The following is a 112,311-nucleotide window of genomic DNA, read 5'->3' as shown; positions in this document are numbered from 1 at the left end:
CATTGTGCAGGTACTGGCTGGCGATGTGGCCTTCGAAGACGTTCTTGAAGTACGTCGGCAACCCGTAGTGGATATAGAAGAAGTGCGCCATATCGGTGACGTTGTCGATGATCTCGCGGCAGTTGGAGCCCTCGATGAGCATCGTGTTCCAGCGCCACTCGGTCCACTGGTCGTCGGCGGCCTCGGGGATCTCGGGGATGCGGACCTCGGGTTGCGGCGGATTGCCCTCGGCGTCGTGCCAGACGAACAGCAGGCCGCCGCGCACGTCGGTCTCCCAGGCGCGGGTGCGGGCCAGTCGCGGTGTGCGCTTGGCGTAGGGCACCAGCTTGCACTTGCCGTCCCCGCCCCAGCGCCAGTCGTGGAACGGGCACGCCACGGTGTCGCCCTTGATGGTGCCCTGGGCGAGGTTGCCGCCCATATGTCGGCAGTAGCCGTCCAGCACCTTCAGGTTGCCTTCGGAGTCGGCGAACACCACCAGCATGGTGCCGAAAATCTCGACGCCGTGTGGCTCGCCGTCCAGGAAATCCTTCACTGGTCCTAGGCAGTGCCATCCGCGTGCGTAGCGGTCGGGCAGGTCGCCGGTGTCGATTTCACGAATGCCGGCAGTCTCGGTAGTCACGGTGGGCCTCCCGTATCTGGTCTCTCTAACTAGAACACGTTACAGTTTTGTGCCGCCTTCGCGCAACGTAACCACTGCTACCTGCAAGGACCACGCTGTATATGTAGACGATGCCGGTTTATTCGTTCGAAGGCCGTATACCCAGAATCGATCCGGAGGCATTCGTGGCTCCCACCGCGACCCTGATCGGTGATGTCACGGTCGAAGCGGGCGCCTCGGTCTGGTTCAACACGGTGTTGCGCGGGGACTTCGCGCCGATCGTCATCCGCGCCGGTGCCAATGTGCAGGACGGATCGGTGCTGCACGCACCGCCGGGGATTCCGGTCGACGTGGGGCCGGGAGCCACCATCGGGCACGCCTGTGTGGTGCACGGCGCCCATATCGGTGCCGATGCCGTGATCGCGAACCACGCCACGGTGCTTGACGGGGTGATCATCGGCGCCCGCAGTCTGGTGGCCGCGCATGCGCTGGTGGTTCCGGGCACCAAGATCCCCGATGAAGTGGTGGTGGCCGGGGCGCCGGCGAAGATCCGCGGCCCGGTCGCGGGGACCGGCGCCGAGCAGTGGGTGAAGACCAGTTCCGAGATCTACCGCGAGCTGGCCCGGCGCTACCGCGCCGGGCTCAAGGAGCTGTGAGCGCTACTGCTCGTTGTCGGCGAGGCCGACCCGCAGCGCGATCTGCTGCATCTTGCCGACGTTGGTGACGAACGGATCGGTGGTGACGTCCCCGTCGGCGCTCTGGAACTCGAGTCGGACGAGGGCGGGACCCGCAGTGAACAGCAACAGCGTGACAGCCTTGTCCTCATCCGGGCGGGTGCCCCGGATCACGACGCCGCCCTGGCCGACCCCCATCGGCTGCGGATCGCCGGACACCTTCCTGGTGTTGACCGCCTGCTGCAGCGCGGCCGCGGCGGCTGCGTCGTCGGGGTAGATCAGCACGGTGTCGATGATGGCGCGGGTGTCCTGCTCGTTGACGAAGAAGGCGCTCGCGCCGGCGTGGCCACCGGGCGAGGGTTCGCGGGACCGCTCCACGAAGGTGTCATCGGCGTCGGTGAGGTCGCCGGCGGTCAACAACAGATCGCGGTAGTCGGCGGCGGCGGGTGCGACGGACGTCGACGTGGGCGTGGAGCTGGTGGTGAACGCGGGCAGCGTCGGTGCCGGAGCGCTGGTGGCGCCACCGGGTTCGGTGGGCGCACAGGCGCTGACGGTGACGATGAGCAGGGCGGCGGCGGCGAAGTGTGATCGGGACAACATATATGTGAAACTCAACAGCTCTTTTGGGTGTGCGGAATGAAATCGCCTACCACGGTACGCGACTCGGTCTGTCACACCGGGTGCGCGCTGGCTGCCGCCTTCTCCAACTCCCAGTACGCCCGCAGTGCGGCGATCTTGCCGTCGGCGTCCACCCGGTAGGTGAACACGCCCTCGGCAATGACCCGGTAGCCGCTCGAGACGATCACGATGTGTCCCGTGTTGGCTTCCTCGTCGCCGCACACGTAGGTCTTGTCGAAATGGAACTCCAGCCGGCTCGGTGCGATCGCCATGTCGAAGAACTTCGCGATCGCCTCCTTGCCGCGGTGCCCTTTGCCCTCCGGGTCGAAATGCGACGGGCCGATCGGGTCCTCGACGACCGCATCCTCGGCGAACAGGTCGAGCCAGGCCTGCTTGTCGCGGGCGACGGCCGCTTCCCGCGACCGTCGGCCCGCCAGGGTCACCGGGGCGGTCATCAGGATTTGGCGGCCGGTTTGTCGCTGGAGACGACCCACATCGAGTAGTACTGTGCGCCGCCGCCGTAGGCGTGACCGAGGGCCTTGCGTGCGCCGGGCACCTGGTGGTCACCGGCCTTGCCCATCACCTGGATGGCCGACTCGGCGAACCGGATCATGCCGGATGCGCCGATCGGGTTCGAGGACAGCACGCCACCGGAGGCGTTGAACGGGATCCGCCCACCGATCTCGGTCTCGCCGGCCTCGGTGAGTTTCCAGCCCTCGCCCTCGGCGGCGAAACCGAGGCTCTCCAGCCACATCGGCTCATACCAGGAGAACGGGACGTAGACCTCGGCGGCGTCGATCTCGTCGATGGGTGAGGTGATCCCGGCGTCACGCCACAGCGCGGCCGCGGCATCGCGGCTGGCCTGCGGGTTCACCTGATCGCGACCGGCGTAGGCCAGTGGTTCGGTGCGCAGCGCGGTGGCGTGGATCCACGCCACCGGGTTCCCGTTTGCCAGATGCGCTTCTGCCGCTTCCTCGTTGCCGATCACCATGGCCGCCGCACCGTCGGACGACGGGCAGGTCTCGTCATAGCGGATCGGATCCCACAGCATGGGGGAGGCCATCACCTTTTCCAGGGTGATGTCCGGCTGGTGCAGATGAGCCAGCGGATTTTTCGCGCCGTTGAGCCGGTCCTTGACCGCCACGATGGCGCCGATGTGATCGGGGGCGCCCGAGCGCCGGATGTACGCGCGGATGTGCGGAGCGAAGTAGCCGCCCGCGCCCGCACCGACCGGTTTGGTGAACGGCACCGGAATGCTCAACGCCCACATGGCATTCGATTCCGACTGCTTCTCCCACGCCATCGTCAGCACGCGCTTGTACTTGCCCGACTGCACCAGGCTGGCCGCCACGATCGCGGTCGAGCCACCCACCGAACCGGCGGTGTGCACCCGGATCAGCGGCTTGTTCGTCGCACCGGTGGCGTCGGCCATGAACAGCTCGGGCATCATCACGCCCTCGAAGAAGTCGGGCGCCTTGCCGACCACCACGGCGTCGATATCGTCGAACGTCGACCCGGCGTCCGCCAGGGCCCGGTCGATCGCCTCGCGCACGAGGCCGTTCATCGACACGTCATGGCGCTTGGCGACGTACTTGGTCTGCCCGGTTCCCAGAACCGCGGCGAGCTGACCTGCCATGAGTTATTTCCCTTCCAGCACGGCGACGAGATTCTGTTGCAGCGCGGGGCCGCTGGTGGCGTGCGCCAGTACGCGTTGAGCGGAGCCGTCGAAGATGTGCTGAGCGGCGAAGCCGATGCGCTCCAGCCCGGCGGAGAACATCGGGTTGGCGGCAAGTGCGCCACCGGAGGGGTTGACCTTGGTCGATGCCCCCAGCCCGATCGCCTCGGTGAGGATCAGCTGCTGGTGGGTGAACGGCGCATAGATCTCGGCGACGTCGATCGAACCGGTATCGCCTCCTGCGGCCGCCTTGGCCGACGCCGCCGTCGACGGTGAGGTCGTCAGGTCGCGGGCACCCAGGATCGGCGTCTCGATGCGGTGCTCGATTCCCGTGATCCAGGCCGGGTTCTCCCGCAGCTCCCGGGCCCTGTCGCCGGCGGCCAGCACGATCGCGGACGCACCATCGGTGATCGGCGCGATGTCGTGGCGGCGCAGCGGGTCGGCGAAGTAGGGCCGGGACAGCAGCTCGTCGATGCTGCCGGTGACCTCTTCCCGGTCGGTGCGGCCGGCGGCGGCATAGGAATCCAGTGCCACCTGGGCCATCTGCTCGGCGGTCCAGGTGCCGGCGTCCAGGCCGGCGCGGGCCTGCAGGCCGGCCATCGACACCGAATCCGGCCACAGCGGCGCCACGGTGTAGGGGTCGGTCTGCATGGCGAGCACGCGGCGCAGGGTGCCCGCCGAGGACTTGCCGAAGCCGTAGACCAGCGCGGTCTCGACCTGGCCGGTCAGCAACTTGATATAGGCCTCGTACAGCGCCCACGCGGCGTCCATCTCGACATGCGACTCATTGATCGGCGGGATCGCGCCGATCGAGTCGATGGCCGAGATGAACGAGAAGGCGCGCCCGGCAAGGTAATCCGAGGATCCCGAGCACCAGAAGCCGATATCGGTCTGCTTGAGGCCGAGTTCGGTGTAGAGCTGGTGGAAGCACGGCATCAGCATCTCGACGCCGTTGGTGGTGCCGTCGGTGCGGCGGACGTGGGGCGCGTGTGCGAAGCCCACCACTGCGATTTCAGTCATCAGTTCGGGCCCTTTACAGGTGGTGCTTGTAGGTGTCGTAGTCGGCGTCGGGTTCGCCGGTGGGCTTGAAGTAGTCGATGTTGTCGATGCCCAGGCCCCACTCCTCGCGGGGCTTCCACACGGCCTGCACGCGCATCCCCATCCGCACATCGGCCGGGTCGATCTCGACCACCAGGTGCAGGAACGGAATATCGGCGCCGTCGAGCAACACATAGGCCGCCACATAGGGCGGCTTGATGCGCTGCCCGGGGAACGGGATGTTGATGATCGCGAAGGTGGTGACCGTGCCCACGTCGGGCAGCTCGAGGAACTCGTCGAGCGCCAAACCGGTTGCGGGATCGGCTTCCTTGGGCGGGAAGTAGACCTTGCCGGGCTTGCCGTCGCGACCGCTCCTGGTGCGGCCGCCGAGCAGCTTGCCCTCCTCGAGCGCCTTCAGGAAGGTGGTCTCGGGCAGCGACGCGGTGTGCTGGATCTCGATGAAGCTGGGTGTCACCTGCACCGTGACCGGGTCGCGGTCATCGGAACCGGAGGATGGTTCTACTGGTTCCTCTTGGTCGCCGGGCACGAAGCAGGCGATATCGGTGATCGCACCGACCGGCTCGTCGACCCAGTGCGCATGCACCCGGTCACCGGTCTTGATGGAGCCCTCCGGTGCATCCACCGCGTGCAGCAGTGGGGTGTCCGCACCGTCGAGTTTGATCAACGCCCAGGCGAACGGACGGTCCAGCGGCTGGCCCTCCAGCGGGGCCGGCTGCCAGGTCCACGACAGCACGGTGCCGACAGCGCTGACGGGCACGACCTCGGTCAGGGCCTCATAAGTGACCGGGTCATACTCAGCGGGTGGTACGTGCACCCGGCCGTCCGAACCGCGCACGCCGACGATGCGTCGCATCCGCAGTGCGGTGAAGAACTGGGATAGGAGTGGTCCGACTGAACGGGTGTAGTCGAATGAGAGCTTCAGTGGCGCCGAGAGGGGCCGCTCATGCTCGTCGATCTGCACCGGGCTGCTTTGGCCTGTGGTCACGGCATCGAGTAGAACAGGTTCTAAGAATGGTTTCAACCATGGGTCTGGAGGCGTCCTGAATGAAGCTCGGTTTGCAACTCGGATACTGGGGCGCGCAGCCGCCGGAGAACCACGCCGAACTCGTCGCCACGGCCGAAGCCGAGGGCTTCGACACCGTCTTCACCGCGGAGGCGTGGGGCTCGGATGCCTACACCCCGCTGGCCTGGTGGGGACGTGAGACCACGCGCATGCGGCTGGGCACCTCGGTGCTGCAGCTCTCGGCCCGCACGCCCACGGCGCTCGCCATGGCCGCGCTGACGCTCGACCATCTCTCCGGCGGGCGGCACATCGTCGGCCTCGGCGTCTCCGGGCCGCAGGTGGTCGAGGGCTGGTACGGCGCGAAGTTCCCCAAGCCGCTGGCCCGCACCCGCGAATACATCGACATCCTGCGCCAGGTCTGGGCCCGCGAGGCGCCGGTGCGCAGCGACGGCCCGCACTATCCGCTGCCGCTGACCGGCGAGGGCACCACCGGACTGGGCAAGAACCTCAAGCCGATCACCCACCCGTTGCGCGCCGACATCCCGGTGATGCTGGGCGCCGAGGGTCCCAAGAACGTGGCGCTGGCCGCCGAGGTCGCCGACGGCTGGCTGCCGATCTTCTACTCACCGCGCATCGCCGGCATGTACAACGAGTGGCTCGACGAGGGTTTCGCCCGCCCCGGCGCGCGCCGCACCCGCGAAACCTTCGAGATCTGCGCGACCGCGCAGGTCGTCGTCACCGACGACCGCCCGGCCATCATGGAGCTCATGAAGCCGCATCTGGCGCTCTATATGGGCGGCATGGGCGCCGAGGACACCAACTTCCACGCCGACGTGTACCGCCGGATGGGGTACGCCGAGGTCGTCGACGACGTGACGAAGCTGTTCAGGACCGACCGCAAAGATGAGGCGGCCAAGGTCATTCCCGACGAACTCGTCGATGACTCGGCAATCGTCGGCAACCTCGACTACGTCAAGGAACAGATCGTCGCCTGGGAGGCCGCGGGCGTGACGATGATGGTCGTCGGTGCGCGCTCCAGCGAGCAGATCAAGGATCTCGCCGCGCTGGTGTAGTTCGCCGACTAGACACTTCCTTGCAAAGTGTCTACTGCGCGCTCTAGATTGGGGCGCGTGACCCACGCCACATCGCAATACGTGATCGCGGGTGAAACCGTGACGATGCCCGTGCAGATCCGCCGGGCCACCCAGCACATGGCCATGTTCTCCGTCGACGCCGACGCCGCGCAGCGGATGATCGACTACAGCGGACTGCAGGTGTGCCGGTACCGGCGCCGGCGCGCCATGGTGATCCTGATGTTGATGCACTACGTCGACGGGGACCTCGGGCCGTATCTGGAATACGGCACCAACGTGATGGTGAACCCGCCGGGATCAACGGCCTCGGGGCTGCGCGCGCTGGGTGAGGCCGCGGCGTTCATCCACCACCTGCCGGTGGACGGCGCGTTCACCATGGAAGCGGGCCGCCATATCTGGGGATACCCGAAAGTCATGGCGGACTTCACTGTTCGATCGGGCCATAGCTTCGGCTTCGATGTCAGCGTCGACGGCCGGCACGCGGTGAGCATGGAGTTCGGCAGGGGGTTGGCGGTGCCCGCGGCGTTCACGTCGAAACCGCAGGTGCATCCGACCTACTCGCATCTGGACGGCGTCACCCGCGAAACGGCGGGGGAGATGCGGCTTTCGGGTGTGCGGTACCGGCCCGGTGGGGTGACTGTGCGGCTCGGTGGCCATCCGATCGGACGCGAGCTGGCCGCGCTCGGATTGCCCAAACGCGCCCTCGTCTCGAGCTCGGCGGAGAACGTACAGATGACATTCGGCGATGCCAAGGAGATTGCATGACTGGGGTTCTGGCGGGTCCGTCAACGAAAGCGCGGCCCGATGTGGACCTGGCCGACGGCCGGTTCTACGCCGACGGCACCACCGCGCGCGAGGCCTACCGGTGGATGCGTGCTCACGAACCGGTGTTCCGCGACCGTAACGGGCAGGCCGCCGCGGCCAGTCACGCCGCACTGCTCGACGCCGAGCGCAATCCTGAACTGTTCTCCAGCGCCGGGGGGATCCGTCCCGACCAGCCCGGCATGCCGTACATGATCGATATGGACGACCCCTCACATCTGTTGCGGCGCAAGCTGGTCAACGCCGGGTTCACCCGTAAGCGGGTGATGGACAAGCTGCCCTCGATCGGAAACCTGTGTGACGCCCTGATCGACGCGGTGTGTGAGAAGGGTGAATGCGATTTCGTCCGCGATATCGCCGCCCCGCTGCCGATGGCGGTGATCGGAGACATGCTCGGCGTGGCACCCCAGGAGCGGGACCTGCTGCTCAAGTGGTCCGATGATCTGGTGTGCGGGCTGAGCTCGCACGTCGATGAGGACACCATCAAGCTGCTGATGGACACCTTTGCCGCCTACACCGCGTTCACCATGGACGTGATCGGCAAGCGGCGCGCCGAACCGACCGACGACCTGTTCTCGATCCTGGTCAACTCCGAGGTCGAGGGCTCCCGGATGGAGGACGCCGAGATCGTCATGGAGACGCTGCTGATCCTCATCGGCGGTGACGAGACGACCCGGCACACGCTCTCCGGTGGCACCGAACAGATTCTGCGCCACCGTGATCAGTGGAATCAGCTCACCGCCGATCCCGAGAAGCTGCCGATGGCGATCGAGGAGATGCTGCGCTGGACCTCGCCGGTGAAGAACATGTGCCGCACCCTCACCGCGGACACCGAGTTCCACGGCGCTCAGTTGCGCAAGGACGAGAAGATCATGTTGATGTTCGAGGCCGCGAACTTCGACGAGGAGGTGTTCGGTGACCCGGAGAACTTCCGGATCGACCGAAACCCGAACAACCACCTGGCCTTCGGCTTCGGCACACACTTCTGCATGGGGAACCAGCTGGCGCGCCTGGAGCTGAAGATCATGCTGACCAAGGTGTTGCAGCGGCTGCCGGACCTGCGGCTGGCCGACGAGAACATGCTGCCGCTGCGGCCTGCGAACTTCGTCAGCGGGCTGGAATCCATGCCGGTGGTGTTCACCCCGACGAAACCGGTTGGGGCCTAACAGATCTCATCCGCGGCACCGGAGCATTCGAGCTCCGGTGACCCGTGGGCGTCGGTAGTGGCCGATGCGGCCCGCTGCAGCAGTCCGTACAACGCGGTCTGTTCCTCGCTGTCCATTTCCGCGAACAGTCGATGCTCCAGGCGGGCCAGTGCGTGCTCGACCTCGGCTAGTCGCTGTGCGCCCGCCGGCGTCAGCACGACGGTGTGGCGTCGGCGGTCCTGCGGTGACCGGCGACGCTCGATCAGCCCGGCCGATTCGAGTTCGTTGAGCAGTGCCACCACATTGGTCGGATCGATGCCGAGGCTGGCGGCGAGTGCGGTCTGGCTGTGTTCGCCGAAGTCGCGCAACAGGGTCAGTCCGATCACGTGGCGGGGGCGCAGATCGAACGCGGCGAGTTCGGACTCAGCGGCACCACGCAACCTGCGGGCGAGCAGGTCCAGTAACGGTCCCAGTAACTGGTCGTGCACCGGACTGTCACTCATTCGGGCAAGAGTACGGGAATGAACCAATCGATCCCGTGGTATAGATAATTTGTACTTTACAAACTATATGTAGGGGATCATCCATGCCGCACTTGCTTCACCTCGACTCGTCGGTCCAGGAGGACCGTTCGGTCAGCCGCCGTCTCACCGCACGCGCCGCAGATCGCTGGCGCGCCGCCCACCCGGCCGGAACGGCGACCTACCGTGACCTCTTCGCGGACCCGCTGCCCCACCTGGACCCGCGCACCTCGGCAACCCTGAGCGCGACACTGATTGACGAGGTCAAGGCGGCCGACACCGTCATCCTCGGCCTGCCGCTGTACAACTTCGGCCCGCCGAGCACCGTCAAGGCGTGGGTCGATCACATCGTCGCGGTCGGCCTCTCGATCGACGAGAACACCGGTGCGGGCCTGCTCGGCGGCACCGACCTGGTGGCCGTCGAGACCCGGGGCGGGGGCTACGGCCCCGGCACGCCCCGCGAAGGCTGGGATCATGCGCAGACCTGGCTGGCGCACGGGGTGTCCCTGACCGGGCTGCAGCCGCGTTTCGTCGTCGTCGAACTCACCATGGCCGAGACGAATCCTGCGATGGCCGATCTGCGCGGGCTGGCGGCGCAGAGCCTGGCGGACGGGCAGGAACAGATCGACCGGCTCTGGGAGCCGCGGTAGGGCGAGCGAGTGTCGTACCTTGGACCCGATGCGCATCGCGGTGGTGGAGGACGACGACGGCCTCGGCGAGGCGTTGGTCGATGCGCTGGCCGGAGTGGGCCACTCACCGGTGCGGATGCGTCGCGGTTCCGACCTGCTGCTCGGTCACCGTGACGTCGACCTCGTTCTGCTCGACCTCGGTCTGCCCGACGACGATGGGCTGACCATCCTGCGCCGGCTACGGGGAGTCAGCCAGATCCCGGTGGTGGTGTTGACCGCGCGTGATGACGAACGCTCCGTGGTGCGTGCGCTGCGCACAGGTGCCGACGACTACGTGGTGAAGCCCGCACGTCTGGGCGAACTACGGGCCCGAATCGAGGTGGCCGCCCGCCGCCGAGGCACTCCCATGGCAACGTCGGAACCCGACGTGGTCGAGGCCGGCGATATCGTCGTCGACCTGAGTGCCCGGCGGGTCGAGATCTGCGGTGCCGAGATCGGCCTTGCACCCAAGGAATTCGAGGTCCTGGCGTATCTCGTGGTCCGCCGCGGCCAAGCGGTCAGCCGGCAGGAGCTGATGGACGCGATCTGGGGTGACGCCTACGTGGCGATCTCGAGAAGTCTCGACGTCCACATGACATCACTTCGGGCCAAGCTGGGCAGACCGGACGCGATCGCGACCATCCGCGGGTACGGCTACCGGTGGAGTTCGTGACATGTGGCGGCGCGTCCTGCTGGTCCTCGTCGTCTACTCGACCATCGTCGTCGTCGGGCTGGCGGTGCCGCTGGCGGTGACGCTGGGGCGCGAACGGATGCAACGCTTGAGTGAGAACCGGATGGCCGCGGCCTCCTACTTCGCTGATCTCGCTGCACGCGAGCATGATTCGCGCGATCTCGAATTGCAGCAGGCGGTAGACCGCTACCACAGTCTCTACGGCGAGCCGGTGGTCATCGTCGGCAGGGACGGAGCACCGCGCGCCGCAGCCGGCATGGACGACATCTCCGGTGAGATCGCCGACGCAGTCTCCGAAGCGTTGCGCAACCAGCGCAGCCGCGCTCCTGACACCGTGATGCCATGGTCGCCGCGCCGGCTGCTGGTCGCAGTCCCGGTCGGCACCGGCACGCAGGTGGACGGCGCCGTGGTGCTGGCCGCCTCGACCGCCGCCGCCCGCGGTGAGGTCATGCGCGTGTGGGCGCTGATCGCCGCAGGTGCGGTGGCGTTGCTGTGCATCGCGTCGGCCATCGCCGTTGCGCTGTCGCGCTGGACAGTGCGGCCGGTGACCGACCTGGCCGACCGGGCGGCGTCGCTGCGACGCCGGGTGCGCGACCGGGCAGCGGCCGATCCCGTCGCCGGCGTCGAGGAACCGCCCACTGGTCGCTACGCAGGCCCGTACGAGGTGCGCCAACTCGCAGCCGCCTTCGACGCGATGGCCCGCGACGTCGATGCGGCCGCCGACGCGCAGCGCCGGCTGGTCGCCGACTCGGCCCACGCCCTGCGCAACCCGCTCGCCGCGTTGCGCATGCGGCTCGACATGCTGGGCATGGGGCTGCCCGAATCGTCGGTGGCCGCGCACCAGAAGGCGACCGTGGAGGTCGACCGTCTGACGAGCATCGTCACCGACCTGCTCGCCCTGGCCACCGCCGAGAGCCGTCCCGACGCCGACGATGCACCGGTCTCCACGGACGTCGGTGCCGCGATCATCGAACGCGTCGAGTTCTGGTCCGCCGCGCTGGCCGATGCAGGCGTCACCGTCGTCACCGATGCACCCGCCGACGTCGGCGCGGCCCTTCCTGCGCGTGACCTCACCGGGATCCTGGACATCGCGCTGAGCAACGTGGCGAAGTACAGCGGAGCGGGCGCGCGCGCCGAGGTCGTTGCCCGCCACGTCGGCGATGAGGTGATCCTCTGGGTTCAGGACGATGGCCGCGGCGTATCGGCGCAGGATCTCCCGATGGTCGCGACCCGTTTTTTCCGCGCCGCCAACACGGTCGGTCAGGGCACCGGTCTCGGTCTGGCCATCGCCCGCGCCCTCACCGAACGCGCCGGTGGATCGCTTCGCGTCAGCGCGGTGCCGACCGGGGGGTTGCGTGTCGAGGTGCGATTGCCCGGCGCCGACGGCACGCAGAATTCGTCCTAAGGGAGTGTTAGGACTGCCGTCGACGCCTTCCGAAGTGGCTGTGACAGCCTTCACAGTGGGGGCGACGACGACGTCGGCGACGCTGTAGCCCGCGCCGGTGCGTCGCGGATCAGGAGGGAACAGCTATGACCAGTTCGGCCACCCGAGAGCCGGCCGGCGACGGCACCGGATCGGCGCCGGCTCCGTCGTCAGCGGCAGCCACCCGCCGGGCGATCTTCAACACGCTGCGCGGCTCGTCCGGCAACCTCGTCGAGTGGTACGACGTCTACGTCTACACGGTGTTCGCGTCGTACTTCGAGAACCAGTTCTTCGACTCCGCGGACAAGAACTCGACGCTCTACGTCTACGCGATCTTCGCGGTGACGTTCGTGATGCGCCCGGTCGGTTCGTGGTTCTTCGGCCGCTTCGCCGATCGGCGGGGCCGGCGCACGGCACTGACGTTCAGCGTCTCGCTGATGGCAGCGTGCTCCCTGGTGATCGCGCTGACACCGGGCCGGGAGAGCATCGGCGTGTGGGCAGCGGTGATCCTGGTGATGTGCCGGCTGGTCCAGGGCTTCGCCACCGGCGGTGAATACGGGACCTCCGCGACCTATATGTCCGAGGCGGCCACCCGGGAGCGGCGCGGGTTCTTCTCGTCGTTCCAGTACGTCACGCTCGTCGGCGGGCACGTGCTCGCGCAGCTGACGCTGCTGATCATGCAGACGTTCCTGGAACGCGAGCAGATTGCGGAATTCGGTTGGCGCATCGCGTTCTTCATCGGTGGGGTTGCCGCTGTGGTGGTCTTCTGGTTGCGCCGCAGCATGGACGAGTCGCTCACCACCGAGCAGCTCGACGCGGTGCGACGCGGCGAGGACCACGGTTCGGGGTCGATCCGCGAGCTGGTGACCGGGCACGGGCGGGCGCTGTTGACCTGTTTCCTGGTCACCATCGGCGGCACCATCGCGTTCTACACCTACAGCGTCAACGCGCCGGCGATCGTCAAGTCGGCCTACGAGGACCACGGCATGACGGCGACGTGGATCAACTTGGTCGGTCTGACGTTCCTCATGGTCATCCAGCCGATCGGCGGGATGATCAGCGACAAGGTGGGCCGCAAGCCCGTGCTGGTGTTCTTCGGCGTCGGAGCACTGTTCTACACCTACGTGTTGATCACCTATCTGCCCCGAACCACTTCGGTGGCAGCCTCCCTCACGCTCGTGTGCGTCGGTTACGTCATCTTGACCGGGTACACCTCGATCAATGCGATCGTGAAAGCCGAGCTGTTCCCGTCGCACATTCGCGCGCTGGGCGTGGGTCTGGGTTACGCCCTGGCCAACTCCGCGTTCGGCGGTACCGCTCCGCTGATCTATCAGGCGGCCAAGGAGGGTGGCCACGTCCCGTGGTTCATCGGCTACGTCACGGTGGTGGTCGCGGTGTCGCTCGTGGTCTATGTGTTCGTGCTGAAAAACAAGTCCGAGACACCGCTGGACCGTGAACAGGGTCGCGCGTTCATCTGACGTTCTACGCTGACGGATTGTGTCGTCTGCGTCGTCGGGGCCCCCGGTGCTGGACCGTCGGTCTGCGCTGCAGGGCATCGCGACGCTGATGGCGGGCCTGGCGGTTTCCTCGTGCGGCACCGGTGACCGGCCGCCGGTACGGCTGGCGGCCGGCGAGCCCGGCGGCTTCTTCTGGGAGTTCTCGGGCCTGCTGGCCGCGGCAGCGGACCGTGCCGGAGGGGCCCGGCTGGAGCCATTGCGCAGCGGCGGCTCGGCGGAAAACCTGGAGATGCTCCGCTCGGGACGGGCCGACCTGGCGATGAGCCTCAGTGACACCGCGCAGGACCACCCTGCGGCGGCCGACCTCACAGCGGTCGGCCGCGTGTACGAGAACTACTTCCAGGTGGCCGTGCGCCACGACTCCACCATCACATCGCCGGTGGAACTGGCGGACCGCATCGTGAGTGTCGGGGCTCCGGGTTCGGGGGCGACCACCTTGTCCGAGCGGGTGCTCGCTGCCGCCGGCCTGCCCGGCCCGGATGCCGTGCGCCGGGTACGGCAACCGATGCGTGATGCCGCGGCAGCTCTGGGCGCCGGCACGGTGGACGCGGTCATGTGGGCGGGCGGACTGCCCACACCCGCTCTCGCGGAGGCCGCCGTCGATATCCGACTGCTGGACCTGGCGGCCGCGGTCGATGCGTTGCGGCGGACGTACGGAACAATCTACGAACCAGTGTCCGTGCCCGCCAACGTCTATGGACGCCACCCCGCGGTGATCACCTTGGGCGTGGCCAACCTGCTCCTGGCGAGCCGGGACCTCGCTGATCCAGTGGCCGCTGCCATGGTGGACCTACTCCTGGATGACCCGTCCGCGCTGGTACCGGCGCAGGCGATCGGAAGCCAGTTTCTCGATGCGCAATCGTTGATCCAGACCGGCACCATCGCGCTGCACCCCGGCGCTGCCGCGGAGTATCGGCGCCGGCACGGCTGAGTCCACGGTGCTGCCGCGGAGCGGTCCGCCGGAGACCGAAATCTCCCTGGCTTCAGCCGCGCGCTACTCGACTGGGTTTCGGCTGAGACCGGGTAGGTGAATCGGTGCCGGGAGCTACGTGAGTTCAGCCAGGCGAGGCCGCGGGCTGTGCTGACTGAAGCCACGTACCAAGGGAGCCCTACTTCATCTGGAAGTTGGGGGCGCGCTTCTCCTTGAAGGCCAGCGGACCTTCCTTGGCGTCATCGCTGAGGAACACCGGGATGCCGTTGGCGGTATCGGGTTTGAAGGCGTCGAGCTCATGCATGCCCTCGGTCTCGCGGATGGTCTTCAGGATCGCCTGCACGGCCAGCGGTCCGTTGTTGTTGATGATCTCGGCGATATCCAGGGCCTTGTCCAGTGCGGTGCCGTCGGGCACCACGTGACCGATCAGCCCGTACTCCAGGGCCTGGGCCGCGGTGATGTGGCGGCCGGTCAACAGCATGTCGCAGGCGATGGTGTACGGAATCTGGCGCACCAGGCGTACCGCGGAGCCGCCCATCGGGTACAGGCTCCACTTGGCCTCGGAGATGCCGAACTTCGCGCTCTCGCCGGCGACCCGGATATCGGTGCCCTGCAGGATTTCGGTACCGCCGGCAATGGCAGGCCCTTCGACCGCGGCGATGAGCGGCTTGGTCAGACGACGGCCCTTCAGCAGACCGTCGATGCGTGACGGGTCGTAGCTACCGTCCTTGAAGGAGTCGCCCGGCGGCTTCTTGGTGGCGCCCTTGAGATCCATGCCCGCGCAGAAGTAGCCGCCGGCACCGGTCAGGATGCAGGTCCGGATCTCCGGATCGCTGTCCACCCGATCCCAGGCCTCGACCATTATCGAGAGCATCTCGGTGGACAGCGCGTTGCGTGCCTCCGGCCGGTTCAAGGTCACGATCAGCGTGTGTCCGCGCTGCTCAATGAGGGCGTCGGGGGTTCCGTTTGCTTCGCTCATGGGCGTCCGCCTCCTTGCGTTCGTGACCCGGACTTGTCTCGAAATGTAACACGTTCTAGTTTAGGGACATGGCCCTGAACATCGCCGATCTCGCCGAGCACTCAATCGACGCCGTCCCGGACCGCGTCGCCCTGATATGTGGTGACGAACAACTGACCTACGCCCAGCTGGAGGACAAGGCCAATCGCCTGGCCCACTACCTGCAGGACCAGGGCGTGAAGAAGGACGACAAGGTCGGCCTGTACTGCCGCAACCGGATCGAGATCGTGATCGGGATGCTCGGCATCGTCAAGGCCGGGGCGATCCTGGTCAACGTCAACTTCCGCTATGTCGAGGGCGAACTCAAGTACCTCTTCGACAACTCCGACATGGTCGCGCTGATCCACGAGCGCCGTTACGCGGACCGGGTCGCCAACGTGCTGCCCGAGACACCGAACGTCAAGACCGTACTGGTCGTCGAGGACGGGTCCGACGACGACTACCAGCGCTACGGCGGAGTCGAGTTCGAGGCCGCACTGGCCCAGGGCTCGCCGGAACGCGATTTCGGCCCGCGCAGCGAAGACGACATCTACCTGCTCTACACCGGCGGCACCACCGGCTTCCCCAAGGGCGTGATGTGGCGCCACGAGGACATCTACCGGGTGCTGTTCGGTGGCACCGACTTCGCCACCGGCGAGCCCATCGCCGACGAGTACGACCTGTCCAAGCAGGCCGCGGCCAACGCGCCCATGGTGCGGCTGCCCATCCCGCCGATGATCCACGGCGCCACCCAGTCGGCCACCTGGATGGCGCTGTTCTCCGGTCAGACCGTGGTACTGACACCGGAGTTCGACGCCGACCAGGTGTGGCGTCTGATCCACGACCACAAGGTCAATCTGCTCTTCTTCACCGGCGACGCGATGGCGCGCCCGCTGCTCGATGCCCTGCTCGCGCACCAGGATGAGGGCAACACGTACGACCTGTCGTCGCTGTTCCTGCTGGCCAGCACGGCGGCGCTGTTCTCCACCAGCCTGAAGGAGAAGTTCCTCGAGCTGCTGCCCAACCGTGTCATCACCGACTCGATCGGATCGTCGGAGACCGGCTTCGGTGGGACCAGCATCGTGGCCAAGGGGCAGTCGCACACCGGCGGTCCCCGGGTCACCATCGACAAGAACACCAAGGTGCTCGACGAGGACGGTAACGAGGTCGTGCCGGGCTCGGGCGTGCGCGGCATCATCGCCAAGAGCGGCCACATCCCGGTCGGCTACTTCAAGGACGAGAAGAAGACCGCCGAGACGTTCCGCACGTACAACGGTGTGCGCTACGCGATTCCGGGCGACTACGCCGAGGTCGAAGCCGACGGCAGCGTGACGATGCTGGGACGAGGCTCGGTGTCGATCAACAGCGGCGGCGAGAAGATCTACCCCGAAGAGGTCGAGGCCGCGCTCAAGGGTCATCCCGATGTGTTCGACGCGCTCGTGGTCGGCGTGCCCGACGAACGGTTCGGCCAGCACGTCGCGGCCGTCGTGCAGGCGCGCGAGGGGACCCGGCCGACGCTGGCCGACCTGGATGCGTTCGTGCGCAGCGAGATCGCGGGATACAAAGTGCCGCGCAGTCTTTGGTTGGTCGACGAGGTGAAGCGGTCACCCGCGGGCAAGCCGGACTACCGGTGGGCCAAGGACACCACCGAGGAACGCCCGGCCGACGAAGTTCATTCAAAGCACGGACAGGCCAGCCAGGCGGGAGCCGCATCATGAGAACCGAACTGTGTGAGCGGTTCGGGATCGAATACCCGATCTTCGTCTTCACCCCGTCGGAGAAGGTGGCCGCCGCGGTGAGCAAGGCCGGCGGTCTCGGCGTGTTGGGCTGTGTGCGGTTCAACGATGCCGACGATCTGGAGAACGTCCTGCAGTGGATGGACGCCAATACCGACGGCAAGCCCTACGGCGTGGACATCGTGATGCCGGCCAAGGTGCCCACCGAGGGCACCAGCGTGGACATCAACAAGCTGATCCCGCAGACCCACCGCGATTTCGTGGCCAAGACGCTCGCCGACCTCGGCGTGCCCCCGCTGCCCGAGGATGAGGAGAAGTCCGAGGGCGTGCTGGGCTGGCTGCATTCGGTGGCCCGCAGCCACGTCGATGTGGCCCTCAAGCATCCGATCAAGCTGATCGCCAACGCACTGGGCTCGCCGCCCAAGGACGTCATCGACCAGGCTCACGCCGCCGGCGTGCCGGTGGCCGCACTGGCCGGCAGCGCCAAACACGCTCTGCGCCATGCCGAGAACGGCGTGGACATCGTCGTCGCCCAGGGTCACGAGGCCGGCGGGCACACCGGTGAGATCGGGTCGATGGTGTTGTGGCCCGAGATCGTCGACGCGCTCGACGGCAAGGCCCCGGTGCTCGCGGCCGGCGGTATCGGCACCGGGCGTCAGGTGGCCGCGGCGCTGGCGCTGGGGGCACAGGGCGTCTGGATGGGCTCGGCGTTCCTGACCTCCGCCGAGTACGACCTCGGCGTGCGGCAGGACTCCGGGGTGTCGACCATCCAGCAGGCCATGCTCGATGCCACCTCCAGCGACACGGTGCGCCGCAAGATCTACACCGGCAAGCCGGCCCGGCTGCTCAAGAGCCGCTGGACCGACGCCTGGGATGCCGAGAACGCACCCGACCCGCTGCCGATGCCGCTGCAGAACATCCTCGTCAGCGAGGCCCATCAGCGGATGAACGAATCGTCGGATCCGACCGCCGTCGCGATGCCGGTCGGTCAGATCGTGGGCCGGATGAACGAGATCCGGCCCGTCGCCGACATCATCGGTGAACTGGTCAGCGGATTCGAGGAGGCCACCAAGCGCCTCGACGGGATCGCCGAAAGCTAGCGCCCGGGCAGCTTCTGCACCAGCTGGATCATCGGGTTCAGCGCCTTCTGCCACAGCGTCTGTGAGATCCCCAGCGGGGCATCGAGGTTGATCACCCGCGCGGTGGAGACGGTTTGGGATTCGGTGTACTTGAGTATTCCGTCCGCGCCGTGCCTGCGGCCGACGCCGGAGGCCTTCATCCCGCCCATCGGGGCGGCGGTGCTGCCGAACGCCAGGGCGTACCCCTCGTCGACGTTGACGGTGCCGGCCTGCAGTCGCGCGGCGATCGCCTCGCCCTCGGCCTTGCTGCCCGCCCAGACACTGGCATTCAGCCCGTATTCGGTGTCGTTGGCCCGCTCGATGGCCTCCTCGACATCGGCCACCGGATAGATCGAGACCAGCGGACCGAAGGTCTCGTTGCGCCCGCATTCCATCTCGTCGGTCACCTCGGTGAGCACGGTGGGCTCGTAGAACAGCGGGCCGAGGTCGGGACGGGCATTGCCGCCGGCGATCACTTTGGCGCCCTTGACCTTTGCATCATCGACATGGTTCGACATGGTCTTGACCTGGTCCTCGGACATCAGGCTGCCCATATCGCCGGTGAAGTCGTAGGCCGTGGACAGACGCATGTTCCGGACCCGGTCGCCGAACTTGGCGGTGAACTCGTCGGCGACCTCGCGTTCGACGTAGATGCGTTCGATGGAGATGCAGAGCTGCCCGGCGTTGGAGAAACAGGCCCGGGTGGCGGCCTTGGCGGCCACGTCGATGTTCGCGTCCTTGGTGACGATCATCGGGTTCTTGCCGCCCAGTTCGGCGGAGAAACCGATGAGGCGACGTCCGCACTGTTCGGCCAGGGTGCGCCCGGTGGCCGTGGAACCGGTGAACATCAGGTAGTCACAGTGCTCCACGATGGCAGTGCCCACCACCGAGCCCGGCCCGGGTACCACCGCGAAGACCTCGCGGGGAACGCCTGCGGCATAGAGCAATTCGGCATTGGCCAGCGTGCAGTACGGGGTTTGGCTGTCGGGCTTGACCACCACCGCGTTGCCGGCCAGCAGCGCCGGTATGGAGTCCGAGATCGACAGCGCCATCGGATAGTTCCACGGCGAGATGACACCGATGACACCCTTGGGCCAGTGGTTGACGACGGTCTTGACCAGGCCGGGCAACAGGCCCTGAACACGCTTGGGGGCCAGCAGCCTGTTCGCCTCACGCGCGTAGTAGCGCGCGTTGAGCATGATGTCGAGGATCTCCTCCTGGGCGGCCGCCCGCGCCTTCCCGGTCTCGGCCTGCGCCACGTCCATCAGGAAGTCGCGGTGCTCGATGACCAGGCTGCGGAAGCGCTCCATGATGGCGGCGCGCTCGCGCGCCGGGCGGGCGGCCCAGCCAACCTGTGCCGCACGGGCCTTCGCGAACGCGGCGGAGACATCCTCGGTGGTGCCGACCGGAATGGTGGTGAGTTCCCTGCCGGTGAACACCTCGTAGATATGCCGGGATTGGCGGGCGTCGATGTCCTCGATGGCGCACAACGCCCGGAGGCGGGCGAAGTCGGTGGCGGACGGAGCGGGCATGGCAAACTCTCCCTACTGGTGAGTAACTTGCTGGTGGCGCCCAACATACCTGGTACCGGCGGTTCCGGCCAAGGCCGATGCGGTTGAATCTGGGGCATGACGGGACGGCCACGGGACGCCTCCATCGATGAGCGCGTGCTGGCCGTGACGCGGGAACTGCTGGTCGAGGTCGGTTGGGACGATCTGAGCGTGCGGTTGGTGGCCACCCGCGCCGGGGTCGGGCGGGCAAGCCTGAATCGGCGCTGGTCCTCCAAGGCCGAACTGGTACTGCACGCGATTCTCGGCGAGACCCCCGATATGTCGCCGTTCTCGGGCACCGACCTGGCGGGGTGGATCGAATGGGTGGTGCGCGGCAGTCACCTGTTGTTCGGTCGCCCCGATGTCAGGGCGGCGGTGCCCGGTCTGTTGCTGGCGCTGCGGGAGGACGATGAGATGCGTAGGGCGCTGTGGGACGGGTTCAGCGGACCGGCGATCGAGCTCTTTGCCGCACAGGGCTACGGCGCCGAGGTGGATGCGCGCGCGGCGCTGGCCATGGCGGCGGGGGCGGCGTTGTTCGTCACCACCGTCGCCGTCGACGATGACGCGCCGGTGCTGCAGGACCGGCTGGTGCAGATGCTGTGCACCGCCCTGGGCGCCTCACCGCCCAAATGAGTCGATGATCGCGCGCTGTGGTGAACGCCAGCCGGCCAGGCCGAGATCGGTGAGCGTGTGCCCGTCATCGGTCGGGGTCGCCGCGGTCAGCAGCGTCGCCGCCTCGTGGCTGAGACCGTCGCCGAGCGGCACGACGCGGCTGCATTGATCGGCGATCCAGCCGATGCCTCGAAAAAGTCTGGGGGAAAGCGGTATTCGCCGAATGCGGCGGCCCGATCCCCGCTCGAGCGCGTCGACCATCGCGTCGAACGTCAGCATGACGCCACCGCATACATAGCGCCGGGGTCCGCGTCCTGCACACATCAGCGCGGCGTGCACCTCGGCGACGTCGCGCACGTCGATCATCTGCATGCCGCCGGGCATGCGCGGTGCGGCACCGGCCCGCACCATCGGGCCCCAGCCGCGTTCGGTCACCCCGGCGGCGGTCCAGAAGGCGGGGCCGACAACGCTGGACGGGTAGGTGACGACCACCGGTGCGCCGCGTTCCTGCAGCCGCCGCGCGACCCGGTCGGCATAGGCCTTGGTCTGGGCGTACGGGCTGCGTCCCGGTGCGGTGGGTGTGTCGGCGGTGATCACGCCATCCGGTGGTGGGAAGAGTGCGCTGTAGCTGCTCACCGAGACGACCGGATCCAGCCCGGCCGCCACGGCATGCGTCAGCACCGCCTCGGTGGCGTGGGCGTTGATGTCCCACATCAGGGCCTCACGCCGGCGGTCGGTGCCGACCACCCCGGCGGCATGGATGACGGCATCGCACCCGTCCAGCAGGCGTGCGACTGTGCCGTCCGCCCGGATGTCGCCGTGCAGGACGTCCACGTCGCCGAGCGCGGCGAGGTGTGGGATCACCGGGGCGTCGGCGCAACCCGGGGCGACGAGCAGCCGGATCTGATGCCCGGCTTCGAGCAGGCCGCGGACGGTGTGGGCGCCCAGATAGCCGGTGCCCCCGGTGATCGCGATGCGCATGTGGCCCTCCTGCTATATTTCGATGCCAATGGTATCGAAAGCATTCGCGCCGGGGACTCTGGGTCCGCTGTTGCTGAAAAACAGGTTCGTCAAAGCCGCGACCTTCGAGGGTGTGATGGCCCGTGGCCAGGTCAGTGACGCGCTCATCGAGTTCCACGCCGGTGTGGCGCGCGGCGGTGCGGCGATGACCACCGTTGCCTATCTGGCGATCTCACCGGGAGGTCGGGTGCACCGCGACACCATCGTGCTGGATGCCGCCCAGGTGCCGGCGCTGCGCCGACTGACCGACGTGGTGCACGCCGAAGGTGCTTTGGCATGTGCTCAGATCGGGCATGCCGGGCTGGTCGCCAATACGCTGTCCAACCGCACCCCGTCGCTGGCGCCGAGCACCCGGTTCAGCGCTCCCGCGATGGGCCGGGTCAAGGCCGCCACCGCCGCCCAGCTCGAGGCCGTGGTCGAGGAGTTCGGCGCCGCGGCCCGCCATGCGGTCGAGGCCGGGTTCGATGCCATCGAGATCCACATGGGTCACGGCTATCTCCTCAGTTCGTTCTTCAGCCCGAACCTCAATCGCCGCACCGACGAATTCGGCGGGGACACTGCCCGACGCGCCGAGTTGGCCCGTCGGGTGGCCGAGCGGGTACGGGCCTGCGCGGGCGAATCCGTCGCCGTGACAGCCAAATTCAACATGGACGACGGTGTGCGCGGGGGCTTCTGGCTCACCGACAGCGTGCCGACCGCCCGGCTGCTGCAGTCCGATGGGCACCTCGACGCGTTGCAACTCACCGGGGGCAGTTCGCTGCTCAACCCGATGTACTACTTCCGCGGACCGGTGCCCATGGCCGAGTTCATCGCCTCCCAACCGGCGCCGGTCGGGGTCGGGCTACGGGTCATCGGCAGGCGACTGTTCCGCGAGTACCCGTTCGAGGAGGCCTTCTTCCTGCCGCAGGCCCGCCAGTTCCGCGAGGCACTGGACATGCCGCTGATCCTGCTGGGCGGTATCAACGAGCTGGACACCGTGCACGGCGCCCTGGCGGAGGGCTTCGGCTTCGTGGCGATGGCCCGTGCGCTGTTGCGGGATCCCGGACTGGTCAACCGGTTCCGGGACGAGACCGCGACCGCCGGACTGTGCGTGCACTGCATGAAATGCATGCCGACGGTCTATAGCGGAACCCGCTGCGTCATCCGATAATCACCGGGTGGCCGAACGGATCGTTGTGGTGCGGTGGACCCCCGCGCTGGCCGCGGGCATCCTGGCGGTGACCGCCACGTTGTGGATGGTCCCGCTGGCCTATCTGCTCCTCGGGTCCTACCAGGGGACGGACCTCGCGCTGCGTTGGGCAGGGGTGGCGGTACTGGCCGTGCCGTTCCTCTGGGTGGCCTGGCGAGTCCCGAAGACGGTGCGCGGCATGGGCCTGACGGTGGATGCCGCCGGTATCCACCCCTTCGACGGCGCCACGACGGACACCATCGGATGGCATGAGATCGCCGGTGTGGGATTCGGATCGTACGCGGGAACCTTTCGCGGTCTGCAGACCACCACGATGGCGGGACTGGAGATCTACCTGATCGATGCGACCCACGCCGCACGTCATCCGCGGCTACGTGGTGACTGGCAGGAGATCCCCGCCCCGGCACCAGGACTGTCGGCTGGCTGCTTCCGCTACACGGTGTCCCCGTACAGCGATGCCGGCGCCCGCGTGGAAGCTGCGGTGCGCCGGCATCGTCCACAGCTGTGGCTCGGGCCGTTCCTGCATGGGCAGGATTAGGGCGTGATGACCGTCTCGGAGTCGATGATATCGGTTGCCGCGCCGACGATATCGGCCTGATCCTCGGTGCCGTCCGCGTTGAGCTGCAGGACATAGAGGCCGTCGGCGCCCGGGATCACCACCGTCTTCTGCGCCACGATCTTGGTCAGACCGTCCTGGATCCAGGTGCCACCGAGCTGGAAGGCCGGATACTCACCGAGGGTGCTGACCGCGCCCTCGTTCCAGCCTTCGTAGTCCGGCAGGTTCTGCAACTCGCCACCGGCCAGATCGATGATCCGCTGCGGATCGACGTTGCCGGTCAGCTTGGAGACGATCGCGACGATGCTCGGCGTGTACTCGGCGGCCTCGGGGCCGGTGTAGACGATTGCGCCATAGGCCCATTCGGGCGTATCGGAACCGGCATCCTCCCACCCGTCGGGGAAGGGCAGGTCGATGGTCGGCGACCCCGGATCGCCACGCTGGACCGGGGTTTCCTGGATGCCGTTCTCCTGGATGTAGCTGGCGATCGTCTCGTTCGGCCCGGATCCCTCGGTGACCTCGTCGCGCGGGGCGACCTTGGGCTTCGTTGTCTCCGGCGCGGATTCGCTCGTCGATTCTTCCGAAGACTCCGCGGCGCTGGTCTTGGCGGACCCCTCGGTGGTCTTGGTATCCGAGCCGCAACCGGACAGGATCAAGCCCAATGTGGTGGCTATTGCTGCAACACCGGCAACTGCAGATGTCTTCATCATGAACCCCTCGTTGTGAAAGTCTTGTTGATGGCAAACACTTGCCATGATCATTCGTCCGGAAGCGTAGCCCAGAAATCGCTGCTACATGGTAGGTAGAAGTACTCAAAAAATGCGCCCAGACAGGTATCGACGGCGACAGCAAATCTTCCTACGGTGTTCTCAGCCGGGCCCGAGCACGTACTGACCGGACTCCGGGTGCCGGTACCAGCCACCGGCGGCCTGCGTCCCGCCGTCGACATGAATCGTCTGGCCGGTCACGTAACCGGACAGATCCGAGGCCAGGAACACGGCGGCACCGGCCATTTCGTCGACGTGACCCCCACGCCCCATCGGTACCATCCGCCCCGCATCCCGCAGACGTTGCGGCCCGGTCATCGCCGCGAGCCCCTCGGTCACGGTGAAATCCGGAGCCAGACCGTTGACCCGAATGCCGTGTTCGGCCAGTTCGAGCGCGGCGGTCCTGGTGTAGTTGATGACACCGGCCTTCGCCGCGGCATACGCCGCGTAACCGGGTGCGGCGCGAACCCCTTCGATCGAGGTGATGTTGATGATGCTGCCGCCGTCGGCCGCCTCGACCATGACCCGGGCGACCCGCTGTGTGCACAGGAACACATGCCGGAGATTGGCCCGGTACAACGCATCCCAACCGTTCTCGGAAGTCTCCAGCAGCGGTGAGCCGAAGGTGCCGCCGGCGTTGTTGACCAGGATCTGGGGCGGCCCGAGTTGCTCGACGGTGCGAGCCAGCGCCGCATCCACCTGTGCGGAATCCCGGACATCGGTCACCAGGGCAAGCCCGCCGGTCTCGGTCGCCGCCGCGGCGGCGCTCGTCTCGTCGCGTTCCCAGATCGCCACCGTGGCGCCGAAGGCTGCCAGGCCGGCCGCGATACCCCGGCCGATGCCCGAGCCGCCTCCGGTGACGACCGCGACGCGGCCGACCAGGGACACGGCGGATGGGGTGATGGGCATGCCCGGACAATAGCCCGCCCGACGTGCGGACGATGCTGAGAAGCCGTGGATTCCCCGCGATCTACTTCGTGTTCGCGCCGATCGGGTACACCGGATCGGCGCAGGCGGTCGCCTGCGCGGACAGCTCGCGTTTGAGCACCTTGAAGGTCTCGGTGCGGGGCAGCTCGGTGGCCACCCGGACGAACGACGGCCACTGCTTCGGCCCGAGATCGGGCTGCTCGTCCAGGAACCCGCGGAATGCGTCGGCATCGAACCTCGCGCCACCGGCGAGCACCACCGCGGCCATCACGCGGTCGCCGACCGCCGGGTCCGGGATCGGGTACACGGCGACCTCGACGATGTCGATATGCCGCAACAGGATCCGCTCGATGGGTGCGGTGCCCAGGTTTTCGCCGTCCACCCGCATCCAATCGCCGAGCCGTCCGGCGAAGTAGATGTAGCCGGCTTCGTCGCGGTAGGCCAGGTCCCCGGTGTGATAGACACCGCCGGCCATCCGGTCGGCCTCGGCGTCGGGGGAGTTGTAGTAGCCACGAAACCAACCAGCGCCGGTCGGATTCACCAACTCACCGACCACGCCGGGTGCACACGGCTGCCCGGTCTCGACGTCGAGGATCGCCACCTCGTCGGTCAGCGGTCCCAGCGAGCCGTCCGGGGTGTCGGGGGTGCGCGCGATCGCCACACCGCCTTCGGTGGAACCGAACCCGTCGACCACCCGGACGCCGAAACGTGCCGCGAAGCGGGGCAGATCGCGGGGTGCGGCCTCGTTGCCATACAGGAACTTCAGTGGATTGTCGGCATCATCGGGTCGTTCGGGGGTCGCCAGGATGTAGGACAGTGGCTTGCCGACATAGTTGGCGTAGGTGGCTCCGTAACGCCGTACGTCGGAAATGAAGTGTGATGCGGAGAATCTGCGGCGCAGGGCAATCGAGGCGCCGGCGGCCACCGCCACCGACCAGCCGGCCATGATCGCATTGGAGTGGAACAGCGGCATGGACAGATAACAGGTGTCCTCGGGTCCCAGCCCGAACCGCTCGGCAAGCATCCGCCCGGGGAAGGCGACCTTGTCATGGGTCACCCGCACCGCCTTGGGCTCACCGCTGGTCCCGGAGGTGAAGATCAGCATGAACAGGTCATCGCCGGAAAGGTCGGCGAAGGCCACCGGTTCGCCGGCATACCCGGCGAGCTCGGCGGCCCACGAGGGTGATTCGACGTCGATGAAGTCGACCCCGGCCGGAACCAGGCTCGCATCGTCGGTGAGGACCAGCTGGCAGTCGGCCCTGGCGATATCGGAGGCCAACGCCGCGCCGCGACGGGTGGGGTTCAGTCCCACCGGGACCAGGCCCCGCAGTCCGGCGGCCACCAACAGCATCGAGAAGAACGACGTGTTGCCGAGCAGCGCGCCGATATGCGGGGGCCGGGACGGATCCAGCCGGGCCTCCAGCGCCGCCGCCAGCTGGGCGCCGGACGCGATGTGGTCACGCCAGCTGCTGAACGAGTCTCCTTCGTAGACACCACGGTCAGTGACGTCGATCAGTGGCGCCAGTAGTTCGGTGACGGTGGGACCGAGGTTTCGGGTCACTGGCTAGACGGGGGTGTCGGCCAGCTCACGGCCGATCCGCAGCAACTGCCCTGTCGCCCCACCGACCGCGAACTCGGTCTGCTTGGCGGCCAGGAAGTACCGGTGGATGGGGTGATCCATGTCGATCCCGACCCCGCCGTGCACGTGTACCGCGGTATGGGCGACCCGGTGGCCGGCATCGGCCGCCCAGAACGCGGCGCTGGCCACGTCGATATCGGCAGGCAGATCCTCGGACAACCGCCAGGCGGCCTGGGTGAGTGTCGAGCGCAGCGCCTTGACGTCGATATAGCCGTCGGCCAGCCGTGCCGAGACCGCCTGGAAGCTGCCGATCGGGCGATCGAACTGCTCACGCTCGCGGGCGTACACCGCGGTGAGCTCCAGGGCGCGCTCCAGCACGCCGAGCTGGAATGCGGTGCGGCCCAGCGCTGCCCGCACGGTGAGCCAGTCGAGCACCTCGCCGTCTCCGATGACGCGATCGGCGTCAACGCTCGTGCCACCGAGCTCAAGGTGCCCGACGGCACCGTGACCGGTGGTGTCCAGCGTGCTCAGCGTGACGGCGGGATCCGCGGCGGTCACCAGGAAGACCTTGGTACCCGCGTCGGTCTCGGCGGGAACCAGGAAGGCGTCGGCCACCGGACCGTAGGCCACCTGGGTCCGCGAGCCGGTCAGCCGGAACCCGGGACCCTCAGGGCCTTCAACGGATGCAGCCTGGACCGGGCCCTGGCCCATCTCGCCGTCCAGCGCCACCGTGACGATCTTGCTGCCGTTGACGGCGGGCACCGCCCACTCCCGCTGCAGCGCTTCGGATGCGAACCTCTCCAGCGCTCCGGCGGCGAGCACGGCCGATTCCAGGTAGGGGACCGCCGACAGTTGCCGTCCCAGCGCGGTCAGCACGGCCGCCTGCTCCAAGACGCCGAATCCGCCGCCGCCCAGGGACTCCGGGGCGGCGGTGGACAGGATGTCGGCCTCGATCAGCTTGGCCCACAGGTCGCGGTCGAAGCGTTCGTCGAGCCCGTCGAGCACGCGCTGGTGCTCGGGGGTGACCACCGATTCGGTGATGGTGCGCACCAGGCCGCCGAGATCGACGGAGGCTTCGGTAGGGGTGAAGTCCATGTCTGTTCCTTAACGGTTCACTCGGGGCAGGCCGAGTGCGACCATGCCGATGATGTCGCGCTGGATCTCGTTGGTGCCGCCGCCGAAGGTCAGGATCAGGCAGGAGCGGTGCATGCGCTCGACCCGCCCGCGCAGCAACGCACCCGGCGACCCGGTCCGCAGCGTCGCCGAGGTACCGAGCACCTCCATCAGCAGGCGGTAGGCCTCGGTGGCGAGTTCGGTCCCGAACACCTTGGCCGCGGACGCATCCGCCGGGGACGGCGCATTGTCATCGGAGGCGGACGCGAGTTCCCAGTTGATGAGCTTGAGCACCTCGGCCTTGGCGTGCACCCGGGCCAGGTTGAGCTGAACCCATTCGGAGTCGATCATGCGCTTGCCGTGCACGTCCTTGGTGTTCTGCGCCCATTCGCGAACACCGTTGAGCGCGACGAAGATCGGTTGGGCCGACACCAGCGCGACCCGCTCGTGGTTGAGCTGGTTGGTGACCAGCTTCCAGCCGGCATTCTCCTCGCCGACCAGCGCGCTGGTCGGCACCCGGACATCCTGGTAGTAGGTGGCGCTGGTGTCGACACCGGACATGGTGTGCACCGGGGTCCAGGAGAAGCCCTCGGCGGTGGTCGGCACGATCAGCATCGAGATGCCGCGGTGCTTCTTGGCTTCCGGGTTGGTGCGCACCGCCAGCCATACGTAATCGGCGTACGCGATCAGGCTGGTCCACATCTTCTGACCGTTGATGACGTATTCGTCACCGCTGCGCACGGCGGTGGTGCGCAGCGAGGCAAGGTCGGTGCCCGCGCCCGGCTCGGAGTAGCCGATGGAGAAATGCAACTGGCCGGCCGCGATCTTGGGCAGGAAGAACTGCTTCTGCTCCTCGGTGCCGAAATGCATGATGGTCGGCGCGACCGAGTTGATGGTGAGGAACGGCACCGGCACATTGGCGATGGAGGCTTCGTCGTTGAAGATCAGGCCGTCCATCGGTGGGCGCGCCTGGCCGCCGTACTCCTTGGGCCAGGACAGTGTCAGCCAGCCGTCCTTGCCCATCTGCTCGACGGTTTCGCGGTAGACATTGCCGCGCCCCATCTCGCCATCGCTGGCCGCCAGCGCCTCGGCCCGCTCCGGAGTCATCAGTTTCTGGAAGTACGACCGCAGTTCGCGGCGCAACTCCTCCTGCTCGGCGGTATAACCGATCCGCATGGGGACGTCCTCACTGTTCGGGGTTGGTTGCCGGTGCACCGGCGGGCACATGGTGGTACCCGTCCATCTGTCTCGTTGTAACACGTTCTAGTCTTGCGGTCCAGGGCGGTATTGTCGGACAGCACAGGGACAGCCCGCCCTGACCCGGAGTGCGAGGAGGTTGTCATGCACGTAGAAGTCGATCGTGACCGCTGCGAAGGCAATGCGGTGTGTCTCGGTATCGCCCCCGACCTGTTTGATCTCGATGACGATGACTACGCGGTGGTGAAGGCCGACCCGGTGCCCGCCGACCAGGAGGACCTGGCCGAGCAGTCCATCGCAGAATGCCCACGGGCCGCCCTGATCCGAAAAGACTAAAGAAACTAGAGGTATTCGTACAGTGGCTCCAGACACCGCAACGAACGAAAATCCGATCGACCTGTCCGGCAGGGTCGCCGTCGTCACCGGCGCGGCCGCGGGTCTCGGCCGTGCCGAGGCGATCGGGCTGGCCCGCGCCGGCGCGACGGTCGTGGTCAACGACATGGCCGGCGCACTGGACTCCTCCGATGTGCTCGCCGAGATCGAGGCCGCCGGGTCCAAGGGTGTGGCGGTGGCCGGCGATATCAGCGCCCGTAGCACCGCAGACGAACTGGTGGAGACCGCGGATCGGCTGGGCGGCCTGAGCATCGTGGTCAACAACGCCGGTATCACCCGGGACCGCATGCTGTTCAACATGTCCGACGATGACTGGGACGCGGTGATCGCCGTGCACCTCCGTGGTCATTTCCTGCTGACCCGCAATGCCGCGACCTACTGGAAGGCCAAGGCCAAGGAGTCTGCCGATGGTCAGGTGTACGGCCGGATCATCAACACCTCGTCGGAGGCCGGCATCGCGGGACCGGTGGGGCAGGCCAACTATGGCGCGGCGAAGGCGGGTATCACCGCCCTGACCCTGTCGGCGGCGCGTGGCCTGAGCCGGTACGGCGTGCGTGCCAACGCGATCGCGCCGCGCGCGCGTACGGCGATGACCGCCGATGTGTTCGGCGACGCGCCCGACCTCGGCGAGGGTCAGGTCGACGCGCTGTCACCCGAACACGTCGTCACACTGGTGAGCTATCTGGCGTCCCCGGCTTCGGACCGGGTGAACGGTCAGCTGTTCATCGTCTACGGCCCGACGGTCACCCTGGTGGCCGCGCCGGTGGCTGCGCAGCGTTTCGACGCGCGCGGCGACGCCTGGGACCCGGCGGCGCTCAGCGCGGCGCTGGGGGACTTCTTTGCTGAGAGGGATCCGGAAATAGGATTCTCGGCTACTGAACTAATGGGTTCTTGAGTTTCGAGAACCTCATATCCACCCGTTCCGGAGCTGATAGAACACGTTCTAGAATGATGCCGATCACACCGGCTGTGACCAGGAAAAATGGGGAATTTCCACGAAGATTGTGGTTCTTTGACACTGTGAACGTGTTCTAGTTACTATGAGCCCGCTCACTAAGCGCAACGTGCACATCAGGGGTGGAAAGACCGCCAGGGCGGACAGATTCCGGCTATTGTCGGGTTCTTCGCCAGTGCGGGACGCCAACCCCGTTCGAGAATGGAGTCGAGGTTGATCGAACAGCTTGCGGCTCCGGCGCGGGCCGTGGGTGGGTTCGTGGAAATGACCATCGACACCTTCGTCAAGATGTGGCGTCGGCCCTTCCAGTTCCGCGAATTTCTGGATCAGACGTGGATGATCGCGCGGGTGTCGTTGGTCCCGACGCTCCTGGTGTCCATCCCGTTCACGGTTCTGGTCGCCTTCACGCTCAACATCCTCCTTCGCGAGATCGGCGCGGCCGACCTGTCCGGCGCGGGCACCGCTTTCGGCACCATCACCCAGCTCGGACCGGTGGTGACCGTGCTGGTGGTCGCCGGCGCCGGTGCCACCGCGATCTGTGCCGATCTCGGCGCACGCACCATCCGTGAAGAGATCGACGCGATGCGCGTGCTGGGCATCGATCCGATCCAGCGACTCGTGGTGCCCCGCGTGCTCGCCTCGACCGTGGTGGCGGTGCTGCTCAATGGTCTCGTGTGCGCCATCGGCCTGTCCGGCGGGTACGTGTTCTCGGTGTTCCTGCAGGGCGTCAACCCGGGAGCGTTCATCAACGGGCTGACCATCCTGACCGGACTCGGTGAGCTCGTGCTCGCCATGTTCAAGGCCCTGCTGTTCGGCCTGCTGGCCGGTCTGGTCGGCTGCTACCGGGGTCTGACCGTGAAGGGCGGCCCCAAGGGGGTGGGTATCGCGGTGAACGAGACCGTGGTCTACGCCTTCATCTGCCTGTTCGTCGTCAACGTCATCCTGACCGCCGTCGGCGTCCGGGTCCTGGAGCGGTAGGCGTAGACGATGAGTTACGACGCGACACTTCGGTTTCGGCGGTTCTTCAGTGGTGTGCCCCGGGCCGTGGACAACATCGGTGAGCAGGCGCTGTTCTACGGCGAGTCACTGCGCTACATCCCGAACGCCCTGACCCGGTACCGCAAGGAGACCATCCGACTGGTCGCCGAGATGACCATGGGCACAGGCGCACTGGTCATGATCGGCGGAACGGTCGGGGTCGCGGCCTTTCTCACGCTGGCCTCCGGCGGTGTCATCGCCGTGCAGGGCTACTCCTCGCTGGGCAATATCGGCATCGAGGCACTGACCGGATTCCTCTCGGCGTTCCTCAACGTCCGCATCATCGCCCCGGTGATCGCCGGGATCGCGCTGGCGGCCACCATCGGTGCCGGCACCACGGCACAGCTGGGTGCCATGCGGGTGGCTGAGGAGATCGACGCCGTGGAAGCCATGGCGGTGCACGCGGTGTCGTATCTGGTGTCGACCCGGATCATCGCCGGACTGATCGCCATCGTGCCGCTGTACTCGTTGTCCGTACTGGCGGCGTTCTTCGCGGCACGATTCACCACCGTCTTCATCAACGGGCAGAGTGCGGGCCTGTACGACCACTACTTCAACACCTTCCTCATACCCACCGATCTGCTGTGGTCGTTCCTGCAGGCGATCGTCATGTCGATCGCGGTCATGCTGGTGCACACCTACTACGGCTACAACGCCTCCGGCGGCCCGGTCGGCGTCGGCATTGCGGTCGGCCAGGCCGTGCGTACCTCGCTGATCGTCGTCGTCACCATCACCCTGTTCATCTCACTCGCCGTGTACGGCGCGTCCGGCAACTTCAACCTCTCCGGGTAGGCCACGGATGTCCGACGGAAACGCCAAACGCAGTCATGTCAGGATCGCCGCCGCGATCCTGGCGACGCTGATCGTCCTCGCCGTGCTGTTCACCTATCTGTTCTTCACCGCGGCGTTCACCCCCACCGACACCGTCACCGTGACTTCGCAGCGGGCCGGCCTGGTGATGGAACGGGATGCCAAGGTCAAGTACCGCGGTATCCAGGTCGGCAAGGTCAGCGCGATCGCCTACGCGGGGGATCAGGCGGAGCTGACGCTGTCGATCGACCGCAACCAGATGCGCTTCATCCCGTCCAACGCCATCGTGAAGATCGGCGGCACCACGGTTTTCGGCGCGAAGTCGGTGGAGTTCCTTCCCCCCGAGGACCCCCGCGACACCCCGTTGCGGGCCGGTACCAGCATCGCGGCCGCCGACGTGCAGCTTGAGGTCAACACACTGTTCCAGACCCTCACCGATGTGCTGCACAAGATCGACCCGATCAACCTGAATGCCACGATGACCGCGCTGGGCGAAGGCCTGCGCGGCAACGGTGACAACGCCGGTGCCGCCATGGCCGGGCTGAACAGCTATCTGGCCCAGCTCAATCCGAAACTGCCGACGCTGGCCGAAGACTTCCGCAAGACCGCCATCGTGGCCGATATCTACGGTGACGCCGGACCCGATCTGGCCACCATCCTGGACAACGCCCCCCGGCTGGCCCAGACGATCGTCGATGAGCAGGACAATCTCAACGCCGCGCTGCTGGCGGCCACCGGTTTCGCCGAGAACGGCACCGCCACATTGGAACCGGCCGCCGATGACTACATCGCCGCGATCCAGCGGATGCGTGCGGTGCTCAAGGTGGCCGGCGACTACTCGCCGGTGATCGGTTGCACGCTGCAGGGTACGTCGAAGGCACTGGACACCTTCGCCCCCGTCATCGGCGGTATCCGGCCCGGTCTGTTCGTGGCCTCCAACTTCCTGCCCGGTGCGCCGTCCTACACCTACCCCGAGAGCCTGCCCGTGGTGAACGCGTCGGGCGGACCCAACTGCCGCGGACTGCCCGATGTCCCGGGCAAGCAACTCGGCGGGTCCTGGTACCACACACCGTTCCTGGTGACCGACAACGCCTACGTGCCCTACCAGCCGAACACCGAACTCCAGTTCAACGCGCCCTCGACACTGCAGTTCCTGTTCAACGGCGCATTCGCGGAACGGGATGACTTCTAGTGAATCAACGCAGAACCCTCATCAACGTCATCGTGTTCACGCTGGCGATGGTGCTGGTGGCCGCCGGCCTGGTCGTGGTGTTCGGGCAGTTCCGATTCGCGTCGAGCAACCAGTTCGCGGCGACCTTCACCGAGGCATCCCGGCTCAAGGCAGGCAATGATGTCCGGATCTCGGGCGTGCCGGTCGGCTCGGTCGGCGCCGTCACGCTGAACCCGGACAACACCGTCAACGTCGTGTTCGACGTGGACAAGCGCTACCAGCTCTACACCTCCACCCGGGCGGTGGTGCGGTACGAGAACCTGGTCGGTGACCGCTACATGGAGATCACCTCCGGTCCGGGCGAGCTGAAGAAGCTGCCGGTCGGCGCCACCATCTCCCAGGAGAACACCGAGCCCGCACTGGATCTCGACGCACTGCTGGGCGGGTTGAAGCCGGTGCTCAAAGGTCTGGACGGGGCCAAGGTCAACGAGGTCAGCAATGCGGTCATCGAGCTGCTGCAGGGCCAGGGTGGCGCAATCCAGAGCCTGCTGTCGAACACCAGCTCGTTCAGCCAGCGACTGGCCGACCGGGATCAGCTGATCGGTGACGTCATCACCAACCTGAACACCGTGCTGGGCACCGTCGACGAGAAGGGCACCCAGTTCAACGCCAGCGTCGACGAGCTCCAGAAGCTGATCACCGGGCTGGCCGAGAACCGTGATCCGATTGCCGGGGCGATCGGACCGCTGGCATCGGCGGAGAACGATCTGACCGAGATGCTGGAGGCCTCGCGCCGGCCCCTGCAGGGCGTGATCGAGAACGCGCGCCCGCTGTTGCAGCGGATGGACGAGCGCAAGGCCGATATCAACAAGGTGATCGAACCGCTCGCGGAGAACTACATGCGGCTCAACTCGCTGGGTGCCTATGGCGCGTTCTTCAACATCTACTACTGCTCGATCCGGTTGAAGATCAACGGTCCGGCCGGTAGCGACATCCTGATCCCGTTCGGTGGCCCGCCGGACCCGTCGAAGGGGAGGTGCTCGGAAAATGGCTAGTCCAGACCGCAGCAATCCGCTGCGCACCGGGATTCTCGGCATCTTCGTGGTGGCGTGCCTGGTGCTGGTGTCCTTCGGGTACACCGGCCTGCCGTGGTATCCGCAGGGCCGCGATTTCGAGGCCTACTTCACCGACGCCGGCGGAATCTCGCCGGGTAACGATGTCGCGGTGTCCGGGATCAAGGTCGGCAGCGTGACCTCGGTGTCGCTGGCCGGCGACCAGGCCAAGGTGGGCTTCACCGTCGACCGGAACATCAAGGTGGGCAACCAGACTCTGGTGGCGATCAAGACCGACACCGTGCTCGGCCAGAAGTCGTTGTCGGTGACACCCGGGGGCAGTGGGGATTCGACCGTCATCCCGGTCGGGCGCACCACCACCCCGTACACCCTGAACACCGCGCTGCAGGACCTCGGCGGCAATGTCAGTGCGCTCGACAAGCCGAAGTTCGAACAGGCGCTGCAGACCCTGACCGACACGCTGCGCGATGCGACCCCGCAATTGCGCGGTGCCCTCGACGGAGTGACGAACCTGAGCCGCAGCCTGAACAAGCGTGATCAGGCGCTCGAAGAGTTGCTGTTGCACGCCAAGAACGTCTCCGACACGCTGGCCCAGCGCGCCGGTCAGGTGAATCAGCTGATCACCGACGGCAATCAGTTGTTCGCCGCCCTCGATGAGCGCAGGCAGGCGCTGAGTACCCTCATCGCCGGTATCGACGATGTCTCGCACCAGCTTTCCGGTTTCGTCGCCGATAACAAGCGCGAGTTCCTGCCGGTGCTGCAACGCCTCGATGCGGTGATGGCCAACCTGCTCGAGCGCAAGGAACACATCGGTGAGGCGCTCAAGCGGCTGCCCCCGTACGCCACCGCGCTCGCCGAGGTGGTCGGTAACGGGCCCGGCTTCAACATCAACCTGTACGGCCTGCCCCCGGCGACCATCGCCGAAGTGCTGTTGGACGGCTACTTCCAGCCGGGCAAGCTGCCGGACAGCCTCGCCGACTATCTGCGCGGCATGATCTCCGAGCGCATGCTGGTGAGGCCGAAGACGCCATGACCGACAACACATCTCCGAAGAGCAAGTGGCTGCGCGGCACCCTCGCGGTGGCGCTCGCGGTCCTGCTGGCCGTCGGCGTCTATCTGGTGTGGCCGAGCCGCGGCGGTCAGCAGGTCGTCGCCTACTTCCCGACCGCGGTCGGGCTGTACCCCGGCGACGACGTCCGGATCGTCGGCGTGCCGGTGGGGCGCATCGATTCGATCCAGCCGCGCGCCCAGGACGTCAAGATCAACATGACCCTGGACGACGGCATCCGGGTGCCGGCGAACGCGCAGGCGATCATCATCGCGCCGAACCTGGTGTCCGCCCGGTTCATTCAGCTGACACCCGCCTACACCGAAGGTGATGTGCTGGCAGACGGCGCCGAGATCGGGCTGGACCGCACCGGTGTCCCCGTCGAATGGGACGAGGTCAAGGAGCAGTTGACCGCGCTGAGCACACAGCTCGGCCCACAGGAGGGCGGCCTGCAGGGGCCGCTCACCCAGGTCGTGAACCAGGCCGCCGACACGTTCGACAACAACGGCGACTCGTTCCGCCAGGCACTGCGCGAACTCTCACAGACCGCCGGGCGCCTCGGGGATTCCCGCACCGACCTGTTCGGCACCATCCGCAATCTGCAGGTTCTGGTGAACGCGCTGTCCAACAGCAACGAACAGATCGTGCAGTTCACCAATCACGTCGCCTCGGTATCGCAGGTGCTGGCGGCCAGCACCCAGGATCTCGACGCCACCCTGGGCGCGCTCAATCAGGCGCTCGGCGATGTCCGCGGTCTGCTCAGCGAGTCCAATGCCTCGCTGATCCAGTCGGTCGGCAAGCTCAGTGAGTTCACCCAGATCCTGACCGACCACAGCGACGACATCGAGCAGATCCTGCACGTCACCCCGAACGGGCTCGCCAACTTCTACAACATCTACAACCCGGCACAGGGCACCGTCGGCGGCCTGTTGTCGCTGCCGAACTTCGCCAACCCGGTCCAGTTCATCTGCGGTGGCACCTTCGATGTCGGCGCCTCTCCGGACAACTACAAGCGCGCCGAGATCTGCCGCCAGCGCATGGCGCCGGTGCTCAAGCGGATCACCATGAACTACCCCCCGATCCTGCTGCACCCGATCGACAGCATCACCGCCTACAAGGGGCAGATCATCTACGACACACCGGCTACCGAGGCCAAGGCCGAGACACCCGTGCCGTACCTGCAGTGGCAGCCCGCACCCGGAGTCACCCCGCCGAACCCCGGCCCGGATGGCAACCTGAGCCAGCTCATCCTGCCGCCACCGGCGATACCCGGACAGGTCTCACCGGCAGGTCCGGTGCCGCCGGCCCCGCCGATGGGTGCGGGACCCCTGCCGGGGCCTGCCCCGGCGCCGGCGGAAGGGGCGGGCGGATGACCACTGTGAAGTCGATCCTGCTGCGGGGCACCGCGCTCGGCGGCGGCACGCTCATGCTGGCCGGCTGCCAGTTCGGCGGGCTCAACTCGCTGAACATGCCCGGCACCGCCGGCCACGGCTCCGGCTCGTACACGATCACCGTGGAGCTGCCGGATGTTGCGACGTTGCCGCAGAACTCGCCGGTCATGGTCGACGATGTCACCGTCGGCAGCGTCTCGGGTATCGAGGCGGTACAGCGCGCGGACGGCACGTTCTACGCCGCGGTGCAGCTATCGCTGGACGGCGATGTCGACCTGCCGCAGAATTCGACGGCCACCGTCGCGCAGACCTCGCTGCTGGGTTCCCAGCATGTGCAGCTCACCCCACCCCTCGACGATGCCGTCGGCAAGCTGAAGCAGGGCTCCAACATCCCACTCGGGGCCATCGGCCGGTACCCGACCACCGAAGAGGTGCTCTCCGCGCTCGGTGTGGTGGTCAACAAGGGCAATCTCGGTGCACTTCAAGACATCACCGATGAGGCCTATGCCGCGGTCGCGGGACGGACCGGCAGTTTCGCCGACCTGCTGCCGCGGCTGGCCGAACTGACCGCGTCACTGGATCGGCAGACCGAGGACATCCTCACGGCGGCCGACGGGCTCAACCGGTTCGCCTCGATCCTGGCGCAGAGCAAGGACAACCTCGGCCGCACGCTGGACAGCCTGCCGAATGCGCTGCTGGTCCTCAACAACAATCGCGACAACATCGTCAGCGCGTTCGCGGCGCTGAAGAGTTTCGCCGAGGTGGGTTCGCGCGTGCTGTCGGAGACCAAAACCGATTTCACGGCCGACCTCAAGGACCTGTTCCCGGTCATCAAGGCGCTCAACGACAATGCCGATGACTTCATCAAGGACCTGGAACTGCTGCCCACCTTCCCGTTCCACTACAAGTACCTGCGCAACGCCGTCCGCGGTGACTACATGAACGTGTTCGTGACGTTCGACCTCACCGTGCGGCGCTTCGGTGAGTCGGTGTTCACCACCTCGTTCTTCGACCCGAACATGAAGCATCTCAGCGAGGTCATCAACCCGCCGGACTTCCTGACCGGTGCGATGGCCAACCTCTCCGGTCAGGCGGCGGATCCGTTCAAGATCCCGCCGGGCACCGCGACTCAGCACGATGGGGGGACGCCGTAATGCTGACCCGTCTGACACGTTTGCAGCTGTCCATCTTCGCGGTGGTGACGGTGCTGACCGTCACCGCGATCTCGGCCTTCTACCTGCACGTCCCCGCGGCGCTGGGCATCGGCACCTACGATGTCACCGCCGACTTCAAGGCCGGTGGCGGGCTGTACTCGAACGCCAACGTCACCTACCGGGGCGTGACCATCGGGCGCGTCGAATCGGTCGGGTTGACGAACGACGGTGTGGTGGCGCAGATGCGGCTCAACACCGATACCGAGGTCCCGGAGAACGTGACGGCGACCGTCAAGAGCGTCTCCGCGGTCGGCGAACAGTACATCGACCTGGTGCCCCCCAGCGATGCGGACGGCGGCGCGGCCCCCGGAATGCTGCGCAACGGCTCGAACATCGGGGTCGAGCGCACCGCGATCGGCCAGGACATCGCGGGAATGCTCAAGCAGGCCGACGATCTGGTGGCCAGCGTCGGCGACGCGCGCATCCAGGACCTGCTGAAGGAAACCTTCAAGGCGTTCAACGGATCCGGACCGGAGCTGGCCCGGCTGATCCAGTCCGGGCGGGAGCTCATCGACGAGGCCAACGCCAGCTACGGGCAGACCAGCCAACTGATCGATCAGGCCGGCCCGTTCCTGGACGCCCAGATCACCGCGGGCGATGACATCCGGTCCAGCGCCGACGGATTGGCCCGGCTGACCGCCGAGGTCGCCAACGCCGACCCCCAGTTCCGTTCGACGTTGCAGACGGTGCCAGGGGCGGTGGCAGAGGCGAACACGACGTTCGAAGGTATCCGGCCGACGTTCCCCGTGCTGGCCGCCAACCTGGCCAACTTCGGCCGCATCGGCGTCATCTATCACAAGTCGATCGAGCAGGCTCTGGTCATCTTCCCGGCGCTGATGGCCGCGCTGATCACCGTCGGTACCGGCCTGCCCGCCGACGAGGGCGGCAAGCTCGATTTCAAGATCAACCTGGGTGACTCGCCGCCGTGCTCGACCGGCTTCATCCCGCCCTCGGAGATCCGTTCGCCGGCCGACACCACCCTGCGCGAGTTGCCGACCGACATGTACTGCAAGACCGCGCAGAACGACCCCGCGGTGGTGCGTGGTGCCCGCAACTACCCGTGCCAGGAGTTCCCCGGTAAGCGCGCGCCCACCGTACAGCTGTGCCGTGACCCGGCCGGCTATGTGCCGATCGGCAGCAACCCGTGGCGTGGTCCGCCGGTGCCGTATGACACCCCGATCACCGATCCGCGGAACATCACGCCGCCGAACAAGTTCCCGAACATCCCACCGGCCAACGATTACGACCCGGGCGCACCCGCGGTCCAGCTGCCTCCGGGTGTGACACCGGGACCGGGTCCGGCCCCGAATGCACCGTTCCCGAATCCGGTGCCGCCGAACGACAATGCGCCCGCACCGCCGTGGCCGTACTACGCGCCGCCGGACCAGGTACTGCCGCCCTACGGTCGCCAGGTCCCGATGCCGCCGTTGCCGCCGGGCACGCCGATCTACCGGCCCCCGGGCTCGACGGCCCCCGGACTGGCTCCTCCGCCGGAGGCGCTGCTGCCCCCGCCGCCTGCCCCGGGCCCACTGCCGCCGGCACCCGGTCCGCTGCCGGCCGAACAACCCCTTGCCAGCGCTGCACTGACGAGCACCTACGATCCGAAGACGGGTGTCTTCGCCGACCCGGCGAGCGGCGAGACCGGGGTGTTCGCGCCCGGTAGCGACGAGTTCACACCCGCGGAGAACTGGGTGGATCTGATGATGGCGCCGAGGCAGATGTAGATGCCTGACCTGAACGACACTGAGCACAACACCGACGAGAGCAGCGAGAGCAGGCGGACCCGCAGGCGCGCGTCACGGGCTGCGGGCCCGGCGGCCGCACCCGTGGGCGAGCCCGCCGCCAAGGTGGTCGTCAGCGCGCCGGTGCCACGCTCGACACCGGCCGCACCCATCGCGCTGCCCCCGCGCCAGCCCCATCGTGCAATGGTCGCCCTGGTATCCGGGGCGGCCGCGCTGATCGCCGCAGTCGCACTGGTGGCGGTGGTGGCCGTGCTGATGGTGCAGCACCGTCACGCAGCGGACGTGCAGGCGCGCGATCAGCGGTTCGTCGACACCGCCGAACAGACCGTGATGAACATGTTCAGCTACGACCAGAACAGCATCGACGAGAGCGTGAACCGGTTCGTCGACGGCACCAGCGGTCCGTTGCGGGACATGCTGAGCCAGGACAACAACGTCGACAACCTCAAGGCGATCTTCCGCGACACCAACGCCACCTCCGAGGCGGTCATCAGCGGTGCCGCGCTGGAGAAGGTCGACGAGATCGGCGGCAACGCCGCGGTGCTCGTCTCGGTGCGGGTCACCGTCACCGACCTGGACGGCGTCAACAAGCCGTCACAGCCCTACCGGATGCGGGTGATCGTGCACGAGGACGACAACGGTCACATGACCGGCTACGACCTGAAGTACCCCGAGGGTGGCAACTGATGCGCGCCAGACTGGTTCAGCTGGCCGTCACGGTCTTCGTGCTCGGCCTGATCGCCCTGTCCGCTGCCGCGGGTGGGCTGTACTGGGACCGGGTGCAAACCCGTGCCGCCGAGGAGGCCGCGGCGGTGCTGCCGGGCCGGGCGATCGAGCAAATCCCGCGGGTGTTCGGCTATGACTTCCAAACCGTCGAGCGCAGCCTCACCGATGCCGCGACGTTGCTGACGCCGGAGTACCGCCGGGAGTTCCAGGATCGCGCCACCAGGGACATCATCCCGCAGGCGCGCGAACGTCAGGTGATCAGCCAGGCGCACGCCGTCGGCGCGGGTCTGATGAGCGCAGAACGGGATTCGGCGTCGGTACTGGTGTTCATGAACCGGACCGTCACCGACAAGGCGAAGCAGCCCGTCTATGACGGCAGCCGCCTGCGCGTCGACTACCAGAAAATCGACGGCAAGTGGTTGATCAGCTACATCACTCCGATTTAGCGGTGGCCAGCGCGTCCAGGAACGACCGCGCCCAGCGGTCCACGTCGTGTGCAAGCACCTGCCGGCGCAACGCGCGCATCCGGCGCCTACCGTCCTCGACGGTCTGATTCAGCGCCTGCTCGATCGCATCGCGAACACCGTCGGTGTGGTGCGGGTTGCACAGATAGGCCTGGCGGAGTTCGGCCGCGGCGCCGGTGAATTCGGAAAGCACCAGCGCCCCGCCGAGATCGCTGCGGCAGGCCACGTACTCCTTGGCGACCAGGTTCATCCCGTCGCGCAGCGGCGTCACCAGCATCACGTCGGCCGCCACGAAGAACGCGATCAGCTCATCCCGGGGTAGCGGCCGGTGGATGTAATGCACCACCGCATGCCCGACCTCGCCGTACTCGCCGTTGATATGGCCGACCTGACGCTCGATGCCCTCGCGCATCTCGATATAGCTCTCGACGCGTTCCCGGCTGGGCGTGGCCAGCTGGATCAGCACGGTGTCGCTGCGGTCGGCACGGTTCTGTTCCAGCAGTTCGGAGAACGCCGTGAGACGGACGTCGATGCCCTTGGTGTAGTCCAGCCGGTCGACCCCGAGCAGGATCTTGCGCGGGTTGCCCAACTCGGCGCGGATCTGGCGGGCCCGCTGCCGGACAGCCTTGTCCCGGGCCTTGCGGTCCAGATCGGCGGAGTCGATGGAGATCGGGAACGCGCCGACCTTGACGGTGCGGAACCCGATCTGGACCTCGCCGAAACGGGAGCGCACGCCGATCGAGGCGCGCGAGGTGTTGGCGCCGATCAGCCGCCGCGCCAGGATCAGGAAGTTCTGGGCGCCACCGGCCAGGTGGAAACCGACCAGATCGGCACCGAGCAGGCCCTCGATGATCTCGGTGCGCCAGGGCATCTGCATGAACAGCTCGACCGGGGGGAACGGGATGTGCAGAAAGAACCCGATGGTCAGGTCGGGGCGCAGCATGCGCAGCATCTTCGGCACCAGCTGGAGCTGGTAGTCCTGGATCCAGATGGTGGCGCCCGGGGCCGCGGCCCGCGAGGTGGCCTCGGCGAACCGCCGGTTCACCTCCACGTAGCGTTCCCACCACTGCCGGTGGTAGGTCGGTTTGACGATGACGTCGTGGTACAGCGGCCACAGCGTGGCGTTGGAGAAACCCTCGTAGTACAACGCGACGTCATCGGCGGACAACCGCACCGGGTAGAGCTGCAGGTCATCGGCGACGATGGGTTCCTCATCGCCGTCGGCGACACCGGGCCAGCCGATCCAGGCGCCGCGTTGTTTGCGCAGGATCGGTTCCAGCGCGGTGACCAAGCCACCGGGACTGCGCTTCCAGGTGGTGGTGCCATCGGGTAGCACCACCTGGTCGATCGGCAGCCGATTGGCAACCACGACGAAATCGGCTTGGCCCCCCTCTGGGGCGGAGTCGTCGGTATCGACTCCCGTCGACACCTAGGCCTCGAGCTTTGCCGGTCCGATACCGAGCATGGCGAGGAAGGTGCGACATTCGTCGGCGTCGGTGGCGTAGGCGGCCACCACACGGCGAGCCATGCTGGCGGTGTCGTCGGCCACGGGCTCGACGTCGCCGATCTCGGCGCTATCTGTTTTGGCGGGCATCACGTAATTCTAGGCGAAGTCCCGGCCATCGCCGTCGGCACCCGTGTAAATGTGTAGCTGTGCAAATTACTTTGGCAGGACACACGGTCCTGGTGACCGGCGGTGGAAGCGGTATCGGCAAGGGTGTGGCGGCGGAGGTGGTCGCCAGCGGCGGTAACGCCATGCTGGTCGGGCGCAACGCCGACAAGCTGTCGGCGGCGGTGGACGAGATCACCGCGGGTCCCGGGGATGGCGAGGTGCGCTTCGAACCCGCCGATGTCACCAACGAGGACGAGGTGGCCCGCGCGGTCGACGCGGCGACGGCGTGGACGGGCCGGCTGAACGGGGTGGTGCACTGTGCGGGCGGCACCGAGACCATCGGCCCGCTGACGCAGGTCGATTCCGAGGGCTGGCGCCGCGCGGTCGACCTGAACGTCAACGGCAGCATGTACGTGCTCAAGCATTCGGCGCGCGAACTGGTGCGCGGCGGCGGTGGGTCCTTCGTCGGGATCTCGTCGATCGCTGCGAGCAACACCCACCGCTGGTTCGGTGCCTACGGGGTCACCAAGGCCGCGCTGGATCACCTGATGATGCTGGCCGCCGACGAACTCGGGCCGTCCTGGGTGCGGGTGAACTCGATCCGGCCGGGCCTGATCGCCACCGATATGGTCGCCCCGATCCTGTCCATGCCGGAGCTCAGCGGTGACTATGCGGCCCAGACCCCGTTGCCGCGGCACGGCGAGGTGGAAGACATCGCGAATGCCGCGGTGTTCCTGCTCAGCGATGCCTCGGGCTGGATCACCGGCCAGGTCATCAATATCGACGGCGGTCACGGTCTGCGCCGCGGACCCGACCTGTCGGCGATGCTGGAGCCGGTCTTCGGCGCGGACGGGCTGCGCGGGGTCGTCGAGCGCTAGCCGGACTGCTTTTGCAGCTTCTCCGCGCAGTACGCCTGCGCGGCGATACCGGCGAAGGTGGTGATCTCGTCGTTGGACAGGTCGGCGTTGTCCTTGATGTAGTACAGGGCCTTCTCGATGCCCTTGTCGCCGCCGTTGCCGAGCTTGCGGCACATGGATTGGGCCATGTCGATCGCCTTGGAGTCGGTGCCGACCTGCACACCGTGCTCGGTGAGGGCGGCCAGGAACTGCTGATCGGTCTCGGTCGGTTCGTCGGCCGTGGCCGGCGCCGCGAGCGCGGTGGCGGCGCCGACGGCCACGATGGCTGCGCCCATGACGCTCTTGAAACTCATCGGTTCTCCTGTCCCGTCACCAACGCACAGTACGCAACCGCGCACTGCGGTGAATATCGGCAGGTGAAGCGGCTGCGTTACGGAGTGGCACCCTCGGCGATGTGCTCGGCGGCGCGTTTCACCGCGTTGACGATGCCCTGATAGCCGGTGCACCGGCAGAAGTTGCCGGACAGGCCCTCCCGGATCTCGGCATCGCTGGGGTTCGGGTTGTCGGCCAGCAGTGCGGTGATGGAGGTGACGAAACCGGGCGTGCAGAAGCCGCACTGCAGGCCGTGGCATTCCCGCATGGCGGCCTGTACCGGTGAGAGCTCACCGTCGGGAGATGCGATGCCCTCCACGGTGGTCACCTCCCGGCCGTCTGCCTGCACGGCCAGCACCAGGCAGGACCGCACGGCCTGACCGTCCAGCAGCACCGTGCACGCACCGCAGGCGCCGTGCTCGCAGCCCAGGTGGGTTCCGGTCAGCCCGCAGTTCTCCCGGAGGTGATCGGCCAGCGTCACGCGCGGTTCGACGGTGTCGCGGTACTGGCGACCGTTCACCGACACCGCGACGGGTAGTTCATGCATCGAGTGCCTCCGTGGTTGCGTCGGTCCAGGCGCGGGCGACCATCGCCGCTCCCACCCGGGTGCGGTAGGACGCCGACCCCTGCTGATCGGCCGGGATGTCTTCGAGTTCGGACAACGCCAGCCGTCCGAATTCCGCCGCGGTGATGTCGGAGACGGTCCTGCCGGTGATCGCCCGCTCGGCCGGGGTGCCGCGTTCGGGCGTGGAACCCAGCCCGAGCAGTCCCACCGCGCAACGCTTCACCCGGTTCTCGGTATCGAGTTCGACGGCCACCGTCGCACCCGCGATCGCGAAGTCGCCGTGCCTGCGCGCGAATTCGTGCACGGCGAAACCGGTTCGTCCGGACCAGACCGGGAATCGCACCGCGCGCAGCAGCTCGTCGGCGGCCAGCGAGTTCTCCCACAGGCCGGTGAAGAAATCGGCTGCCGCGATCTGACGGTCACCGCGCGACGACGCCGCATCGATGGTGGCGTCCAGCGTCAGCGCCACCGCGGCGAATTCGGCCGCCGGATCGGCGTGGGCGATCGCGCCGCCGAGTGTGCCCCGGTTGCGGATCTGGAAGTGCCCGATGTGTGGGGTGGCCAGTGACAGCAGCGGCACCGAATCGGCCACCTCATCGTCCATGCCCACCAGCGCATGTGCAGTGCCCGCCCCGATGACCACCTGATCGTCGATCAGATCGATGCCCTGCAGTTCGGGTACCCGGGAGATGTCGACCAGGTTCTCGAAATGCGTCAGTCGCATCGCCAGCAGGGGAATCAGGCTCTGTCCGCCCGCGAGCACCTTGGCCTCGTCGCCGAACTCGGCGAGCACGTCCGCTGCCTCCTTCACCGACTCGGCCCGGTGATAGGCGAACGGTGCGGCTTTCATGCGAGCAACCGCGTCAGCAGGGCCTGCAGTTCGGCGGACGGCGTCGGCGCTGCGGTCCGCTTGCGCCGGCCCATCAGGAATCCGATGGCGCCGGCGGCCGCGGCGGCGGCCAGGACGGGACCGTAGCGCTTGGCGACCGGTACGGCGACCACCTTCAGCAGGTCGACGGAGTCGGCGGGCTGCGCGGCGGCCGTGGCCGCCTCGGTGGACGGTGCGGCGGTGGAAGTCGGTGCGCCACCGAGTAATTCAGCCTCCAGGCTACGGGCGAACTGGGCGATCAGGTTGCCCGAGACATCGGCGAGAACGCCGCGGCCGAACTGGGCGGCCTTGCCGGAGATCGCCAGATCGGTGCAGATCACCACCGTCGTCGAGTCACCCTCGTCCTTGAGTTGGGCGGTCACGGTGGCGGCCGCGGTGCCATTGCCCCGGGTTTCCTTGCCTTCGGCCTTGAGCACGATCCGCTGGGCGGCGCTGTCCTTCTCCTGATAGGCGGCAACACCCTTGTAGGACACGGTGATCGGTCCGACCTTGACCTTCACCGCACCGGTGAAGTCGTCGCCGTCGACGCTCAGCAGGGTGGCGCCGGGCAGGCACGGTGCCACCCGCTCGACATCGGTGAACACGTCCCAGACGGTGGCGGCGGGTACTGCGACCCGGAATTCGTTGTTGAGCTCCACGTTTCAGCGGGTCCCTTCTGCATGTGCCTCGATGAGTTCGACGATCTTGGCCGGGGTGGCGGGCATCTGGGTGACGGTCACGCCCAAGGGCGCCAGCGCGTCGTTGATGGCGTTGATGACCGCGGGCGGTGACCCGATGGCGCCGCCCTCACCGGCGCCTTTGTAGCCGCCGACGCCGGGTCCCGGGATCTCTATGTGGCCGAACTCGATGGTCGGAACCTCGGTGGCGGTGGGCAGCAGGTAGTCCACGAAGGTAGAGGCGATCGGGTTGCCTGCGTCGTCGTAGGCCAGCTGCTCGAGCAGCGCGCCGCCGATGCCTTGCACGGTGCCACCGGCCACCTGGCCCTCGACCACGTTCGGGTTGATCATCGGGCCGACGTCTTCGCTGACGATGTAGCGGGTCAGTGTCACCTGGCCGGTCACGATGTCGACCTCGCAGGTGCAGGCGTGGGTCGCGTTGGCCCAGTGGATCATCGCCTGCGAATTGAACCGCGCGGTCGCCTCCAGGGTGGGGGAGACGCCGCCGAGCTGAGCCGGGTCGTAGTGGGACCGGTAGGCGATATCGGCGAAGCTGACGCTCTTGTCGCGGTCACCGATGAGGACGGCCCGCGAGTCGGCCAGCTCGATATCGTCGGCCTCGGTGCCGAGCATCTGGGCCGCGATCGCGACGATCTGACGGCGCAGGATGGTGCCCGCTTCGTGGACCGCGCCCGCGGTCATCGGTGCGCTGCGACTGCCCTGGGTGCCCGCGCCGTACGGTGTCACCGCGGTGTCGCCCTGGATGGTGGCCACGTCGTTGATGTTGGCGCCCAGCGCATCCGCGGTGAGCTGGACGACGGTGGTCTCGATGCTGTTGCCGCTGGAACCGCCGTTGACGTAGACGTTGATCTTGCCCGTCGACTCCATCCGGATGGTGGCGCCCTCGGTGGCGAGGTTCCCGGTCGCCGCGCCGGTGGGTTCGATATAGGCCGAGAATCCGAGCCCGATATAGCGGCCCTGGGCCAGTGCCTCGGCCTGTTCCTTGCGGAAGCCCTCGAGGTCGAGGATCTTCACCGCCTGCTCGAAGGTGTCCGCGGGTGCACAGTTGTCATATGGCATCCCGTTGGGATTGAAGTACGGCATCTCGTCGCCGCGCAGGATGTTGATGCGCCGCAGCTCCGCGGGGTCCATCCCGATCTTTCGCGCCGCGATGTCGAGAAGCATTTCCCGGGTGAGGGTTTCGTACTGCCACGGGCCGCGGTAGGCGTGCAGGCCGGGGGTGTTGGAGAACACCGTTTTGTAGTTGAAGCTGGCCTTGGGCACCCGATAGGGGCCGGGGAAGAACATGCCGATCGCGGCGGTGGTGAGCACCGGGTAGGGCGTCGGGTAGGAACCGACGTCCTGGACGAAGTCGATGTCGGCGGCCAGGATCTTGCCGTCGGCGTCGAAGGCCATCCGGACGGTGCCGTCGACGTGCCGGGACTGCCCGGCCGACATCAGGTTCTCGCGGCGGTCCTCGATCCACTTCAGCGGCGCAGGCACCCGGCGCGCGGCGAGCATGATGCTCATGTCCTCGCGCATCGGGACGACCTTCTGCCCGAAGCCGCCGCCGGTGTCTCGGACGATGACCCGCACGCCGTGGGCGGGGATGCCCAGCAGCCGCGCGGCGAAGGCACGCAGTTCGTGCGGTGTCTGCGTCGACCCCCAGATGGTCAGCTCGGAGGTACCGGCCGTCCATTCGACGACGATGCCGCGGGTCTCCATCGGTACCGGCACATACATCTGTTGGTAGATCCGCTTTTGGACCACATGGGCCGCCGAGGCGAACAGTTCCTCGTCCGGCGGCATGCCGCCCATTCCGCCCGCGACGTTGTCGGGGTAGGCCTCGTGCACGACGACATCCGACCCGATTGCCTTGCGGAAGTCGGCGACGGCGGGCAGCTGGGCGTAGTCGACGTCGACGAGATCGACGGCATCCTCGGCCAGGCGGCGGCTCTCGGCGATCACGATGGCCACCGGGTCGCCGACGAATTTCACCTCGCCTTCGGCCAGCGGCGGGCGCGGGGTGTCGGGGACATCCTTACCGGCGACGGCGTGCCAGGCCTCGTGCACGCCGGGGTTGATATCGGCGGCGGTGAACACGGCGTGCACACCGGGCAGCGCCAGCGCGGCCGCGGTGTCGATGCCGTTGATGGTGGCGTGCGCGAAGGGGCTGCGCACGAAGCAGGCGTGCAGCATGCCGGGCCGCTGTACGTCGTCGACGAAGGTGCCCCTGCCGGTGAGCAGGCGGGCATCTTCGATGCGCGGCACCCGGGTGCCGGCGTAGCGGGCGGCGACGGTTCCCGTCACGGGGGCTCCTGTTCATCGACTACTTGCGCGTGTAAGTGGGCTGAGTCACACGCATTCTGCGAGCGGCGTTAGCCTACCCCGAGAAGGAGCATTCCAAAAGAAGAGAGTGGCGTTACCGCACGTTGACGCTGGTAGTCAGGCCGGTTCGTGGTGGATTCGGCCGTCCACCGCAGTCAGCGGGCGGCCACCGCCGCCCCACCGGCACGCGATGATCTCGGCCACGATCGATACGGCCGTCTCCTCAGGTGTACGCGCCCCGAGGTCCAACCCGATCGGGCTGGACAGTCGCGCCAGATCGGGTTCGGTGAGCCCCGCCTCGCGCAGCCGGGCGAGGCGGTCGAGGTGGGTGCGCCGCGATCCCATGGCCCCGACATAGCCGATCTGCGGCAGTCGCAGTGCCACCTCGAGGGCGGGCACGTCGAACTTGGGGTCGTGGGTGAGCACGCAGATCGCGGTACGGGCGTCGACGGCGCCGAGTGCCTGCTGACCCCGCAGGTAGCGGTCGGGCCAGTCGACGACCACGTCGTCGGCGGCCGGGAAGCGGGCCGCGGTGGCGAAGACCGGCCGGGCATCGCAGACCGTCACCCGATAGCCGAGGAAGGTCCCCTGCTGGGCCAGGGCGGCCGCGAAATCGATGGCGCCGAAGATCAGCATGCGCGGCCGCGGGGCGTAGCTCGCGACGAACACCGCCATGCCGGTCTCGGCCGTCTCGTCCACCCGCTCGCCGTCGGGCCCGTAGGACAGCACCGCGGTGCGGCCGGCCAGCAGCAGGCCGCGGGCGTCGTCGGCGACCGCGGCATCGGCACGCGCGGACCCGAGCGCACCGGTGCAGACATCAGGTTCGACGATGAGCCGGCGGCCCAGCCAGGTGGAATCGGGGTGGGCGATGACCGTGGCGACCGCGATCGGGCGGTGCGCGTCGATGGCTTCAGCAACCTGGGCGAGCTGTGGAAAGGTCTGCTGCGACACCGGTTCGACGAACACGTCCAGGATGCCGCCACAGGTCAGTCCGACGGCGAAGGCGTCATCATCGCTGAACCCGTAGCGCTGCAACGCCGGTGTCCCGGTGTCCACCACCTCGGTCGCCACTTCGTAGACCGCCCCCTCGACGCAGCCGCCGGATACCGATCCCGCCACGGTGCCGTCGGGTGCGACCACCAGTGCGGCCCCGGCCGGCCGGGGCGCGGACTTGATGGTGCGCACGACGGTGGCCAGGCCGGCGGTGCCGCCGGCCCGCCAGGTGGTCATCAGGTCGTCCAGAACCTCGCGCACATCTGGGAGTCTAGGTGTGGCGGACCCACAGGCAGTGCCCGGTCATGGTGATATCGAACAGTCTGGGCGCGATCTCAAATGAAAGCTGTTGTCCCGGAGCGCCTTCGGTGATGGCCGGAGGTCCGACGACGCCCGCGCTGATGACCGTCTGCTGGGTCGCCGCGCATCGGGTGTCCGGGTCCAGTGGTGTCGCGGTCCAGGTGCCCGGCAGCAGATTGGGGTTGCGCAGACCTTCACCGTGCAGCGCGATGGCCGGACCGAAGCTGACCCAGCGGTCGCTGGGATCGGCGGGCGCCGCCGTCGCCTGCCAGCGTCCGCCCGAACAGACCAGCGGCGCCGACGTGCCCGGTGGCAGTGTGGCGGCCGCGACCAGATCCGGTGCACACACCGAGTCCAGCTGCGGCACAGCCGGTTCGGCGTGTGCGGGAGAGGCCGACGCGAAGGCTGCGCCGAGCAGGACGATGACGATGCCGCGCACGGCTACAGCTTGGTGAGATCGGTCTTGACCAGCCAGACGTTGTAGTCGTTCCAGACCGACAGGTTGAAGTACAGGTCGTCACCGGTGCCCAGGGTGGACGGCGACCACGGGTGCATCATCGGGGCGTAGATACCGCCGCCCTGCTGACCCATCACGACGGTCGGGCCGGACCAGGCGCCCTCGGGAGTGTCGGAGGTGCGCAGGATGACGTTGTTGAACTGATCGCCGTGCATCGCCACGTATTTGCCGAGCGTCTTGTTGTACTGCACCGACATCTCGCTGACCTGGTTGCCGGCCTTACCGACGCCGCACGCGCCGCTCTCCTTGCCGAAGATCGGTGAGGCCTTCGACGGGTCGTTGCGATACCAGCCCGACTTGTAGGCGCCCCACCCGAACAACCCGCCCTTGCTGCCCTTGCTGTAGTACTCGTACTTCGTGACGTTGAGGATGTCGGCCTCGGCGACCCGGGAGAGGTAGGCCTGGCCCTGCCGCCCGTTGGGCGTGCCGTAGGAGTACACGAAACCGTCACCGGGGCGCACGAAGGCGGCCTGCTGGAAGTTCTTGTTACCGCCGACCGGCGAGTTCGTCCGCACACTCTGCGGCGCGACGTACCAATTCTCGCCGTTGTCCTCCGAATAGGCGATCGCCGAGTAGTTCGTCGACCAGGAACCGGCCGCGCCCCACTGCTTGACCGACATGAAACTGAGATACTGGGTGACCCCGAACTGGGTGCCCGGGGTGGGCACCGAGATGCCCGCGGTCGGAATGAGCGTCACCCCGGTCGGCAGGCCACGCGGCAGCCGCTCCGGCAGGATGATCTGGCGGGCGTAAGTCTCCTCCCACAGCGGCGACCCGCCGAACATGTTGCCGTTGAGCCACTGACCGTCCGGGACGGCCATTCCGTTCGACAGGTCGCGGTCCGGGCTGCGGAACAGCGTGTTCAACCTCCAGGTACCGGTCATGTTCGGTCCGCCGAAGGTGTCACCGAAGGCGATGAGGACCTGGTTCTCGTTGATGGGGGTGGCCGGGTCATCGGGAATTCCGTTGTCCCACATGGTCCCGATATCGGTGCCCCAGATGCCGTACCGGTTGAAGGTGTCGTTCGGTGCCCAGTTCCCGGTCACCCAGTCCACGAAACTGGTGGACTGGCTGAACTGGTAGCCCGGACGGGGGAAGGTCGGGCGCGGGTTCACCGCGGCCAGCGCCCGCGAGAAGGTGTCGGTGGCAACACCTCCGGTGGATACCGCGCTCGACGGGTTCATCCGGGTCAGCAGGTTGTCGACCTCGCGGCGGGCGAAGGCCAGCAGTGTCCAGGCCAATGTGGGGCTTGCCGGCGACCCGGGAACCGCACCGGCCGCCCAGTCCAGCACCTTGGCCACCACCTTGACGACCGGCGTCAACGGGTGCGGCGGCGCTGCCGCGATCGGCGTGACCCTGCGCTCGACCTGTGTTGCGGTCGTCGATGCCAGGGCCGAAGCCGAGGCGAAGACGGCCACCTTGTCCGCGCTCTGGAGAGTGTCGGCGGGGTCTTCGGCCCGGACGGGTTCGGCAGCCAGGGGTGCTGTCGTCGACACCGCTGCGGTGGACGGCGCTGCGGTTGCCGTCGTTTCGGGGACCGCGGTGGACGCCGCCGGCCGGCCGGCACGCCTCGGCGAGAACGGCTTCTTGTCGGCCGTGCGCAGGCTGGGCCGCGGCTTCACGGTGCTCGGCTTGTCCGGCTTCCCCGGATCGGTGCTGGTGTCGGTCTGCGATGCGCCGTCCGGCTTCGTATCCGTCTGGGTGCCGCCGGATTCGGTCGTGTCGCCGGAACCGGAGGTGGACTCGGCTCCGGCGGAACTTGTGGTGGAGTCCTTAGCTGAGGACCCGGCCGACGAGTCGCCGGGAGCGGCCGCGGCGATTCCGTGACCGGTGGCGATCGCGGTGCCGACGCCGAGTGCGACGGCCAGGCCCCCGACCCGGCCGATGTATGCCGCTGAGCCCATGAGGGTGCCTCCGTGCTGTCCGCCCCCGGCCCAACAAGTACTGTCCATCAAACCTCAGCGCGGCCGATAGTGGAAGAGGCAAATACCCCACGGGTCACAGGCGTTGCACGTGATCTGGTCCTTCAGTGAATCAGACCGGCCTCGCGCAGGGCGTCGGTGTACAGGTCGGTGGCCTCGTCGAGGCCGTCGTTGACCCAGGCGTCGACGATGCCCACCCGGTCGGCGACGATCTGCACCCGGTTGACCCAGCGTTCGAAGTCGGCGTCGCGCCGCAGCTGGTCGATCTGCTGGGTGCTGCCCTGTACCAGGAAGAAGCCACCGAGTTCGCTGGTCTGCGGCCGCAGGATCACCGCGTCGTACCGTTCGATGCGGCCGGTCTCGGCGAGTTCGGCCAGGAAGGCCCGCGATTTCTTCAGCGTGTCGAGGGCCTGCGGTTCGCGACCCTGGGTCGGCAGACCCCACGCGATCCAGAATCCGGCGTCGGACATGGTGAACCTCCTGCTGGGCGTCTGCCCCGAAGCTACACAGCTCTCAGGGCGCTACCGCGGTGCGCAGCGTCCGTGTCGGCGGTGGGCGCAGCGCGGCCGACAGGTCGGCCAGCGGCACCGGGGCGGAGACCAGCCGGTGCCACGGATGCCGGTCGAGGGTGCGGTCCAGGAATCGCACCGCCGCACGGAGATGCCGGGGCTCGTAGTTGTGCACCCCGGTGATCGTCAGCCAGCGCCGGACGAGTGTCTCAGGATCCACGGGCAGCGCGGGTCCGGGCAGCACCGACCCGGCCAGCACCAGCACGCCCCCGATATCGAGTCGGGCCAGCGCACCACCCACCGCATCGGTGGAGCCGGTGTAATCGATGGCCACGTCGACGGGTGCGCCGTCGCTGGGCAGCGCCCCGAATCCGGTGGCCAGTGCGAGCCGGTCGGGATGATTGTCGATCACCTGTACCTGCGCGCCGGCGTCCAGGCATGCCGCGACGGCCGTGAGGCCGAGCATTCCGGCACCGCCGATCAGTACCCGCTTGCCCGACAACGGCCCGGCGGCTTCCAGCGTCGCCATCACCGTGGCCGTCGCGCAGGCCGCCGGCGCGGCGACGGCGTCGGGCATCCGGGCCGGCACCACGGCCACGGTGGTCCCGCGGGGCAGCACGATGTGCTCGGCGTAGGAGCCCGACAGTGGCCAGTCCCCGTGAAAGGGTTCGTGACCGGTCTTGCGCACCGCCGTGCACTTGGCCGTGCGACCGGCTCGGCACCGGCAGCATTCGCCGCAGCTCACCGTCACCGACCAGACGATGCGTTGTCCGCGTTCCGCGCTCGCGCCGGGCCCCACCGCGATGACGTCACCGACGGCCTCGTGCCCGAGCACCGACGGGCACGGCGCGGGCCGCCGCCCGGTCACGGTGTGCAGGTCGCTGCCGCAGATGGTGGCCAGCCGTACCCGGACCAGGGTCTCGCCGTCCCGTAACGGCGGGATGTCGACCTTCTTCGAGCGAGATGGCGGATCCGCCCGTCCACACCGCGGCGGTGGTCACACCAGGCGCGAACGTATCCATCCGGACAGCCTTTCGATCGAGTACACAATGACGAAGATGATGATCACGATCGCGCCGGCCACATCGAAGTTCAGCGTCCGGATCGACTCGAAGAGCAGGAAGCCCACCCCACCGGCGCCCACGATGCCCAGCACCGTGGAGGTGCGGATGTTGACGTCGAACAGGTAGAGACTCGAGCCGACGAGCGCGGGCATCGACTGCGGAACCACCGCGGAGAACAACGTCTTCCACCATCCGCCGCCCACCGAGCGGACAGCCTCCATCGGTCCGGGATCGATCTCCTCGACCGCGTCGGCGACGAGTTTGGCCAGGAATCCCACCGATCCGATGGCCAGGGCACAGGTACCCGCGATGGGCCCCAGGCCCAGCGCGGCGACGAACACCACGGCCAGGATCAGTTCGGGTACCGCGCGCACCGCCAGGATCCAGCCGCGGGCCAGCCAGTACACGGTGGAGCTGGGAGAGACGTTGCGGGCGGCCAGGATTCCCACCGGTATGGACAGCACCACGCCGATCGCGGTGGACACCACGCCGATCGCGACGGTCTGCGCGGCAGCGTCGAACAGGTCCCAACCCAGCGCGCTGAAGTTGGGCGGGATCATCCGGGTGAACACCTCGGCCGACGGAATGATCCAGGTGAACAACGACAGCGGATTGATCCGCAGCACCACGAAGGACGCGATGACCGTGCCGACGAGCAGGCCGGAGAACGCGAATCGCATGGCCCGGACACGCCGTGGGTCGGACTGTGCCGGCGCCAACAACATTCGCCGGATCACGATAGACAGCAGTTCCATCGCGACGATGATCACCAGGATGACGCAGACGATGCCGAGCGCCCGCGGATAGATCAGACCGCGCAGGGCGTCCTGCAACGCGAAGCCGATACCGCCGGCGCCGACGAAACCGAGCACCACCGACATCCGCAGATTGATGTCGATGCGGTAGACGAACGTGCCGATCCAGGACGGGATGACCTGGGGGATGACGGCATTGAGCATCTCGCGGAAGTAGCCGACGCCGGTGCTGCGGACCGCCTCGCGGGGGCCGGGATCGGTCTGTTCGATGGCATCGGCGAACAGCTTGGCCAGCATGCCGATGGAGTGCAGCGCCAAGGCGAGGATGCCCGGGAGAACTCCGATGCCGAGCGCGCGCACGAACAGCACCGCGAAGAGCAGATCCGGCATGGCCCGGCAGAACGTGATGATCGCCCTGGCCGCGGCGTAGACGGCCGGGTGCGGCGTGGTGTTGCGGGCGGCCATGAACGCCAACGGAACCGAGACGATCGCGGCGAGGACGGTGCCCAGCACCGCCATCAACAGGGTTTCGACGGCCAGCACGCCGATGCGGCCGGGGTCGTCGAGGCGCGGCGGCAGCATGCGCTCCAGCAGTCGCACGATGTCGTCGAATCCGTCGATGAGTTCGGACGGGAAGAAGTCGATCGACCACGCCGACAGCAGGGTGGCGATCAGCGCCGCCACCGCGACCAGGTGCAGCAGGTCCGGACGCGGCCGCCGGTCGCGACCGGCGGCGGTGGGGCGGTCCGCGACGGGTACGGTCACGTCCGCTGTTTCACGGCCGGGTCGACGGCCGGGTCGACGCGCTGGTAGATCGCCATCACCTCGTCGCGGGTCATGCCGACGGCGGGCCGGTCGAGCACCTTCTCGCCGTTGCGCAGACCCACCAGCCGGTGTGCCCAGCCCAGTGCGAGGTCGACCTGATGCAGGGTGCAGACCACGGTGAGTTTCTCCTCGACACAGATCTGGAACAGCAGATCCATGACGACACCGGCATTCTCGGGGTCGAGTGAGGCGACCGGCTCATCGGCCAGCAACAGCGCGGGACGCTGCATGAGCGTGCGTGCGATGGCGATCCGTTGCTGCTGGCCGCCGGACAGCGTGTCGGCGCGGCGCTCGGCGAAGTCGGCCAGGCCGACCCGGTCGAGGTGGGACATGGCGGCCGCCCGCATGTGCTTCGGGTAGGTCAGGGCGCCGTAGCGGGGGAACCGGAGCTGACCCAGACCGCCGATGAGCACGTTCTCCAGGCAGCTGAGCCGGCCGACCAGATTGAAATGCTGGAACACGAAACCCACCCGGGTACGCAATGCCCGAAGTTGAGCCGCCGAGGCCTGGTCGACCCGGGTGCCGCCGACCTCGATCTGGCCGGACGTGACCGGGTGTAGTCCGTTGAAGCACCGCAGCAGTGTCGATTTCCCGGAACCGGAGAGCCCGAGCAGCACCAGCAGTTCGCTGCGCCGGACATCGATGGAGACGTTGTTCAGCGCCAGGGTGTCGCCGAATCGCTTGGTGACGCCGCGGGCGACGACGACCAGATCGTCGCCCGCGACGGGATGGCCGGGGCCGGCCGGGAGCGTCATGTCAGCCCTTGCACTTCTCGGAGCCGGTGACGTCACAGACGTGGCGCACACCGTCGTAGTCGGAGTCGGAGGCCGGGACGACACCCCAGGCGCGCTCGTCGGTGATGCGGCATTCGTCGCCCTTGCAGAAGCCCTCGGCCTCAAGGCTTTCCACGTTCACCTTCTCGGTGAACAGGGCGGTGAGCTTGTCGATCGCCTCGGGGCCCAGCGAGTCGTTGGCCGCGAACACCGAGCCCGCGATCATCTCCGACTTCCACACCGTCTTCAGCTGACCGGGCTGCAGGTCGCCCTTCTCGATCATGGTCTGGTCGACCATCGTGTCGAACGCGAAACCGGCATCGCAGTCACCGTTGGCGATGGACAGCGCCGAGGCGTCATGGCCGCCGGCGAAGACCGGTGACATGGCGGCCGACACGTCGGCCTCCGACCCGGAGGTGATGACGCCTTCCTCGATGAGCCCTGCCGTCGGGTACAGGTAGCCCGACGTCGAGCTGGGATCGACGAAACAGACCTTCTTGCCGGCAAAGTCCTTGAGGCCGTTGATATCCGCGACATTGGAGCGGGTCAGTCCGTAGGACTGGTAGCCGGGCTGCTCGCCCTCCTCGCCGATCACCGCGCCGAGCGGGGTGATCTTGGCGCCGTTGACCTTGGCCACCACATAGGCGAACGGGCCGAAGAAGGCGAGGTCGACGTTGTCGGCGATCATGCCCTCGACGACACCGGCGTAGTCGGAGGCCTGGACGAACTCGATTGTGGAGCCGGTCTCCTTCTCCAGCAGCTTGATCAGGGGTTCGTAGCTGGCCTTGAGGTCCGAGGAGTTCTCGGCCGGGATGGCGGCCAGGGTGATGGTGTCCGGGAAGCCCTGGGCGTTGGCGGACTCGGAGCCGGAATCACTGCCGGAACAGCCGGACAGGGTGAGGGCGGCGGCTGCGGCCGCCGCCGCGGCGATACGGATCTTCATGTCTGAGAAAACCTTTCAGTTCTGGGGGAGGAAGAGTGCGGGGAAATCTGCGACCGAGGCCACCACGTGGGTGGCACCGGCGGCGTTCAGGGCGTCGGCGCCGTGCGCGCCGGTCAGGGTGCCTGCGACGACCGAGGCCCCGGCGCGCAGGCCGGACAGGATGTCGCTGGAGGTGTCGCCGAGCACGGCGACCTTGGCGACATCGTCGATACCGGTGCGCAGCAGCGAGTTCAGGATCAGGTCGGGGTAGGGGCGCCCGCGCCCGCCGTCCCCGGGGGCGAGCACCAGGTCGGCGATATCGGCCCAGTCGAGCGCGTCGATGATGCGCTGCTGGGTGCCTGCGCTGAAGCCGGTGGTGAGCGCGACCTTCACTCCGGCCGCGCGCAGTCGGGCGAGTGCCTCGGTGGCGCCGGGCACCGGCGCGACGCCGCCGTCGATGCTGTCGGTATAGACCTGTTCGAAGGTCGCGTTGGCCCGCTGGGCACGGTCCTCGGTGCCGAAGAGGTGCCGGAACACCTTGATCTTGGACTGGCCCATGGTGTCGCGGACGTAGGTGCGCGCGGCCTCACGTTCCTCGCCGGAGTCGGGGACCCCGACGGCCGTGGCCGCTTCGTCGAAGGCGCGCAGTACCAGTCCGTCATCGGTCACGGTGGTGCCTGCCATGTCGAGAACGGCGAGTTCGATCGTGTGCATGAGCCCACCCTGACAGTTGGTCTATACCAAGGCGTGTATCGATCGCGAACGCTCGGTGAACACCCTTCGACGTCTTGGTCTAGACCATGGTCTATGCCAACGTTTGCTATGGTCAGAAGGGTGATGAGCAGTGCGCAGCCGCGGGTGCTGAAGCATCAGGTCGTGCGCGCGCAGCTCGATCGGCTGTTGGACGGGCTGCAGGTGGGCGACCCGTTCCCGGCCGAACGCGAGATCGCCGACATGTTCGACGTGGCCCGCGAGACGGTGCGCCAAGCGGTGCGCGAACTTCTTCTGGCCGGCCGCGTCGAACGGCGTGGGCGCACGACCGTGGTCGCCGCGCCCAAGCTACTGCAACCGCTGGGCATGGGGTCCTACACCGAGGCCGCCCGCGACGAGGGGCACAGCGTGGACCGGTTCCTGGTCGGCTGGACCACCTTCGATGCCGATGAGGCGCTGGCCGGTGTGCTGCACGTCGAGGTGGGTGCACCGATCCTGCAGTTGGAGCGGGTGTTCACCACCGACGGGGTGCGGGTCGGGCTGGAAACCTCGAAGCTACCCGCGCATCGCTACCCGGACCTGCGTGAGACCTTCGACTACCGGACCTCGCTGTACGCCGAAATACGCAGCAGGGGAGTGATATTCGGGCGCACCGTCGACACCATCGACACCGCGCTGCCCGATGCCCGGGAGTCGGCCCTGCTGACCGTCGATGCGCGCACCCCGATGTTCCTGCTGAACCGGGTGTCCTATGACCAGCACGGTGTCCCGATCGAGCAGCGGCGCTCGCTGTACCGGGGCGACCGGATGACGTTCACCATCACCATGGAGGACCGCTAGAAGGACTTGCCCTCGGCATAGCGCTGACGGCGGAAGGCGCGTCCGCTGCCGCGGTTGCGGCTCTTGTAGGTCGGCAGCTGGGAATCGCAGTTCGGGCAGACCAGGCGCAGGTTGTCGCGGCGGTTGTTGTCCGGGTTGCCGTCGATGTGGTCGAGGATCAATGTCAGCGGCTGGCCGGCCCACGAAGTGTCACCGCCGCATATTGCGCAGCAACCTGACTGCTCGGCGGCGATGTGGACCCGAATGTAGTTGCCGCGCTCACCGCGAACTTTGGCCTCTCCGGACTCCAGCCACAGTTTCGTACTTGCGCTACGGCGCGCCGCCGCCTGACAGACATTGCTGCAGTAGATCTTCTGGCTGCGCTTCGAAAGCGTTGCGCCGCAGCCGAGGCAGAGTCTCATAGGTCGACACTACGGGTGGACACCGACAAGTCGGATACCGCGTGGAGCCCCCGGTCGGGATTGAACCGACGGCCTACGCTTTACAAGAGCGCCGCTCTACCACTGAGCTACGGAGGCGTTGTTACGCCGGATAGCTTAGCGGTCCTCGTCGATGATCCGTTCGGAGACCACGGCTCGCGGGCCGCTGCTGCTACTGCGCCGGCTGCGCTGCCGCGGCAGCGGGATGCGTCCGGCGATATTGCTCAGCGGGTTGACCACCTGGCTGAGCGTGATGACGGCCTCGTGCAGGGCGTCGATCGTCGGGGCGAGTGCCTCCAGCCCGGGCGCCAGCCGGTTCAGGGTGTCGGCGACATCGGCCAGCTTGAGCAGCGGACCGTCTGGATCGGTGAGGGTGTCCAGCAGCCCGCCCTCGGACAGCAGGGTGTCGGCCACACCGTCCTCGCGCAGAATCCGTTCGATCAGCCCGTCGTCGGCGAGCAGCTGATCGGCCAGCCCGCCGGGGGCGATCACCCGGGACAGCGCGCCGCTGTCGGTGGTGAGCCGGTCGATCAGGCCGCCCTCGGCGGTGATCTGGTCGACGAGCCCGCCCTTGGCCAGGGCGCGGCCCACCGGACCGTTCTCGGAGAGCAGCTGTTCGGCGACGCCGTCCTCACGCAGTGCACGTTCCACCAGACCCTCGTCGGCCAGCAGCCGATCGGCCAGCCCGCCGGGGGCGATCACCCGCTGGACAACCCCACCTTCGACGGTCAGCCGATCCACCAGCCCGCCCTCGGCGGTCACCTGGTCGATCAGGCCGTCCGGGGCGAGGGCGCGGGCGACCGGTCCGCTCTGGGCGTTGAGCCGGTCCAGCAGTCCGCCGGGGGCGGTGAGCTGGTCGACCAGCCCGCCCGGGCGGAGCAACTGATTGAGCGGGCCCTCCGGGGCCAGTGCCCGGCCCAGCGGGGCGTCATCGTCCATCAGCCGGGCCAGCCGGTTCGCCCGGTCGACGGCATCGTCGATGCCGAGCATCGCCGCAAAGCCGGTGGTGCCGGTGGACGGGCTCGCGTCGTTGAGCGACCGCTGGACGACCTTGAGGGTGCCACCTGCGATGTTGAGCCCCAGATCGGCGACGGCGAGGCCGACCCGGACCGGGGCCGTAGCAACCTGCACGATCGAGTTGGCCAGGTTCATGTCGTCAGTCTAGGGCGACGCCCAACCGCATTATCAGCAAGTTCACAGCTACTACGCAGCTTGGCTTCATCCAGAGGGAGGACTCTGTAGGAATGGCGATGGCGGCAATATCGGAATCAGCGGACAGCATCCCCGAGGCGCGGGTGCTCGTCGTCGACGACGAGACCAATATCGTCGAGCTGCTGTCGGTGAGTCTGAAGTTCCAGGGTTTCGAGGTGCACACCGCCTCCAGCGGCACCGATGCGCTGGACAAGGCCCGCGAGATCCGGCCCGACGCGGTGATCCTGGATGTGATGATGCCCGGCATGGACGGGTTCGGCGTGCTGCGCCGGATGCGCGCCGACGGTATCGACGCCCCTGCGCTGTTCCTCACCGCCCGCGACAATCTGCAGGACAAGATCACCGGCCTCACCCTCGGTGGTGACGACTACGTCACCAAGCCGTTCAGCCTCGAAGAGGTGGTGGCTCGGCTGCGGGTCATCCTGCGCCGCGTCGGCCGCGGCGTCGAAGAACCCCGCAATGCCCGGCTGTCCTTCGCCGATATCGAACTCGACGAGGAGACCCACGAGGTGTGGAAGGCCGGCGAACCGGTGTCGCTGTCGCCCACCGAGTTCACCCTGCTGCGCTACTTCGTCATCAACGCGGGCACCGTGCTGAGCAAGCCCAAGATCCTCGACCACGTGTGGCGCTACGACTTCGGCGGTGACGTCAACGTCGTCGAGTCCTACGTCTCCTATCTGCGCCGCAAGATCGACACCGGCGACAGACGACTGCTGCACACGCTGCGAGGCGTGGGCTACGTCCTGCGTGAACCGCGCTAGTCGCGGGGGATGACCAAGGGTTACCCGGGCGAGCGAAGCGACGGGGGAAACCATCCGGGCGAGCGAAGCGACGGGGGAAACCATCCGGGCGAGCGAAGCGACGGGGAAAACCATCCGGGCGAGCGAAGCGACGGGGAAAACCGTCCGGGCGAGCGAAGCGACGGGGGCAGGCTCCGCGGAGTTCCGCTACGGGTCGGTTTGGTCGCGGCCACCCTGGTTCTGGTGGGCCTGGGCTTGCTGGCGTCCGGGGTGGCGGTCACGTCGCTGATGCGGCACACCGAGATTCAGCGCATCGACCAGACGCTGTTGGAGGCATCGAGTGGCTGGGCGCGGGCACCGATGATGACGCCCACGCACACGCCCGATCCGAGCCCGGCCTATCCGCCGTCGAACTTCTACGTCCGCGGCACCGACGCCGACGGCAGCGTCCGGCTGGCCGTCAAGAACGGTGTGTCCGACCCGGTGCTGCCCGCGAACAACGATGTCGGCCCGAACCCGGTGACGGTCGGCTCCGATGACGCCTCGGAGGTGGAGTGGCGCGCGGTCACGGTGCGTGGCCCCGACGGTGAGCTGACCACCGTCGCCATCGATCTGACCGAGGTCGAATCCACCATGCGGGCCCTGATCTGGTCGCAGTTCGCCATCGGAGCGGCTGTGCTGTTGGTGCTCGGAGTGGTCGGCTACGCGGTGGTGCGGCGCAGCCTGCGCCCGCTCGCCGAGGTGGAGCAGACCGCCGCCGCGATAGCCGCCGGTGAGCTGGATCGGCGTGTGCCGCAACGCGATCCGCGCACCGAGGTGGGGCGCCTGTCGTTGGCGCTGAATGGGATGCTGGCGCAGATACAGCGCGCGATGGCGTCCTCGGCGCAGTCGGCGGAAATGGCACGCGAATCGGAGGAACGCATGCGGCGTTTCGTCGGCGATGCCAGCCATGATCTGCGGACCCCGCTGACCACCATCCGCGGGTACGCCGAGTTGTACCGCCAGGGTGCGGCCCGCGACACCGACATGTTGATGGGGCGCATCGAGAGTGAGGCCGGTCGGATGGGCCTGCTCGTCGAGGATCTGCTGCTGCTGGCCCGCCTGGATGAACAGCGTCCGCTCGACCAGCACCGGGTGGATCTGCTGGCACTGGCCAGCGATGCGGTGCACGATGCGCAGACGGTGGCGCCGGAGCGCAAGATCCGGATGGAGGTGTTCGACGGCCCGGGCACCCCCGAGGTGCTGGGGGACGAGGCCCGTCTGCGCCAGGTGTTCAGCAATCTGATGTCCAATGCGGTGCAACACACCCCGACGTCGGCCGGTATCACGGTCCGGGTGGGCACCGACGAGAACAACGCGGTGCTGGAGGTGTGCGATGAGGGGCCCGGCATGAATGCCGAGGACGCGCAGCGGGTTTTCGAGCGCTTCTACCGCGCCGACTCCTCGCGGACGCGTGCCAGCGGAGGCTTCGGGTTGGGCCTGTCGATCGTCGACTCGCTGGTCGACGCCCACGGCGGTGCGGTATCGGTGGACACCGCACCGGGGCAGGGCTGCCGGTTCCGGGTCAGCCTGCCCAGAATCGTGGAAGCCGCGGCTCAGTCCAGCTGAGCCAGCGCGGCCTTGATCTTGGCCTGCGCCTCATCCAGGGACTCCGGTGACGGATTGCGGTCGACGCCGGCGAAGCCGAAATCGCTGAGGTTGCGGGCCGGGAACACATGCACATGCAGGTGCGGCACCTCCAGGCCGGCAATGATCACACCGGCGCGCTCGGCGTCGAAGGCCGCGCACACCGCCTTGCCGATCCGCTGCGCGACGGCCATCACCCGGCCGAACAGGGCGGGGTCGAGGTCCTGCCAGTTGTCCACCTCGGCGCGCGGCACGACCAGCGTGTGGCCCTGAGTCATCGGCTCGATCGTCAGGAACGCGACGATCTCGTCGTCCTCGTAGACGAATCGACCAGGGATATCGCCGTTGATGATCATGGTGAATACGGTCGCCATGCGGTCGAGCATAGGCGGGTCGCTCAGCCAATTCACGGCCGCGCCATTTATGCTGATCTTGACCGCCACCTCGGCGCACTCCGCAGAAACCGACGTGCTGGAGCCACAAGTCGGTGATCCGTAGCCCTCAGCGGCGACTTGGACGATTCCGACGGGATGTTTGGCTCATGCAGAAACCGATGACCGATGCTGTGCTGTTGCACGAGCTTGAATCGATTGCCGAGGACAACGTCAATCGGCATCTGGCCACCACCAAGGACTGGTACCCGCACGACTATGTGCCGTGGCAGGAGGGCAGCAATTTCGCGGCCACCGGCGGCGCGGACTGGGAACCCGGGCAGTCCTCGCTCGGTGAGGTGGCGCGCGCGGCGATGATCACCAATCTGCTGACCGAGGACAACCTGCCGTCCTACCACCGCCAGGCCGCGGGCAGTTTTTCCCAGGACGGTCCGTGGGGTGCGTGGGTGAACCGTTGGACCGCCGAGGAGAACCGGCACGGTATTGCCATCCGCGACTACCTGGTGGTCACCCGCGCCGTGGATCTGGCTGCGCTGGAGCGGGCCCGGATGGAGCATGTGACGAACGGATTCGCGGCCACCAAAGAAGAACTGTCCAAATATGATTCGGACTTCCTGATGTCGGTCGCCTATGTGACGTTCCAGGAACTGGCCACCAGGGTGAGCCACCGCAACACCGGAAGGGTCTGCGACGACCCGATCGCGGATCGGCTGCTGGGCCGGATCGCGGCTGATGAGAACCTCCACATGATCTTCTACCGCAATATTTGTGATGCGGCCCTGGATCTTTCACCGGATCAGACACTGGATGCGGTGGCAGCCGTCGTGGAGAATTTCCGGATGCCCGGGCAGGGAATGCCCGATTTCCGGCGTAACGGGGTGATCATGGCCAAGCACGGAATCTATGACCTGCGCCAGCACCTGGACGAGGTGGTGATGCCGGTGCTGCGCAAATGGCGGATCTTCGATCGCACGGATTTCAGCGCCACGGGTGAAGCGCGCCGCGACCAGTTGGCGACCTTCCTGGAGGGCCTGGCGGTCAATGTGGTCCGGTTCGAGGAACAGCGCGATCGGCTGCTCGCCCGGGAGGCGGCCCGGCGCGAGTTGCGGGTCAGCTGAGCCGGCTACCGCGTACCGATCAGCTCGTGCACTTCTTCGACGGTGTACGGCGCGGTGTCGTGGTGGTCGCGGTAGCCGATGAAACCCGGTGCCGGGCGCGCGAACTCGCCGACGAACCCGCCCGCGGCGATGAAAATCCGGCCGGTGACATCCTTGGCCAGATCGCTGGCGAGATACGCGTAGGTGGGGGCGACGTATTCGGGCGGCCCGGCGTCCAGCGCACCAGCCAGGCTGGCGTCGTCGAGGAGCCCACGGCGGTTGAGTTCGGTGACGTGCTGTTCGTAGTCGGCACCGGTCGACAGTCGGGTCCGGGCTCCCGGGCAGACCACGTTGGCCCGCACGTTGTAGGCCTTGAGTTCGGCTGCGACGGCCAGGGTGAGGCCGTTGACGCCGCCCTTGCCCGCCGGGTAGCCGGTGCCTCCGTAGTCGCCGAGGAACGCGAACGAACTGGTGTTGACGATGGCACCACCGCCCTGTCTCACCATGTGCGGCGCTGCCGCCCTGGCGATCTCGAACGTGGTGCCCAGGTGGGCATCGAGCAGATCGTGAAACTGTGCGCTGGTGACGTTCAGGATCGAGGAACCGGCGGGTTCGGCGGTGCCCGCACAGTTGATCAGGATGTCGATGCTGCCGAACTCGGCCACGCACGCGTCGATCAGCCCGTCGGCGACCTGCGGATCGGCCGGCGAACCGGGATAGCCGATACCCGAAACACGGTGTGCGGCTTCGGAGACAGCATCCGGGTCGCGTCCGTTGACGACGACCCGCGCGTCCTGCGCGGCGAGCAGTTCGGCAACGGCCAAGCCGATACCGCGGGTGCCGCCGACCACGACAGCGGCGCGGCCGGCGAGCAAACCACTAATCGGCTTTCTCCACCTCGGAGAACGTCATCGCATCCATGTTCCAGTAGCCGCGCAGGTTGGTGATCAGCCCGGCGTCATCGACCTGGTAGGTGAACACCCCGCGCACGGTCGCAACGAACCCGTTCGGGAACTCGGTGCGCAGCACCAGGATGTAGGCGATCTCGGTCGGCGAACTGGACGGGAACGTCTCCTCGCAGGTGACCGTCAGGGTGTTGGGTCCGATGTTCGCGTCGTAGAACGCGGCCAGTGCCTCCTTGCCCCGTACCCCGGTGCCGTCCGGGTTGGTGACGGCCTCGCCGATCGGGTCTTCGACGACGATGTCCTCCGACATCAGCGCCAGCCAGCCCTCCCGGTCACCGGATTGCACGCAGCGCCACGAGTTCCGTGACGCTGCGACAACCGGTGCCAGTACCGTTTCGGTCATGACTCGCTACCGATCGGCGTCGGTGTAGCGGATCACGCCACGGATGTTGCGGCCCTCCAGCATGTCCTTGTACCCGTCGTTGATCTGCTCCAGCTTGTACTGGCGGGTGACCATGTCGTCGAGGTTGAGACGCCCGGCCTTGTACATCGACAGCAACTGCGGGATGTCGTGATGCGGGTTACCGCCGCCGAAGATGGTGCCCTGCAGGTTCTTCTGCAGCAGGGTCAGCATCGACAGGTTCAGCGTCACATCGGACTTGGCCATGTTGGCGACCGCGGTCACCACGCACGTACCGCCCTTGGCGGTGATGTTGAGGTAGTTGTCGATCTCCTCACCGTGCAGCTCACCGGTGGTGATGATGGTCTTGGAGGCCATCCGGCCGGCAGTGACCTCGGCAACGCCTGCCATCGCGGCGAAGATGTCGGGGTAGGCGTGGGTGGCGCCGAACTTCAGGGCCTGATCGCGCTTCCACTCGACCGGGTCGACGGCGAAGATGTTGCGGGCGCCGGCGTTCAGTGCGCCCTGCAGTGCGCCCATGCCGACGCCGCCGATACCGGCGATGACCACGTCGTCGCCCGGGCGGACATTGGCGCTGCGCACGGCGGAGCCATAGCCGGTGGTGACGCCGCAGCCGACGAGGCAGGCGACCTCGAACGGGATGGACGGATCGATCTTCACCACGGAACTCTTGTGCACCACCATGTACGGGCTGAAGGTTCCCAGCAGCGTCATCGGGATTACGGGGGCGCCGTCGGCGGTGTGGATGCGGTGGGTGTTGTCCGAGACGGCGGTGCCCTGCAGCAGCATCGCCCCCAGGTCGCAGAGGTTACGTAGGCCAGCCTGACACGACGGGCACGCACCGCACGACGGGATGAAGGAGAGCACCACGTGGTCGCCGGGCTCGAGGCCTTCGACCCCGGGGCCGACCTCGGTGATGATCCCGGCGCCCTCGTGGCCGCCGAGCACCGGGAAGCCGGCCATCGGAATGTCCCCGGTCACCAGGTGGTGATCCGAGTGGCACATTCCCGAGGCTTCCATCTGGATCTTGACCTCGTCCTTCACGGGGTCGCCGATCTCGATCTCCTCGATCGCCCAGGGCTGGTTGAACTCCCTGATGAGAGCGCCTTTGGTCTTCATCCGCATGTGCCTTCCACTAGAGCTTCGATGCCCCCAGACTAGAGCCATTAGTTACGTGCGTCACAGCCACCCCCAAGCAACTGCTTGGCCGGGTTTTTCACCAGATGGGGACGGGTGCCTCGCCCAGCGGGTAGTAGCCCGGGAGTTTCTCGCCGGCCATCGAACGCTCGATGCGCTTCTGCATGGTGGGCGTGAGGTCACCGGACTCGATGAGCTTCAGGAAGGCCTTCTGCACGTGCCCGAAGTCGAAGAAATCCCGCTGCCACTCGATGAGTAGGTCGTCATTCAGCCGGAACCAGCTGCCGCCGATCCCGTAGATCTCATCGCTGGTGCCGTCGCTCTTGTTGGCGATCTGCTTCCAGAAGCCGACGATCTCGTTCTGCTTCTCGTCGATGAGAGTTTTCTGGTACTCGTAGACCCAGTTCTCCAGGCCTTCCATCTCCAGGCCGAGCGCGACATCGCGGATCTCGTCGCGGTTGACGCACATGACGTCTTCCTTGGGGCCGATGTTCCAGCCGTAGGTGGCATCCTCGGTGTAGAAGTCCGCCAACGGTTTCCAGTCACCGGCCGCCTCGGCGTCCTGGTTGGCCTTGAGCCAGCGGGCGACCCAGTCTTCCAATTGTTCGCGTGACGCCATTGTCATTGTCTCCTAGTCTTTTTCGATCAGGGTAAGGGCTCGGGTGGGACACATGTCGACTGCCAGCTCCACGGCATCGCGGAGCTCGTCGGGGGGTTCGGGGTCGAGGATCTCGACGACGCCGCGCTTGGGCACCCGGAACACATCCGGGGCCTCCAGCTCGCACATGGCGTGGCCCTGGCACAGGTCCTCGTCGAGTTCTATTCGGTAGCAGCCCACCGAACTAACCCTTCGCGCGCTTGCGGTAGCGCACCTTGGCCGGCTGCGCCAGCTGCACGACCATCTTGGAGTGGTCGTTCTGGTAGCTCTCCGGCGGCTGCGACAGCTCGAACTCATACTCGCGCAGCAGAACCGAGAAGATCGCCTTGATCTGCATCTGCGCGAACGCGGCACCGACGCAGCGGTGCTTGCCCGCGCCGAAGGGGATCCAGGTCCACCGGTTGATCAGATCTTCCTGGCGGGGCTTCTCGTAGCGGCTGGGATCGAAGGCATCCGGGTCCGGGAAGTCCTCGGGAATCCGGTTGGAGATCGCCGGCGAGGCGGCCACCATCTGACCCTTGTGGATCGGATGGCCGGCGACCTCGAACTCGTCCTGGGCGACCCGCATCAGGATGATCAGCGGCGGATGCAGGCGCAGTGTCTCCTTGAGTGCGTTGTCGATCTTCGGGATCTGGCGCAGCGCATGGAAACTCACCTCCTGGCCGTCGGCGTAGAGCTCGTCGAGCTCGGTCTGGACCTGCGCGTAGAAGTCGGGATGGCGCAGCAGTTCGATCAGCGTCCACGACGAGGTGCCCGAACTGGTGTGGTGACCGGCGAACATCAGCGAGATGAACATGCCGGTGACCTCGTTGGCGGTGAACCGCGGGTTGCCCTCGTCATCCTTGATCGAGACCAGCACATCGAGCAGGTCGCGGTCGCTCTTGTCCGTGGGCGGGTTGGCGATCCGGCCATCCATGATTTCCTGCACCAGCGCAACGAGTTTGACGCGCGACTCGTCGCGGATGCGGAAGCTCTCGATGTCCAGGTAGGGATCGACGTAGCAGAGCGGGTCGGTGCCGCGCTCCAACTGGTGGTAGTACTGGGCGAAGCGGCTGTCGAGCTGCTCGCGGAACTTCAACCCGATGAGGCAGGCCGTCGAGGTGTAGATCGTCAGCTCCGAGAAGAAGTCGAGCAGCTCGATCTCGCCTTCGTCGCCCCAATCGGCGATGACCTTCTTGACCTCGTTCTCGATGGTCGCGGCATGGCCCTTCATCTGCTCACCGCGCAGCGCGGTGTTGTGCAGCATCTCGGCGCGGCGCTCGGGATCGGCGTCGAACACCACGCCCTCACCGAAGATCGGGGTCATGAAGGGGTAGGCCTCGGCCTGGTTGAGCTCGCTGTCGCTGGAGCGGAAGAAGAACTCGTTGGCTTCGGCGCCGGACAGCAGCACGACCTGCTTGTCGGCGAGCTGGAACCAGCCGGCGTCCCCGCACTCGTTGCGGACGCGCCACATCAGGCCGATGGGATCGGTGCGGAATTCCTCCAGGTGACCGTGCTCTTCCGCCTCGCCACCCGAGACGCGTTCCACTTCCTTCAGTGTCATGACGGCATTCCTTCTTCGCCGAGGGCGAGTTGCTGGCGGTCCTTGACGTCGGACAGCGGAGCCTCGGGCTGGAGTTCCATGTTCGCGATGAAGCCGCCGCGTGGCGTCTCGGCGACAAAAGCGATGGCCCGCGCGAGATCGTCCGCGCGCAGGAAGTAGTCGTGGCGCGCCTGTCCCCACTTGGCCCAGTCCTCAAGTGCAGGACCGATCAGTTCGGCGGGCAGGCTCCAGCCCATGGAGGTCTTGGTCGGTCCCGGATGCACGATCGACGCGCGCACGCCGGTGCCCTCAAGTTCCATCTGGTAGTTGTTGACCATCGCCACCAGGGCGGCCTTGGCCGCACCGTAGGCACCCATATGCGGCCGCTGGCGCAGCGAGACATCGGATCCCACGAAGATCAGGTCGCCGCGGCGGCGCTCGATCATGCCGGGTAGCACCGCGCCGGCCACCCGGTTGGCGCCGACCAGATGGATCTGGATTTGCGAATCGAACTGCTCGGTGCTGATCGAGTCCAGCTTGCCGAAGTAGGTATCGCCGGCGCCGGCCACCAGAACCTCGATATCGCCGAGTTCGGAGGTGGTCTGTTCGACGGCCGCCTTCACCGAATCCGGGTCGGTGACATCGAGGTGTACGGCGATGGCCTCGCCGCCGTCGGCGCGGATCTTGGCGACGATCTCATCGAGCTTTTCCACCCGGCGGGCGCCGAGGGCGACCGGGAAACCGTTGCGGGCGAGTCTGATCGCGGTCGCCTCCCCGATGCCGGAGGAAGCGCCGGCGACCAGGGCGGGACGACGGTCGGGGAGGGGATCAAAACGGGGCATTCAGCGGGCCTTTCAGCGGAGCTGGACTGTGATGGGGAGATGAGCGAAACCGCGGACGCTGCTGGAGTGGACGCGGACGGCATTGGCCTCGTCGACCTCATATCCGCGGATTCGCTTGAACAACTCGGTCAGTGCGACCCTGGCCTCCATGCGCGCGAGATGCGCGCCGAGGCAGAAATGGGCGCCGCTGCCGAAACTCACCAGCTTCGGCCCGATTTCGCGGTCGATGCGGTACTCGTCGGGATTCTCGAAGACCCGCTCGTCGCGGTTGGCGGAGCCGATCAGCAGCACCAGCACGTCATCCGCGGGGACGACGGTGTCATAGAACGTGAGGTCTTCGACGACCGCGCGCGCCAGGATCTGGCTGGAGGCGTCATAACGCAGCGTCTCTTCCACCCACGGTGTCACCAGGTCGTGGTTGTCGAACACCGGGGCCAGCTGGTCGGGGTTCTTGTAGCCCCAATATGCGGCATTGGCAAGGAGTTTGGTCGTCGTCTCGTTGCCCGCGACGACCATCAGGAACAGGAACGCCATGATCTCGTCGTCGGTGAGCTTGTCCCCGTCGATCTCGGCCTCCACCAGCGCCGAGGTCAGATCATCGGAGGTGTGCTTACGGCGCTGCTTGACCATGTCGGCGTAGTAGACCAGCAGTTCGCCGGAGGCCTCGATGGCCGAGGTGGGCACGTCGGCGACGCCGTCCTCGCGGTGCATCACACCGTCGGCGAGGGCTCGGATCCGGACCCGATCCTCGTCCGGCACCCCCATCAGTTCGGAGATGACGTCCATCGGCAGCTTGCCCACGAACTCGTCGACGAAGTCGAACGAGGCGCTCTGCAGTGCCACATCCAGATGCTGGTGGGCGATCTCGGTAACCCGTCCTTCGAGCTCGCGGATGCGCCTCGGGGTGAAGCCCTTCGATACCAGCGTGCGCAGGCGAAGATGGCCGGGATCGTCGAGGGCCAAAAACGACATGACACGGTGGGCTTCGTCGTTGCGGGAGATCGGATCCAGTGACACACCGTGTTTGTTGGACAGGGTGACGCTGTTGCGGAAGCCGGCCACCACGTCCTTGTGCCGCGACAGCGCCCAGAAGTTGCGCTCCTCGTTGTGATAGAGCGGGGCTTCGTCGCGCAGGCGCTTGTAGTACGGGTACGGGTCCTCGTGGAAGTCGTAGTCGTAGGGATCGAGGATCGGCGGGGCTGTTTCGAGGCTCAACGGTTCTCTCCGAGGCTCATGCTGTTTTGTCCTCTCCGAGGAGCAGGCCGACCACATACGTGAGCCGGTCGGCGATCTGGTGGTAGGTGAACGCGCCGCTGCCGGCGTTGACCAGCGCACCGAAGAACGTCATCTCCAGGGCTGAGACGATGCGGGGGTCGGCGTCGGGGCCGACCGCCGAACGGATGCGCTTGTGAATCTCGGCACCGATGCGGTCGCGGACGGTGCGGACCGCGGGGTCGCTGCCCCCACCGAGCAGGGCGGTGGTGCAGGCGGCGGCGACCTCGGGTTCGTCGGCGACGACCAGGGTCAGGGCGCGTACCGCCTTGTCGACGCGGGTGGTCATCGAGTCGTTGACGTCGGTGAAGTACGGGACCTGCTTGACCAGGTCGAGATAGACCTCGGCGATCAGATGGTTCTTCGACGAGAAGTAGGTGTACGCGGTGGCCGGCGCGACCTTGGCGCGGGCGGCGACGGCGCGCACCGTGAGGTCGGCGTAGGACGACTCGCGCAGCATCTCGACACCGGCTGCGAGCACCTTGCGGAAGGTCTCTTCCTGACGCCGGTTGCGCGGCGTTCCCACTGGCTCGCCGTCTGTCTGGGCTGTGACGGCAACCACCGAATCGCTGGACACATGTCCAAGTTATCGGAAAGGGTCGGCGATGAGCAAGCGATCCTCCGAAATTGCCAGCACAACTGGGTCGATGACGCAACGGGGTGCGGGGCGAACACGATCGGCCTTGCCACCGCCGCGCGCCTGAGGTTATGGTGCGGTGGATTGTTGTCGGACACTTGTCCAGAGAATATCGGGCACCAAAACCTAGGAGTGGGATGTCGATTCTGGCGGATCGCGAGAGCCGGTTGTTCATAGACGGCAAGCTCGTCGCCGGAAGCGGGGGAACGTTCGAGACGGTCAACCCCGCCACCGAAGAGGTACTGGGTGTTGCGGCCAACGCCGACGAAGCGGACATGAGCGCGGCCATCGGCGCCGCGCGTGCCGCCTTCGACGACACCGATTGGTCCACCAACACCGAACTGAGGGTGCGCTGCCTGCGCCAGCTCCGCGAAGCGATGCAGGCCAATCTGGAGGACCTGCGGGAGCTGACGATCAGCGAGGTGGGAGCTCCGCGGATGTTGACCTCGGGAGCCCAATTGGAGGGGCCGATCGAGGATCTGGCGTTCTCCGCCGACACCGCCGAGAACTACGCGTGGCGCTCCGATCTGGGATATGCGACACCGCAGGGCATTCCGACCAATCGCGTGGTCGCGCGGGAAGCCGTCGGCGTCGTCGGCGCCATCACCCCGTGGAACTTCCCGCACCAGATCAACCTGGCCAAGGTGGGCCCGGCGCTGGCCGCCGGCAACACGCTGATCCTCAAGCCCGCCCCGGACACCCCGTGGATGGCCGCCGTGCTCGGTGAGATCATCGCCGAGCACACCGATTTTCCGGCCGGCGTGATCAACATCGTCACCTCCGATGATCACGGCGTCGGCGCGCTGCTGTCCAAAGACCCGCGGGTGGACATGGTGTCGTTCACCGGATCGACCAACACCGGCCGGGCCGTGATGACGGACTCGGCGGTGACCATCAAAAAGGTGTTCCTGGAGCTCGGCGGCAAGTCGGCCTTCATCGTGCTCGACGACGCCGACCTGGGCGGTGCCTGCGCCATGGCGGCCTTCACCGTCGCCATGCACGCCGGGCAGGGCTGTGCGATCACCACCCGGCTGGTCGTCCCGAGGGCCACGTACGACGAGGCGGTCGAGGCTGCGGCGGCAACGCTCGGCGGTATCAAGCCGGGGGACCCCAACAGCAAGCGCACCGTGTGCGGCCCGGTGATCTCGGCGCGTCAGCGCGACCGTATCCAGGGCTACCTGGACTCCGCGATCGCCGAAGGCGGCCGCTTCGCCTGTGGTGGCGGACGGCCTGCGGACATCGATCGTGGTTTTTATATCGAACCGACCGTGATTGCCGGACTGGACAACTCGGCCAAGGTATCGCGTGAGGAGATCTTCGGCCCGGTGTTGACGGTGATCGCCCACGACGGTGACGACGACGCGGTGCGCATCGCCAACGATTCCCCGTACGGCCTGTCGGGCACGGTGTTCGGCGACGACGACCGCGCCCAGGCCGTGGCGTCACGGCTCCGGGTGGGCACCGTGAACGTCAACGGCGGTGTCTGGTACTCCGCGGACGCGCCGTTCGGCGGCTACAAGCAATCCGGGGTCGGCCGCGAGATGGGTGTGGCCGGCTTCGAGGAATACCTGGAAACCAAACTCATCGCGACCATCGCGACCTAGACACACACACTCACACAAACGGCTGCCGGCCCGCCGGCTCGGCGAGAGGAAATCATGGCGCAATACCCGGAATTCAAGGACAAGGTCGGCATCATCACCGGTGCCGGTGGCGGCATCGGTCAGGTGTACGCCGAGGCGCTGGCACGCGAGGGTGCGGCCGTGGTCGTGGCCGATATCAACCTCGAAGGCGCCCAGAAGGTCGCCGACGGTATCAAGGGCGAGGGCGGCAACGCGCTCGCCGTGCGGGTCGACGTGTCCGACCCGGAGTCGGCCAGGGAGATGGCGGCACAGACACTTTCGGAGTTCGGTGGTATCGACTACCTGGTCAACAACGCGGCCATCTTCGGTGGCATGAAGCTGGACTTCCTGGTCACCGTCGACCCCGAGTACTACCGCAAGTTCATGAGCGTCAACCTCGACGGCGCGCTGTGGTGCACCCGCGCGGTCTACAAGAAGATGGCCAAGCGCGGTGGCGGAGCGATCATCAACCAGTCCTCCACGGCGGCCTGGATGTACGCCAACTTCTACGGTCTGGCCAAGGTCGGTATCAACGGGCTGACCCAACAGCTGTCCCGGGAACTCGGTGGGCAGAACATCCGCATCAATGCGATCGCGCCCGGGCCGATCGACACCGAGGCCAACCGCACCACCACACCGCAGGAGATGGTCGCCGATATCGTGAAGGGAATCCCGCTGTCCCGGATGGGCCAGCCGGAGGATCTCGTGGGCATGTGCCTGTTCCTGTTGTCGGACCAGGCCAAGTGGATCACCGGCCAGATCTACAACGTCGACGGCGGACAGATCATCCGGTCATGAGCGAGCCGAAGCTGGGGTACATCGGTCTGGGCAACCAGGGTGCCCCGATGGCCAAGCGGCTGGCCGACTGGCCGGGCGGGCTGATCGTCTTCGACGTCCGCACCGAGGCGATGACACCGCTGGCCGAACTGGGGGCGAATCTTGCGGACGATGTCGCTGGAGTCTCAGCGGCCGACGTCATCAGTGTCACGGTGCTCAACGATGCCCAGGTGCGCGACGTGGTGACCCAGCTCGGCGAGCACGCCGCGGCGGGCACCGTGATCGCGATCCACTCCACCATCGAGCCCGCGACCGCGCCCGAGCTGGCCGAGCAGTTGCGGCCCAAAGGCATTCACATCGTGGACGCGCCGGTCAGCGGGGGAGCCGGTGCCGCAGACAAGGGTGAGCTGGCCGTCATGGTCGGCGCCGACGAAGAGGCCTACAACACGGTCAAGCCGGTGTTCAAGAAGTGGGCCTCGCTGGTGGTGCGCGCCGGCGAACCGGGTGCGGGCACCCGGATGAAGCTGGCCCGCAACATGCTGACGTTCATCGGGTTCGCCGCCGCCAACGAGGCTCAGTTCCTGGCGCAGGCCGCCGGGATCGATCTGCAGAAGCTGGGCCGGGTGGTCCGGCACAGCGATGCGCAGAGCGGTGGGCCCGGCGCGATCATCCTGCGCGACGACATGTCACCGCTGGCCCCCGACCACTGGTTGTTCGACATGTTCACCCATACCCGCGGTCTCGGCGAGAAGGACCTGGCGCTGGCCCTTGGGCTCGGTGAGGCTGTGGGAGTGGATCTTCCGTTGGCTGAGGTGGCTTTGCAGCGCCTGGCCGACGGTCTCGGAGTACCGCACACTAAGGAGTAGTGAGTATGACCGATCGGCGCAAGCAGGGCCTGCAGAAGATGAACGAGGTCTACGGCTGGGAGATGCCCGACATCCAGGGCGACCCGTACTTCGATCTGACCGTAGAGCATCTCTTCGGCACCATCTGGACCCGGCCCGGACTGTCGATGCGGGACAAGCGTCTGCTGACGCTCGCCGCGGTGACCGCGGTCGGCAACTCGGATCTGGCCGAGATCCAGGTCAACGCCGCACTGCACAACGGGGAGATCACCGCCGAGGAGCTCAAGGAGGTCTCGGTGTTCCTGACCCATTACCTTGGCTTCCCGTTGGGCTCCAAACTGGACGGTGCGGTCAGCAAGGTGGTGCGCAACCGCAAGAAAGCCGCCGAGAAAGGCTCTGGCGAGGATCGCAAGGGCAATGTCAACGCCGCGGTGAAGATGCACTCCGGGAAGTCCCTCGATGATGAGTAGATACGCCTCGCTCACCCGTGACGAGCTGGCGACGTTGGTTCCCGAACTACTGCTGATCGGTCAGTTGATCGACCGCTCCGGAATGGCCTGGTGCATATCGTCGTTCGGCCGCGAGGAGATGCTGCAGATCGCCATCGAGGAATGGGCGGCGTCCAGCCCGCTCTACACCCGGCGGATGCAGAAGGCGCTCAAGTACGAGGGCGTCGACATCTTCACCCTCTTCAAGGGTCTGCAGCTCGACATCGGCGCGCCGCCGCAGTTCATGGACTTCCGCTATGTCGTGCACGACCGGTGGCACGGCGAGTTCTACCTGGATCACTGCGGTGCGCTACTCGACGTCGAGCCGATGGGCGAGGAGTACGTCAAGGGCATGTGCCATGACATCGAGGACCCCACCTTCGATGCCACCGCGCTGGCCACCAACCGCAAGGCGCAGGTCCGGCCCATCCACCGGCCTCCCAGGACGCCGTCGGATCAGCACCCACACTGCCGCTGGACCGTCATCATCGACGAGTCCTACCCGGAAGTGCCGTTCATCCCGGCGATGGACGTCGTCGGCGCCACCTACGCCCACTCGATCGAGCTCGATCCGATCGACCCGGATGACGAAGGCATGGCCGACTATTCGGGGGATCTGCTCGCCGATGTCGACTTCGCGGCCTTCTCGCATTCGGCGCTGGTCCGGATCGCCGACGAGGTGTGCATCCAGATGCATCTGCTGGTCAAATCGTTCACCATTGCCGTGGAGAAGCGCGCCAAGGATGACGCGGCACTGGCCCGGTCGATCCGCACCAAGCAGCTGATCGGCATCGCCGGTGTGGCCGCCGAGCGGATCCACAAGGCGCTCAAGCTGAGCGCCGATGCCAAGGGTGCGTTGCGGGTGCTGGAGCTGCACCCGTTGCTCAATCCGGCGGCCTATGTGTCGGCCGATGTGGACCCGGACTTCGTGCACGTGCGCCGCTCGCCGGCCTACGAGGACGGATCCTGGATCTCGCTGGTCTCCCCGGTGGTGGACGCCCCGCTGCAGGCCATCGTCCAGGCGGTCGATCCGCATCTGCGTGCCGAGCTGTCGGGCACCGAGTCCGATTGGACCGTCCGCGTCATCGAGACCGACACGGCGGCAAAGAAGCTGCCCGAGGTCGAGGTGTGTGAGTTCAGCGGCGGCGCTTCGTGGGTGTTCGAGGAGCGTCGGTCGCTGCCGCTCACCGTCGTCTAGTTCTCAGCGATTTGTGGAGTTTTCGTCGGACCTGTTCCGACGAAAACTCCACAAATCACGGGTTTCGCAGCGCCGGGGCCACCCAGCGCCGCAGGTAGTCCCGCAACGCGGCGCCGGTGCGCGGAGGTCGTCCGGGGTCGATCACGAACGACTGGATGACGCGCAGCAGGTGCTCGGCGAGTTCGTCGAGGTCGTCATCGGCGAAACCAGCTGCCGCCCAGTCGACGTCGAACTGGCGCACCACCGACTGTGCGAACTGCAGTGCGATATCGGAGGTCACGGACTCGGTGAAGGCCGGCGTGCGCCCGGGCGCCAGCAGCAGCCCGATGTGTTTGTCCTTGGGCAGCCACTCCAGCGCGGTCGCGATGGCCTCGGTCGCAGCGTCGGCGGGATCGGTGATGCCCTGCAGGTGGGTGGACAGCCGCTCCAAGAAGTCGGTGGCCGCGACGACACCGGCCTGCATCAGCAGCGCCTCGGTACTGGGGAAGTAGCGGTACACCGTCTGGCGGGTGACGCCCAGCGTGCGGGCGACATCGGCGATGGAGAAGTCCGCCCCGCGCTCGTCGATCGCCTTGCCCGCCGCAGCAAGAATCCGGGCAACGGCTTCCTCGTCACTCGCCGGCGCGGCTCCGGACCACCCGTGGGTTCGCACGCCGGAATTGTAGCGAGCTAGTGGTAAGAGACCTGCAGGTCCTTGACCCCGTTGATCCAGCCGGACCGGAGACGTTGCGGCTCGGCCAGTTTCGAGATGTCGGGAATCTGGTTCGCGATCTCATGGAACATCAGCTTGATTTCCATGCGGGCCAGGTTGGCGCCGATGCAGAAGTGTGCGCCATTGCCGCCGAACGCCAGGTGCGGGTTCGGGTTGCGCAGGATGTCGAACTGGAACGGGTTCTCGAAGACATCCTCGTCGTAGTTGGCCGAGCTGTAGAACAGCCCGACGCGCTGACCCTTGCGGATGGCGACTCCGCCGAGCTCGGTATCGGCTGTCGCGGTGCGCTGGAAACAGTGCACCGGGGTGGCCCAGCGGATGATCTCCTCGATCGCGGTGTCGGGCCGCTCGCGCTTGAAAAGTTCCCACTGGTCCGGGTTTTCGAAGAACGCGTTCATCCCGTGTGTCATGGCGTTGCGGGTGGTCTCGTTTCCGGCGACGGCGAGCAGGATGACGAAGAACGCGAACTCGACCTCGGTGATCCCGGCTTCGTCTCCCATATCGGCCTGCACCAGCCGGGTGACGATGTCATCGGCCGGGCACGTCCGGCGTTGCTCGGCCATGGTGTACGCGTAACCCATGAGTTCGGCATTGGCGACCGTCGGGTCACTGTCGAAGTCGGGATCGTCGGTGTTCATGATGCTGTTGGACCAGTGGAAGATCTTCTCCCGGTCTTCTTCGGGCACGCCGATCAGGTCGGCGATGGCCAGCAGCGGCAGCGGCATCGCCACGTCGTCGACGAAATTGCCGGAGTTGCGTGCCGCGGCCGCGGCCACGATCTCGCGGGCGGCGACGGCCAGCTTCTCCTCCAGCGCGGCCACCGAGCGCGGGGTGAACAGGCGCGACACCAGCTTGCGCAGCCGGGTGTGTTCGGGGGCGTCGTGGTTGATCAGCAGGGCCTTGGTCAGATCGAGTTGGTCGGCGGTCACCCCGTCGGGCAGCCGCATCACCGCCCCCTTGGCGTTCGTGGACCACAGCTCGCCGTTGCGCGAGATGGCCTTGATGTCCTCGTGACGGGTCACCACCCAGTAGCCGCCGTCATCGAAGATCGAGTCGCCCTGCTCGTTCCACCACACCGGGGCGGTCTTGCGCAGGTGCGCGAACTCCGTCACGGGAATGCCCTGAAGCAGCACCTCGGGGTCGGTGAAGTCGTATCCCTGACCGAAGGGGCAGGCATTCATGGTGGTCATCGGGATCCTCCTGGTGTGACATACCGCACTCGCTGCACCGACCATACACCTAAATCAAAAGTGTATGGCCGCGGGTCTGGCGCCGAGCGGCCGCCGAGGCGATTAGGGTTGTTGACCGTGCGCGTCCTCGTCATCGGATCCGGAGCCCGTGAACATGCCCTGCTGCTCGCGCTGCGGCGCGACCCGCAGGTCGAGCAATTGGCGGTGGCGCCCGGCAATGCCGGCACCGCTGCCGTCGCCGACCAGTACGACGTCGACATCAGCTCGGGTCCCGCGGTGGTCGCGCTGGCCCAGCGCCTCGGGTCCGACCTGGTGGTGGTGGGGCCGGAGGTGCCGCTGGTGCTCGGTGTGGCCGACGCGGTGCGCGCCGCCGGTATCGCTTGCTTCGGGCCGTCCAAGGATGCCGCCCGCATCGAGGGCTCCAAGGCCTTCGCCAAGGACGTGATGGCCGCCGCCGGCGTGCGGACCGCGACCAGTGAAATCGTGGACAACCCGGCCAACCTGGATGCCGCGCTGAACCGGTTCGGCCCGCCGGCCGGGCAGGCCGCCTGGGTGGTCAAGGACGACGGGTTGGCCGCGGGCAAGGGCGTCGTGGTCACCACGGACCGTGACGCGGCGCGTGTGCACGCGGCCGGCCTGCTGGACTCCGGGCATCCGGTGCTGCTGGAGTCCTTCCTGGACGGCCCCGAGGTGTCGCTGTTCTGCGTCGTCGACGGTGAGACCGTGGTGCCGCTGCTGCCCGCGCAGGACTTCAAGCGGGTCGGTGACGACGACTCCGGTCCGAACACCGGCGGGATGGGTGCCTACGCCCCGCTGCCGTGGCTGCCTGCGGCGGTGCTCACCCAGATTGTCGATGAGATCGTCAAACCCGTTGCTGCCGAGATGGTTTCACGGGGCAGCTCGTTCTCCGGCCTGCTCTACGCGGGGTTGGCGATCACCTCTGCGGGCCCGTCGGTGGTGGAGTTCAACTGCCGGTTCGGTGACCCGGAGACCCAGGCGGTACTCGCCCTGCTGGACTCTCCGCTCGGCGGGCTGCTCCATGCGGCGGCCACCGGCACCCTGGCGTCCTTCGAGGAACTGCGGTGGCAGAACGGGGCCGCGGTCACCGTGGTCGTCGCCGCCGAGAATTATCCGGGCCGGCCGCGGGTCGGTGACGTCATCACCGGCTCCGAGGCCGACGCCGTCCTGCACGCGGGCACCGCCCGGCGCGAGGACGGTGCGGTGGTGTCCACCGGTGGGCGGGTGCTCTCGGTGGTCGGAACCGGCGAAGATCTCGACGCCGCCCGCGCTGCGGCATACCAGGCGATCAAGTCAATTCGACTGCCGGGCAGCCATTTTCGCACCGACATCGGGCTGGCGGCGGCCGAGGGACGCATCTCGATCTGACCGCTCAGGCAACGAGTATCGGTGCCAGCCAAGAGATCTCGGCGGGAAGCTGGGAACTCCAGAACTCGCCGTCGTGCCCACCCGGGGAGAATCCGCCGGCCGGCGGAGTGCCGAGCTGGGCGATGAACGCACCTGTCGCGGCGGCGAACGGATCACCGTTGCCGCAGTCGATGCGGATCGGGATCGAGTCCAGCGCAGGCAGCCCCCACACACTGTTGGCCTCGTAGTCCTGGGCGCCGTCGAACGCGCCGGGGGCCGCCGCGCCGGGTGACGTCCACAACGCGGGGCTCACCGCACAGATCGCCGCGGTGCGGGCCGGGCCCAGTCTGGATCCGAGCAGCAAAGCACCGTAGCCGCCCATCGACCAGCCGATGAATCCCACCCGCGAGGTGTCCAGCCCCTGGCCGGCCAGCATCGGAACCAACTCATCCAGCACCATCGCGCCGGCATCGTCCCCGGACTCGCGCTTGTGCCAGTAACCCCCGCCGCCGTCGACGGCCACCACAGCAAACGGTGGCAGACCGGCTGCGACGGCTTCTGCGAGGCCCTGCTCGACACCGCCGGCCATCACCGTCGCGGCGTCGCTGCCCTTACCGTGCAGAGCGATGACCGGACGCAGCGGTGCGGTCTGTCCCGGCGGCCTGGCGATCGCCCAGTTGGTGCGCACCCCGCCGCGCGCGGCCGAGACGAAGGAACCCGACTGGTAAGTGGCGGCCGGTTCGGCGGCGGCCCGGGGCAGGGCCCCCGCACCGGCGGCGACGGCACCTAGGGCGGCACCGAGACCCATCCGCAACACGGTCCGACGGTTCTGGGCTGACATTCGCGCCATCTTGCCACTGGCCGCTGTGGCGGTGTCTGCCAACTTGTGGTGATTGCCGAAAACCGCCATACAACTGGGATTTTGCTGGCAGCATGCAAGGCGTGACAGCGGCGGTGACTCCGAAGGGAGAACGTCGGCGGGGCGCCCTGGTGAGCGCCGCCGCCGATCTGCTGTGCGAGGGCGGGATCGACGCGGTCCGCCATCGCGCGGTGGCGAGGCGTGCCGGCCTGCCGCTGGCGTCGACGACGTACTACTTCTCCTCACTCGACGATCTGATCGCCAAGGCGGTCGAGCATGTGGGCGCGCGCGAGGCCGAGCAGCTGGAGCTACAGGTCGCCGCACTGTCGCGCCGGCGTCGCGGCGCCGAGTCGACCGCCGACCTGCTGGTCGATCTGCTGGTCGGTGACGATCCGGGTGCACGGGTGTCCGAACAACTGATCTCCCGCTATGAGCGCTATATCGCCTGCGCGCGGCAACCCGGGCTCCGAGACATCCAGCGGCGGATTCTGCGGCAACGCACCGACGCCGTCCTTGAGGTGGTCGAACGGTCCGGTCGCGCCGTGCGATCCGAACTCGTCACCGCCCTGGTGTGCGCGGTGGACGGAGCTGTGGTTGCCTCATTGGTGGATGAGGGAGAGGGGCCGCGGGCCAATGCCCGCGCGACTCTGATCGATGTGATCGATGTGCTCGCACCCGTCGACGAACGGGCCGTGCACGTCTGAGGTGAGCAAAGGGGCGGGATGACGCAGTCGGAAACCACGGAGGAGCCACAACTTCGGCGGGTGATGGGCCCGGGGCTACTGCTGCTGTTCGTGGTGGGCGACATCCTCGGCACGGGTGTGTATGCCCTGACCGGACAGGTTGCCAAGGAAGTCGGTGGCGCGGCGTGGCTTCCCTTCCTGGTGGCCTTCCTGATCGCCACGATCACCGCGTTCAGCTATCTGGAGCTGGTCACCAAGTATCCGCAGGCCGCCGGCGCAGCGCTATACGCGCACAAGGCCTTCGGCATCCAGTTCGTCACCTTCCTGACGGCCTTCGTGGTGATGTGCTCCGGAATCACTTCCGCCTCAACGGCTTCCCGGTTCTTCGCGGCCAATTTCTTCACCGCCTTCGACATCGACTGGGGCAAGGTCGGTGTGGTGGTCATGGCGCTGCTGTTCATGGCGCTGATTGCGATCGTGAATTTCCGCGGCGTAGGTGAGAGCGTCAAGCTCAATGTGGTCCTCACCATCGTCGAGATCACCGGCCTGGCCATGGTGATCCTGGTGGGCGTCTGGGCGTTCACCGGTGGCGGCGCCGATGTCGACTTCGCCCGCGTCGTCGCCTTCGACACCCCGTCCGACAAGGGCACCTTCCTGGCGGTGACGACGGCGACCTCGCTGGCCTTCTTCGCCATGGTCGGCTTCGAGGACTCGGTCAACATGGCCGAGGAGACCAAGGACCCGGTGCGCATCTTCCCCAAGGTGCTGCTGACCGGGTTGGGAATCGCCGGCGTCGTCTACGTCGTGGTCGCCATCGTCGCGGTCGCACTGGTACCCGTCGGCGTCCTCGCCGACAGCGAGACCCCGCTGATCGAGGTCGTCAAGGCGGGGGCTCCCAACCTGCCGATCGAGACGATCCTGCCCTTCATCTCGATGTTCGCGGTGGCCAACACCGCGCTGATCAACATGCTGATGGCCAGCCGGCTCATCTACGGCATGGCGCGCCAGCACGTCCTGCCACCGGTGCTGGGCACCATCCACCCCCAACGGCACAGCCCGTGGGTGGCCATCATCTTCACCACGCTGATCGCGTTCGGCCTGATCTTCTACGTCACGGCGGTCGCCAACAGCAGTGCCATCGCCGTGCTCGGCGGCACCACCTCGCTGCTGCTGCTCGCGGTGTTCGCGATGGTCAACGTCGCCGTGCTCGTGCTGCGCCGCGATGTCCAGGCCGCGGGCGGGCACTTCCGGACGCCGACGGTGCTGCCCGTCATCGGGTTCATCGCCTCGGCGTATCTGGTGCTGCCGTTCTCCGGGCGCCCCGCACAGCAGTACGTGCTGGCCGGGATCCTGATCGTGATCGGGATCGTGCTGTTCGGCATCACCACCCTGATCAACCGCCAGCTCGGTATCCGCGGTAAAGGCATCCTCGATCCGACGCACTTGAGCGACTCCCCGTAGCCGGCTCGTAAGCTGTGTGTTCGTGACGATCCCGAATGTTCTGGCCAACCGCTACGCCAGCGAGGAGATGACGGCCATCTGGTCGCCCGAGGCGAAGATCATCGCCGAGCGCCGACTGTGGCTGGCGGTGCTGCGCGCGCAGTCCGAGCTCGGCGTCCCGGTGCCCGACGGTGTCGTGCAGGACTACGAGCGGGTGCTGGAGAACGTCGACCTGGGCTCGATCGCCGCGCGGGAGCGGGTCACCCGCCACGACGTGAAGGCCCGCATCGAGGAGTTCAACGCGCTGGCCGGCCACGAGCACGTGCACAAGGGCATGACCAGCCGCGACCTCACCGAGAACGTCGAGCAGCTGCAGATCCGCCGATCACTGGAACTGGTCTTCGCCCACGGTGTGGCGGTGGTGGCGCGGCTGGCCGAACGCTCGATCGTGTACCGCGACGTGGTGATGGCCGGGCGCAGTCACAACGTCGCTGCGCAGGCCACCACACTGGGAAAGCGGTTCGCCTCGGCCGCCGAGGAGATGCTGCTGGCGCTGACCCGGCTGCGCGAGCTGATCGACCGGTACCCGCTGCGCGGAATCAAGGGCCCGATGGGCACCGCCCAGGACATGCTGGACCTGTTCGACGGTGACACCGCCCGGCTCGCCGAACTGGAACGGCGTGTCGCCCAATTCCTGGGATTCACAGATGTTTTCACCAGCGTCGGGCAGGTCTACCCGCGTTCGCTGGATCACGATGCGGTATCCGCTCTGGTGCAACTCGGCGCCGGTCCGTCCTCCTTCGCGCACACCATCCGGCTGATGGCCGGGCACGAACTCGTCACCGAGGGGTTCGCTCCGGGCCAGGTCGGTTCCTCGGCCATGCCGCACAAGATGAACACCCGGTCCTGCGAGCGGGTCAACGGCCTGCAGGTGGTGCTGCGGGGCTACGCGTCGATGGCGGCAGAACTGGCCGGCGCCCAGTGGAACGAGGGTGACGTGTTCTGCTCGGTGGTGCGTCGCGTCGCACTGCCCGACGCGTTCTTCGCCGTCGACGGCCAGATCGAGACCTTCCTGACCGTGCTCGACGAGTTCGGCGCCTACCCCGCGGTGATCCAGCGTGAACTCGATCGCTACCTGCCGTTCTTGGCCACCACCCGCATCCTCATCGCGGCTGTCCGCGCCGGCGTGGGCCGGGAGTCCGCGCACGAGGTCATCAAGGAGCATGCGGTCGCGGTGGCGCTGGCCATGCGGGAAAAGGGCCAGGAGCCCGACCTGCTGGACCGGCTCGCCGCCGATCCGCGGCTGCCGCTGGACCGGGTGGCCCTGGATGCGGCGCTGGCGGACAAGGAAGCGTTCACCGGTGCCGCCGGCGCGCAGGTCGACGATGTGGTCTCCGCGGTCGATGATCTGGTCGGCCGCTACCCCGAGGCGGCCAAGTACACCTCGGGTGCCATCTTGTGACATTGGCCGACCTCACCGACCTCGACAACTTCGCCGGCGGTTTTCCGCACGATCTGTTCGAGGTGCACCGCCGTGAGGCCCCGGTCTACTGGCATGAGCCCACCGAGCACACCCCGGACGGGGAGGGCTTCTGGTCGGTGGCGACCTACGCCGAAACACTTGCCGTGCTGCGTGATCCGGAGACGTACTCGTCGGTGACCGGCGGAAGCCGGCCGTTCGGCGGCACCCTGCTGCAGGATCTGTCCGTCGCGGGCCAGGTGCTCAACATGATGGACGACCCGCGGCATGCACAGATCCGCAGGCTGGTCAGTTCGGGGCTGACACCCCGGATGATCGCTCGGGTCACCGATGATCTGCGCGGCCGGGCCCGGACCCTGCTGGACGCTGTCGAGCCCGGTGTCGCGCTGGACTTTCTCGTGGAGGTGGCCGCGGAGCTGCCCATGCAGATGATCTGCATTCTGTTGGGTGTTCCTGAATCCGAACGGCATTGGCTCTTCGAGGCGATCGAGCCGCAGTTCGACTTCGGCGGCGCCCGCTCGGCGGAGGTCGGGCAGCTGTCGCCCGAAGAGGCCGGAACGCGGATGTACGAATACGGTCAACAGCTGATCGCGGCCAAACGCGCCGCGCCGAGCGATGACATGTTGTCGGTGGTGGCCAATGCCTCCGATGCGGACCTGTCTGAAGTCGAGCTCTACCTGTTCTTCAGTCTGCTGTTCAGTGCCGGGGCGGAGACCACCCGCAACTCGGTGGCCGGGGGCCTGCTGGCGCTCATCGAGCACCCCGAGCAGATGCGCCGCCTGCGCGGCGACCCGGAACTGCTGCCGTCGGCGATCGAGGAGATGGTGCGCTGGACGACACCGTCACCGTCGAAACGACGCACCGCCACGCGTCCGGTGACCTTGGGTGGACGCGCTATCGAGGCGGGGCAGAAGGTGCAGATCTGGGAGGGTTCGGCGAATCGGGACCCGGCGGTGTTCCAGGATCCTGATGTCTTCGATATCGCGCGTAAGCCCAATGCGCACTTGGGGTTCGGTCATGGCGCGCACTACTGCCTGGGCGCCAACCTGGCGCGCCTCGAGCTGCGGGTGCTGTTCGGGGAACTGTTGCCCCGGTTCCGCAGCGCGCGGCTGGTCAGGCCGGTCGAGTGGACCCGCAGCAATCGGCACACCGGGATCCGGCACCTGTTCGTCGAATTCGACTGATCGCTACTCTCGCAGATATGGACTTCGGCCAGAATGACAACCTCCGAGTCTCCAATGCCGACCGCGCACACGTGAGCGGACTGCTTGAGCGCGCGGTCGCCGACGGCATGATCACACTCGACGAGTTCGCCGACCGCACCGACGCCGCGCTGGCCGCCCGCACCCGCGGTGAGCTGCGGGCCGTGCTGGTGGACCTGCCCGATATGGACCTGCACGCCGCGCAGGCGCCGGTCGCCCGCAGCAGCGCACAGCCGGAGGCGCTGGGCGGCTGGATGACGTCGATCGTTCGGCGCGGCCCGTGGACGGTGGCGCCGGTGCTCAACCTGAACACCCGGATGTGCAGCACCACCCTGGACTTCACCTCGGCGGTGCTGCCCGGACCGGTCGTCGAGGTCAACATCGACGACTACCTGAGTTCGACGGAGCTCATCGTGCCGGCCGGGGCCACCGCGGACCTCAACGGCGTCGACGCCATCGCCGGCAGCGCCACCGTCAAGGTGCGCAACCTCCGCCAGCCCGATCAGCTGCACGTCATCGTGCGCGGCAAGGTCAGGATGGGGTCGGTCAGCGTGCGGCACCCGTTCGGGAGCTGGCTGCGGCGCCTGCACGGCGGCTGATCGCGAACTCGATCTCGGCGATCACCCGCTCCGGGTACTCGGTCAGGTCCAGCCAGGTGAAACGCAGCACCTGGTAGCCCATCAGCGCGAGTTCGTTCTGCTTGACCCGATCCCGTTGGAAGGCTTCGGGATCGGTATGGAATGCCAGCCCGTCCACCTCGACGGCGATCTTCAGGTCACGGAAGAGGACGTCGATCTCCCAGCGGCCGAGGCGCTGGTTGGCCTTCCATCCGGTGATGCGTGCCTGCCGCAGCAGACCGACCAGGAGCCGTTCCGCCTCGGAGTGCGCCCCGCTGTCGGCGGCCCGCAACAGTCTGCGCGCCGCCGGCGAACCGTGCCGGCCCTTGTTGCGCAGGTGAGCACCCCAGAGATCGCGCAGTTCCAACAGATGTCGTTGCAGTGCCGCGTCGATGATCTTCATGCCGCCACCCCGGCGGGCGGCTGCCTCCACGACCGTCAGCGGTAGAGCGGTCACCCGCAGGCCCTGGCGCGTCACGCAATCGGCGGGGTCCAGGTCGCGGCGGCGGGTGCGGATGCCGTACCTCTTGGGTGGATCGCACGCTTTGGGCACGGTGACGTCCACGGTGGCGGGCGGAAACTTCGTCAGCTCCAACCACCAGGCCGCCGTCATGCCGCTTGCCGTCGCGCGTGGACCGCAACCCCACACCGCGGCCCGGATCCGCGCACGGTCGGTGAACAGACGATCATCGACTAAATACACCCCGGGTGAGCAGCGCAGCCAGTGCCCGGAGCGGACCCTGCGGTACACCGCTTGGCGGCTCAATCCGGCCTGCTGCGCCTGGGCGAGGGTGATGACTCCGTCCTGGTCGCGGAGGTAGTCGTCGAGCATGCTCTCTTGGACGCGATGCCCGGCCGAACGGTTCCACCGTCTGCGATTTGTGTGAGATCTGTAACGGTGGTCGTTACGGATATCGCACAAATCGCCGGGCTCAGAGCTTCAGGCCGGCCGCACGGATCTCCAGCAGCGCCAGGCCGCGGATGGCCGGACGGTCGTCGCGGCGCCAGGCCCCGATCGGGTCGGGGTCGATGGCGGTGAGCTTGGCCAGCGGCCGATTGGCCAGTGCCCGCATCGCCAGCAGTTCCTGTCCGGCGTGCGTGGAGGCCAGCGTCAGCACCGTGAGCTTGCGCCGGAAGAACCGCAGGCGCAGGAACAGCCAGGGCATGACGACCGCCAGGATCGGGGTGGCCGCGACCGCCAACGCGAGCACCCAGGCCAGCCAGGTCGCGGTGCTGTCCAGGCTCTGACCTGCGCCGGCGATCTCCCCGGCGGCGTCGCTGGCGGCGCGCAGCGGTCCGGCCAGCGCATCGCCGATCAACGGGAAGTCATCGGCGCTGTCACCGGCGGAGTTCAGGTTGCCCGCGACCCCGTCGGCGCCGTCCTGCACCTGGCGGCCCACTTCGGCGATGGTGGATACCGCCGTGTAGACCGCACTGCCCACCATCACCCAGATCACCGTCCAGATGAGGACGGTGACGTCGCTGACAAGCTGGGCCAGCAGGCGACCGGGCCGGGTGGCATAGGGCAGGTACCGCAATCTCATGGCATCGATCCCAGCACATAGGGTGAGTCAATGCGCCCCGCTCTGACCGACTACCGGCATCTGGCCAGCGGCAAAGTTCGCGAGCTGTACCGCATCGATGACGACCACTTGCTGTTCGTGGCCAGTGACCGCATCTCGGCTTTCGACCACATCCTGGACACCGAGATCCCGGACAAGGGCCGGATCCTGACGGCGATGAGCGTGTTCTTCTTCGATCACCTCGGCGTCGCCAACCACCTGGCGGGCCCGCCCGACGACGACCGGATCCCCGAGGAGGTCCTGGGTCGGGCTCTTGTGGTCCGGGCGCTGGAGATGCTGCCGGTGGAGTGCGTGGCGCGCGGCTATCTGACCGGTTCCGGGTTGATCGACTATCGGCAGTCCGGATCGGTGTGCGGGATCGCGTTGCCGGCCGGGCTCGGCGAGGCCAGCAAGTTCGACGAGCCGCTGTTCACTCCGGCCACCAAAGCCGAACTGGGCGAGCACGACGAGAACGTGTCCTTCGACGCGGTGGTCGCACTGGTCGGTGCGCAGCGGGCAGCGGAACTGCGCGAGGCGACGCTGCGGATCTACCTCAAGGCCGCCGAGCATGCTTTGGGCAAGGGAATCATCGTCGCCGACACGAAGTTCGAGTTCGGTGTGGATGTCGATGGTCAGCTGGTGCTGGCCGATGAGGTGCTCACCCCGGATTCGTCGCGGTACTGGCCGGCCGACAGCTACCGGCCCGGGGAGGTGCAGCCCAGCTATGACAAGCAGTTCGTCCGCAACTGGCTGACCGGCCCCGACTCGGGCTGGGACCGCCACGGTGATTCCCCGCCGCCACCCCTGCCCGCCGAGATCGCCGCGGCCACCCGTGCACGTTATATCGAGGCCTACGAACGCATTTCCGGGCTCAGCTTCGACGATTGGATCGGTGCATGACCTCAGCTCCTGTCGCCAAGCGGGTCGAGCATCGCCGCGAGCATCACGGCGATGTCTTCATCGACCCCTATGAGTGGCTGCGCGACAAGTCCAGCCCCGAGGTGATCGCCCATCTGGAAGCCGAGAACGCCCACACCGAGGCCGCCACCTCGGCACTGGCGCCGTTGCGGCAGAAGATCTTCGACGAGATCAAGGCACGCACCAAGGAAACCGACCTTTCGGTCCCGACCCGTCGCGGTCAATGGTGGTACTACGCCCGCAGCTTCGAGGGGCAGCAGTACGGGGTACACGCCCGTTGCCCGATCAGCGACCCGGATGACTGGACCCCGCCGGAACTCGACGAGAACACCGCGATCCCGGGTGAGCAGATCCTGCTCGACGAGAACGTCGAGGCCGAGGGCCACGAGTTCTTCTCCCTCGGCGCGATCAGCGTCAGCGTCGACGGCAACATCCTGGCCTTCTCGGTGGACGTCAAGGGCGATGAGCGCTACACCCTGCGCTTCAAGGATCTCCGGACCGGTGAGCTCTACGAGGACACCATCACCGGTATCGGCGCCGGCGCGACCTGGGGCGCAGACAACCACTCCGTGTATTACGTCACGGTCGACGAGGCGTGGCGGCCGGACACGGTGTGGCGTCACCGCCTGGGGTCCGGTCTGCCCGCGCAGAAGGTGTATCACGAAGCCGACGAACGCTATTGGCTCGGCGTCGGGCGCACCCGCAGCGACAAGTACATCATCATCGCCGCCGGCAGTGCGGTCACCTCCGAAGTGCGCTACGCCGATGCCGCGGACCCCGACGCCGAGTTCACCGTGGTGCTGCCGCGCCGCGATCAGGTGGAGTACGCCGTTGAGCATGCGGTGGTCGGCGGCGAGGACCGCTTCCTCATCCTGCACAACGACGGGGCGGTGAACTTCACCCTGGTCGAGGCTCCGGTCAGTGACCCGAGCGCGTTCCGCACGCTCATCGAGCACCGCGAGGATGTCCGCCTCGACGGTGTCGACGCATTCGAGAGTCACCTGGTGGTCAGCTACCGCCGCGAGGCGCTACCCCGAATTCAGTTGTGGCCCATCGCCGCGGACGGCAGCTACGGGGAACCACAAGAGATCACCTTCGAATCCGAGCTGATGTCGGCGGGGCTCAGCGGTAACCCGAACTGGTCCTCACCGAAGCTGCGGGTGGGCGCGGTGTCCTGGGTGATCCCGGTGCGGATCTACGACCTGGACCTGGTGACGGGCGATCGGACGCTGCTGCGCGAGCAGCCGGTGCTGGGGGACTACCGCCCCGAGGAATACGTCGAGCGCCGGGACTGGGCGGTGGCTCCCGACGGGGCCAGGATCCCGATCTCGATCGTGCACCGCGCGGGGCTGGCGTTCCCGGCCCCGACGCTGCTGTACGGCTACGGCGCCTACGAATCATGTGAGGATCCGCGCTTCTCGATCGCCCGGTTGTCGCTGCTGGACCGGGGAATGGCGTTCGCCGTCGCCCATGTGCGCGGCGGTGGTGAACTCGGCCGGCCGTGGTACGAGGACGGCAAGCTCCTGCACAAGCGCAACACCTTCACCGATTTCATCGCGGTGGCAGAACATCTCGTGCTCACCGATCTGACCCGTCCGGCCAACCTGGTCGCCCTGGGTGGCAGCGCGGGTGGTCTGCTGGTCGGCGCGGTGCTCAACCTGGCCCCGCACCTGTTCGCCGGTGTGCTGGCCCAGGTACCGTTCGTCGACCCGCTCACCACGATCCTGGATCCATCGCTGCCGCTCACCGTCACCGAGTGGGACGAGTGGGGAAACCCACTGGAGGACAAGGATGTCTACGAGTACATGAAGTCGTACTCGCCATACGAGAACGTCGCATCCCTGGACTATCCGGCGGTGCTGGCGATGACCTCGCTCAACGACACCCGGGTGTACTACGTGGAGCCAGCCAAATGGGTTGCGGCCCTTCGGCACGCGCAACTGGATCCGGTGGCCGGCGCAACCCGGGTGCTACTGAAGACCGAGATGGTGGCCGGGCACGGTGGTATCAGCGGTCGCTATGAACGCTGGAAGGAAGCCGCCTTCCAGTACGCCTGGCTGCTGGCGACCGCGGATCCGGAGAATCACGGCGACGGGCAGGTGGGCAGCCTGTTCGGTGGTCCGCGCGGCTGAGATCCATCTAGGCGCTGTCAAGATCGCAGTTATGATGGCGCGATGAGCAAGCCGAGTTACCACCACGGCGACCTGAGGGCGGTGATCCTGGCCGAGACGGCCAAGCTGGTGGCCGAGCGCGGCGCCGACGGTGTCTCGTTGCGCGAACTCGCCCGTGCTGCCGGGGTGTCCCACGCGGCCCCGGCGCACCACTTCGGGGATCGGCGCGGACTGTTCACCGCTCTGGCCACCGAGGGGTTCCGGGTTCTGACAGCCGAACTGACCGACGCCCGGCCCGAGTTCATCGACGCGGCGAAGGCCTACGTGCGGTTCGCCCTGGCGCACCCCGGTCACTTCGAGGTGATGTTCGACAAGTCGCTCTACGACGCCGCCGACGAGCAGGTGCAGCAGGCGTCGGCGGCGGCGTACCTGGAACTGAACCGCGGCGTCGGCACACTCGCCGACCCGCACGCCGCGGCCGACCCCGAGGGCGCCGCCCTTGCGGCCTGGTCGATGGTGCACGGATTCGCCCAGCTCTGGCTCAACGAGGCCGTCGACACCGCCGGTGACCCGATGGCTGCGGTCGAGCGGCTGGCGGCAATCCTCTTCGACGGCTAGCGTCGATCCGGTGAGCCTCAACCAGATTCCGCTGACCACCCTTGACGGCAAGGACACCACGCTCGGCGAATTGTCCGAAGGCGCAACGCTGGTGGTGAACGTCGCCTCCAAATGCGGTCTGACCCCGCAGTACACCGCGTTGGAGAAGATCGCCAAGGACTACGCCGACCGTGGTCTGACCGTCGTCGGTGTGCCGTGCAACCAGTTCATGGGCCAGGAGCCGGGTAGCGCCGAGGAGATCCAGACCTTCTGCTCCACCACCTACGGTGTGACCTTCCCGCTGCTGGCCAAGACCGATGTCAACGGAGACGAAAGACACCCGCTCTACACAGAACTGACCAAGGCCGCCGATGCCGACGGGCAGGCCGGTGATATCCAGTGGAACTTCGAGAAGTTCCTGGTGGCCCCGGATGGTGACGTGGTCAAGCGGTTCCGTCCACGCACCGAACCGGATGCGCCGGAGGTGATCGCGGCCATCGAGGCCGTCCTGGGCACATAGCGGAGCCGAATGCTCACTTCGTGTCCGGGTGTACGCAACCATCGTGACATCTGATGTTGCGACACTGAAGTACGTGACCGCAGAGCTGATCGTCTCGATCTCCGGGATCAGGGACCGCACGCTGCCCGCCGTCGACACCTTCTGCGAGGAACTCGACGCTCGCGGTGTGCCGGCGTCCTTTCTGGTGGCTCCCCGCCTGAAAGGTGACTACCGGCTGGAGCGCGACCCCGCGACGTTGTTCTGGCTGGCCGAGCGCCGCGCCGCCGGGGATGCCGTCGTGCTGCACGGTTATGACGAGGCGGCGACCAAGAACCGCCGCAGCGAATTCGCCACCCTGCAAGCGCATGAGGCGAATCTGCGGCTGATGGGTGCCGACCGGGTGATGGAACACCTGGGTTTGCGCACCCGGTTGTTCGCGGCGCCCGGCTGGGCGGTTTCCGAGGGCACCGTCATGGCGCTGCCGCGCAACGGCTTCCGACTGCTGGCCGGACTGAGCGGTGTCACCGACCTGGTGCGCGACAGCACCGCCCCGGCGCGGGTACTCGGCATCGGCGCAGGATTCCTCACCGAACCTTGGTGGTGCCGCACCCTGGTGCTGTCGGCCGAACGCACCGCGCGCCGCGGCGGCACGGTACGGCTGGCGGTCTCGGCCCGTCAGCTGCGCCACGCCGGGCCTCGGCAGGCCGTCTTCGACGCCATCGACCTGGCACTCATGCACGGCTGTGTCCCGGAGACCTACCGCTGGGAGGCGGATCCCGCCCTCACCGACGCCGCCTGAGACTAAGTTGTCGGCATGGCCGATGCCGATGTGATCGTGGTGGGAGCGGGGCTGGCCGGACTGGTCGCCGCCGCGGAACTGATCGAGCGGGGCCGGCGCGTCCTGATCGTCGACCAGGAGAATGCCGCCAACCTGGGTGGTCAGGCCTTCTGGTCGTTCGGCGGGCTGTTCCTGGTGGACAGTCCCGAGCAGCGCCGCCTCGGCATCAAGGACAGCCATGAGCTCGCCCTGCAGGACTGGCTGGGCAGCGCCGGTTTCGACCGCGAGGAGGACCACTGGCCGCGGCAGTGGGCGCACGCCTATGTGGATTTCGCGGCCGGGGAGAAGCGCAGCTGGCTGCGTGAGCGTGGGTGGGAGACCTTCGCCATGGTCGGTTGGGCCGAACGCGGCGGCTACGGCGCACTCGGGCACGGCAACTCGGTGCCCCGCTTCCACATCACCTGGGGCACCGGGCCGGCGCTGGTCGACATCTTCGCGCGCCGGCTGCTGGGTCAGCCCAGGGCGAGGTTCGCCCACCGGCACCGCGTCGACGAGTTGATCGTCGAGGACGGAGCGGTGACCGGCGTCCGCGGCACCGTACTGGAACCCAGCGATGCCGCGCGCGGCGTGGCGTCGTCGCGGGAATCCTTGGGGGAGTTCGAGTTCCGGGCCCAGGCGGTGATCGTCGCCAGCGGCGGCATCGGCGGCAACCACGATCTGGTGCGCAAGAACTGGCCGCCGAGGATGGGACGCGTCCCGCAGCAGCTGCTCTCCGGTGTGCCCGCACATGTCGACGGCCGGATGATCGGCATCAGCGAGACCGCAGGCGCCCGCGTCATCAACAGCGACCGGATGTGGCATTACACCGAGGGCATCACCAACTACGACCCGGTGTGGCCCAGCCACGGCATCCGCATCCTGCCGGGCCCGTCGTCGCTGTGGCTGGACGCCACCGGTAAACGGCTGCCGGTGCCGCTGTATCCCGGGTTCGACACCCTGGGCACGCTGGAACACATCACCACCACCGGCCAGGACTACACCTGGTTCGTGCTCAACGCCCGCATCATCGCCAAGGAATTCGGCCTGTCCGGGCAGGAGCAGAACCCCGACCTCACCGGCCGCAGCGTCAAGGCGGTGCTGGCCCGCGGACGCGACGGCGGTCCGGCGCCGGTACGGGCCTTCGTCGACAAGGGCGTGGACTTCGTTACCGGCAACTCGCTGCGCGAACTGGTGACCGCGATGAACGCCGTGCCCGGTGTCGAGCCGCTGGACTACGCCACCGTCGAAGCCGAGGTGACCGCCCGTGACCGCGAGGTGGTCAACAAGTTCACCAAGGACAGCCAGATCACCGCGATCCGGGCGGCCCGCGAGTACCTACCCGACCGCATCGCGCGGGTGGTGGCCCCGCACCGTCTCACCGATCCGAAGGCCGGACCGCTGATCGCGGTGAAGCTGCACATCCTGACCCGGAAATCGTTGGGCGGACTGGAAACCGACCTGGACTCACGGGTGCTCAAGGGCGACGGATCGGTGCTCGACGGGCTGTATGCCGCCGGGGAGGCCGCCGGTTTCGGGGGCGGCGGCGTGCACGGCTACCGGTCCTTGGAGGGCACGTTCCTGGGCGGCTGCGTGTTCTCGGGCCGCGCGGCAGGCCGGGCCGCGGCCCGGCAGACCGCCTGAGGACCCGCGGCCAGCACCGCCAGGCAGACCGTCGCGGACGCCAGGAACACCGCACCGATGTTGTCGGTCAGGTAGTGCAGGTCGGTGGCCGCCATGCTCAGCCCGCCGATCGAGATGACCACGCCGGCGATGACCATCAGCCACACCCGGTAGCCGGCGGCGAGCACCAGCATGGCCATCACCGTGATGACGACGGTGGTGTGCCCGCTCGGGTAGGCCAGCGCCTCGCCCTTGTAGCGGCCGAACAACGGTTTGAGCAGCCGGGTCGCGATCACCGAGAGCACCGGGCAGAGCGCCACCACCACGGCCAGCCGCCACCGCCTGCGCAGCAGTGCGACCACCACGGCCACCGCGAGGGTCACCATCATCGCCAGACCCCAGCTGAAATAGAGCATCCAGTGTGGATCGGGGCCGAACACCCGCTGCATCACCCGCAGTGCCCAGTCGTCGAACGCGGTGGACCCGTGGCCGACCACGAGCCCCAGCAGCACCATCGCGGTGATACCGATGGGCGGCCACCACAGCAGCAGAGTGCGCGGCCTCAGAACGCGGTTCCCTTCTCCGCGTCGAGCACCTGGAAGTCGGTGTCGGTCATCTCCGAGAGTCGGCCGTAGTAGATGCCGCGGGCCGACGGTTCGACGATGCCCTGGTGAATCGGGACGGCCCGGGCCGGCGCCACCGCCCGCAGGTAGTCGACGGCCTCGGAGATCTTCATCCACGGTGCCGCCGCGGGGACGGCGAGCACATCGATCGCCTCGTCGGGCACGAACAGGGCGTCGCCGGGGTGCATCAGCCGGGCCGGGTGGTCGGCGTCGCCGATGAGGTAGGACGTGTTGTCGATCACCGGGATTTCCGGGTGGATCACGGCGTGGGTGCCGCCGACACCGCGCACCGAGAGGTGCCCGACGGTGAATGCGTCCCCGGCGTGCACGGCCTGCCACGGCTCGCCGAGCTGGGCGGCGGTCTGCGGGTCGGCGTACAGCTTGGCCTGCGGATTGGCGTCCAGCAGGGCGGGTAGTCGCTCGGTGTCGGCGTGATCGGGATGCTGATGGGTGATCAGGATGGCGTCCAGGCCAGTGATGCCCTCGAAACCGTGCGAGAAGGTGCCCGGATCGAACAGCACCGTGGTCTGGGCGCCGTCGCCGGTGGCGAAGCCTGCCAGCAGGCACGAGTGGCCGAAGTGCGTCAGTTGCATGGCTCCATTGTGGCCCGAGACGTCGCCGGTAGAGTTATGACCGACCAAGACCGGTCCGAAACGAAGGAGTCCACGTGGCCCGCGTCGTAGTGCACGTGATGCCCAAGGCTGAGATCCTCGACCCGCAGGGGCAGGCGATCGTCGGCGCGCTGGGCCGTCTCGGCCATGGTGGTGTCGCGGATGTCCGTCAGGGCAAGCGGTTTGAACTCGAGGTCGACGATTCGGTGTCCGATGAGGCACTCAACGAGATCGCCGAATCGCTGCTGGCCAACACCGTCATCGAGGAGTTCTCGGTAAGTCGGGAGAATTCGTGACCGGCAAAATAGGGGTCATCACCTTCCCCGGCACCCTCGACGATGTCGACGCCGCGCGGGCGGTGCGCCTCGCCGGTGGGGAGGCCGTCAGCCTGTGGCACGGCGATGCCGACCTCAAGGGTGTCGACGCGGTGGTGGTGCCCGGCGGGTTCTCCTACGGCGACTATCTGCGCTGCGGCGCGATCGCCAAGTTCGCCCCCGTGATGGGTTCGGTCGTGGAAGCCGCCGGTCGCGGCCTGCCGGTGTTGGGGATCTGCAACGGTTTTCAGGTGCTGTGTGAGGCCGGGCTGCTGCCGGGTGCGCTGACCCGCAACGCCGGGCTGCACTTCATCTGCCGCGACGTGTGGCTGGCGGTCGCCTCGAATTCGACCGCCTGGACCACGCGCTACGACACGGGTGCGGATCTGCTGGTGCCGCTGAAGTCCGGCGAGGGCCGCTACGTGGCCGCCGAGTCGGTGCTCGACGAGCTCGAGGGCGAGGGCCGGGTGGTCTTCCGCTACCGCGACAACCTGAACGGTTCCATGCGCGGTATCGCCGGCGTGAGCTCGGCCAACGGCCGGGTGGTCGGGCTGATGCCGCACCCCGAGCACGCCACCGAACCGCTCACCGGCCCCTCCGATGACGGGCTCGGCCTGTTCTACTCCGCGCTGGATGCGGTGCTGACCGCGTAAACCTCAGCGGTTCAGCGAGACCGAGGCCTCCGCGGTGTAGGACAGGAACGTGAAGGTCTCCTGCAGGTACAGCTGGATGCTGTCGGCATCGTGGGACAGGTAGCCGATGCACACGTCGGTGCCCAGCTGCAGATCGAAATCGCCTCCGCGGGTGGACAACACGAACGCGCCGTCGATGGCCGGCGCCCAGATGATCTCGCCGTCCACCAGCCGGTTGAGATGCTCGCGGATCGGATAGCCGTTGACGGTGGTCTCGCTGACCTGTGTGTACACGTCGGCGGAGAGCAGCACGCTGTAGGGCCCGTCGACACCGGCGAGCCGCAGCTCCGAGAGCGCCTGGCTGATGATGTCGGGCATCTCCCGCGGATCGGCGGGCAGCGCGAGATTGGGGCACGAACTCGACGTGCGGATGCCCTCGATCGAGGCCGCCGGGTAGCCCTCGAAGATCGCGCGGTCCTCGGCGAACGCCAGCTTCTTGGCGGCGTCCTTGACCGGATCCCAGTCCGAGTCCTGCGAACCGCGCTCCACATCGTCGACGTCGCGGCGGCGCACGCTGAACGGCACCCGCAACCGCACCAACGGCTTGGACTCCCGCAGATGCGCGATGACCCCGTCGCCGGGTGAATCGACATCGCGCAGGTGTCCGGTGCTCACGGCGGCGGTCACCGAGCCACCGGGCTCGCTGACGTCGACCACCCGGCGGCCCGCGATATGACGTTTGAAGGTCCGGGTGGCCTCCTGCTCGATCTCGGCCCAGGCCACCTCGGTGATGGGGGCGAGGTCGCGGTACAGGTTGTTCATTGCGGGGTTCCTTTCAGGCTGCCGATCGCAAGCGAGTAATCCGACGCCTTGGCTTCGGCCGGGGCTTCCGGGATCGGAAGGGGCGGCGGGTCATCCAGGAAATCGACGGTGGGGACGAAGAACATCCCGCCGGTGACGGCGGTGGAGAAATCCAGGATCCGGTCGGTGTTACCGGGCGGGTCGCCGATGAACATGTTGGTCAGCATCCGCTCGGTGACCGCCGGTGTGCGCGAATAACCGATGAAGTAGGTGCCGTACTCGCCCTTGCCGACGGTGCCGTAGGGCATGTTGCGGCGCACGATCTTCAACTCGTTGCCGTCCTCGTCGGTGATGACGTTCAGCGCGATGTGCGAATTGGCCGGCTTCACGTCGTCGTCCATCTCGATATCGTCGAACTTGGTGCGCCCGATCACGTTCTGCTGCTCGTCGACCGACAGGGCCCGCCAGGCCGACATGTCATGCACGTAGCGCTGAACGTGCACGTAGCACCCGCCCGCGAAATCGGGATCCTCGGCGCCGATCACGGTGGCATTGTCGGCGGTCGCCCCGGTGGGGTTCTCGGTGCCGTCGACGAAACCGAGCAGATCGCGGTTGTCGAAATAATTGAAGCCGTGCACCTCGTCGACGACCGTCACCGCATCGGCCATCGCCTCCATGAGCCGGCCTGCGAGTTCGAAGCAGACATCCATCGTCTCGGCGCGGATGTGCCACAGCAGATCTCCCGCGGTGGCCGGTGCGTGATGGCGCGGCCCGTCCAGCGGGATGAACGGATGCAGGCCGGCCGGCCGGGGCCCGGCGAACAAACTGTCCCAGGCCTGCGAGCCGATCGATGTCACCACCGACAGCTTCTTGCTCGGGTCGCGGAATCCGATGGCGCCGACCATGCCCGAGATCTCGGGTAGCGCGTCGTGGACGGTCTGCTCGCCGCCGTCATCGATCGTGGCGACCAGAAAGATGGCCGCCGACGTCAGCGGATCGACTATCTGTTGCGGCAGCGGATCCGGCACAAAGCGACCCTAGCGCCACCGGCCTTCGCCGCGCGGGTCAAGATACAAAGATGGCAGCTAGCCCCCAGGGTCTGTGTGAGTTCATCGACGCGTCGCCGTCGCCGTACCACGTGTGCGCCACCGCGGCGCAGCGGCTGACGGCCGCGGGATACCGCGAACTGTCCGAGGCGGACGCCTGGCCCGCTGCCGGCAGGTTCTTCACCGTCCGCGCCGGTTCGCTGGTCGCCTGGGACTCCACCACCGCGGAGGTGCCGTTCCGGATCGTCGGCGCGCACACCGACAGCCCGAACCTGCGGGTCAAACAGCACCCGGATCGGGTGATCGCCGGCTGGCAGGTGGTGGCGCTGCAGCCCTACGGCGGAGCGTGGCTGAACTCCTGGCTGGACCGCGATCTCGGGATCAGCGGCCGGCTCTCGGTGGTCTCCTCGGACTCGGTCGAGCACCTGCTGGTCCGGGTCGACGACCCGATCCTGCGGGTCCCGCAGCTGGCGATCCACCTGTCCGAGGACCGCAAGGGCGTCAGCCTCGACCCGCAGCGCCACGTCAACGCGGTGTGGGGCGTCGGGGATCGGCGGTCCTTCCTGGGATACGTCGCCGAACGGGCCGGGGTCGACGAGTCCGAGGTGCTCGGCTTCGACCTGATGACCCATGACCTCACCGCATCGGCGATCACCGGGGCCGACGGGGATTTCGTCAGCGCACCCCGGCTGGACAACCAGGCCACCTGTTACGCCGGGCTGGAAGCGCTGCTGGCCGCACCCGCCACCGCGTTCGTGCCGGTGCTGGCGCTGTTCGACCACGAGGAGGTCGGCTCGCAGTCCGATCACGGCGCCCAGTCCGATCTGCTGCTGACGGTGCTGGAGCGCATCACCCTGGCCGCCGGGGGTGGGCGGGAGGACTTCCTGCGCAGGCTGTCCGAGTCGATGGTGGCGTCGGGGGACATGGCGCACGCCACCCATCCCAACTATCCGGAGCGGCATGAGCCCGGCCATCAGATCGCGGTGAACGGTGGGCCGGTGCTCAAGGTGCAGCCGAATCTGCGTTACGCCACCGACGGCCGGACGGCGGCGGCGTTCGCCCTGGCCTGCCGGCAGGCCGGTGTGCCGCTGCAGCGCTATGAGCATCGCGCCGATTTGCCGTGCGGGTCCACCATCGGCCCGATGACCGCGGCGGGCACCGGTATCCCGACCGTCGATATCGGCGCCGCGCAGCTGGCCATGCACTCGGCGCGCGAGGTCATGGGCGCGGCCGATGTGGCGGCCTACTCGGCGGCGCTGGCGGCCTTCCTCGCTCCGGCTTAGGGCACATCGATGGTGGTGGTGACCGCCACCAGCTGCGGGTCGGTGGGGGCCGAGGAGAAGCCGAACCGCACCGGTGGATCCAGGTCGGCCAGCCCGCCCAGCGGCACCGCGCCGAACTGCCCGGACAGTGCAGCGATGCGCCGCGCGCGTCGCACCCCGTAGTACTCGCGTCGCCCGCCGCCCGCGGTGCCTGCGGTGTGCACCCCCGGCACCAGCAGCCCGGCGACCGGATTGATGACCCGCAGCCACCAGGGCGCGCTCGCCAGCGGACCGGGAACCAGGCGCAGCAGCCGGTCGAACCGCGCCGGGCCGCCCAGCTCCGCGGTGACGTCGAGGTCCGCCGCGGTGACGGTGAGCCGATCGGCCGCCAGCTCCGCGGTGACCGCGCCGACCCGGACGTCGTCGAATGCATAAGTGGCCGAGACGAACTCGGCGACCTCGGTGGTGGGTGCGACCAACAGCCGCCGATCGTCGGCGGTCTGGACCATCACATCGGCGAAGGCCCCGAACGGAGAGGACTGCCACACGCCGACCACCATCCGGATACCCGCATCGGTACCGAAGCCGGCGATATGGCCGCTGAAGACACGTCGGGTGCGCACATGTCGATTGTGCCTAGATCTCCGAATCGCCGTAGCGGATGACGTTCTCCACCACGATCCCGTCCCGGGTGCGCACCCGGTCCATCCCGCGGATCGTGATCGGGCCGGATGCGGTCGTCCCGGCCCCGGTGTAGTGCAGGAACACCAGCTCCTCGCCCGCGGCGGGGCCCGGGACCGTCGCGCTGTCCACCAGCGTCAGCCGCAGGTCCGGGACGGCGGCCACCAGTTCGGCGATCTTGCCGACGTAGGCGGTGCGCCCACGGACCGGCGACGGGTCATCGGGCCAGTGCCCGACGATGTCCTCGGCCAGCAGCCCGGCCACCCGGGCGGGATCGGGCGCGGCCCAGAACGCCGCCCAGGTGTCGGCGGTGAACTTCGGTGCGGTGGGTGTCTGTGTCATACCCGACAGCCTGTGGGGGCGGGGACGAATCCTCAATTACCCGGGAGGTAGTCGGTGCCCTGTCCTAGGGTTGGGCCATGGCATTGAGTGTGGAGATGATCACGTTCGATTGTGTGGATCCCGACGGCCTCGCCGACTGGTGGTCCAAGGCGGCCGGCGGCGACGTGAACGCAGTGGCGCCAGGCGAATTCGTCATGGTCGCCAGCGAGGGGCGGCCCGCGCTGGGCTTCCAGCGGGTACCCGACCCGACACCGGGGAAGAACAAGGTTCACTTGGACTTCCATTCCGCGGACAAGGAGGCCGAGGTTGCCCGGCTGGTCGCACTCGGCGCGACCGAGACCGGGCGAAACAGCTTCGGCGACGAGTTCCAGTGGGTGGTGCTGGCCGACCCGGAAGGCAACGCCTTCTGCGTCTCCGGCGGCTAACTTCGGCTCGGTTTGCCCGCTTCACTAGACTGTTCGCGTGACGCTGGAGCCCACTGCACAGACCGATACCGTCGAGCGGGCAGCCGCCACCCCCGACCAACCTCAGCCCTTCCGTGAGCTGGGTCTCAAGGATGACGAGTACCAGCGCATCCGCGAGATCCTGGGTCGGCGCCCCACCGATGCCGAACTGGCCATGTACTCGGTGATGTGGAGCGAGCACTGCTCCTACAAGTCCTCCAAGGTGCACCTGCGCTACTTCGGTGAGACGACCACCGACGAGATGCGGGCCGGGATGCTGGCCGGTATCGGTGAGAACGCCGGCGTGGTGGACATCGGCGACGGCTGGGCGGTCACCTTCAAGGTCGAGTCCCACAACCACCCGTCCTACGTGGAGCCGTATCAGGGCGCGGCGACCGGTGTCGGTGGCATCGTCCGCGACATCATGGCGATGGGCGCCCGCCCGGTCGCGGTGATGGACCAGCTGCGCTTCGGCGCCGCCGACGCCCCCGACACGCGGCGCGTGCTCGACGGCGTGGTCCGCGGCATCGGCGGTTACGGCAACTCGCTGGGCCTGCCCAACATCGGCGGGGAGACCGTCTTCGACGCCTCCTACGCGGGTAACCCGCTGGTGAACGCGCTGTGCGTCGGTGTGCTCCGCAAGGAGGACCTGCACCTGGCCTTCGCGTCCGGTACCGGCAACAAGATCATCCTGTTCGGCGCCCGTACCGGCCTGGACGGCATCGGCGGCGTGAGCGTGCTGGCCAGCGAGACCTTCGGCGGTGACGAGGGATCCGGCCCGGGGCGCAAGAAGCTGCCCGCGGTGCAGGTCGGTGACCCGTTCATGGAGAAGGTGCTCATCGAGTGCTGCCTGGAGCTCTACGCCGCCGACCTGGTGGTCGGCATCCAGGATCTCGGGGGAGCCGGACTGTCCTGTGCCACATCGGAACTGGCATCCGCCGGTGACGGCGGCATGCGGGTGGAACTGGAAGCGGTACCCCAGCGCGCCGCCGACATGACCCCGGCCGAGATCCTGTCCTCGGAATCGCAGGAGCGCATGTGCGCGGTGGTGACACCGGAGAACGTGGACAAGTTCATGGCCGTCTGCCGCAAGTGGGATGTGCTGGCCAGTGTCATCGGAGAGGTCACCGACGGTGACCGCCTCGAGATCACCTGGCACGGTGAGACAGTCGTGGACGTGCCGCCGCGCACCGTGGCCCACGAGGGCCCGGTCTATCAGCGGCCCGTCGCGCGGCCGGACACCCAGGACGCGCTGATCGCGGACACCTCGGCCAAGCTGCCCCGGCCGGCCACCGGCGACGAGCTCAAGGCGACCGTGCTTGCGCTGCTGGGCAGCCCCCACCTGTGCAGCCGGGCGTTCATCACCGAACAGTACGACCGCTACGTGCGCGGCAACACCGTGCTCGCCGAGCATGCCGACGGGGGCGTGCTGCGCATCGACGAGACCACCGGCCGTGGCGTCGCGATCTCGACGGACGCGTCCGGGCGCTACACCCAGCTCGATCCCTACGCCGGTGCCCAGCTGGCGCTGGCCGAGGCCTACCGCAATGTCGCCGTCACCGGCGCCACCCCCGTCGCGGTCACCAACTGCCTGAACTTCGGCTCGCCGGAGGATCCGGGTGTCATGTGGCAGTTCTCCCAGGCGGTCCGCGGGCTCGCCGACGGTTGTGCGGCGCTGGGGATTCCGGTGACCGGCGGCAACGTCAGCTTCTACAACCAGACCGGCAGTACGCCGATCCTGCCCACCCCGGTGGTGGGTGTGCTGGGCGTCATCGACGATGTCACCCGCCGCATCCCGACCGGACTCGGCAACGAACCCGGCGAGACGTTGCTGCTGCTCGGTGACACCCGCGACGAGTTCGACGGCTCGATCTGGGCGCAGGTGACCGGTGATCACCTCGGTGGCGTGCCACCGCAGGTCGACCTGGCGCGCGAGAAGTTGCTGGCCGAGGTGCTGACCGCGGCTTCGCGGGACGGATTGGTCTCGGCCGCACATGATCTGAGCGAGGGCGGGCTCATCCAGGCCGTCATCGAGGCATCTCTGGCGGGGGAGACCGGCAGTCGCGTGGTGCTGCCCGAAGGCGTGGACCCGTTCGTCTACCTGTTCTCCGAGTCGGCGGGCCGCGTCCTGGTCGCGGTACCGCGTACCGAGGAGAGCCGGTTCCGGGCCATGTGCGAGGCGCGTAGCCTGCCGGTGTCCCGCATCGGCGTGTCCGACGAGGGTAGCCAGTCGATCGAGGTGCAGGGCCAGTTCACCGTGACGCTCGCCGAACTGCGGGCCACCTCCGAGGGCGTACTGCCCGGGCTGTTCGGGTGATTGACCGGACCACATTCCGGCACCCACTACTGGTGTGGGCCTGGAGTCTGGTCCGACTCGATTTCGTCGGCATACCCGTCGGCGCATTGTTCTTCTGTCTGTCGCTTACCCCGTCGCTGCTGCCCAGGGACTGGCTGTTCGCCGGGCTGATCGGCGGTATCAACGCCGCCATCGGCTACGGAATTGGCGTGTTGATTCGGAAAGTGCTGCACCGCTTCGTGTTACGGGACCGATCCTGGTGGCCGCCGAGCACATCGACGTTGCGGGTGGCCAAGGTCGTGGTGGTGGCGGGCGCGCTGACGGTGCCCGTTCTCATCGTGATCCCGGCCGCCCGGTGGCAGCGCCAGGTATCCGCGCTGATGGGCATCGAGGGTCCGGCGACACTGGGCTACCTGCGGACGGTGCTGCTGGCCGTCCTGGTCGGTGCGGCCTGCATCGGCGTCTGGCGTGTGCTGGCCGATCTGGTGAAGCTCATCGCCCGCCTGCTGATCCGCCGGTGGCGGCTGCACAGCGAGGTCGCCTTTTTCATCGGTACCGCGATCATCGCGGTGCTGTTCGTGATGACGGTCAACGGCGTGCTGTACCGCGGGTTCCTGCTGGGTGCCAGCCAGGTCTTCCAGCCGCAGAACTCCACCAGCATGGCCGGCATCGTCCAGCCGATGGAGCCCGAGAAGTCCGGTAGTCCAACATCATTCGCGTCCTGGGATTCGCTCGGTTTTCAGGGGCGCAACTTCGTGGCGGGCGGGCCGCGCGCCGCTGAGCTCACCCGGCTCAACGGTGCGCCCGCGCTGGAGCCGATCCGGGTGTACGCCGGGCTGCAGACCGCCGACACCGATGAGAGCCGAATGGCGGTACTGCTCAGCGAGCTGGAACGCACCGGGGCCTACGAGCGCGAATTGCTCGTCATCATCCCGACGACCGGCACGGGTTGGGTAAACCCGGTCGCCGCGCGTGCCGTCGAGTCCATGTACAACGGCGACACCGCACTGGTCGGCATGCAGTATTCGTATCTGCCCAGCTGGATTTCGTTCCTCGGCGACCGGCAGAAGTCCGTCGAGTCGGCCCGGATGATGATCGACGGTATCCACCGGCGGTGGACGGAGCTGCCGGAGAACGACCGGCCGAAACTGGTGCTGTACGGCGAGAGCCTGGGCTCCTACGCCGGCCAGGGCGCATTCGGCTGGTTACCCGATATCGCCGAGATGGACTTCTCGGGGGTGCTGTGGGTCGGTCCGCCGCACGAGAGTTCGTTGTGGAGCGGGCTGGTGCTGCGCCGCGACCCGGGCACCCCGGAGGTCGAGCCGCGCTATGACAACGGCAGCACGGTGCGCTTCTCGCAGGCGGCCGACCCGGCCGATGTGCAGCGGGTCGCCGCTCCGCCGTGGAGCGGGACCCGGGTGCTGTTCCTGCAGCACGCCTCCGACCCCATCGTCTGGTGGTCGCCGAATCTGCTGTTCTCCCGGCCGGATTGGCTGCGGGAGCCGCCTGGAGCGGACCGCACCGCGTCGATGCGCTGGTACCCGATCGTGACTTTCTGGCAGGTCAGCGCAGATATGACGAATGCGGCGGGGGTGCCGGAGGGTCACGGGCACAACTACTCCGACACCGTGCTCGACGGTCTGGTGGCCATCGCCGCACCGGACGGGTGGACGCCGGCCGACACCGAGCGCATCCGCCACGACCTGGATGACAAGGCGGGCGTGGACGGCCCGGAGACCTAGACGTCTCGGATGTCGGCTACCAGCTCGTGCGGATCGGTGTCCGGGTCGTCGATCCCGAAGCTGATGATGCGGGTGGGTGTGATCCTGATGATGCCGGCGTCGAGCTGGTCGCCGGCCCGCCCGGCAGCGGGTTGCGTCCAGGCCTGCTCGGCGGTGCCCCGGATCTCCACGCAGCGCACCCGCCACGGATCGCGGGAGGCGATGTCGTCCACCACGAACGCCACTTTCGGGTGGTGCGCGATGTTGCGCCACTTCTGACTGGCCGACATGCGGTACCCGGCGATGTCGATGGTGCCCAGATCGGCGTTGTAGCTGAATCCGACCGGACTGTTCTGGGGTGTGCCGTTGCGTTGTACGGTCGCGAGGCGGCCGAGATCGGTCCGGTTCAGGAAATCGATCTCGTGCGGTTTCATGGACATGTCGCCACCGTAGAACCTCAATATGCGTTGAGGTCAAGGGCTCAGGGATTGATGGTGGGCGCACCGATCTGGCGACCCCATACATACTCGGTGAAGATCGGCTGGCCCAGCTCGAAGTGGTTGTAGGGCGCGATCGACAAACCGGTGTCCATCACCAGATACGGTGCAGGCCAAAGCTCGCGGGTGATCTTCTGCCAGCACCCCGGTCGCCCGCCCGGCCCGCCGCGGGCGTTCACTCGCGGCAGATTGTCCGGGAACACATAGGTATTGGGCACGCCCATGCCGAAGATCGTGCCCGCCGAGGCCAGCGAGTACCCGTTGTCACCGCCGAACACCTCGGCCATCAACGGGGCGGCGTCGTGGTAGTTGCGGATGGTGCAGAACAGTTGCGGGCTGTAGTAGTCGAACAGTGTCGAGGTGGGGATCAGATCCTGCGCGCCGCGGACCAGATACGGCCCGCCCCGGTCCAGGATGTCACCGGCGGTGCCGCTGAATCCGATGGCCGCCATCAGGGCGTCGTCGACCGCGGCGCGCTGATCGTGCAGCGTGCCTGCGGTCAGCGACGCCGCAGCGAGCCCGTCGAACAGATCGGGTGTGGCGTCGGCGTAGGTATCGGCCAGTGCGGTCAGGCCGCGCAGATCACGTCGGAACTGTGGCATCTGGGCGTTGAGGCGTCCCAGGATCGCGTTGCCGTCGCTCAGTGACTCACCGAACTTGGTGCCCATCCCGCCGAGCGCCTGCGCCGCCGCGGTCAGGGTCTGGTTCAGCTGCACCGGGTCGACGCGCTCCGAGATCGCCATGATGGTCTCGAACAGGGTGTTGAACTCGGTGCTCACCCAGGTCGCCGTGATCTCATTGCCGGCCGTCATCCGTTGCGGGGAGGGGTTTTCCGGTGAGCGCAGCGCGATGTACTTGTTGCCGAACACGGTGCTGGCGTTGATGTCGGCACTCACGTTCGCCGGGATGAGGTGAAGATATCTCGGGTCGATCTGCAGCGTCAGCCGCGCATGCGGACTGCCCGCGATGCTGGTCGCCGCGATATCACCGACCCGGCCGATCTCGACACCGTTGAGCGTCACCTTGGATCCCGGGTCGACGACCAGCCCGGCCCGCGGCGATATCAGCGACAGATCGCTACGCGACCGGAACTCGCCCCGGAACTGCCCCCAGATCAGCGTGGCGCCGACGACCAGCAGGATCAGGGCGATGGCGCCGACCGTCTTGTACGGCGGTGCCGCACGGTCGACGACAGCCACTTTGCGACACTAAACCGATGGTGGCCCGTCGCACTGCGGATCCGGCAGAGACACGCGCCGCGGTGCTCGCGGTGGCGCAGTGGTTGCGCGACGAGTCCGCGCCGGCACCGGCGCGCGACGAGCTGGCCGCCGCGGTGCGCCTCACCGCGCGCACACTGGCCGCGATGGCACCGGGCGCGAGCGTCGAGGTCCGGGTCCCGCCGTTTGTGGCGGTGCAGTGCATCGAAGGGCCCCGGCACACCCGGGGCACACCCCCCAATGTCGTGGAAACCGATCCTCGCACCTGGCTGTTGCTGGTCACCGGGCTGATCGGCGTCGACGCGCCGGCGCTGCACCTGTCGGGTTCACGCGCTGCCGAGATCGCCCACTGGATGCCGCTGCTGACGCTGGATTCCTAACGGAAGTACGGATACTCCTGCACCCAGTGGAACCCACGGTTGCGCAGCGTGAAGCTCGACAGGTCGACCTCGCGCAGCGCCATGCTGACGGTGTGTCCCGGCGCGGTCAGCAGCATCTGCCACATCACCGCGCCCGCGGGCAGCCAGAGGGCCAGGATGCCGGCGAACGCGTAGGTGATCTGGGCGAACCACAGACAGAACAACCCGAAGTACAGGAAGCAGAATCGGAATGCGACGCGCGTCACTGGATGCCACACGTCACCCCACGGTAGTCGGTGGGAATGTAGACCCCTGGCTCCGCGGTTGGCTCAGGTGACGACGAAAACCGGCGTCCGGTTGAGTTATTCGGGCCGGATGACCGTAGACTGGGCCACGTCACCCACAGCCCCCAGGGAGCAGCCATCGTGACCTTCGAGCCTGTCGTGCCGGAAGAGAACGAGCCAAAAGAGGAATGCGGCGTCTTCGGCGTCTGGGCCCCGGGCGAGGATGTGGCCAAGCTCACCTATTACGGCCTTTATGCGCTGCAGCACCGTGGCCAGGAGGCGGCCGGCATCGCCGTCGCCGACGGCTCCCAGGTGCTGGTGTTCAAGGACCTCGGTCTGGTCAGCCAGGTATTCGACGAGCAGACACTGGCCGCCATGCACGGCCATGTCGCGGTCGGGCACTGTCGCTACTCCACCACCGGCTCGACCACGTGGGAGAACGCCCAGCCGGTCTTCCGGAACACCGCCGCAGGAACCGGGGTGGCGTTGGGCCACAACGGCAATCTGGTGAACACCGCCGAACTGGCCACCCGGGCCCGCGAGGCCGGGCTGATCGAGACCCGCGGCGTCCCGGCAGCCACCACCGACTCCGACATCCTGGGCGCGCTGCTGGCGCACGGCGCCGCCGATTCCACGCTGGAGCAGGCCGCACTGGAACTGCTGCCCACCGTGCGTGGCGCGTTCTGCCTGACCTTCATGGACGAGAACACCCTCTACGCCGCCCGCGATCCGCACGGCGTGCGCCCGCTGTCGCTCGGCCGGCTGGACCGCGGCTGGGTGGTCGCCTCCGAGACCGCGGCCCTGGACATCGTCGGCGCCTCGTTCGTCCGCGATATCGAGCCCGGCGAGCTGTTGGCCATCGACGCCGACGGCGTGCGCTCCACCCGGTTCGCCAATCCCACCCCCAAGGGCTGCGTCTTCGAGTACGTCTACCTGGCCCGGCCCGACAGCATCATCGGCGGTCGTTCCGTGCACGCCACCCGCGTCGACATCGGACGCCGGCTGGCCGCCGAGAATCCGGTCGAGGCCGACCTGGTGATCGGTGTCCCGGAGTCGGGGATACCGGCCGCGGTCGGGTATGCGCAGGGTTCGGGCATCCCCTACGGCCAGGGGCTGATGAAGAACGCCTACGTCGGCCGCACCTTCATCCAGCCCTCGCAGACCATCCGTCAGCTGGGTATCCGGCTGAAGCTGAACCCGCTCAAGGAAGTCATCCGCGGCAAACGGCTGATCGTGGTCGACGACTCGATCGTGCGGGGCAACACCCAACGGGCTCTCATCCGGATGCTGCGCGAGGCGGGTGCGCTCGAGGTGCATGTGCGGATCGCGTCCCCGCCGGTGAAGTGGCCCTGCTTTTACGGTATCGATTTCGCCACCCCGGCTGAATTGATTGCCAACGCGGCGAGCAACTCCGCCGACGAGGACGAAATGCTCGAAGGCGTGCGGCGCGCGATCGGCGCGGACACCCTCGGGTACATCAGCCACCACGGCATGGTCGCGGCGACCGAACAGCCGGCCACCCGGCTGTGTTCGGCATGCTTCGACGGCAACTACCCGATCGAGCTGCCCGGCGAGACCGCGCTGGGCAAGAACGTCATCGAGCACATGCTGGCCAATGCGGCCCGCAACGGCATCCCGCTGGAATCGGTCAAGGCCGGCGGCGACAACGCCGACGCGCTCCGGCGACCCTGACGGCACCGCCGTCGCGGCGACCCTGACTTACTCCGGCGCCGCCGGGCTGAACCGCAGCAGATGGCGTTTGCCGCCCCGGGTTCCCGTGCCGTCCTGGGCCAGCGCCTCCCGGACCGCGTCCCGATACCCGGTCAGACCGCCGGCCGGTGGCGCGATCACCGAGTCGATATCGTGCTCGTGCATCACCGCATCGCATTCCAGTGATTCGACCAGTGGCCGGGCCAGACCCGACGGGATCGGCGTGACCAGACCCACCCACCAGCTCGCGATCGTCGGGGTCAGGAACGGCAGCACCACGATCACGCGCGGGCGCAGGCCCGCGATGTCGGCGTAACCCTGCATCGCGTCGCCGTACTCCATCACATCGGGGCCACCGATATCCCAGGTCCGCGACGACGGCACCGGTGCCGTCGCGGCCTCCGCGAGGTAGTGCAGCGCATCGGCGACCGAAATCGGCTGGATCTTGTTGTGCACCCATTTGGGGGTCGTCATCGCGGGCAGCCGGTCGGTGAGGTGACGGATCATCTCGAACGAGGCCGAACCCGACCCGATCACGATGCCCGCCTGCAGCACCACGGTCTCGATACCCGATTCGATGAGGATCTGCCCGACCAGTGCGCGCGACTTGAGATGACGCGATAGCTCGGTGCCCTCGGGATGCAGACCGCTGAGATACACGATGCGGCGCACGCCGGCGCTCTTGGCCGCGGTCACCACATTGCGTGCCGAGCGCTCTTCCTCGGCGACAAAGTCCTTCGAGGTGCCCATCGAGTGCACCAGGTAGTAGATGACATCGATGCCGTCGAAGGCTGCGGTCAACGAGTCGGGGTCACCGAGGTCGCCGCGGGCCACCTCGATGCGGTCCCGCCAGGGACGGTCGTCCAGCTTCGCGGGGGTGCGGGCCAGCGCACGCACCGGGTAGCCGCGTTCCAGCAGCATCGGCACCAGGTTCCCGCCGATGTAGCCTGTCGCGCCGGTCACCAGGCAGCGTGGGTTCATATCCGGCACGGGTCCTCCGATTCACGACGGCGTCTCATGAGGTATTCGGAGCCGACGCGGATCTGGATACCCGGGTGCGGCTCACTCAAACGGGCAACCCGGGTTGGGGACCGGGTTGGCCTGCGCAGAACCCGCCGGATCGATATAGCCGACCCACATCACCAGCGGATCGGGACCGAGGTTGCGGCCGAGGTGGACGTACCCGGGACCGCTCTGCTCGGTGATCGCGCCGCCGGTCGGATAGACGCCGTCGATTTCGCAGTTAGCCCCGTAGTGGGTCAGCGTGCCGGCCCGGATCACGCCGTACACCTGGCCCGGATGCCAATGCCAGCCGGTGCTCCCGCCGGGGGCGATGGTGAGCTCCTTGGTGATGAAGTCCTGACCGTCCGAGGTGGATTGGGCCAAGATCCGCGCCTCGACGCCGACGCTGGGTGTCGCGGACGCGGCCGGCGCCGGGAACAGTGCCGCGCAGGCGACGGCGGCCGGCGCCAAGGAGCGAATTGCTGTCATGAACGGTCACGGTGTCACAGTGTGAGCGCCCGCGGCGGCACTCGGGAGAAAGCGTTGAGGTCACCGCCCATGCGGTGCGTGGGGTGCGACCGGTAACCTTGGGCGCGATGAGCGAGCTTCGACTGGCGAGCCGGTGACCATGGGTAAAGGCCGCGCCGAACAACACGGCATCTCGTATGCAACCGCCGGAGTGGATATCGAGGCGGGCGATCGCGCCGTCGAGCTGTTCAAACCCCTTGCCAAGAAGGCCACCCGGCCCGAGGTCCGTGGTGGCCTCGGCGGGTTCGCCGGGCTGTTCGCCCTGCGAGATGGCTATCGAGAGCCGCTGCTGGCGTCCTCGACCGACGGCGTCGGCACCAAGCTGGCCATCGCCCAGGCGATGGACAAGCACGACACCGTCGGCCTGGACCTGGTCGCGATGGTGGTCGATGACCTGGTGGTGTGTGGCGCCGAGCCGCTGTTCCTGCAGGACTACATCGCCGTCGGCCGCACCGTGCCGGAACGGGTCGCCGCGATCGTCTCAGGCATCGCCGACGGCTGCGTGCTCGCCGGGTGCGCCCTGCTGGGCGGCGAGACCGCCGAGCATCCCGGGCTGATGGAGCCCGACCACTACGACATCTCGGCCACCGGCGTCGGTGTCGTGGAGGCCGACAACCTGTTGGGCCCGGAGCGGGTCAAGCCCGGCGACGTGATCATCGCGATGGCCTCGACCGGTCTGCATTCCAACGGTTACTCGCTGGCCCGCAAGGTGCTGCTGGAGATCGACCGGATGGACCTCTCGGGTCATGTCGAGGAGTTCGGTCGCACGCTCGGTGAAGAACTGCTCGAGCCGACCTACATCTACGCCAAGGACTGCCTGGCGCTGGCCGCCGAGACGCATGTGCGTACCTTCTGCCACGTCACCGGTGGCGGTTTCGCGGGCAACCTGGAACGCATCATCCCGCCCGGCCTGGTGGCCGAGGTGGATCGCGGCACCTGGACCCCGGCACCCGTCTTCGGCATGATCGCCCAGCGCGGGCGCATCGAGCGCGCCGAGATGGAGAAGACGTTCAACATGGGCGTCGGCATGGTCGCCATCGTCGCGCCGGAGGACACCGACCGCGCGTTGGCGATTCTCACCGCACGCCACCTGGCCTGCTGGACGGTCGGAACCGTCGCAAAGGGCACCAAGGATGGGGTGCGAGCTCAGCTCGTCGGGCAGCATCCGCGGTTCTGAGAAGAACGCGCGGCGGGCCGCCGGGCGGTCAGCGCCGCCAGTCGTCCTCGTCGGCGTAGCGGTCGGAGGGACCGTCGCTGGTGTTGAAATCGTCGGCGGCGCTGCTGTTGGACAGCTCGCGCTGAAGCCGCTCGAAATCAGTCTCCGGCGTGTTGTATTTCAGGTCACGAGCAACCTTGGTCTGCTTTGCCTTAGCTCGGCCGCGGCCCATTGGGACCCCCTCGCGCAATAACGGAGCGGCCCGACATGCAGGCGGCTCCGATCTGTGTGTGTCTAATTGTCCTGCCAACACTTTACCGTGCCCCGCGCCGGGCCGCTGGTAGGCCCTTCCTTGCCGCGGTTCTCACCGCCCTCCGCTGCGCAGGCGCTCCACCGCCAGCCGTCCCGCACCGACGCCGTCGACGTCCGGGACCGAGTCCGCGTCGATCACCGCCGCCACCGCCGACTCGCCACCGGTGGTCAGTTCGGTGCCGGCGGGCAGGGCTCGTTTCACCAGCGCCAAGGCGATCGGACCGTCATCGACGTGGTCGACGACGGAGCCCAGCCGCCCCACCGCGCGGCCTCCGGCCAGCAGCGGATCGCCGGTCACCGGACGGTCCGCGGACCCGTCCAGGTGCACGAGCACCAGCATGCGGGGCGGTTTCCCGAGATTGTGGACGCGCGCGACGGTCTCCTGGCCGCGATAGCAGCCCTTGTCCAGGTGCACTGCACCCACACCGGGGCCGCCGATCCAGCCGATCTCGTGCGGAATGGTGCGCTCGTCGGTGTCAACGCCCAGGCGCGGGCGGATGGCGGCCACCCGGTGCGCCTCGTAGGCCCACACGCCGGCCCTGGTGACGCCCGCGGCGGTCAGCGCGGCGATCCAGTCGCCCTTGGAGGTCCGCGGCACCAGCAGGTCGTATTCGCCGGGGTGGGTGCCGCGCAGGAATCCGCCCGCGGGCAGCGGTACCGCGGTCCACGGGGCCGGCAGCGCCTCGACCCCGAGAGCGCTCAGCACGTCGGGCCCGGACAGACCGGGGCCCAGCAGTGAGAGCACCGCCACGTCGGC

117 protein-coding genes, 1 tRNA gene and 1 pseudogene (2 of these 119 running past the window's edge) are annotated in these 112,311 nt (G+C 67.5%); 57 read left to right on the top strand and 62 right to left on the bottom strand.

The features are described from left to right. A protein-coding gene (locus C6A86_RS25095) for a Rieske 2Fe-2S domain-containing protein (RefSeq protein WP_105363992.1) crosses the window boundary here: on the bottom strand, positions 1–619 show its 5' portion. Its footprint begins 551 nt before the window's first position; the window shows 619 of its 1,170 coding nt (coding positions 1–619); the start codon lies at positions 617–619; the stop codon falls past the left edge of the window. Between the two features lie 110 nt (positions 620–729). On the opposite strand from C6A86_RS25095, the gene C6A86_RS25090 reads away from it, so the two are divergent. After that, on the top strand, positions 730–1,254 hold the full coding sequence (locus C6A86_RS25090; RefSeq protein WP_105363993.1) for a gamma carbonic anhydrase family protein: 525 nt from the start codon (positions 730–732) through the stop codon (positions 1,252–1,254). 3 nt (positions 1,255–1,257) lie between these two features. Here C6A86_RS25090 and C6A86_RS25085 read toward each other — a convergent pair whose 3' ends face one another. Genes C6A86_RS25085 through C6A86_RS25065 form a run of 5 tightly spaced genes read right to left on the bottom strand, consistent with a single transcriptional unit; the run spans position 1,258 to position 5,609 of the window. Beyond that, the gene (locus tag C6A86_RS25085; protein ID WP_233213055.1) at positions 1,258–1,887 is read right to left on the bottom strand and encodes a hypothetical protein; all 630 of its coding nucleotides are present in this window, start codon (positions 1,885–1,887) and stop codon (positions 1,258–1,260) included. A 56-nt stretch (positions 1,888–1,943) separates the two neighbouring features. Further along, on the bottom strand, positions 1,944–2,345 hold the full coding sequence (locus tag C6A86_RS25080) for a nuclear transport factor 2 family protein (RefSeq protein ID WP_105363994.1): 402 nt from the start codon (positions 2,343–2,345) through the stop codon (positions 1,944–1,946). Continuing rightward, positions 2,345–3,526: a thiolase domain-containing protein gene (locus C6A86_RS25075; RefSeq protein ID WP_105363995.1), complete on the bottom strand. Its 1,182-nt coding sequence runs from the start codon at positions 3,524–3,526 to the stop codon at positions 2,345–2,347. Before C6A86_RS25075 ends, C6A86_RS25080 begins: the two co-directional genes overlap by 1 nt. A 3-nt stretch (positions 3,527–3,529) precedes the next feature. Continuing rightward, positions 3,530–4,585, bottom strand: a complete 1,056-nt coding sequence (locus tag C6A86_RS25070) for a thiolase domain-containing protein (protein WP_199196249.1) — start codon at positions 4,583–4,585, stop codon at positions 3,530–3,532. A gap of 13 nt (positions 4,586–4,598) precedes the next feature. Continuing rightward, a complete protein-coding gene (locus tag C6A86_RS25065) occupies positions 4,599–5,609 on the bottom strand; it encodes a Zn-ribbon domain-containing OB-fold protein (RefSeq protein WP_105363997.1) in 1,011 nt (336 codons plus the stop codon). A 59-nt stretch (positions 5,610–5,668) separates the two neighbouring features. On the opposite strand from C6A86_RS25065, the gene C6A86_RS25060 reads away from it, so the two are divergent. The 3 genes from C6A86_RS25060 (at position 5,669) to C6A86_RS25050 (ending at position 8,709) form a co-directional block, all read left to right on the top strand. Further along, a complete protein-coding gene (locus tag C6A86_RS25060; RefSeq protein WP_105363998.1) occupies positions 5,669–6,700 on the top strand; it encodes an LLM class F420-dependent oxidoreductase in 1,032 nt (343 codons plus the stop codon). 105 nt (positions 6,701–6,805) lie between these two features. Then, entirely contained in the window at positions 6,806–7,486 is a 681-nt protein-coding gene (locus tag C6A86_RS25055) for an acetoacetate decarboxylase family protein (RefSeq protein ID WP_105364007.1), read from the top strand. After that, positions 7,483–8,709, top strand: coding sequence for a cytochrome P450 (locus C6A86_RS25050; RefSeq protein WP_105363999.1), 1,227 nt, complete (start codon positions 7,483–7,485; stop codon positions 8,707–8,709). Before C6A86_RS25055 ends, C6A86_RS25050 begins: the two co-directional genes overlap by 4 nt. On the opposite strand, the gene C6A86_RS25045 is transcribed toward C6A86_RS25050, so the two are convergent. Then, positions 8,706–9,191: a MarR family winged helix-turn-helix transcriptional regulator gene (locus C6A86_RS25045; protein ID WP_105364000.1), complete on the bottom strand. Its 486-nt coding sequence runs from the start codon at positions 9,189–9,191 to the stop codon at positions 8,706–8,708. The two genes, C6A86_RS25050 and C6A86_RS25045, sit on opposite strands and share 4 nt — an antisense overlap. An 83-nt stretch (positions 9,192–9,274) precedes the next feature. On the opposite strand from C6A86_RS25045, the gene C6A86_RS25040 reads away from it, so the two are divergent. From C6A86_RS25040 to C6A86_RS25020, 5 genes are all read left to right on the top strand, one after another. After that, positions 9,275–9,859 carry an FMN-dependent NADH-azoreductase gene (locus C6A86_RS25040; protein ID WP_105364001.1) on the top strand — a complete coding sequence of 195 codons (585 nt, stop codon included), beginning with the start codon at positions 9,275–9,277 and terminating at the stop codon, positions 9,857–9,859. Positions 9,860–9,887: 28 nt separating this feature from the next. After that, the gene (locus tag C6A86_RS25035) at positions 9,888–10,550 is read left to right on the top strand and encodes a response regulator transcription factor (RefSeq protein ID WP_105364002.1); all 663 of its coding nucleotides are present in this window, start codon (positions 9,888–9,890) and stop codon (positions 10,548–10,550) included. Between the two features lies 1 nt (position 10,551). After that, complete coding sequence (locus C6A86_RS25030) at positions 10,552–11,973, top strand: HAMP domain-containing sensor histidine kinase (RefSeq protein WP_105364003.1); 1,422 nt, start codon at positions 10,552–10,554, stop codon at positions 11,971–11,973. Between the two features lie 125 nt (positions 11,974–12,098). Continuing rightward, positions 12,099–13,469 carry an MFS transporter gene (locus C6A86_RS25025; RefSeq protein WP_311100910.1) on the top strand — a complete coding sequence of 457 codons (1,371 nt, stop codon included), beginning with the start codon at positions 12,099–12,101 and terminating at the stop codon, positions 13,467–13,469. Positions 13,470–13,515: 46 nt separating this feature from the next. After that, entirely contained in the window at positions 13,516–14,439 is a 924-nt protein-coding gene (locus C6A86_RS25020) for a TAXI family TRAP transporter solute-binding subunit (RefSeq protein ID WP_105361414.1), read from the top strand. A 178-nt stretch (positions 14,440–14,617) separates the two neighbouring features. Here the strand turns inward: C6A86_RS25020 and C6A86_RS25015 are convergent, their stop codons facing one another. After that, on the bottom strand, positions 14,618–15,418 hold the full coding sequence (locus C6A86_RS25015; protein WP_311100909.1) for a crotonase/enoyl-CoA hydratase family protein: 801 nt from the start codon (positions 15,416–15,418) through the stop codon (positions 14,618–14,620). Positions 15,419–15,486: 68 nt separating this feature from the next. On the opposite strand from C6A86_RS25015, the gene C6A86_RS25010 reads away from it, so the two are divergent. Together C6A86_RS25010 and C6A86_RS25005 are read left to right on the top strand one after the other, a co-directional pair. Then, positions 15,487–17,154 (top strand): acyl-CoA synthetase, encoded by a 1,668-nt coding sequence (locus tag C6A86_RS25010; RefSeq protein WP_105362355.1) that lies wholly within the window; start codon positions 15,487–15,489, stop codon positions 17,152–17,154. Continuing rightward, entirely contained in the window at positions 17,151–18,272 is a 1,122-nt protein-coding gene (locus C6A86_RS25005) for a nitronate monooxygenase family protein (RefSeq protein ID WP_105362354.1), read from the top strand. The genes C6A86_RS25010 and C6A86_RS25005 overlap by 4 nt, the downstream gene beginning before the upstream one ends. Here the strand turns inward: C6A86_RS25005 and C6A86_RS25000 are convergent. After that, positions 18,269–19,822 (bottom strand): succinic semialdehyde dehydrogenase, encoded by a 1,554-nt coding sequence (locus tag C6A86_RS25000; RefSeq protein WP_105362353.1) that lies wholly within the window; start codon positions 19,820–19,822, stop codon positions 18,269–18,271. The genes C6A86_RS25005 and C6A86_RS25000 overlap by 4 nt on opposite strands. 96 nt (positions 19,823–19,918) lie before the next feature. On the opposite strand from C6A86_RS25000, the gene C6A86_RS24995 reads away from it, so the two are divergent. Continuing rightward, complete coding sequence (locus C6A86_RS24995) at positions 19,919–20,473, top strand: TetR/AcrR family transcriptional regulator (protein WP_105362352.1); 555 nt, start codon at positions 19,919–19,921, stop codon at positions 20,471–20,473. On the opposite strand, the gene C6A86_RS24990 is transcribed toward C6A86_RS24995, so the two are convergent. Further along, positions 20,459–21,433: an NAD-dependent epimerase/dehydratase family protein gene (locus C6A86_RS24990; RefSeq protein ID WP_105362351.1), complete on the bottom strand. Its 975-nt coding sequence runs from the start codon at positions 21,431–21,433 to the stop codon at positions 20,459–20,461. The two genes, C6A86_RS24995 and C6A86_RS24990, sit on opposite strands and share 15 nt — an antisense overlap. 28 nt (positions 21,434–21,461) lie before the next feature. Between C6A86_RS24990 and C6A86_RS24985 the strand changes: the two genes are divergently transcribed. Further along, positions 21,462–22,622, top strand: coding sequence for an NADH:flavin oxidoreductase (locus C6A86_RS24985; RefSeq protein WP_105362350.1), 1,161 nt, complete (start codon positions 21,462–21,464; stop codon positions 22,620–22,622). A 7-nt stretch (positions 22,623–22,629) separates the two neighbouring features. Next, entirely contained in the window at positions 22,630–23,199 is a 570-nt protein-coding gene (locus tag C6A86_RS24980; RefSeq protein WP_233212917.1) for a hypothetical protein, read from the top strand. Here C6A86_RS24980 and C6A86_RS24975 read toward each other — a convergent pair. The 5 genes from C6A86_RS24975 to C6A86_RS24955 all read right to left on the bottom strand — a co-directional run bounded on the left by C6A86_RS24975 (position 23,196) and on the right by C6A86_RS24955 (position 28,779). Next, the gene (locus tag C6A86_RS24975) at positions 23,196–23,924 is read right to left on the bottom strand and encodes an LpqN/LpqT family lipoprotein (protein ID WP_105362356.1); all 729 of its coding nucleotides are present in this window, start codon (positions 23,922–23,924) and stop codon (positions 23,196–23,198) included. The genes C6A86_RS24980 and C6A86_RS24975 overlap by 4 nt on opposite strands. Positions 23,925–24,086: 162 nt before the next feature. Further along, entirely contained in the window at positions 24,087–24,893 is an 807-nt protein-coding gene (locus tag C6A86_RS24970; protein ID WP_105362349.1) for an SDR family NAD(P)-dependent oxidoreductase, read from the bottom strand. A 61-nt stretch (positions 24,894–24,954) separates the two neighbouring features. Continuing rightward, positions 24,955–26,472, bottom strand: a complete 1,518-nt coding sequence (gene fadD17, locus C6A86_RS24965) for a long-chain-fatty-acid--CoA ligase FadD17 (RefSeq protein ID WP_105362348.1) — start codon at positions 26,470–26,472, stop codon at positions 24,955–24,957. A gap of 3 nt (positions 26,473–26,475) precedes the next feature. Continuing rightward, entirely contained in the window at positions 26,476–27,585 is a 1,110-nt protein-coding gene (locus C6A86_RS24960; protein WP_105362347.1) for an acyl-CoA dehydrogenase family protein, read from the bottom strand. 9 nt (positions 27,586–27,594) lie between these two features. Next, entirely contained in the window at positions 27,595–28,779 is a 1,185-nt protein-coding gene (locus C6A86_RS24955; RefSeq protein WP_105362346.1) for an acyl-CoA dehydrogenase family protein, read from the bottom strand. Between the two features lie 165 nt (positions 28,780–28,944). Here C6A86_RS24955 and C6A86_RS24950 point away from each other — a divergent pair, with 165 nt between their 5' ends. From C6A86_RS24950 to C6A86_RS24895, 12 genes are all read left to right on the top strand, one after another. After that, positions 28,945–29,136, top strand: a complete 192-nt coding sequence (locus tag C6A86_RS24950) for a ferredoxin (RefSeq protein WP_083059533.1) — start codon at positions 28,945–28,947, stop codon at positions 29,134–29,136. 22 nt (positions 29,137–29,158) lie between these two features. Further along, positions 29,159–30,088, top strand: coding sequence for a 3-oxoacyl-ACP reductase (locus C6A86_RS24945; protein ID WP_311100908.1), 930 nt, complete (start codon positions 29,159–29,161; stop codon positions 30,086–30,088). Positions 30,089–30,361: 273 nt separating this feature from the next. Beyond that, entirely contained in the window at positions 30,362–31,126 is a 765-nt protein-coding gene (locus tag C6A86_RS24940) for an ABC transporter permease (RefSeq protein WP_105362237.1), read from the top strand. 9 nt (positions 31,127–31,135) lie between these two features. Beyond that, positions 31,136–31,978, top strand: a complete 843-nt coding sequence (locus C6A86_RS24935) for an ABC transporter permease (RefSeq protein ID WP_105362229.1) — start codon at positions 31,136–31,138, stop codon at positions 31,976–31,978. Positions 31,979–31,985: 7 nt separating this feature from the next. After that, positions 31,986–33,188: an MCE family protein gene (locus C6A86_RS24930; RefSeq protein ID WP_105362230.1), complete on the top strand. Its 1,203-nt coding sequence runs from the start codon at positions 31,986–31,988 to the stop codon at positions 33,186–33,188. A 47-nt stretch (positions 33,189–33,235) separates the two neighbouring features. Beyond that, the gene (locus C6A86_RS24925; RefSeq protein ID WP_396835393.1) at positions 33,236–34,222 is read left to right on the top strand and encodes an MCE family protein; all 987 of its coding nucleotides are present in this window, start codon (positions 33,236–33,238) and stop codon (positions 34,220–34,222) included. Continuing rightward, complete coding sequence (locus C6A86_RS24920; RefSeq protein ID WP_105362232.1) at positions 34,215–35,273, top strand: MCE family protein; 1,059 nt, start codon at positions 34,215–34,217, stop codon at positions 35,271–35,273. The genes C6A86_RS24925 and C6A86_RS24920 overlap by 8 nt, the downstream gene beginning before the upstream one ends. Continuing rightward, positions 35,270–36,661, top strand: coding sequence for an MCE family protein (locus C6A86_RS24915; protein ID WP_105362233.1), 1,392 nt, complete (start codon positions 35,270–35,272; stop codon positions 36,659–36,661). Before C6A86_RS24920 ends, C6A86_RS24915 begins: the two co-directional genes overlap by 4 nt. Further along, positions 36,658–37,833, top strand: a complete 1,176-nt coding sequence (locus tag C6A86_RS24910) for an MCE family protein (RefSeq protein ID WP_199196090.1) — start codon at positions 36,658–36,660, stop codon at positions 37,831–37,833. The genes C6A86_RS24915 and C6A86_RS24910 overlap by 4 nt, the downstream gene beginning before the upstream one ends. Then, complete coding sequence (locus tag C6A86_RS24905) at positions 37,833–39,617, top strand: MCE family protein (RefSeq protein WP_105362234.1); 1,785 nt, start codon at positions 37,833–37,835, stop codon at positions 39,615–39,617. Before C6A86_RS24910 ends, C6A86_RS24905 begins: the two co-directional genes overlap by 1 nt. After that, a complete protein-coding gene (locus tag C6A86_RS24900; RefSeq protein WP_105362235.1) occupies positions 39,618–40,322 on the top strand; it encodes a mammalian cell entry protein in 705 nt (234 codons plus the stop codon). Beyond that, positions 40,322–40,807, top strand: a complete 486-nt coding sequence (locus C6A86_RS24895) for a nuclear transport factor 2 family protein (RefSeq protein ID WP_105362236.1) — start codon at positions 40,322–40,324, stop codon at positions 40,805–40,807. The genes C6A86_RS24900 and C6A86_RS24895 overlap by 1 nt, the downstream gene beginning before the upstream one ends. Here C6A86_RS24895 and C6A86_RS24890 read toward each other — a convergent pair. Both C6A86_RS24890 and C6A86_RS24885 read right to left on the bottom strand, forming a co-directional pair. Beyond that, on the bottom strand, positions 40,794–42,254 hold the full coding sequence (locus C6A86_RS24890; RefSeq protein ID WP_311100907.1) for a trehalose-6-phosphate synthase: 1,461 nt from the start codon (positions 42,252–42,254) through the stop codon (positions 40,794–40,796). The two genes, C6A86_RS24895 and C6A86_RS24890, sit on opposite strands and share 14 nt — an antisense overlap. Further along, positions 42,255–42,419: a hypothetical protein gene (locus C6A86_RS24885; RefSeq protein WP_105361631.1), complete on the bottom strand. Its 165-nt coding sequence runs from the start codon at positions 42,417–42,419 to the stop codon at positions 42,255–42,257. A 59-nt stretch (positions 42,420–42,478) separates the two neighbouring features. Between C6A86_RS24885 and C6A86_RS24880 the strand changes: the two genes are divergently transcribed. Beyond that, a complete protein-coding gene (locus C6A86_RS24880; protein ID WP_105361632.1) occupies positions 42,479–43,315 on the top strand; it encodes an SDR family oxidoreductase in 837 nt (278 codons plus the stop codon). Here C6A86_RS24880 and C6A86_RS24875 read toward each other — a convergent pair. The 14 genes and pseudogenes from C6A86_RS24875 to C6A86_RS24810 form a co-directional block, all read right to left on the bottom strand. Beyond that, positions 43,312–43,647 carry a DUF732 domain-containing protein gene (locus C6A86_RS24875; protein ID WP_105361633.1) on the bottom strand — a complete coding sequence of 112 codons (336 nt, stop codon included), beginning with the start codon at positions 43,645–43,647 and terminating at the stop codon, positions 43,312–43,314. The genes C6A86_RS24880 and C6A86_RS24875 overlap by 4 nt on opposite strands. A 77-nt stretch (positions 43,648–43,724) precedes the next feature. Then, entirely contained in the window at positions 43,725–44,213 is a 489-nt protein-coding gene (locus C6A86_RS24870; protein ID WP_105361634.1) for a (2Fe-2S)-binding protein, read from the bottom strand. Further along, positions 44,206–45,081, bottom strand: a complete 876-nt coding sequence (locus C6A86_RS24865) for a xanthine dehydrogenase family protein subunit M (RefSeq protein ID WP_105361635.1) — start codon at positions 45,079–45,081, stop codon at positions 44,206–44,208. Before C6A86_RS24865 ends, C6A86_RS24870 begins: the two co-directional genes overlap by 8 nt. Further along, entirely contained in the window at positions 45,078–45,758 is a 681-nt protein-coding gene (locus C6A86_RS24860) for an SRPBCC family protein (protein WP_105361636.1), read from the bottom strand. The genes C6A86_RS24865 and C6A86_RS24860 overlap by 4 nt, the downstream gene beginning before the upstream one ends. Positions 45,759–45,761: 3 nt before the next feature. After that, the gene (locus tag C6A86_RS24855; protein ID WP_105361637.1) at positions 45,762–48,086 is read right to left on the bottom strand and encodes a xanthine dehydrogenase family protein molybdopterin-binding subunit; all 2,325 of its coding nucleotides are present in this window, start codon (positions 48,084–48,086) and stop codon (positions 45,762–45,764) included. Positions 48,087–48,221: 135 nt separating this feature from the next. After that, a complete protein-coding gene (locus tag C6A86_RS24850; RefSeq protein WP_199196340.1) occupies positions 48,222–49,358 on the bottom strand; it encodes an XdhC family protein in 1,137 nt (378 codons plus the stop codon). A 10-nt stretch (positions 49,359–49,368) separates the two neighbouring features. Continuing rightward, entirely contained in the window at positions 49,369–49,836 is a 468-nt protein-coding gene (locus C6A86_RS24845; RefSeq protein WP_233213158.1) for a hypothetical protein, read from the bottom strand. A gap of 2 nt (positions 49,837–49,838) precedes the next feature. Next, positions 49,839–51,818 carry a DUF4185 domain-containing protein gene (locus tag C6A86_RS24840; protein WP_105365183.1) on the bottom strand — a complete coding sequence of 660 codons (1,980 nt, stop codon included), beginning with the start codon at positions 51,816–51,818 and terminating at the stop codon, positions 49,839–49,841. Between the two features lie 122 nt (positions 51,819–51,940). Further along, positions 51,941–52,306, bottom strand: a complete 366-nt coding sequence (locus C6A86_RS24835) for a hypothetical protein (protein ID WP_105365184.1) — start codon at positions 52,304–52,306, stop codon at positions 51,941–51,943. A 43-nt stretch (positions 52,307–52,349) separates the two neighbouring features. Continuing rightward, positions 52,350–53,367, bottom strand: a pseudogene (locus C6A86_RS24830) (zinc-binding dehydrogenase). Beyond that, entirely contained in the window at positions 53,343–54,929 is a 1,587-nt protein-coding gene (phnE, locus tag C6A86_RS24825; protein ID WP_105365186.1) for a phosphonate ABC transporter, permease protein PhnE, read from the bottom strand. The pseudogene C6A86_RS24830 and the gene phnE overlap by 25 nt, the downstream one beginning before the upstream one ends. After that, positions 54,926–55,744 carry a phosphonate ABC transporter ATP-binding protein gene (gene phnC / locus C6A86_RS24820; protein ID WP_105365187.1) on the bottom strand — a complete coding sequence of 273 codons (819 nt, stop codon included), beginning with the start codon at positions 55,742–55,744 and terminating at the stop codon, positions 54,926–54,928. The genes phnE and phnC overlap by 4 nt, the downstream gene beginning before the upstream one ends. 1 nt (position 55,745) lies before the next feature. Further along, positions 55,746–56,705, bottom strand: coding sequence for a phosphate/phosphite/phosphonate ABC transporter substrate-binding protein (locus C6A86_RS24815; RefSeq protein ID WP_105365188.1), 960 nt, complete (start codon positions 56,703–56,705; stop codon positions 55,746–55,748). Positions 56,706–56,720: 15 nt separating this feature from the next. Beyond that, a complete protein-coding gene (locus tag C6A86_RS24810) occupies positions 56,721–57,398 on the bottom strand; it encodes a phosphonatase-like hydrolase (protein WP_105365189.1) in 678 nt (225 codons plus the stop codon). Between the two features lie 123 nt (positions 57,399–57,521). Between C6A86_RS24810 and C6A86_RS24805 the strand changes: the two genes are divergently transcribed. Then, positions 57,522–58,235 carry a GntR family transcriptional regulator gene (locus tag C6A86_RS24805; RefSeq protein ID WP_304466029.1) on the top strand — a complete coding sequence of 238 codons (714 nt, stop codon included), beginning with the start codon at positions 57,522–57,524 and terminating at the stop codon, positions 58,233–58,235. On the opposite strand, the gene C6A86_RS24800 is transcribed toward C6A86_RS24805, so the two are convergent. The 3 genes from C6A86_RS24800 to C6A86_RS24790 form a co-directional block, all read right to left on the bottom strand. Then, positions 58,232–58,636, bottom strand: coding sequence for an HNH endonuclease (locus C6A86_RS24800; protein ID WP_105365191.1), 405 nt, complete (start codon positions 58,634–58,636; stop codon positions 58,232–58,234). The two genes, C6A86_RS24805 and C6A86_RS24800, sit on opposite strands and share 4 nt — an antisense overlap. 42 nt (positions 58,637–58,678) lie before the next feature. Next, positions 58,679–58,753, bottom strand: a tRNA-Thr gene (locus C6A86_RS24795). 18 nt (positions 58,754–58,771) lie between these two features. Next, a complete protein-coding gene (locus C6A86_RS24790) occupies positions 58,772–59,806 on the bottom strand; it encodes a hypothetical protein (protein ID WP_105365192.1) in 1,035 nt (344 codons plus the stop codon). 92 nt (positions 59,807–59,898) lie between these two features. Between C6A86_RS24790 and C6A86_RS24785 the strand changes: the two genes are divergently transcribed. Together C6A86_RS24785 and C6A86_RS24780 are read left to right on the top strand one after the other, a co-directional pair. Beyond that, positions 59,899–60,627 (top strand): response regulator transcription factor, encoded by a 729-nt coding sequence (locus tag C6A86_RS24785; RefSeq protein ID WP_105365193.1) that lies wholly within the window; start codon positions 59,899–59,901, stop codon positions 60,625–60,627. A gap of 222 nt (positions 60,628–60,849) precedes the next feature. Then, positions 60,850–62,214 carry a cell wall metabolism sensor histidine kinase WalK gene (locus tag C6A86_RS24780; protein WP_304466030.1) on the top strand — a complete coding sequence of 455 codons (1,365 nt, stop codon included), beginning with the start codon at positions 60,850–60,852 and terminating at the stop codon, positions 62,212–62,214. Here C6A86_RS24780 and C6A86_RS24775 read toward each other — a convergent pair. Beyond that, on the bottom strand, positions 62,202–62,606 hold the full coding sequence (locus tag C6A86_RS24775; protein ID WP_199196345.1) for an HIT family protein: 405 nt from the start codon (positions 62,604–62,606) through the stop codon (positions 62,202–62,204). The two genes, C6A86_RS24780 and C6A86_RS24775, sit on opposite strands and share 13 nt — an antisense overlap. 167 nt (positions 62,607–62,773) lie before the next feature. On the opposite strand from C6A86_RS24775, the gene C6A86_RS24770 reads away from it, so the two are divergent. After that, complete coding sequence (locus tag C6A86_RS24770; protein ID WP_105365196.1) at positions 62,774–63,742, top strand: acyl-ACP desaturase; 969 nt, start codon at positions 62,774–62,776, stop codon at positions 63,740–63,742. A gap of 5 nt (positions 63,743–63,747) precedes the next feature. On the opposite strand, the gene C6A86_RS24765 is transcribed toward C6A86_RS24770, so the two are convergent. The 9 genes from C6A86_RS24765 to C6A86_RS24725 form a co-directional block, all read right to left on the bottom strand. Further along, positions 63,748–64,596, bottom strand: a complete 849-nt coding sequence (locus tag C6A86_RS24765; protein ID WP_233213159.1) for an SDR family NAD(P)-dependent oxidoreductase — start codon at positions 64,594–64,596, stop codon at positions 63,748–63,750. 4 nt (positions 64,597–64,600) lie between these two features. Beyond that, on the bottom strand, positions 64,601–65,029 hold the full coding sequence (locus C6A86_RS24760) for a nuclear transport factor 2 family protein (protein WP_105365197.1): 429 nt from the start codon (positions 65,027–65,029) through the stop codon (positions 64,601–64,603). Between the two features lie 6 nt (positions 65,030–65,035). Next, on the bottom strand, positions 65,036–66,166 hold the full coding sequence (locus C6A86_RS24755) for an NDMA-dependent alcohol dehydrogenase (protein WP_105365220.1): 1,131 nt from the start codon (positions 66,164–66,166) through the stop codon (positions 65,036–65,038). 97 nt (positions 66,167–66,263) lie between these two features. Next, positions 66,264–66,803 (bottom strand): hypothetical protein, encoded by a 540-nt coding sequence (locus C6A86_RS24750; RefSeq protein WP_105365198.1) that lies wholly within the window; start codon positions 66,801–66,803, stop codon positions 66,264–66,266. Positions 66,804–66,815: 12 nt separating this feature from the next. After that, entirely contained in the window at positions 66,816–67,022 is a 207-nt protein-coding gene (locus C6A86_RS24745; RefSeq protein WP_105365199.1) for a ferredoxin, read from the bottom strand. 4 nt (positions 67,023–67,026) lie between these two features. Beyond that, positions 67,027–68,385, bottom strand: coding sequence for a cytochrome P450 (locus C6A86_RS24740; RefSeq protein WP_105365200.1), 1,359 nt, complete (start codon positions 68,383–68,385; stop codon positions 67,027–67,029). Further along, positions 68,382–69,206, bottom strand: coding sequence for an SDR family oxidoreductase (locus C6A86_RS24735; protein WP_105365201.1), 825 nt, complete (start codon positions 69,204–69,206; stop codon positions 68,382–68,384). The genes C6A86_RS24740 and C6A86_RS24735 overlap by 4 nt, the downstream gene beginning before the upstream one ends. A 12-nt stretch (positions 69,207–69,218) precedes the next feature. Continuing rightward, positions 69,219–70,421 (bottom strand): cytochrome P450, encoded by a 1,203-nt coding sequence (locus tag C6A86_RS24730; protein WP_105365202.1) that lies wholly within the window; start codon positions 70,419–70,421, stop codon positions 69,219–69,221. Positions 70,422–70,437: 16 nt separating this feature from the next. Further along, positions 70,438–71,055, bottom strand: coding sequence for a TetR/AcrR family transcriptional regulator (locus C6A86_RS24725; RefSeq protein ID WP_105365203.1), 618 nt, complete (start codon positions 71,053–71,055; stop codon positions 70,438–70,440). Between the two features lie 197 nt (positions 71,056–71,252). On the opposite strand from C6A86_RS24725, the gene C6A86_RS24720 reads away from it, so the two are divergent. The 5 genes from C6A86_RS24720 to C6A86_RS24700 are packed head-to-tail and all read left to right on the top strand — an operon-like array spanning position 71,253 to position 76,045. Then, positions 71,253–72,719 carry an aldehyde dehydrogenase gene (locus C6A86_RS24720; RefSeq protein WP_105365204.1) on the top strand — a complete coding sequence of 489 codons (1,467 nt, stop codon included), beginning with the start codon at positions 71,253–71,255 and terminating at the stop codon, positions 72,717–72,719. Positions 72,720–72,773: 54 nt separating this feature from the next. Further along, the gene (locus tag C6A86_RS24715) at positions 72,774–73,535 is read left to right on the top strand and encodes an SDR family oxidoreductase (RefSeq protein WP_057167781.1); all 762 of its coding nucleotides are present in this window, start codon (positions 72,774–72,776) and stop codon (positions 73,533–73,535) included. Next, on the top strand, positions 73,532–74,380 hold the full coding sequence (locus tag C6A86_RS24710) for an NAD(P)-dependent oxidoreductase (RefSeq protein ID WP_105365205.1): 849 nt from the start codon (positions 73,532–73,534) through the stop codon (positions 74,378–74,380). The genes C6A86_RS24715 and C6A86_RS24710 overlap by 4 nt, the downstream gene beginning before the upstream one ends. A gap of 5 nt (positions 74,381–74,385) precedes the next feature. Beyond that, positions 74,386–74,829, top strand: coding sequence for a carboxymuconolactone decarboxylase family protein (locus C6A86_RS24705; RefSeq protein ID WP_105341183.1), 444 nt, complete (start codon positions 74,386–74,388; stop codon positions 74,827–74,829). Further along, on the top strand, positions 74,819–76,045 hold the full coding sequence (locus C6A86_RS24700; protein ID WP_105365206.1) for a hypothetical protein: 1,227 nt from the start codon (positions 74,819–74,821) through the stop codon (positions 76,043–76,045). Before C6A86_RS24705 ends, C6A86_RS24700 begins: the two co-directional genes overlap by 11 nt. Before the next feature lie 55 nt (positions 76,046–76,100). Here C6A86_RS24700 and C6A86_RS24695 read toward each other — a convergent pair whose 3' ends face one another. Further along, positions 76,101–76,697, bottom strand: coding sequence for a TetR/AcrR family transcriptional regulator (locus C6A86_RS24695; protein ID WP_105365207.1), 597 nt, complete (start codon positions 76,695–76,697; stop codon positions 76,101–76,103). Positions 76,698–76,714: 17 nt separating this feature from the next. After that, a complete protein-coding gene (locus C6A86_RS24690; protein WP_105365208.1) occupies positions 76,715–77,947 on the bottom strand; it encodes a cytochrome P450 in 1,233 nt (410 codons plus the stop codon). A gap of 117 nt (positions 77,948–78,064) precedes the next feature. On the opposite strand from C6A86_RS24690, the gene purD reads away from it, so the two are divergent. Next, complete coding sequence (gene purD / locus C6A86_RS24685) at positions 78,065–79,333, top strand: phosphoribosylamine--glycine ligase (protein ID WP_105365209.1); 1,269 nt, start codon at positions 78,065–78,067, stop codon at positions 79,331–79,333. 4 nt (positions 79,334–79,337) lie between these two features. Here the strand turns inward: purD and C6A86_RS24680 are convergent, their stop codons facing one another. Further along, positions 79,338–80,162 carry an alpha/beta hydrolase family protein gene (locus C6A86_RS24680; RefSeq protein WP_105365221.1) on the bottom strand — a complete coding sequence of 275 codons (825 nt, stop codon included), beginning with the start codon at positions 80,160–80,162 and terminating at the stop codon, positions 79,338–79,340. A gap of 83 nt (positions 80,163–80,245) precedes the next feature. Between C6A86_RS24680 and C6A86_RS24675 the strand changes: the two genes are divergently transcribed. From C6A86_RS24675 to C6A86_RS24655, 5 genes are read left to right on the top strand one after another with little or no spacing between them, the layout of a single operon-like run. Continuing rightward, positions 80,246–80,875, top strand: a complete 630-nt coding sequence (locus C6A86_RS24675; RefSeq protein ID WP_199196343.1) for a TetR/AcrR family transcriptional regulator — start codon at positions 80,246–80,248, stop codon at positions 80,873–80,875. Positions 80,876–80,893: 18 nt separating this feature from the next. Beyond that, positions 80,894–82,315, top strand: coding sequence for an APC family permease (locus C6A86_RS24670; RefSeq protein ID WP_105365211.1), 1,422 nt, complete (start codon positions 80,894–80,896; stop codon positions 82,313–82,315). Between the two features lie 22 nt (positions 82,316–82,337). Then, positions 82,338–83,756: an adenylosuccinate lyase gene (gene purB, locus C6A86_RS24665; protein ID WP_105365222.1), complete on the top strand. Its 1,419-nt coding sequence runs from the start codon at positions 82,338–82,340 to the stop codon at positions 83,754–83,756. Continuing rightward, the gene (locus C6A86_RS24660) at positions 83,753–84,958 is read left to right on the top strand and encodes a cytochrome P450 (RefSeq protein ID WP_199196344.1); all 1,206 of its coding nucleotides are present in this window, start codon (positions 83,753–83,755) and stop codon (positions 84,956–84,958) included. The genes purB and C6A86_RS24660 overlap by 4 nt, the downstream gene beginning before the upstream one ends. A 17-nt stretch (positions 84,959–84,975) precedes the next feature. After that, on the top strand, positions 84,976–85,575 hold the full coding sequence (locus C6A86_RS24655) for a DUF1707 domain-containing protein (RefSeq protein WP_105365213.1): 600 nt from the start codon (positions 84,976–84,978) through the stop codon (positions 85,573–85,575). Here the strand turns inward: C6A86_RS24655 and C6A86_RS24650 are convergent. Beyond that, a complete protein-coding gene (locus C6A86_RS24650) occupies positions 85,523–86,425 on the bottom strand; it encodes a type IV toxin-antitoxin system AbiEi family antitoxin domain-containing protein (protein WP_105365214.1) in 903 nt (300 codons plus the stop codon). The genes C6A86_RS24655 and C6A86_RS24650 overlap by 53 nt on opposite strands. A gap of 100 nt (positions 86,426–86,525) precedes the next feature. Then, positions 86,526–87,137 carry a hypothetical protein gene (locus C6A86_RS24645; RefSeq protein ID WP_105365215.1) on the bottom strand — a complete coding sequence of 204 codons (612 nt, stop codon included), beginning with the start codon at positions 87,135–87,137 and terminating at the stop codon, positions 86,526–86,528. A gap of 30 nt (positions 87,138–87,167) precedes the next feature. Here C6A86_RS24645 and C6A86_RS24640 point away from each other — a divergent pair, with 30 nt between their 5' ends. From C6A86_RS24640 to C6A86_RS24615, 6 genes are all read left to right on the top strand, one after another. Continuing rightward, entirely contained in the window at positions 87,168–88,055 is an 888-nt protein-coding gene (locus C6A86_RS24640; RefSeq protein WP_105365216.1) for a phosphoribosylaminoimidazolesuccinocarboxamide synthase, read from the top strand. Next, positions 88,052–90,205 carry a S9 family peptidase gene (locus C6A86_RS24635; protein ID WP_311100906.1) on the top strand — a complete coding sequence of 718 codons (2,154 nt, stop codon included), beginning with the start codon at positions 88,052–88,054 and terminating at the stop codon, positions 90,203–90,205. Before C6A86_RS24640 ends, C6A86_RS24635 begins: the two co-directional genes overlap by 4 nt. A gap of 42 nt (positions 90,206–90,247) precedes the next feature. Then, positions 90,248–90,802 carry a TetR/AcrR family transcriptional regulator gene (locus tag C6A86_RS24630; RefSeq protein ID WP_105363514.1) on the top strand — a complete coding sequence of 185 codons (555 nt, stop codon included), beginning with the start codon at positions 90,248–90,250 and terminating at the stop codon, positions 90,800–90,802. Positions 90,803–90,812: 10 nt separating this feature from the next. Beyond that, the gene (locus C6A86_RS24625; RefSeq protein ID WP_105363513.1) at positions 90,813–91,301 is read left to right on the top strand and encodes a glutathione peroxidase; all 489 of its coding nucleotides are present in this window, start codon (positions 90,813–90,815) and stop codon (positions 91,299–91,301) included. 73 nt (positions 91,302–91,374) lie between these two features. Further along, entirely contained in the window at positions 91,375–92,079 is a 705-nt protein-coding gene (locus C6A86_RS24620) for a DUF2334 domain-containing protein (protein ID WP_105363517.1), read from the top strand. A gap of 15 nt (positions 92,080–92,094) precedes the next feature. Beyond that, positions 92,095–93,738, top strand: coding sequence for an FAD-binding dehydrogenase (locus C6A86_RS24615; protein WP_105363512.1), 1,644 nt, complete (start codon positions 92,095–92,097; stop codon positions 93,736–93,738). Here C6A86_RS24615 and C6A86_RS24610 read toward each other — a convergent pair. Beyond that, positions 93,651–94,232, bottom strand: a complete 582-nt coding sequence (locus C6A86_RS24610) for a hypothetical protein (protein ID WP_105363511.1) — start codon at positions 94,230–94,232, stop codon at positions 93,651–93,653. The two genes, C6A86_RS24615 and C6A86_RS24610, sit on opposite strands and share 88 nt — an antisense overlap. Positions 94,233–94,279: 47 nt before the next feature. Continuing rightward, entirely contained in the window at positions 94,280–94,933 is a 654-nt protein-coding gene (locus C6A86_RS24605) for an MBL fold metallo-hydrolase (protein WP_105363510.1), read from the bottom strand. 74 nt (positions 94,934–95,007) lie between these two features. Here C6A86_RS24605 and purS point away from each other — a divergent pair, with 74 nt between their 5' ends. Further along, entirely contained in the window at positions 95,008–95,247 is a 240-nt protein-coding gene (gene purS / locus C6A86_RS24600) for a phosphoribosylformylglycinamidine synthase subunit PurS (protein ID WP_057167889.1), read from the top strand. Next, complete coding sequence (gene purQ, locus C6A86_RS24595) at positions 95,244–95,918, top strand: phosphoribosylformylglycinamidine synthase subunit PurQ (RefSeq protein WP_105363509.1); 675 nt, start codon at positions 95,244–95,246, stop codon at positions 95,916–95,918. Before purS ends, purQ begins: the two co-directional genes overlap by 4 nt. 3 nt (positions 95,919–95,921) lie before the next feature. On the opposite strand, the gene C6A86_RS24590 is transcribed toward purQ, so the two are convergent. Both C6A86_RS24590 and C6A86_RS24585 read right to left on the bottom strand, forming a co-directional pair. Continuing rightward, a complete protein-coding gene (locus C6A86_RS24590) occupies positions 95,922–96,719 on the bottom strand; it encodes a family 1 encapsulin nanocompartment shell protein (protein ID WP_105363508.1) in 798 nt (265 codons plus the stop codon). After that, positions 96,716–97,726: a Dyp-type peroxidase gene (locus C6A86_RS24585; RefSeq protein WP_105363507.1), complete on the bottom strand. Its 1,011-nt coding sequence runs from the start codon at positions 97,724–97,726 to the stop codon at positions 96,716–96,718. Before C6A86_RS24585 ends, C6A86_RS24590 begins: the two co-directional genes overlap by 4 nt. Before the next feature lie 50 nt (positions 97,727–97,776). On the opposite strand from C6A86_RS24585, the gene C6A86_RS24580 reads away from it, so the two are divergent. Continuing rightward, a complete protein-coding gene (locus C6A86_RS24580) occupies positions 97,777–99,027 on the top strand; it encodes a M18 family aminopeptidase (protein WP_105363506.1) in 1,251 nt (416 codons plus the stop codon). On the opposite strand, the gene C6A86_RS24575 is transcribed toward C6A86_RS24580, so the two are convergent. Both C6A86_RS24575 and C6A86_RS24570 read right to left on the bottom strand, forming a co-directional pair. Beyond that, positions 99,024–99,629, bottom strand: coding sequence for a hypothetical protein (locus tag C6A86_RS24575; protein WP_233213013.1), 606 nt, complete (start codon positions 99,627–99,629; stop codon positions 99,024–99,026). The two genes, C6A86_RS24580 and C6A86_RS24575, sit on opposite strands and share 4 nt — an antisense overlap. A 13-nt stretch (positions 99,630–99,642) precedes the next feature. Next, entirely contained in the window at positions 99,643–100,029 is a 387-nt protein-coding gene (locus C6A86_RS24570; RefSeq protein ID WP_105363505.1) for a nuclear transport factor 2 family protein, read from the bottom strand. A gap of 77 nt (positions 100,030–100,106) precedes the next feature. On the opposite strand from C6A86_RS24570, the gene C6A86_RS24565 reads away from it, so the two are divergent. Genes C6A86_RS24565 through C6A86_RS24555 form a run of 3 tightly spaced genes read left to right on the top strand, consistent with a single transcriptional unit; the run spans position 100,107 to position 104,510 of the window. Continuing rightward, a complete protein-coding gene (locus C6A86_RS24565) occupies positions 100,107–100,454 on the top strand; it encodes a VOC family protein (protein ID WP_105363504.1) in 348 nt (115 codons plus the stop codon). A 37-nt stretch (positions 100,455–100,491) separates the two neighbouring features. Further along, entirely contained in the window at positions 100,492–102,789 is a 2,298-nt protein-coding gene (gene purL / locus C6A86_RS24560; protein ID WP_105363503.1) for a phosphoribosylformylglycinamidine synthase subunit PurL, read from the top strand. Further along, positions 102,786–104,510 (top strand): alpha/beta-hydrolase family protein, encoded by a 1,725-nt coding sequence (locus C6A86_RS24555; protein WP_105363502.1) that lies wholly within the window; start codon positions 102,786–102,788, stop codon positions 104,508–104,510. The genes purL and C6A86_RS24555 overlap by 4 nt, the downstream gene beginning before the upstream one ends. Here the strand turns inward: C6A86_RS24555 and C6A86_RS24550 are convergent. Together C6A86_RS24550 and C6A86_RS24545 are read right to left on the bottom strand one after the other, a co-directional pair. Next, positions 104,507–104,929 (bottom strand): PPOX class F420-dependent oxidoreductase, encoded by a 423-nt coding sequence (locus C6A86_RS24550; protein WP_105363501.1) that lies wholly within the window; start codon positions 104,927–104,929, stop codon positions 104,507–104,509. The genes C6A86_RS24555 and C6A86_RS24550 overlap by 4 nt on opposite strands. Before the next feature lie 41 nt (positions 104,930–104,970). Next, positions 104,971–106,185, bottom strand: a complete 1,215-nt coding sequence (locus C6A86_RS24545) for an MCE family protein (RefSeq protein ID WP_105363500.1) — start codon at positions 106,183–106,185, stop codon at positions 104,971–104,973. 17 nt (positions 106,186–106,202) lie between these two features. Here C6A86_RS24545 and C6A86_RS24540 point away from each other — a divergent pair, with 17 nt between their 5' ends. Continuing rightward, positions 106,203–106,583, top strand: a complete 381-nt coding sequence (locus tag C6A86_RS24540; RefSeq protein WP_105363499.1) for a sterol carrier family protein — start codon at positions 106,203–106,205, stop codon at positions 106,581–106,583. On the opposite strand, the gene C6A86_RS24535 is transcribed toward C6A86_RS24540, so the two are convergent. Beyond that, positions 106,580–106,828: a hypothetical protein gene (locus C6A86_RS24535; RefSeq protein ID WP_311100905.1), complete on the bottom strand. Its 249-nt coding sequence runs from the start codon at positions 106,826–106,828 to the stop codon at positions 106,580–106,582. The genes C6A86_RS24540 and C6A86_RS24535 overlap by 4 nt on opposite strands. 159 nt (positions 106,829–106,987) lie before the next feature. Between C6A86_RS24535 and purF the strand changes: the two genes are divergently transcribed. Beyond that, positions 106,988–108,538 (top strand): amidophosphoribosyltransferase, encoded by a 1,551-nt coding sequence (gene purF, locus C6A86_RS24530; RefSeq protein WP_105363498.1) that lies wholly within the window; start codon positions 106,988–106,990, stop codon positions 108,536–108,538. A gap of 27 nt (positions 108,539–108,565) precedes the next feature. Here purF and C6A86_RS24525 read toward each other — a convergent pair whose 3' ends face one another. Next, entirely contained in the window at positions 108,566–109,537 is a 972-nt protein-coding gene (locus C6A86_RS24525) for an NAD(P)H-binding protein (protein ID WP_396835391.1), read from the bottom strand. An 81-nt stretch (positions 109,538–109,618) separates the two neighbouring features. After that, positions 109,619–110,047, bottom strand: a complete 429-nt coding sequence (locus tag C6A86_RS24520) for a cupin domain-containing protein (protein WP_105363496.1) — start codon at positions 110,045–110,047, stop codon at positions 109,619–109,621. A gap of 139 nt (positions 110,048–110,186) precedes the next feature. Between C6A86_RS24520 and purM the strand changes: the two genes are divergently transcribed. Further along, positions 110,187–111,263, top strand: coding sequence for a phosphoribosylformylglycinamidine cyclo-ligase (gene purM, locus C6A86_RS24515; protein ID WP_105363495.1), 1,077 nt, complete (start codon positions 110,187–110,189; stop codon positions 111,261–111,263). Between the two features lie 28 nt (positions 111,264–111,291). On the opposite strand, the gene C6A86_RS24510 is transcribed toward purM, so the two are convergent. Continuing rightward, the gene (locus C6A86_RS24510; RefSeq protein WP_105363494.1) at positions 111,292–111,474 is read right to left on the bottom strand and encodes a DUF3073 domain-containing protein; all 183 of its coding nucleotides are present in this window, start codon (positions 111,472–111,474) and stop codon (positions 111,292–111,294) included. 132 nt (positions 111,475–111,606) lie between these two features. Then, positions 111,607–112,311, bottom strand: the 3' portion of a protein-coding gene (locus tag C6A86_RS24505; RefSeq protein ID WP_311100904.1) for a folate-binding protein YgfZ. Its footprint extends 375 nt past the window's final position; only the last 705 of its 1,080 coding nucleotides appear in the window; its start codon lies off the right edge, out of view; the stop codon is at positions 111,607–111,609.

The sequence above is a fragment of the Mycobacterium sp. ITM-2016-00316 genome, assembly GCF_002968335.2.
In the GTDB taxonomy this organism is placed as follows: Bacteria; Actinomycetota; Actinomycetes; order Mycobacteriales; family Mycobacteriaceae; genus Mycobacterium.
This window is presented reverse-complemented; position numbering and strand designations above follow the sequence as displayed.

Coding starts and splice junctions, on each gene's coding strand:
- C6A86_RS24790 (WP_105365192.1), bottom strand. CDS start 59,806: ATGAACCTGGCCAACTCGATCGTGCAGGTTGCTACGGCCCCGGTCCGG.
- C6A86_RS24975 (WP_105362356.1), bottom strand. CDS start 23,924: ATGAAGACATCTGCAGTTGCCGGTGTTGCAGCAATAGCCACCACATTG.
- C6A86_RS25090 (WP_105363993.1), top strand. CDS start 730: ATGCCGGTTTATTCGTTCGAAGGCCGTATACCCAGAATCGATCCGGAG.
- C6A86_RS25025 (WP_311100910.1), top strand. CDS start 12,099: ATGACCAGTTCGGCCACCCGAGAGCCGGCCGGCGACGGCACCGGATCG.
- C6A86_RS24590 (WP_105363508.1), bottom strand. CDS start 96,719: ATGAACAACCTGTACCGCGACCTCGCCCCCATCACCGAGGTGGCCTGG.
- C6A86_RS24740 (WP_105365200.1), bottom strand. CDS start 68,385: ATGACACTGAAGGAAGTGGAACGCGTCTCGGGTGGCGAGGCGGAAGAG.
- purM (WP_105363495.1), top strand. CDS start 110,187: ATGGGTAAAGGCCGCGCCGAACAACACGGCATCTCGTATGCAACCGCC.
- C6A86_RS24705 (WP_105341183.1), top strand. CDS start 74,386: ATGACCGATCGGCGCAAGCAGGGCCTGCAGAAGATGAACGAGGTCTAC.
- C6A86_RS24755 (WP_105365220.1), bottom strand. CDS start 66,166: ATGAAGACCAAAGGCGCTCTCATCAGGGAGTTCAACCAGCCCTGGGCG.
- C6A86_RS24785 (WP_105365193.1), top strand. CDS start 59,899: ATGGCGATGGCGGCAATATCGGAATCAGCGGACAGCATCCCCGAGGCG.
- C6A86_RS24955 (WP_105362346.1), bottom strand. CDS start 28,779: ATGCGGATCGGTTATACCGCCGAGCAGGAGGAGTTGCGCCGCGAACTG.
- C6A86_RS24960 (WP_105362347.1), bottom strand. CDS start 27,585: ATGGACTTCACCCCTACCGAAGCCTCCGTCGATCTCGGCGGCCTGGTG.
- C6A86_RS24610 (WP_105363511.1), bottom strand. CDS start 94,232: ATGGTGCTGCTGGGGCTCGTGGTCGGCCACGGGTCCACCGCGTTCGAC.
- C6A86_RS24750 (WP_105365198.1), bottom strand. CDS start 66,803: ATGGCGTCACGCGAACAATTGGAAGACTGGGTCGCCCGCTGGCTCAAG.
- C6A86_RS24905 (WP_105362234.1), top strand. CDS start 37,833: ATGCTGACCCGTCTGACACGTTTGCAGCTGTCCATCTTCGCGGTGGTG.
- C6A86_RS24630 (WP_105363514.1), top strand. CDS start 90,248: ATGAGCAAGCCGAGTTACCACCACGGCGACCTGAGGGCGGTGATCCTG.
- C6A86_RS24840 (WP_105365183.1), bottom strand. CDS start 51,818: ATGGGCTCAGCGGCATACATCGGCCGGGTCGGGGGCCTGGCCGTCGCA.
- C6A86_RS24655 (WP_105365213.1), top strand. CDS start 84,976: ATGGACTTCGGCCAGAATGACAACCTCCGAGTCTCCAATGCCGACCGC.
- C6A86_RS25040 (WP_105364001.1), top strand. CDS start 9,275: ATGCCGCACTTGCTTCACCTCGACTCGTCGGTCCAGGAGGACCGTTCG.
- C6A86_RS24700 (WP_105365206.1), top strand. CDS start 74,819: ATGATGAGTAGATACGCCTCGCTCACCCGTGACGAGCTGGCGACGTTG.
- C6A86_RS24895 (WP_105362236.1), top strand. CDS start 40,322: ATGCGCGCCAGACTGGTTCAGCTGGCCGTCACGGTCTTCGTGCTCGGC.
- phnC (WP_105365187.1), bottom strand. CDS start 55,744: ATGACGCTCCCGGCCGGCCCCGGCCATCCCGTCGCGGGCGACGATCTG.
- C6A86_RS25045 (WP_105364000.1), bottom strand. CDS start 9,191: ATGAGTGACAGTCCGGTGCACGACCAGTTACTGGGACCGTTACTGGAC.
- C6A86_RS24810 (WP_105365189.1), bottom strand. CDS start 57,398: ATGCACACGATCGAACTCGCCGTTCTCGACATGGCAGGCACCACCGTG.
- C6A86_RS24615 (WP_105363512.1), top strand. CDS start 92,095: ATGGCCGATGCCGATGTGATCGTGGTGGGAGCGGGGCTGGCCGGACTG.
- C6A86_RS25015 (WP_311100909.1), bottom strand. CDS start 15,418: ATGAGCGAAGCAAACGGAACCCCCGACGCCCTCATTGAGCAGCGCGGA.
- C6A86_RS25080 (WP_105363994.1), bottom strand. CDS start 2,345: ATGACCGCCCCGGTGACCCTGGCGGGCCGACGGTCGCGGGAAGCGGCC.
- C6A86_RS24650 (WP_105365214.1), bottom strand. CDS start 86,425: ATGCTCGACGACTACCTCCGCGACCAGGACGGAGTCATCACCCTCGCC.
- C6A86_RS24605 (WP_105363510.1), bottom strand. CDS start 94,933: ATGCAACTGACGCACTTCGGCCACTCGTGCCTGCTGGCAGGCTTCGCC.
- C6A86_RS24930 (WP_105362230.1), top strand. CDS start 31,986: ATGTCCGACGGAAACGCCAAACGCAGTCATGTCAGGATCGCCGCCGCG.
- C6A86_RS24580 (WP_105363506.1), top strand. CDS start 97,777: ATGGCAGCTAGCCCCCAGGGTCTGTGTGAGTTCATCGACGCGTCGCCG.
- C6A86_RS24920 (WP_105362232.1), top strand. CDS start 34,215: ATGGCTAGTCCAGACCGCAGCAATCCGCTGCGCACCGGGATTCTCGGC.
- C6A86_RS24935 (WP_105362229.1), top strand. CDS start 31,136: ATGAGTTACGACGCGACACTTCGGTTTCGGCGGTTCTTCAGTGGTGTG.
- C6A86_RS24570 (WP_105363505.1), bottom strand. CDS start 100,029: ATGACACAGACACCCACCGCACCGAAGTTCACCGCCGACACCTGGGCG.
- C6A86_RS24985 (WP_105362350.1), top strand. CDS start 21,462: ATGGTATCGAAAGCATTCGCGCCGGGGACTCTGGGTCCGCTGTTGCTG.
- C6A86_RS24970 (WP_105362349.1), bottom strand. CDS start 24,893: ATGCCCATCACCCCATCCGCCGTGTCCCTGGTCGGCCGCGTCGCGGTC.
- C6A86_RS24760 (WP_105365197.1), bottom strand. CDS start 65,029: ATGACCGAAACGGTACTGGCACCGGTTGTCGCAGCGTCACGGAACTCG.
- C6A86_RS24690 (WP_105365208.1), bottom strand. CDS start 77,947: ATGACCACCATGAATGCCTGCCCCTTCGGTCAGGGATACGACTTCACC.
- C6A86_RS25070 (WP_199196249.1), bottom strand. CDS start 4,585: ATGACTGAAATCGCAGTGGTGGGCTTCGCACACGCGCCCCACGTCCGC.
- C6A86_RS24510 (WP_105363494.1), bottom strand. CDS start 111,474: ATGGGCCGCGGCCGAGCTAAGGCAAAGCAGACCAAGGTTGCTCGTGAC.
- C6A86_RS24885 (WP_105361631.1), bottom strand. CDS start 42,419: ATGCCCGCCAAAACAGATAGCGCCGAGATCGGCGACGTCGAGCCCGTG.
- C6A86_RS24710 (WP_105365205.1), top strand. CDS start 73,532: ATGAGCGAGCCGAAGCTGGGGTACATCGGTCTGGGCAACCAGGGTGCC.
- C6A86_RS24870 (WP_105361634.1), bottom strand. CDS start 44,213: ATGCATGAACTACCCGTCGCGGTGTCGGTGAACGGTCGCCAGTACCGC.
- C6A86_RS24670 (WP_105365211.1), top strand. CDS start 80,894: ATGACGCAGTCGGAAACCACGGAGGAGCCACAACTTCGGCGGGTGATG.
- C6A86_RS24540 (WP_105363499.1), top strand. CDS start 106,203: ATGGTGGCCCGTCGCACTGCGGATCCGGCAGAGACACGCGCCGCGGTG.
- C6A86_RS24900 (WP_105362235.1), top strand. CDS start 39,618: ATGCCTGACCTGAACGACACTGAGCACAACACCGACGAGAGCAGCGAG.
- C6A86_RS24925 (WP_396835393.1), top strand. CDS start 33,236: ATGGTGCTGGTGGCCGCCGGCCTGGTCGTGGTGTTCGGGCAGTTCCGA.
- C6A86_RS24550 (WP_105363501.1), bottom strand. CDS start 104,929: ATGTCCATGAAACCGCACGAGATCGATTTCCTGAACCGGACCGATCTC.
- C6A86_RS24640 (WP_105365216.1), top strand. CDS start 87,168: ATGCGCCCCGCTCTGACCGACTACCGGCATCTGGCCAGCGGCAAAGTT.
- C6A86_RS25060 (WP_105363998.1), top strand. CDS start 5,669: ATGAAGCTCGGTTTGCAACTCGGATACTGGGGCGCGCAGCCGCCGGAG.
- C6A86_RS25035 (WP_105364002.1), top strand. CDS start 9,888: ATGCGCATCGCGGTGGTGGAGGACGACGACGGCCTCGGCGAGGCGTTG.
- C6A86_RS24995 (WP_105362352.1), top strand. CDS start 19,919: ATGACGGGACGGCCACGGGACGCCTCCATCGATGAGCGCGTGCTGGCC.
- C6A86_RS25000 (WP_105362353.1), bottom strand. CDS start 19,822: ATGCCCGCTCCGTCCGCCACCGACTTCGCCCGCCTCCGGGCGTTGTGC.
- C6A86_RS24990 (WP_105362351.1), bottom strand. CDS start 21,433: ATGCGCATCGCGATCACCGGGGGCACCGGCTATCTGGGCGCCCACACC.
- C6A86_RS24675 (WP_199196343.1), top strand. CDS start 80,246: ATGCAAGGCGTGACAGCGGCGGTGACTCCGAAGGGAGAACGTCGGCGG.
- C6A86_RS24565 (WP_105363504.1), top strand. CDS start 100,107: ATGGCATTGAGTGTGGAGATGATCACGTTCGATTGTGTGGATCCCGAC.
- C6A86_RS24915 (WP_105362233.1), top strand. CDS start 35,270: ATGACCGACAACACATCTCCGAAGAGCAAGTGGCTGCGCGGCACCCTC.
- C6A86_RS25010 (WP_105362355.1), top strand. CDS start 15,487: ATGGCCCTGAACATCGCCGATCTCGCCGAGCACTCAATCGACGCCGTC.
- C6A86_RS24815 (WP_105365188.1), bottom strand. CDS start 56,705: ATGAAGATCCGTATCGCCGCGGCGGCGGCCGCAGCCGCCGCCCTCACC.
- C6A86_RS24645 (WP_105365215.1), bottom strand. CDS start 87,137: ATGAGATTGCGGTACCTGCCCTATGCCACCCGGCCCGGTCGCCTGCTG.
- C6A86_RS25050 (WP_105363999.1), top strand. CDS start 7,483: ATGACTGGGGTTCTGGCGGGTCCGTCAACGAAAGCGCGGCCCGATGTG.
- C6A86_RS24910 (WP_199196090.1), top strand. CDS start 36,658: ATGACCACTGTGAAGTCGATCCTGCTGCGGGGCACCGCGCTCGGCGGC.
- C6A86_RS24720 (WP_105365204.1), top strand. CDS start 71,253: ATGTCGATTCTGGCGGATCGCGAGAGCCGGTTGTTCATAGACGGCAAG.
- C6A86_RS24525 (WP_396835391.1), bottom strand. CDS start 109,537: ATGAACCCACGCTGCCTGGTGACCGGCGCGACAGGCTACATCGGCGGG.
- C6A86_RS24775 (WP_199196345.1), bottom strand. CDS start 62,606: ATGGCGACCGTATTCACCATGATCATCAACGGCGATATCCCTGGTCGA.
- C6A86_RS24520 (WP_105363496.1), bottom strand. CDS start 110,047: ATGACAGCAATTCGCTCCTTGGCGCCGGCCGCCGTCGCCTGCGCGGCA.
- C6A86_RS24735 (WP_105365201.1), bottom strand. CDS start 69,206: ATGCCCCGTTTTGATCCCCTCCCCGACCGTCGTCCCGCCCTGGTCGCC.
- C6A86_RS25005 (WP_105362354.1), top strand. CDS start 17,151: ATGAGAACCGAACTGTGTGAGCGGTTCGGGATCGAATACCCGATCTTC.
- C6A86_RS24770 (WP_105365196.1), top strand. CDS start 62,774: ATGCAGAAACCGATGACCGATGCTGTGCTGTTGCACGAGCTTGAATCG.
- C6A86_RS25075 (WP_105363995.1), bottom strand. CDS start 3,526: ATGGCAGGTCAGCTCGCCGCGGTTCTGGGAACCGGGCAGACCAAGTAC.
- C6A86_RS24800 (WP_105365191.1), bottom strand. CDS start 58,636: ATGAGACTCTGCCTCGGCTGCGGCGCAACGCTTTCGAAGCGCAGCCAG.
- C6A86_RS24635 (WP_311100906.1), top strand. CDS start 88,052: ATGACCTCAGCTCCTGTCGCCAAGCGGGTCGAGCATCGCCGCGAGCAT.
- C6A86_RS24835 (WP_105365184.1), bottom strand. CDS start 52,306: ATGTCCGACGCCGGATTCTGGATCGCGTGGGGTCTGCCGACCCAGGGT.
- C6A86_RS24680 (WP_105365221.1), bottom strand. CDS start 80,162: ATGGCGCGAATGTCAGCCCAGAACCGTCGGACCGTGTTGCGGATGGGT.
- C6A86_RS24805 (WP_304466029.1), top strand. CDS start 57,522: ATGAGCAGTGCGCAGCCGCGGGTGCTGAAGCATCAGGTCGTGCGCGCG.
- C6A86_RS25030 (WP_105364003.1), top strand. CDS start 10,552: ATGTGGCGGCGCGTCCTGCTGGTCCTCGTCGTCTACTCGACCATCGTC.
- C6A86_RS24865 (WP_105361635.1), bottom strand. CDS start 45,081: ATGAAAGCCGCACCGTTCGCCTATCACCGGGCCGAGTCGGTGAAGGAG.
- C6A86_RS25055 (WP_105364007.1), top strand. CDS start 6,806: ATGCCCGTGCAGATCCGCCGGGCCACCCAGCACATGGCCATGTTCTCC.
- C6A86_RS24875 (WP_105361633.1), bottom strand. CDS start 43,647: ATGAGTTTCAAGAGCGTCATGGGCGCAGCCATCGTGGCCGTCGGCGCC.
- C6A86_RS24715 (WP_057167781.1), top strand. CDS start 72,774: ATGGCGCAATACCCGGAATTCAAGGACAAGGTCGGCATCATCACCGGT.
- C6A86_RS24950 (WP_083059533.1), top strand. CDS start 28,945: ATGCACGTAGAAGTCGATCGTGACCGCTGCGAAGGCAATGCGGTGTGT.